This window comes from Nocardia sp. NPDC046473, assembly GCF_040645995.1.
GTDB lineage: Bacteria > Actinomycetota > Actinomycetes > Mycobacteriales > Mycobacteriaceae > Nocardia.
Window position 1 is genome coordinate 169809 of sequence record NZ_JBEYZJ010000006.1, and the last position, 115343, is coordinate 285151.

Annotated in this window: 102 protein-coding genes, 1 pseudogene and 1 riboswitch (2 of these 104 cut by a window edge); of the genes and pseudogenes, 54 read left to right on the plus strand and 49 right to left on the minus strand. The window is 67.7% G+C overall.

Translation table 11 applies throughout. The features are described 5' to 3' along the window. Together ABZ942_RS22275 and ABZ942_RS22280 are read left to right on the plus strand one after the other, a co-directional pair. Positions 1–1178, plus strand: partial view of a dynamin family protein gene (locus ABZ942_RS22275; protein WP_357384872.1) — the 3' portion only. 688 nt of this gene lie to the left of the window's left edge; 1178 of the gene's 1866 nt are visible here — the last part of the coding sequence; its start codon lies beyond the left edge, outside the window; its stop codon occupies positions 1176–1178. Continuing rightward, positions 1175–2719 carry a dynamin family protein gene (locus tag ABZ942_RS22280; RefSeq protein WP_357384874.1) on the plus strand — a complete coding sequence of 515 codons (1545 nt, stop codon included), beginning with the start codon at positions 1175–1177 and terminating at the stop codon, positions 2717–2719. Before ABZ942_RS22275 ends, ABZ942_RS22280 begins: the two co-directional genes overlap by 4 nt. A gap of 27 nt (positions 2720–2746) precedes the next feature. Here ABZ942_RS22280 and ABZ942_RS22285 read toward each other — a convergent pair. From ABZ942_RS22285 to ABZ942_RS22300, 4 genes and pseudogenes are all read right to left on the minus strand, one after another. Continuing rightward, positions 2747–2905 (minus strand): annotated as a pseudogene (locus tag ABZ942_RS22285) (XRE family transcriptional regulator); the annotation flags it as partial. A 20-nt stretch (positions 2906–2925) separates the two neighbouring features. Further along, a complete protein-coding gene (locus ABZ942_RS22290; protein WP_357384876.1) occupies positions 2926–4086 on the minus strand; it encodes a zinc-binding dehydrogenase in 1161 nt (386 codons plus the stop codon). 108 nt (positions 4087–4194) lie between these two features. Further along, positions 4195–4494, minus strand: coding sequence for a hypothetical protein (locus ABZ942_RS22295; protein WP_357384878.1), 300 nt, complete (start codon positions 4492–4494; stop codon positions 4195–4197). A 5-nt stretch (positions 4495–4499) separates the two neighbouring features. Further along, on the minus strand, positions 4500–6212 hold the full coding sequence (locus ABZ942_RS22300; protein ID WP_357384880.1) for an MFS transporter: 1713 nt from the start codon (positions 6210–6212) through the stop codon (positions 4500–4502). A gap of 108 nt (positions 6213–6320) precedes the next feature. Between ABZ942_RS22300 and ABZ942_RS22305 the strand changes: the two genes are divergently transcribed. Beyond that, on the plus strand, positions 6321–6815 hold the full coding sequence (locus ABZ942_RS22305) for a MarR family transcriptional regulator (protein ID WP_357384882.1): 495 nt from the start codon (positions 6321–6323) through the stop codon (positions 6813–6815). 15 nt (positions 6816–6830) lie between these two features. Here the strand turns inward: ABZ942_RS22305 and ABZ942_RS22310 are convergent, their stop codons facing one another. Continuing rightward, positions 6831–8432: an FAD-binding oxidoreductase gene (locus ABZ942_RS22310; RefSeq protein WP_357384884.1), complete on the minus strand. Its 1602-nt coding sequence runs from the start codon at positions 8430–8432 to the stop codon at positions 6831–6833. A 342-nt stretch (positions 8433–8774) separates the two neighbouring features. On the opposite strand from ABZ942_RS22310, the gene dnaK reads away from it, so the two are divergent. From dnaK to ABZ942_RS22335, 5 genes are all read left to right on the plus strand, one after another. Then, complete coding sequence (gene dnaK / locus ABZ942_RS22315) at positions 8775–10622, plus strand: molecular chaperone DnaK (RefSeq protein ID WP_357384885.1); 1848 nt, start codon at positions 8775–8777, stop codon at positions 10620–10622. Beyond that, entirely contained in the window at positions 10619–11287 is a 669-nt protein-coding gene (gene grpE / locus ABZ942_RS22320; protein WP_357384887.1) for a nucleotide exchange factor GrpE, read from the plus strand. Before dnaK ends, grpE begins: the two co-directional genes overlap by 4 nt. Before the next feature lie 26 nt (positions 11288–11313). Beyond that, positions 11314–12474, plus strand: coding sequence for a molecular chaperone DnaJ (dnaJ, locus tag ABZ942_RS22325; protein ID WP_357384889.1), 1161 nt, complete (start codon positions 11314–11316; stop codon positions 12472–12474). Continuing rightward, on the plus strand, positions 12474–12881 hold the full coding sequence (locus tag ABZ942_RS22330; protein WP_357384891.1) for a helix-turn-helix transcriptional regulator: 408 nt from the start codon (positions 12474–12476) through the stop codon (positions 12879–12881). The genes dnaJ and ABZ942_RS22330 overlap by 1 nt, the downstream gene beginning before the upstream one ends. Positions 12882–13450: 569 nt before the next feature. Continuing rightward, the gene (locus ABZ942_RS22335) at positions 13451–14620 is read left to right on the plus strand and encodes an FAD-binding oxidoreductase (protein ID WP_357384893.1); all 1170 of its coding nucleotides are present in this window, start codon (positions 13451–13453) and stop codon (positions 14618–14620) included. Positions 14621–14716: 96 nt separating this feature from the next. Here ABZ942_RS22335 and ABZ942_RS22340 read toward each other — a convergent pair whose 3' ends face one another. From ABZ942_RS22340 to ABZ942_RS22350, 3 genes are all read right to left on the minus strand, one after another. Continuing rightward, positions 14717–15508, minus strand: coding sequence for an FAD-binding oxidoreductase (locus ABZ942_RS22340; protein WP_357384895.1), 792 nt, complete (start codon positions 15506–15508; stop codon positions 14717–14719). Between the two features lie 45 nt (positions 15509–15553). Next, entirely contained in the window at positions 15554–16714 is a 1161-nt protein-coding gene (locus ABZ942_RS22345) for an FAD-binding oxidoreductase (RefSeq protein ID WP_357384897.1), read from the minus strand. A 319-nt stretch (positions 16715–17033) separates the two neighbouring features. Then, positions 17034–17969 (minus strand): NADP-dependent oxidoreductase, encoded by a 936-nt coding sequence (locus ABZ942_RS22350; RefSeq protein WP_357384899.1) that lies wholly within the window; start codon positions 17967–17969, stop codon positions 17034–17036. Positions 17970–18301: 332 nt separating this feature from the next. Between ABZ942_RS22350 and clpB the strand changes: the two genes are divergently transcribed. Further along, positions 18302–20857 carry an ATP-dependent chaperone ClpB gene (gene clpB / locus ABZ942_RS22355; protein WP_357384901.1) on the plus strand — a complete coding sequence of 852 codons (2556 nt, stop codon included), beginning with the start codon at positions 18302–18304 and terminating at the stop codon, positions 20855–20857. Between the two features lies 1 nt (position 20858). Here clpB and ABZ942_RS22360 read toward each other — a convergent pair whose 3' ends face one another. From ABZ942_RS22360 to ABZ942_RS22375, 4 genes are all read right to left on the minus strand, one after another. Next, positions 20859–22118, minus strand: coding sequence for an MFS transporter (locus ABZ942_RS22360; RefSeq protein WP_357384903.1), 1260 nt, complete (start codon positions 22116–22118; stop codon positions 20859–20861). Positions 22119–22120: 2 nt separating this feature from the next. Continuing rightward, positions 22121–23338, minus strand: coding sequence for an FxsB family cyclophane-forming radical SAM/SPASM peptide maturase (locus ABZ942_RS22365; protein ID WP_357384905.1), 1218 nt, complete (start codon positions 23336–23338; stop codon positions 22121–22123). Positions 23339–23427: 89 nt separating this feature from the next. After that, entirely contained in the window at positions 23428–23601 is a 174-nt protein-coding gene (locus tag ABZ942_RS22370; protein ID WP_357384907.1) for a hypothetical protein, read from the minus strand. Positions 23602–23778: 177 nt separating this feature from the next. Next, the gene (locus tag ABZ942_RS22375; RefSeq protein ID WP_357384909.1) at positions 23779–26487 is read right to left on the minus strand and encodes an AAA family ATPase; all 2709 of its coding nucleotides are present in this window, start codon (positions 26485–26487) and stop codon (positions 23779–23781) included. A 181-nt stretch (positions 26488–26668) separates the two neighbouring features. On the opposite strand from ABZ942_RS22375, the gene ABZ942_RS22380 reads away from it, so the two are divergent. The 6 genes from ABZ942_RS22380 (at position 26669) to ABZ942_RS22405 (ending at position 31966) form a co-directional block, all read left to right on the plus strand. Beyond that, the gene (locus ABZ942_RS22380; RefSeq protein WP_357384911.1) at positions 26669–27460 is read left to right on the plus strand and encodes a DUF5666 domain-containing protein; all 792 of its coding nucleotides are present in this window, start codon (positions 26669–26671) and stop codon (positions 27458–27460) included. Between the two features lie 76 nt (positions 27461–27536). Then, positions 27537–28721, plus strand: coding sequence for a hypothetical protein (locus tag ABZ942_RS22385; protein WP_357384913.1), 1185 nt, complete (start codon positions 27537–27539; stop codon positions 28719–28721). Between the two features lie 46 nt (positions 28722–28767). Then, entirely contained in the window at positions 28768–29580 is an 813-nt protein-coding gene (locus ABZ942_RS22390; RefSeq protein WP_357384915.1) for an SDR family NAD(P)-dependent oxidoreductase, read from the plus strand. A gap of 2 nt (positions 29581–29582) precedes the next feature. After that, entirely contained in the window at positions 29583–30164 is a 582-nt protein-coding gene (gene pyrE, locus ABZ942_RS22395) for an orotate phosphoribosyltransferase (protein WP_357384917.1), read from the plus strand. A 44-nt stretch (positions 30165–30208) separates the two neighbouring features. Then, the gene (locus tag ABZ942_RS22400; RefSeq protein WP_357384919.1) at positions 30209–31267 is read left to right on the plus strand and encodes a beta-ketoacyl-ACP synthase 3; all 1059 of its coding nucleotides are present in this window, start codon (positions 30209–30211) and stop codon (positions 31265–31267) included. Between the two features lie 3 nt (positions 31268–31270). Then, entirely contained in the window at positions 31271–31966 is a 696-nt protein-coding gene (locus ABZ942_RS22405) for a lysoplasmalogenase (RefSeq protein ID WP_357384921.1), read from the plus strand. A gap of 66 nt (positions 31967–32032) precedes the next feature. Here the strand turns inward: ABZ942_RS22405 and ABZ942_RS22410 are convergent, their stop codons facing one another. The 3 genes from ABZ942_RS22410 to ABZ942_RS22420 all read right to left on the minus strand — a co-directional run bounded on the left by ABZ942_RS22410 (position 32033) and on the right by ABZ942_RS22420 (position 34584). Further along, positions 32033–32479: a hypothetical protein gene (locus tag ABZ942_RS22410; RefSeq protein WP_357384923.1), complete on the minus strand. Its 447-nt coding sequence runs from the start codon at positions 32477–32479 to the stop codon at positions 32033–32035. 81 nt (positions 32480–32560) lie between these two features. Further along, complete coding sequence (locus ABZ942_RS22415; RefSeq protein ID WP_357384924.1) at positions 32561–33214, minus strand: response regulator transcription factor; 654 nt, start codon at positions 33212–33214, stop codon at positions 32561–32563. Further along, complete coding sequence (locus ABZ942_RS22420) at positions 33211–34584, minus strand: sensor domain-containing protein (protein ID WP_357384926.1); 1374 nt, start codon at positions 34582–34584, stop codon at positions 33211–33213. Before ABZ942_RS22420 ends, ABZ942_RS22415 begins: the two co-directional genes overlap by 4 nt. Positions 34585–34676: 92 nt before the next feature. Here ABZ942_RS22420 and ABZ942_RS22425 point away from each other — a divergent pair, with 92 nt between their 5' ends. The 3 genes from ABZ942_RS22425 to ABZ942_RS22435 all read left to right on the plus strand — a co-directional run bounded on the left by ABZ942_RS22425 (position 34677) and on the right by ABZ942_RS22435 (position 37074). Beyond that, entirely contained in the window at positions 34677–35015 is a 339-nt protein-coding gene (locus tag ABZ942_RS22425; RefSeq protein WP_357384928.1) for a DUF4190 domain-containing protein, read from the plus strand. Positions 35016–35065: 50 nt separating this feature from the next. Next, a complete protein-coding gene (locus ABZ942_RS22430; RefSeq protein ID WP_357384930.1) occupies positions 35066–35752 on the plus strand; it encodes a TrmH family RNA methyltransferase in 687 nt (228 codons plus the stop codon). A 236-nt stretch (positions 35753–35988) separates the two neighbouring features. Beyond that, a complete protein-coding gene (locus ABZ942_RS22435) occupies positions 35989–37074 on the plus strand; it encodes a glycoside hydrolase family 76 protein (protein ID WP_357385851.1) in 1086 nt (361 codons plus the stop codon). Positions 37075–37120: 46 nt separating this feature from the next. Here the strand turns inward: ABZ942_RS22435 and ABZ942_RS22440 are convergent, their stop codons facing one another. Beyond that, complete coding sequence (locus ABZ942_RS22440; RefSeq protein ID WP_357384932.1) at positions 37121–37771, minus strand: DedA family protein; 651 nt, start codon at positions 37769–37771, stop codon at positions 37121–37123. 52 nt (positions 37772–37823) lie between these two features. Further along, positions 37824–38480 (minus strand): VTT domain-containing protein, encoded by a 657-nt coding sequence (locus ABZ942_RS22445; protein WP_357385853.1) that lies wholly within the window; start codon positions 38478–38480, stop codon positions 37824–37826. 342 nt (positions 38481–38822) lie between these two features. Here ABZ942_RS22445 and fbaA point away from each other — a divergent pair, with 342 nt between their 5' ends. Together fbaA and ABZ942_RS22455 are read left to right on the plus strand one after the other, a co-directional pair. Further along, positions 38823–39857, plus strand: coding sequence for a class II fructose-bisphosphate aldolase (gene fbaA / locus ABZ942_RS22450; protein ID WP_357384934.1), 1035 nt, complete (start codon positions 38823–38825; stop codon positions 39855–39857). Between the two features lie 34 nt (positions 39858–39891). Further along, complete coding sequence (locus tag ABZ942_RS22455) at positions 39892–41010, plus strand: BTAD domain-containing putative transcriptional regulator (protein ID WP_357384936.1); 1119 nt, start codon at positions 39892–39894, stop codon at positions 41008–41010. A 3-nt stretch (positions 41011–41013) separates the two neighbouring features. Here the strand turns inward: ABZ942_RS22455 and ABZ942_RS22460 are convergent, their stop codons facing one another. From ABZ942_RS22460 to ABZ942_RS22470, 3 genes are all read right to left on the minus strand, one after another. Beyond that, positions 41014–41331 (minus strand): excalibur calcium-binding domain-containing protein, encoded by a 318-nt coding sequence (locus ABZ942_RS22460; RefSeq protein WP_357384938.1) that lies wholly within the window; start codon positions 41329–41331, stop codon positions 41014–41016. 90 nt (positions 41332–41421) lie between these two features. Beyond that, on the minus strand, positions 41422–42495 hold the full coding sequence (locus tag ABZ942_RS22465) for a fused (3R)-hydroxyacyl-ACP dehydratase subunits HadA/HadB (protein WP_357384940.1): 1074 nt from the start codon (positions 42493–42495) through the stop codon (positions 41422–41424). A 213-nt stretch (positions 42496–42708) separates the two neighbouring features. Next, a complete protein-coding gene (locus tag ABZ942_RS22470) occupies positions 42709–45231 on the minus strand; it encodes a hypothetical protein (protein WP_357384942.1) in 2523 nt (840 codons plus the stop codon). A gap of 154 nt (positions 45232–45385) precedes the next feature. Between ABZ942_RS22470 and ABZ942_RS22475 the strand changes: the two genes are divergently transcribed. Together ABZ942_RS22475 and ABZ942_RS22480 are read left to right on the plus strand one after the other, a co-directional pair. Continuing rightward, entirely contained in the window at positions 45386–45838 is a 453-nt protein-coding gene (locus tag ABZ942_RS22475) for a DUF3151 domain-containing protein (protein WP_357384944.1), read from the plus strand. Between the two features lie 110 nt (positions 45839–45948). Beyond that, positions 45949–47052, plus strand: coding sequence for an FUSC family protein (locus tag ABZ942_RS22480; RefSeq protein ID WP_357385855.1), 1104 nt, complete (start codon positions 45949–45951; stop codon positions 47050–47052). Between the two features lie 292 nt (positions 47053–47344). Here the strand turns inward: ABZ942_RS22480 and ABZ942_RS22485 are convergent, their stop codons facing one another. The 4 genes from ABZ942_RS22485 to ABZ942_RS22500 form a co-directional block, all read right to left on the minus strand. Then, positions 47345–48211: a glycosyltransferase family 2 protein gene (locus ABZ942_RS22485; protein WP_357384946.1), complete on the minus strand. Its 867-nt coding sequence runs from the start codon at positions 48209–48211 to the stop codon at positions 47345–47347. A gap of 235 nt (positions 48212–48446) precedes the next feature. Then, on the minus strand, positions 48447–49319 hold the full coding sequence (locus ABZ942_RS22490) for a glycosyltransferase family 2 protein (RefSeq protein ID WP_357384948.1): 873 nt from the start codon (positions 49317–49319) through the stop codon (positions 48447–48449). A gap of 286 nt (positions 49320–49605) precedes the next feature. After that, complete coding sequence (locus ABZ942_RS22495) at positions 49606–50388, minus strand: site-2 protease family protein (RefSeq protein WP_357384950.1); 783 nt, start codon at positions 50386–50388, stop codon at positions 49606–49608. Further along, a complete protein-coding gene (locus ABZ942_RS22500; protein ID WP_357384952.1) occupies positions 50385–51044 on the minus strand; it encodes a hypothetical protein in 660 nt (219 codons plus the stop codon). Before ABZ942_RS22500 ends, ABZ942_RS22495 begins: the two co-directional genes overlap by 4 nt. 295 nt (positions 51045–51339) lie before the next feature. Between ABZ942_RS22500 and ABZ942_RS22505 the strand changes: the two genes are divergently transcribed. The 3 genes from ABZ942_RS22505 (at position 51340) to ABZ942_RS22515 (ending at position 56623) form a co-directional block, all read left to right on the plus strand. After that, a complete protein-coding gene (locus ABZ942_RS22505) occupies positions 51340–52629 on the plus strand; it encodes an adenylosuccinate synthase (RefSeq protein ID WP_357384954.1) in 1290 nt (429 codons plus the stop codon). Between the two features lie 89 nt (positions 52630–52718). Continuing rightward, a complete protein-coding gene (locus ABZ942_RS22510) occupies positions 52719–55319 on the plus strand; it encodes a LuxR C-terminal-related transcriptional regulator (protein WP_357384956.1) in 2601 nt (866 codons plus the stop codon). Positions 55320–55669: 350 nt separating this feature from the next. Beyond that, positions 55670–56623: a hypothetical protein gene (locus ABZ942_RS22515; protein ID WP_357384958.1), complete on the plus strand. Its 954-nt coding sequence runs from the start codon at positions 55670–55672 to the stop codon at positions 56621–56623. Positions 56624–56687: 64 nt separating this feature from the next. On the opposite strand, the gene ABZ942_RS22520 is transcribed toward ABZ942_RS22515, so the two are convergent. From ABZ942_RS22520 to ABZ942_RS22530, 3 genes are all read right to left on the minus strand, one after another. Further along, positions 56688–57521, minus strand: a complete 834-nt coding sequence (locus ABZ942_RS22520; protein WP_357384960.1) for an alpha/beta hydrolase — start codon at positions 57519–57521, stop codon at positions 56688–56690. A 287-nt stretch (positions 57522–57808) separates the two neighbouring features. After that, positions 57809–58378 carry a methylated-DNA--[protein]-cysteine S-methyltransferase gene (locus ABZ942_RS22525; RefSeq protein WP_357384962.1) on the minus strand — a complete coding sequence of 190 codons (570 nt, stop codon included), beginning with the start codon at positions 58376–58378 and terminating at the stop codon, positions 57809–57811. Between the two features lie 55 nt (positions 58379–58433). Then, positions 58434–58853 (minus strand): hypothetical protein, encoded by a 420-nt coding sequence (locus ABZ942_RS22530; protein ID WP_357384964.1) that lies wholly within the window; start codon positions 58851–58853, stop codon positions 58434–58436. Positions 58854–58915: 62 nt separating this feature from the next. Between ABZ942_RS22530 and ABZ942_RS22535 the strand changes: the two genes are divergently transcribed. Continuing rightward, positions 58916–60418, plus strand: a complete 1503-nt coding sequence (locus ABZ942_RS22535; RefSeq protein ID WP_357384966.1) for a PLP-dependent aminotransferase family protein — start codon at positions 58916–58918, stop codon at positions 60416–60418. A gap of 36 nt (positions 60419–60454) precedes the next feature. On the opposite strand, the gene ABZ942_RS22540 is transcribed toward ABZ942_RS22535, so the two are convergent. Further along, positions 60455–61552 (minus strand): CaiB/BaiF CoA-transferase family protein, encoded by a 1098-nt coding sequence (locus tag ABZ942_RS22540; RefSeq protein ID WP_357384968.1) that lies wholly within the window; start codon positions 61550–61552, stop codon positions 60455–60457. Between the two features lie 223 nt (positions 61553–61775). Here ABZ942_RS22540 and ABZ942_RS22545 point away from each other — a divergent pair, with 223 nt between their 5' ends. Continuing rightward, on the plus strand, positions 61776–62258 hold the full coding sequence (locus ABZ942_RS22545; RefSeq protein WP_357384970.1) for a DUF456 domain-containing protein: 483 nt from the start codon (positions 61776–61778) through the stop codon (positions 62256–62258). Positions 62259–62265: 7 nt separating this feature from the next. On the opposite strand, the gene ABZ942_RS22550 is transcribed toward ABZ942_RS22545, so the two are convergent. After that, positions 62266–63138, minus strand: coding sequence for an amidohydrolase family protein (locus ABZ942_RS22550; RefSeq protein ID WP_357384972.1), 873 nt, complete (start codon positions 63136–63138; stop codon positions 62266–62268). A gap of 59 nt (positions 63139–63197) precedes the next feature. Next, positions 63198–64586, minus strand: a complete 1389-nt coding sequence (locus tag ABZ942_RS22555) for an FAD-dependent oxidoreductase (RefSeq protein ID WP_357384974.1) — start codon at positions 64584–64586, stop codon at positions 63198–63200. Between the two features lie 349 nt (positions 64587–64935). Here ABZ942_RS22555 and ABZ942_RS22560 point away from each other — a divergent pair, with 349 nt between their 5' ends. The 3 genes from ABZ942_RS22560 to ABZ942_RS22570 all read left to right on the plus strand — a co-directional run bounded on the left by ABZ942_RS22560 (position 64936) and on the right by ABZ942_RS22570 (position 67332). After that, positions 64936–65382: a hypothetical protein gene (locus ABZ942_RS22560; protein WP_357384976.1), complete on the plus strand. Its 447-nt coding sequence runs from the start codon at positions 64936–64938 to the stop codon at positions 65380–65382. Positions 65383–65445: 63 nt separating this feature from the next. After that, a riboswitch (SAM riboswitch) is annotated at positions 65446–65562 on the plus strand. A gap of 14 nt (positions 65563–65576) precedes the next feature. Next, positions 65577–65993 carry a rhodanese-like domain-containing protein gene (locus tag ABZ942_RS22565; RefSeq protein ID WP_357384978.1) on the plus strand — a complete coding sequence of 139 codons (417 nt, stop codon included), beginning with the start codon at positions 65577–65579 and terminating at the stop codon, positions 65991–65993. Positions 65994–66117: 124 nt separating this feature from the next. After that, positions 66118–67332: an O-succinylhomoserine sulfhydrylase gene (locus ABZ942_RS22570; RefSeq protein ID WP_357384980.1), complete on the plus strand. Its 1215-nt coding sequence runs from the start codon at positions 66118–66120 to the stop codon at positions 67330–67332. A gap of 36 nt (positions 67333–67368) precedes the next feature. Here the strand turns inward: ABZ942_RS22570 and ABZ942_RS22575 are convergent, their stop codons facing one another. Beyond that, positions 67369–68040 (minus strand): hypothetical protein, encoded by a 672-nt coding sequence (locus tag ABZ942_RS22575; RefSeq protein WP_357384981.1) that lies wholly within the window; start codon positions 68038–68040, stop codon positions 67369–67371. Between the two features lie 454 nt (positions 68041–68494). Beyond that, positions 68495–69505 (minus strand): glucose-6-phosphate dehydrogenase (coenzyme-F420), encoded by a 1011-nt coding sequence (fgd, locus tag ABZ942_RS22580; protein WP_357384982.1) that lies wholly within the window; start codon positions 69503–69505, stop codon positions 68495–68497. A 379-nt stretch (positions 69506–69884) separates the two neighbouring features. On the opposite strand from fgd, the gene ABZ942_RS22585 reads away from it, so the two are divergent. Further along, a complete protein-coding gene (locus ABZ942_RS22585; RefSeq protein ID WP_357385857.1) occupies positions 69885–70643 on the plus strand; it encodes an HAD-IIA family hydrolase in 759 nt (252 codons plus the stop codon). 96 nt (positions 70644–70739) lie between these two features. Here ABZ942_RS22585 and ABZ942_RS22590 read toward each other — a convergent pair whose 3' ends face one another. After that, the gene (locus tag ABZ942_RS22590) at positions 70740–71519 is read right to left on the minus strand and encodes an SDR family oxidoreductase (RefSeq protein WP_357384984.1); all 780 of its coding nucleotides are present in this window, start codon (positions 71517–71519) and stop codon (positions 70740–70742) included. A gap of 142 nt (positions 71520–71661) precedes the next feature. Here ABZ942_RS22590 and ABZ942_RS22595 point away from each other — a divergent pair, with 142 nt between their 5' ends. Further along, entirely contained in the window at positions 71662–72306 is a 645-nt protein-coding gene (locus ABZ942_RS22595) for a TetR/AcrR family transcriptional regulator (RefSeq protein WP_357384985.1), read from the plus strand. A gap of 23 nt (positions 72307–72329) precedes the next feature. On the opposite strand, the gene ABZ942_RS22600 is transcribed toward ABZ942_RS22595, so the two are convergent. Both ABZ942_RS22600 and ABZ942_RS22605 read right to left on the minus strand, forming a co-directional pair. Next, on the minus strand, positions 72330–72773 hold the full coding sequence (locus ABZ942_RS22600) for a MarR family transcriptional regulator (RefSeq protein WP_357384987.1): 444 nt from the start codon (positions 72771–72773) through the stop codon (positions 72330–72332). Positions 72774–72828: 55 nt separating this feature from the next. Further along, positions 72829–73470 carry a type 1 glutamine amidotransferase family protein gene (locus tag ABZ942_RS22605; protein WP_357384989.1) on the minus strand — a complete coding sequence of 214 codons (642 nt, stop codon included), beginning with the start codon at positions 73468–73470 and terminating at the stop codon, positions 72829–72831. Positions 73471–73537: 67 nt separating this feature from the next. Between ABZ942_RS22605 and ABZ942_RS22610 the strand changes: the two genes are divergently transcribed. Further along, positions 73538–73987: an RpiB/LacA/LacB family sugar-phosphate isomerase gene (locus tag ABZ942_RS22610; RefSeq protein WP_357384991.1), complete on the plus strand. Its 450-nt coding sequence runs from the start codon at positions 73538–73540 to the stop codon at positions 73985–73987. A gap of 1 nt (position 73988) precedes the next feature. Here ABZ942_RS22610 and ABZ942_RS22615 read toward each other — a convergent pair whose 3' ends face one another. Next, positions 73989–74495, minus strand: a complete 507-nt coding sequence (locus ABZ942_RS22615; protein ID WP_357384993.1) for a nitroreductase family deazaflavin-dependent oxidoreductase — start codon at positions 74493–74495, stop codon at positions 73989–73991. A 186-nt stretch (positions 74496–74681) separates the two neighbouring features. On the opposite strand from ABZ942_RS22615, the gene pta reads away from it, so the two are divergent. After that, positions 74682–76754 carry a phosphate acetyltransferase gene (gene pta, locus ABZ942_RS22620; protein WP_357384995.1) on the plus strand — a complete coding sequence of 691 codons (2073 nt, stop codon included), beginning with the start codon at positions 74682–74684 and terminating at the stop codon, positions 76752–76754. 101 nt (positions 76755–76855) lie between these two features. Continuing rightward, positions 76856–78064, plus strand: a complete 1209-nt coding sequence (locus ABZ942_RS22625) for an acetate kinase (RefSeq protein ID WP_357384997.1) — start codon at positions 76856–76858, stop codon at positions 78062–78064. Positions 78065–78473: 409 nt separating this feature from the next. Here ABZ942_RS22625 and ABZ942_RS22630 read toward each other — a convergent pair whose 3' ends face one another. From ABZ942_RS22630 to ABZ942_RS22640, 3 genes are read right to left on the minus strand one after another with little or no spacing between them, the layout of a single operon-like run. After that, positions 78474–80813 (minus strand): serine/threonine-protein kinase PknG, encoded by a 2340-nt coding sequence (locus ABZ942_RS22630; RefSeq protein ID WP_357384999.1) that lies wholly within the window; start codon positions 80811–80813, stop codon positions 78474–78476. A 5-nt stretch (positions 80814–80818) separates the two neighbouring features. After that, entirely contained in the window at positions 80819–81799 is a 981-nt protein-coding gene (locus ABZ942_RS22635) for a glutamate ABC transporter substrate-binding protein (protein WP_357385001.1), read from the minus strand. Next, on the minus strand, positions 81796–83184 hold the full coding sequence (locus ABZ942_RS22640) for a hypothetical protein (protein WP_357385003.1): 1389 nt from the start codon (positions 83182–83184) through the stop codon (positions 81796–81798). The genes ABZ942_RS22635 and ABZ942_RS22640 overlap by 4 nt, the downstream gene beginning before the upstream one ends. Before the next feature lie 180 nt (positions 83185–83364). Between ABZ942_RS22640 and ABZ942_RS22645 the strand changes: the two genes are divergently transcribed. Continuing rightward, on the plus strand, positions 83365–84069 hold the full coding sequence (locus ABZ942_RS22645) for an NUDIX hydrolase (protein ID WP_357385005.1): 705 nt from the start codon (positions 83365–83367) through the stop codon (positions 84067–84069). Positions 84070–84118: 49 nt separating this feature from the next. Here ABZ942_RS22645 and thiE read toward each other — a convergent pair whose 3' ends face one another. Next, positions 84119–84817, minus strand: coding sequence for a thiamine phosphate synthase (gene thiE, locus ABZ942_RS22650; protein ID WP_357385007.1), 699 nt, complete (start codon positions 84815–84817; stop codon positions 84119–84121). A gap of 204 nt (positions 84818–85021) precedes the next feature. Here thiE and thiO point away from each other — a divergent pair, with 204 nt between their 5' ends. The 6 genes from thiO (at position 85022) to ABZ942_RS22680 (ending at position 90376) form a co-directional block, all read left to right on the plus strand. Next, the gene (gene thiO, locus ABZ942_RS22655; protein ID WP_357385009.1) at positions 85022–86119 is read left to right on the plus strand and encodes a glycine oxidase ThiO; all 1098 of its coding nucleotides are present in this window, start codon (positions 85022–85024) and stop codon (positions 86117–86119) included. Beyond that, positions 86116–86334 carry a sulfur carrier protein ThiS gene (gene thiS, locus ABZ942_RS22660; RefSeq protein WP_357385011.1) on the plus strand — a complete coding sequence of 73 codons (219 nt, stop codon included), beginning with the start codon at positions 86116–86118 and terminating at the stop codon, positions 86332–86334. The genes thiO and thiS overlap by 4 nt, the downstream gene beginning before the upstream one ends. After that, complete coding sequence (locus ABZ942_RS22665) at positions 86327–87091, plus strand: thiazole synthase (RefSeq protein ID WP_357385013.1); 765 nt, start codon at positions 86327–86329, stop codon at positions 87089–87091. The genes thiS and ABZ942_RS22665 overlap by 8 nt, the downstream gene beginning before the upstream one ends. A 239-nt stretch (positions 87092–87330) precedes the next feature. After that, positions 87331–88275: an ATP-binding cassette domain-containing protein gene (locus tag ABZ942_RS22670; protein WP_357385015.1), complete on the plus strand. Its 945-nt coding sequence runs from the start codon at positions 87331–87333 to the stop codon at positions 88273–88275. Then, positions 88275–89036: an ABC transporter permease gene (locus tag ABZ942_RS22675; RefSeq protein WP_357385017.1), complete on the plus strand. Its 762-nt coding sequence runs from the start codon at positions 88275–88277 to the stop codon at positions 89034–89036. Before ABZ942_RS22670 ends, ABZ942_RS22675 begins: the two co-directional genes overlap by 1 nt. Before the next feature lie 575 nt (positions 89037–89611). Further along, complete coding sequence (locus tag ABZ942_RS22680; protein ID WP_357385859.1) at positions 89612–90376, plus strand: adenylate/guanylate cyclase domain-containing protein; 765 nt, start codon at positions 89612–89614, stop codon at positions 90374–90376. A 1-nt stretch (position 90377) separates the two neighbouring features. Here ABZ942_RS22680 and ABZ942_RS22685 read toward each other — a convergent pair whose 3' ends face one another. Then, positions 90378–90539 (minus strand): hypothetical protein, encoded by a 162-nt coding sequence (locus ABZ942_RS22685; RefSeq protein WP_357385019.1) that lies wholly within the window; start codon positions 90537–90539, stop codon positions 90378–90380. 113 nt (positions 90540–90652) lie between these two features. Between ABZ942_RS22685 and ABZ942_RS22690 the strand changes: the two genes are divergently transcribed. Further along, positions 90653–91111, plus strand: a complete 459-nt coding sequence (locus ABZ942_RS22690) for a nitroreductase family deazaflavin-dependent oxidoreductase (RefSeq protein ID WP_357385021.1) — start codon at positions 90653–90655, stop codon at positions 91109–91111. Here ABZ942_RS22690 and asnB read toward each other — a convergent pair. The 4 genes from asnB to ABZ942_RS22710 all read right to left on the minus strand — a co-directional run bounded on the left by asnB (position 91102) and on the right by ABZ942_RS22710 (position 97121). Continuing rightward, positions 91102–92979, minus strand: a complete 1878-nt coding sequence (asnB, locus tag ABZ942_RS22695) for an asparagine synthase (glutamine-hydrolyzing) (protein ID WP_357385023.1) — start codon at positions 92977–92979, stop codon at positions 91102–91104. The two genes, ABZ942_RS22690 and asnB, sit on opposite strands and share 10 nt — an antisense overlap. A gap of 17 nt (positions 92980–92996) precedes the next feature. Then, on the minus strand, positions 92997–94550 hold the full coding sequence (locus ABZ942_RS22700) for a 4-hydroxyphenylacetate 3-hydroxylase family protein (protein ID WP_357385025.1): 1554 nt from the start codon (positions 94548–94550) through the stop codon (positions 92997–92999). Next, positions 94547–96343: an L-tyrosine/L-tryptophan isonitrile synthase family protein gene (locus tag ABZ942_RS22705; RefSeq protein WP_357385027.1), complete on the minus strand. Its 1797-nt coding sequence runs from the start codon at positions 96341–96343 to the stop codon at positions 94547–94549. Before ABZ942_RS22705 ends, ABZ942_RS22700 begins: the two co-directional genes overlap by 4 nt. A gap of 154 nt (positions 96344–96497) precedes the next feature. Beyond that, positions 96498–97121, minus strand: a complete 624-nt coding sequence (locus ABZ942_RS22710; protein ID WP_357385029.1) for a hypothetical protein — start codon at positions 97119–97121, stop codon at positions 96498–96500. Positions 97122–97524: 403 nt separating this feature from the next. Between ABZ942_RS22710 and ABZ942_RS22715 the strand changes: the two genes are divergently transcribed. The 9 genes from ABZ942_RS22715 to ABZ942_RS22755 all read left to right on the plus strand — a co-directional run bounded on the left by ABZ942_RS22715 (position 97525) and on the right by ABZ942_RS22755 (position 108478). Continuing rightward, positions 97525–99237, plus strand: a complete 1713-nt coding sequence (locus ABZ942_RS22715) for an acyclic terpene utilization AtuA family protein (RefSeq protein ID WP_357385031.1) — start codon at positions 97525–97527, stop codon at positions 99235–99237. A gap of 2 nt (positions 99238–99239) precedes the next feature. Continuing rightward, positions 99240–100388, plus strand: a complete 1149-nt coding sequence (locus tag ABZ942_RS22720) for an acyl-CoA dehydrogenase family protein (RefSeq protein WP_357385861.1) — start codon at positions 99240–99242, stop codon at positions 100386–100388. Beyond that, entirely contained in the window at positions 100385–101983 is a 1599-nt protein-coding gene (locus ABZ942_RS22725) for a carboxyl transferase domain-containing protein (RefSeq protein ID WP_357385033.1), read from the plus strand. The genes ABZ942_RS22720 and ABZ942_RS22725 overlap by 4 nt, the downstream gene beginning before the upstream one ends. Before the next feature lie 8 nt (positions 101984–101991). Further along, the gene (locus ABZ942_RS22730) at positions 101992–104049 is read left to right on the plus strand and encodes a biotin carboxylase N-terminal domain-containing protein (protein WP_357385035.1); all 2058 of its coding nucleotides are present in this window, start codon (positions 101992–101994) and stop codon (positions 104047–104049) included. After that, entirely contained in the window at positions 104046–105206 is a 1161-nt protein-coding gene (locus tag ABZ942_RS22735) for an acyl-CoA dehydrogenase family protein (RefSeq protein ID WP_357385037.1), read from the plus strand. Before ABZ942_RS22730 ends, ABZ942_RS22735 begins: the two co-directional genes overlap by 4 nt. Positions 105207–105216: 10 nt before the next feature. Then, positions 105217–105999 (plus strand): enoyl-CoA hydratase family protein, encoded by a 783-nt coding sequence (locus ABZ942_RS22740; protein WP_357385039.1) that lies wholly within the window; start codon positions 105217–105219, stop codon positions 105997–105999. 4 nt (positions 106000–106003) lie between these two features. After that, positions 106004–106618: a TetR/AcrR family transcriptional regulator gene (locus tag ABZ942_RS22745; protein WP_357385041.1), complete on the plus strand. Its 615-nt coding sequence runs from the start codon at positions 106004–106006 to the stop codon at positions 106616–106618. A 91-nt stretch (positions 106619–106709) separates the two neighbouring features. Next, the gene (locus tag ABZ942_RS22750; RefSeq protein ID WP_357385043.1) at positions 106710–107588 is read left to right on the plus strand and encodes an aminoglycoside phosphotransferase family protein; all 879 of its coding nucleotides are present in this window, start codon (positions 106710–106712) and stop codon (positions 107586–107588) included. Positions 107589–107695: 107 nt separating this feature from the next. After that, complete coding sequence (locus ABZ942_RS22755) at positions 107696–108478, plus strand: NAD(P)H-binding protein (RefSeq protein WP_357385045.1); 783 nt, start codon at positions 107696–107698, stop codon at positions 108476–108478. Positions 108479–108538: 60 nt separating this feature from the next. On the opposite strand, the gene ABZ942_RS22760 is transcribed toward ABZ942_RS22755, so the two are convergent. Together ABZ942_RS22760 and ABZ942_RS22765 are read right to left on the minus strand one after the other, a co-directional pair. Next, a complete protein-coding gene (locus ABZ942_RS22760) occupies positions 108539–110590 on the minus strand; it encodes a glycosyltransferase family 39 protein (protein WP_357385047.1) in 2052 nt (683 codons plus the stop codon). Next, positions 110587–111897, minus strand: coding sequence for a bifunctional glycosyltransferase family 2/GtrA family protein (locus ABZ942_RS22765; protein WP_357385049.1), 1311 nt, complete (start codon positions 111895–111897; stop codon positions 110587–110589). The genes ABZ942_RS22760 and ABZ942_RS22765 overlap by 4 nt, the downstream gene beginning before the upstream one ends. Before the next feature lie 159 nt (positions 111898–112056). Between ABZ942_RS22765 and ABZ942_RS22770 the strand changes: the two genes are divergently transcribed. Then, complete coding sequence (locus ABZ942_RS22770; protein ID WP_357385050.1) at positions 112057–112182, plus strand: hypothetical protein; 126 nt, start codon at positions 112057–112059, stop codon at positions 112180–112182. Between the two features lie 97 nt (positions 112183–112279). Here ABZ942_RS22770 and ABZ942_RS22775 read toward each other — a convergent pair whose 3' ends face one another. Next, on the minus strand, positions 112280–113797 hold the full coding sequence (locus tag ABZ942_RS22775; protein WP_357385052.1) for an MFS transporter: 1518 nt from the start codon (positions 113795–113797) through the stop codon (positions 112280–112282). A gap of 139 nt (positions 113798–113936) precedes the next feature. Between ABZ942_RS22775 and ABZ942_RS22780 the strand changes: the two genes are divergently transcribed. Further along, a complete protein-coding gene (locus tag ABZ942_RS22780; protein WP_357385054.1) occupies positions 113937–114941 on the plus strand; it encodes an Lrp/AsnC family transcriptional regulator in 1005 nt (334 codons plus the stop codon). A gap of 7 nt (positions 114942–114948) precedes the next feature. Here the strand turns inward: ABZ942_RS22780 and ABZ942_RS22785 are convergent, their stop codons facing one another. After that, on the minus strand, positions 114949–115343 hold the 3' portion of the coding sequence (locus tag ABZ942_RS22785; RefSeq protein ID WP_357385056.1) for an SDR family NAD(P)-dependent oxidoreductase. It continues 454 nt past the right edge of the window; 395 of the gene's 849 nt are visible here — the last part of the coding sequence; the start codon falls outside the window, past its right edge; the stop codon is at positions 114949–114951.

Genomic DNA, 115343 nt, shown 5'->3' on the forward strand with positions numbered 1-115343 from the left:
ATCAGCGGCACCTCGACAAGGCGGGCCTGGATGTGCCGATGATCGCGGTGTCCTCGTTGCTGCGCAGCCACGCGTTGCGCCTGCAGGACCAGCAGCTCGGCCTGGAATCGGGCTTCGGTGTGCTCTACCAATTCCTGCGTGACCAGGTGGTGGCGCGCGATCAGCTCGCCACTCGCGCTGCGGTGGCCCGCGACATCCGTTCCGCCGCAGAACATTTGGCGCTCGCCCTGGGCAGTGAGCTGGTCGCGGTGCGCGACCCGGAACGTGGCGCGGCGGCGGTCCGCGAACTGCGGGCCGCGCGGACCTCGGCCGAAGAACTGCATCGCCGCACCGCCGCGTGGCAGACCACCCTCGCCGACGGAATCACCGACCTGGCGGGCGATGTAGACCACGATCTGCGCGAACGGTTGCGCGGCATCGCCAGAACCACCGAGGAGTGGATCGACGACCACGACCCGGGTCGGCACTGGGACAGCATCGCCGAATACCTCACCGGCACCATCGATACCGCGGTCGGTGACAACCTGCTGTGGACCCATTCCCGCGCACTGCAACTCGCGCAGCGGGTGGCCGAGCATTTCACCGAGGTCGGCACCGCCGATCTGCCGGACGTCCGGTCCGATGCGGCCGTCGAGGGCAGGCACGTCGGCGCGGGCACCCTCGCCGACCTGGAGCCCGACATCGGCTTCGGCAGCAAACTGCTCGTCGGCATGCGCGGCTCCTACGGCGGCGTGCTGATGGTCGGGCTGGCCAGCACGTTCGCTGGGCTCGCGCTGCTCAACCCGATCTCACTCGGCGCCGGACTCGTGGTGGGCGGCAAGGCTTTCCGCGACGACAAGCAGGCCAGGCTGGCCAAGCGGCGCAACGAGGCGAAGGTCGCCGTCCGCCGGTTCGTCGACGACGTGGCGTTCCAGACGGGCAAGGAATCCAAGGACCGGCTGCACCGCATCCACCGGGCGCTGCGCGACCACTACGCCGGTGTGGCCGAACGGAGCCTACGGTCGATCGACGATTCGCTGCGGGCCGCGCAGGAGGCGGCGACCATGGCCAACGCCCGCCGGGCCGAACGCGGCTCGGTGCTCGAGCGGCAGCTGCATGTGGTCGCCGAGCTCGGTCGCTACGCCGACGCCATGCAGGCCGCGCTGCCGAGCGCGACCGCCGGTACGGTGGCCTCGTGAGGAGAGAGGTCGGCGCGGCGCCGGGGATCGTGGCCGAGGCGCATCGGCTGGTCGGGGCGGCGCGCGCGGCGCTGGCGAGCGAGCCGCGGCCGCGCGCCCTGCTCGCCGACTGTGCCGGTCGCTTGGACCAACCGTTGCGCATCGCGCTGGCCGGCTCATTGAAGGCCGGTAAGTCCACGCTGCTCAATTCCCTTGTCGGGCAGGATATCGCGCCGACCGACGCGACCGAATGCACCAGGGTCGTCACCTGGTACCGCTACGGCTCCACCCCGAGCGTGACGGCGCACGCGGGCGACGGCGCCCGCGCGAACGTGGTGGTGCGGCGCGGTGGCGGTACGCACGGGCTGACCTTCGACCTGGACCGCTTGAACTGGAACGCGCCCGTAGCGCGCGAAGTCGATCACCTCGAGGTCGAATGGCCCGCCGCCGCGCTGGCCCACACGACGATCATCGATACGCCGGGCACCTCGTCGCTGTCGCGGGAGGTATCGCGGCGCACGGCCCGATTGCTCACGCCAGGTATCGATATGGAGCAGCCTGAGCAGGGCGTCGCGATTCCGGGCGCCGATGCAGTCGTGTATCTGCTGCGCAGGCTCGACGCCACCGACGTCCGGTTTCTCGAGCGGGTTGGCGCCGGAACCGGAGCAGCGCAGGGTGTTTCGGGTCCGCTCGGCGTCGTCGGCGTGGTCTCCAGGGCCGACGAGATCGGCGCGGGCCGGATCGACGCCTTGCATTCGGCGCGCGACGTCGCGACCCGTTTCGCCGGCGAATTGGAACGAACGGGTCTGTGCCAGGCCGTGATTCCGGTCGCCGGACTGCTCGCGTTCGCCGCCGCCACGCTGCGCCAACAGGAGTACGCGGCGTTCGAGGCACTGGCCGGTGTCCCGGTCGACGAGCTGAGCACGGCACTGCTCTCCGCGGATCGGTTCGCCCGGCCCGATGTCGCCCTACCAGTGGCCCCGGAACTCAGAGCCCAGCTCGCGGAACGATTCGGCCTGTTCGGCATTCGAATGGCCGTCACGCTGATCCGACTCGGCGTACGCGATTCCGCCACGCTGGCAGCGGAATTGACCAACCGCAGCGGCGTGGACGAACTCCGCTCGGTCCTCGACGTCCAATTCGGCCAGCGCGCCGACCAACTCAAGGCCCATTCCGCCCTGACCGCCCTCGCCCGCGTCCTCACCGCCTACCCCGGCAGCGAGGCCGACGCCCTGCTGCCTCGCGTCCGCACCCTGCTCGCCGACGTCCACGGCTTCGCCGAACTCCGCCTCCTCGGCCGCCTCCGCACCGACGAATTAACCCTGCCCCCATCAGATCTGGCCGAACTCCACCGTCTCATCGGCGGCTCCGGCGTCGCCCCCCACCTCCGCCTCGGCCTCCCGGTCAACGCCGCCCCCTCGGTCCAACGAGACCAGGCCGTAGCCGCAGTCCGCAAATGGCGCTCCCGAGCCCGCCACCCCCTGGCCGACCAATTCACCACCACCGCCTGCCTGACCGCCGCCCGCAGCGCCGAAGGCACCCTCACCCAACTGCCCGAGTAGGTCGGGTTATGAACTAATCCTGCGAAGTCAGGCGGCTGGGCTGACCGACATCTCCACGTGCATTCCCGCCGCGGTGATCATGTTGACGAGGGCATCCAGGCTGAACAGATGAACCTTGCCGCGCGTGAGGTCGGACACGCGAGGCTGCGTCACCCCCAGTCGTTCGGCAGCCGCAATCTGCGTCCACCCCTATGCGAACGAGAGCGTCATGGAGTGACTGCGGGGCTGGCGGGGTCGATGAGGATTTTGGCGTGGTGGTCGGGGTTGGCGAGGGTGGTGAAGGCGGCTTCGATGCCGTTGAGGCCGACGGTGCCGGTGATCAAGGGGGTGGGGTTCACCTTGCCTTCGGCGAGCATGTGGAGGGTGTCGCGGAATTCGCCGGGGTCGTAGCCGAGCACGAAGCGGAGTTCGATTTCCTTGTTGATGGCCATGGCGGGGTTGATGCGGTCGGGTTCCATGCAGACGCCGACAACTACCACTCGGGACAGTGGGGGCGCCGCGGTGAGGATTTGGTCGAGAATGCCTGGGACGCCGACGCATTCGAAGATGACGGGGCCGGACGGGCCCGCGTTCAGGGTGTTCGCAAGACGGAAGATGTACCACCAGGGCAGGTTCGGGACGCGGCGCAGGCGGTCCATGGTGTCGAAGCCGAGGTTGAGGATGTCGGTGACGCCGTTGATGCGGCCGTGTTTCGGGGCGGCGGTCCAGGGGGAGTCGGTGGCGGGGTCGACGACGATGTCCGCGCCGCACGCGGTCGCGAGTTCGCGGCGGCGCGGGGAGAAGTCGCTGGCCACCACGGTGCGTACGCCCGCGGCCTTCAGCATGCTGATCACCGCGAGGCCGATGGGCCCGCAGCCGATCACAAAAGCGTGCTGCCCCTTGCCTACTCGCCCTTTGCGCACCGCGTGCCAAGCCACGGCCATGGGTTCGGTGAGCGCGGCGTGTTCGGCGGACAACCCGTTCGGCACCGGCATGGTCATCGATTCCTGGACCACCACCTGCTCGGCATACGCGCCGGGCGCTTCGACCGAAAGCCCGGTGAGCTGCGGCTTCGAACCGTGCCGCACGATCGGCAGCGCCACCACCGGCGTGCCCGTCGCCCACCGCTTGCGGCATCCCGGCCCGTAATCGACGACCTCGCCGCTGAACTCGTGGCCGAGCACCACGCTCTGATCCGACCGCATGAACGAGTCGTAGCCGGTGGCCGCGCCCAGCTCGGCCATCTCGTCGGCGTGGGTTCGCGCATGCAGATCGGAACCGCAGATGCCGCAGCGCGATACGTCGATCAGCAGCTGTCCGCGCCCCGGTATCGGCGTCGGCAGGTCGATGACCTCGAACTTCGAGTTGGTGACGATGGCGGCCCGCATGGTGAACTCCTCGAATCGGCAGCGTCATCCACGCTACTGCGCATCGCCTGGCAAGACAGCAACCAACCGCACTCTTCTCGATTTCAGAAGGAGTGCGGCTGGTTGGCGTCACCGCTTGGCGCGCAGGACGGGGAAGACCTCCTCCTGGAGGTAGGTTTCGAGGTCGCGCCCCTTGCGGTTGGCCTCGATCACCGAGACGCCGTGCTGCTCGGCCTTCTTTATCAGGAGGTCGCGTGAATCGCTTTCCACGCCGCCGCCGATCAGCAGGTAATCGACCGGTTCGGCGTCGAGCGCCGCGAGGGCGTCGTCGTCGGCGATCGCGCCGTGTGCGCTGAAGCCCTGCGCCCGGAGCTGGGCGATGCCCGACTCCACCACGCTCGGCCCGCGGCCGATGACCAAGATATCCATTGTTCTCAAACTCCTATCGGTGTCAGATCCGCTGTCGCGGAATCGGTTTCGTGCGGTTCGAGCTTGGCGTCCTTCGGCAGTGCGAAGAATCCGAGGCACACCAGCAGCAGCATGCCGATGCCGTACCAGAGCGTGTAATCGAAGGTATCGGCGAAGTTCGCCGCGTTCGCGTCGGCCCCTGCCTCGGCCACTATCCGGCCGACCTCGTCGTTGCCGCTGGGCGCGAGGCAGCTGTCCGGCAGCACGGTCGGATCGATCTCGGCGGATCGATCCCGCACGCAGGCACGGAAATTGGCGAGGATCTCGTCCTGCGCGGGCAGCGGCAAGCCGGCCACCGCGAGCTCGGCGCGGATCTGCGGTGTCACCGCGTCCACGCCGCGGCCCGAATCATGGTCGAGCTGAGTAAAGAACACGACACCGACCAGGGCCACGCCGAGCGCGGTACCGAGCTGCTGTCCGGTATTGAGCAGCCCGGACGCCGCGCCCGCTTCTCGGGCAGGCACCTGGCCGAGCAGCAGATCGATGGTCGGCGCGACCACCATGCCGAACCCGGCCCCGATCACGAGCAGCGGGAAAACCATTTGCCACGAGGCGATCTCGGCACCGTAGTGCGCGGCAAGCCAGCCGTAGCAGCCGAACCCGATCGCGTTCACCACGCCACCAGCGATCAGCACCCGCCTGCCGAACCTGGGCGCCAGCACGCCGACCGAAACACCCGCGCCCACACCGGCTCCCACGGCGAAGAACACCGCCGTCAGCCCGGCCCGCATCGGCGACCAGCCGAGCCCCGACTGCATGAACAGCGTCCACACCAGGAAGAACCCGCCGAGCCCGATCCAGAACAACAGCCAGCTGCCGAGCCCGATCGCGAACGGCCTGGACCGGAACAGGTCGAGATCGATCAGCGGCGATCCGCCGGTTCGCGCCCGCCTGCGTTCGTAGCCGACGAACAACACGAAGGTCAGCATCGCCGCGCCGATCATGACGAAAGTCCAAGCGGGCCAACCGAGTCGGCGTCCCTCGGTGATCGGATAGACCAGCAGCAGCACGGCACCGACGGCCAGCACCATGCCGACCACATCCAGCCGCGGCGGCGCGGGCGAGCGCGAATCCTTCAGCACGGCCGCGGCGGCGAACAGCGCGGCGACGCCCACCGGGATATTGACCAGGAAGATCGGCCGCCAGGCCAGCTCGAATAGATCCCATTGCACGAGCAGCCCGCCGAGCGAGAGCCCGACCGCCGACGCGGACCCGCCGACCGCGCTGTACAGCGCAATCGCTTTGGCGCGTTCGTTCTCCGGGAAGGTGACCCGGATGATGGCCAGGATCTGCGGCACCATCAAACCGGCCATCGCGCCCTGTACGAAGCGCGATGCGATGAGCATCGTCGGGTCGGTGCTGAGCCCGCAGGCCGCGGATGCGAGGGTGAATCCGGCCATGCCGACCAGGAAGACGCGTTTGCGTCCGTAGATGTCGCCGAGCCGGCCGGCGGTGATCAACACCGCGGCGAACGCGAGCACGTAGGCCGCGACGATCCATTCGATCTGTGAGTACTGGGCTTTCAGGTCGGACTGGATGCTCGGGACGGCGACATTGACGATCGTGACGTCGAGCAGATCCATGAAGCCCGCCGCGAGCACCACCGCGAAGGCGATCCAGCGGCGCGGGTCGAGGTTGGGCGGGGTTTCGGTATCGGCGGTGGGGAGGTCGTGGTCCACGGCGGCTCTCTTCGTTCGATGGGCGTGGCGACTCCTAAACTATGCACAGGAAGTGATTATCACGCAATAGGGCAATCATTATGAGTGCATTGACGGTATGCTGGGTGCGTGACCGAAGCCGATCCGAGGTTCCCGCCGCTGGCCGACCAGCCCGGCTTCCTGCTCGGCCAGATCGGCTCCTACACCGGTGGCCGCTTCGGCGAGCTGCTCGCCCCGCTCGGCATCAGTCCCCGGCACTTCGGCATGCTGCGGATGCTGCGCGAACACGATGGTCAAACACAGCAGCAGCTCTGCGAGACGCTTGGCATCCATCGCAACGTGATGGTCGGGCTCGTCGACGAGTTGGCGAAACGGCAGCTCGTCGAACGACGCAGGCACCCGACGGACCGCCGGGCCCACGCCGTCTATCTGCTGCCCGCTGCGCGCGACGTACTGGTTCGCGCGCAAGAGGCGGTGAACGTCCTCGAAGGCGAACTGTTCGCCGACATTGATGCCGGGGAACGGGCGACGCTGCTGCGCCTGCTGCAACGGATGGCCGCGAGCAACGGCCTACGACCGGGTATTCACCCGGGTCTCACCCACGAGCGAATGCGCCCCTGCTGATCCCGGTTCGGTAATTCAGAGCAGCACACCGGGATTCAGGATGCCCGCCGGATCGAGGGCGGCCTTGGCCGCGCGCAGCGCGAGCGCGAACGGTTCCGGCCGTTGCTTGTCATACCAAGGCCGGTGATCTCGGCCCACCGCGTGGTGATGTGTGATCGTCCCGCCTGCGGTCGAGAGTGCCTCGGACACGGCGGCTTTGATCTCATCCCACTGCGCGACAGTGCTGCCCCAGCGGCCCGTAGCGTAGATGCCGAAGTACGGGGCGGGCCCGTCCGGATAGACGTGGGTGAACCGGCAGGTGACCACGCCGGTCGCTCCTACCGCGCGGATCGCCTCGTTCGCCGCAGTGGTCACCGCGACTTTCAGCGCCTCGAATTCGTCCCAGGTGCAAGCGGTTTCGAAGGTCTCGGTGATCATCGACCGCGCGGCAAGGGCATCGCGCTGATAGGGCATGCGCAGGAACGACGAACGCCAGGTATCGGCCGTACCGCCGCTGTGTGTATTCGTGTCCGAATCCGAGTAGCGCACGGGTTCCGGCAACGTGCCGCCGTGCTCGACGGCGATCTCGACGGCACGCTCCATCCAGGGCTGCGTCGGGTGATCCGCGGATTCGAAGCCGAGCACCAGCACCCCGCCCGCGGTCGCCGCACCGGCATTGAGGAAGGCCTCGGCCGGATCCAGCAGTCGGCAGTTGGTCGGATACAGGCCCGACTGCGCGATGGCGCGGGTCGCGGCGACCGCGCGGCCGTAGTCATCGAAGTGTACGGAAGCCGTTGCGCGCCAACGCGGCCGGTCCTGCAGACGCACCCACGCCTCGGTGATCACGCCGAGCGTCCCCTCGGAGCCGAGGAACATCCGATCCGGCGCGGGCCCGGCACCGGAACCGGGCAACCGGCGAGATTCGCTGATGCCCGCGGGCGTCACCACCCGCATCGACTCCACCAGATCATCGATGTGGGTGTACAGCGTCGCGAAGTGCCCACCCGCCCGGGTGGCCAGCCAGCCGCCGAGCGTGGAGAACTCGAACGATTGCGGAAAATGCCGCAGGGTCAGCTTCGCCTCGCGCAGTTGGTCTTCCAGTGCCGGCCCGAACACACCGGCCTGAATCCGGGCGGCGCGGCTGGTGGGATCGATCTCGAGCACGCGATCGAGCGCGCCCAGATCCAGGCTCACCGCACCGGCGAAATCGCCGTCCAGTCGCGGCTCCACCCCGCCGACCACGGAAGTCCCACCGCCGAAAGGGATTACCGCGATATTCGCCCGGCTCGCCCAGTCGAGCACGTCGACGATATCGGCCTCGGTACGCGGCCGGATAACGAGATCGGGCGGAGTTCGCACGTCGCCCAACAGATTTCGCACCACATCACGGAACGCCTGTCCGTGCGCGTGCGCCGCCCGATCGGCTGGATCCACGGAAACCAACTCGGCGAGCGCGTCCGGCGCAGCGACCCGCGGCTCGGGCAGCGCGAGCGATTCGATCGTCGGCGGCTCGTGCGCGGTCAGATCCGCGCCGGGCAGGATCGCCGCGACCCGCGCAGTCAGCGCCGCCCGCTCCGCGCCGTCGACCGCGTCCTCGACGTTGCCCCAACCCCACCATGACCGCGTCTTCGTCGGCACCGTGACTCCTCTCGCCCACTGCGGGAGCTATTGCACCACGGGTAGCTCGGGCGGGTCCGCGCGACGAGAATCATGAACAGACGAAATTGGGGTCGGCGTTCGGGAATGATCCTCGTCGGTCGGCCGTTGAGCTATTCGACAGTGTTGAGTGTGTCGGACTCAAGTTTGAGTTGACTCCCGGTGACTATGGGGGGCAAGATTGAGCCGACCACGCTCAGCGTTGCTGGGACCGTGCTCCGTCAGGTGCTTTGGGGCGAGGTCTCGCGGACAGGGTGACCTGGCCGTAGGGCGACACCTGCCCAGCACCGACACCAGTAAGTACGTCAAATAGGAGGAACCACAATGGCTCGTGCGGTCGGAATCGACCTCGGGACCACGAACTCGGTCGTCGCCGTACTCGAAGGCGGAGAACCGGTCGTCGTCGCCAACTCGGAAGGATCGCGCACCACCCCGTCGATCGTCGCCTTCGCGAAGAACGGCGAGGTGCTGGTCGGCCAGCCGGCCAAGAACCAGGCCGTCACCAACGTCGACCGCACCATCCGCTCGGTCAAGCGCCACATCGGCACCGACTGGACCGTCGAGATCGATGGCAAGAAGTACACGCCGCAGGAGATCAGCGCGCGCACGCTCATGAAGCTGAAGCGTGACGCGGAGGCCTACCTCGGTGAGGAGATCACCGACGCGGTCATCACCGTGCCGGCGTACTTCGAGGACGCCCAGCGGCAGGCCACCAAGGAAGCCGGTCAGATCGCCGGTCTGAACGTGCTGCGCATCGTCAACGAGCCCACCGCGGCCGCGCTGGCGTACGGCCTGGACAAGGGCGACAAGGAACAGACCATCCTGGTGTTCGACCTCGGTGGCGGCACCTTCGACGTCTCGCTGCTCGAAATCGGCGAGGGCGTCGTCGAGGTCCGCGCGACCTCCGGTGACAACCACCTCGGTGGTGACGACTGGGACGAGCGCGTGGTGACCTGGCTGGTCGACAAGTTCAAGGCCAGCGCCGGCATCGACCTGACCAAGGACAAGATGGCGCTGCAGCGGCTGCGTGAGGCCGCCGAGAAGGCGAAGATCGAGCTCAGCTCCTCGCAGAGCACCTCGATCAACCTGCCCTACATCACCGTCGACGCGGACAAGAACCCGCTGTTCCTCGACGAGCAGCTGACCCGCGCCGAGTTCCAGAAGATCACCTCGGACCTGCTCGACCGCACCCGTGCGCCGTTCCAGTCCGTGATCAAGGACGCAGGCATCAACGTCGCCGACATCGACCACGTCGTGCTCGTCGGTGGCTCCACCCGCATGCCCGCCGTCTCCGAGCTGGTCAAGGAACTGACCGGCGGCCGTGAGCCGAACAAGGGCGTGAACCCGGACGAGGTCGTCGCCGTCGGCGCCGCGCTGCAGGCCGGTGTGCTCAAGGGCGAGGTCAAGGACGTCCTGCTGCTCGATGTGACCCCGCTGTCGCTGGGCATCGAGACCAAGGGCGGCGTGATGACCAAGCTCATCGAGCGCAACACCACCATCCCGACCAAGCGCTCGGAGACCTTCACCACGGCCGACGACAACCAGCCGTCGGTGCAGATCCAGGTGTTCCAGGGTGAGCGCGAGATCGCCTCGCACAACAAGCTGCTCGGCTCGTTCGAGCTGACCGGCATCCCGCCGGCCCCGCGCGGCGTGCCGCAGATCGAGGTCACCTTCGACATCGACGCCAACGGCATCGTGCACGTGACCGCGAAGGACAAGGGCACCGGCAAGGAGAACACGATCAAGATCCAGGACGGCTCCGGCCTGTCCAAGGAGGAGATCGACCGGATGGTGAAGGACGCCGAACAGCACGCGTCCGAGGACAAGGCCCGCCGCGAGGAGGCCGAGACCCGCAACCAGGCCGAGTCGCTGGTGCACCAGACCGAGAAGTTCATCAAGGAGAACGAGGACAAGGTCCCCGCGGACATCAAGTCCAAGGTGGAGGCGGCCATCGCCGAGGCGAACGAGGCGCTCAAGGGCACCGACATCGCCGCGGTCAAGGCGGCCGTGGAGAAGCTGGCTACCGAGTCGCAGGCGCTCGGCCAGGCGATCTACGAGTCGTCGGCCAACGACGCGGCCGCGTCCAGCAATGGCTCCTCGGCCACCGACGCCGATGACGAGGTCGTCGACGCCGAGGTTGTGGACGAGCCGGTGGACACGGAGAAGAAGTGACCCACGGCAACAATTCGGAGCAGCGCAACTCCGAGCAAGAGCCGATCACCTTCGTGGACAATCGCAAGATCGACCCGGAGACCGGTGAGGTGCGCGAGCCGGCGGCGGAGGCCGCCGGCCCGGACGCCGGCAACGGCACCGAGTCCATCATCGGCGCGGCGCAGGGTGCCGAGCTGCTGGCCGACGCCATCAGCAAGGAACTCACCGAGCGCACCGCCGACCTGCAGCGGCTGACCGCGGAGTACGCCAACTATCGGCGCCGCGTCGAACGCGATCGCAAGACCGCGATCGACACCGCCAAGGCCGCCGTGGTCACCGAATTGCTCGGCGTGCTCGACGATCTCGATCGAGCACGGGCACACGGCGACCTGGACAACGGACCGCTCAAGTCGGTGGCCGACAAGCTGGCCACCGCGCTGCACAAGCAGGGACTCGAGGAATTCGGTTCGGCGGGCGAGCCTTTCGATCCGACCCTGCACGAGGCCGTGCAGCACGAGGGCTCCGGGCACGACCCGGTGATCGGCATCGTGATGCGCAAGGGCTATCGGTTCGGCGAGCGGGTGCTTCGGCACGCGCTGGTCGGGGTAACCGATGGGGTGGCCGATGGTGCCACGACCGATCCGACCGAGGCATCGGACGCTGATGCCGGCGCGAACAAACAGTAATAAGACGCGAGAGGAGGAGATATCCGGTGAGTCAACGGGAGTGGATCGAAAAGGACTTCTATAAGGAACTGGGTGTCTCCTCCGGCGCCTCGCAGGAAGAGATCAAGAAGGCGTACCGCAAGCTGGCACGCGACCTGCATCCGGACGCCAATCCCGGTGATACCAAGGCCGAGGAGCGGTTCAAGACCGTCAGCGAAGCCCACGCGGTGCTGTCGGATCCGGCCAAGCGCAAGGAGTACGACGAGACCCGCAAGCTGTTCGCGGGTGGCGGCTATCCACGCGGCGGCGGGTTCACCCCCGGTGCGCCAGGCGGCTTTTCGCAGGACTTCAACATCGGTGACATCTTCGGCGGCGCGAACGCCGGCGACGGTGGCCTCGGTGACCTGCTCGGCGGCCTGTTCAACCGGGGCGGCCAGCGCACGACGAGCCGGCCGCGCCGCGGGGCCGATGTGGAGACCGAGACGACCCTCGGGTTCCGCGAGGCCGCGCAGGGCGTCACGGTTCCGCTGCGGATGACCAGCCCGTCGCCGTGCACCACGTGTCACGGCAGCGGCGCCAAGCCGGGCACCAGCCCGCGGGTCTGCCCGCATTGCAACGGCACCGGCGTCATCAGCCGCAACCAGGGCGCGTTCGGCTTCAGCGAGCCGTGCGATGACTGCCGGGGCACCGGCTCGATCATCGACGACCCGTGCGTCGACTGCCACGGCAGCGGCATCCAGAACCGCACGCGCACCATCACGGTGCGGATTCCGCCGGGAGTCAGTGACGGACAACGGATTCGGCTGGCCGGACAGGGCGAGGCAGGCCTGCGCGGTGCGCCGTCGGGCGACCTGTTCGTCAGCGTGCACGTCAGCCAGGACAAGGTCTTCGGCCGTAACGGCGACGACCTGACCCTGGTGCTGCCGGTCAGCTACAGCGAATTGGTGCTCGGTACCACGGTGTCCGTGCCCACCCTGGAGGGGCGGGTCGGCGTCAAGGTGCCACCGGGCACCGCGGACGGCCGCATCCTGCGGGTACGCGGTCGCGGCGTGCCCAAGCGCGGCGGCGGCGCCGGTGACCTGCTGGTCACCGTCAAGGTCGCGGTGCCACAGAAGCTGGACGACAATGCGGCCGAAGCGCTTCGGCGCTACGCGGAGGCGGAGAAGGCCAGCGGCTTCGACCCACGGGCAGGATGGGCAGGTGCTTGATGTCCAATGATCCGAAGCAGGCGGGCGGCGGTTCGTCGCGCGTCGAGTTCTTCATGATCTCGGTGGCGGCCCAGTTGGCGGGCATGCACGCGCAGACCCTGCGCACGTATGACCGTCTGGGACTGGTTACGCCACAACGGACTTCGGGCGGCGGGCGACGCTACTCGGCCAGGGACGTCGAGCTGTTGCGCGAGGTGCAGCGGCTGTCTCAGGACGAGGGCGTCAACCTGGCGGGCATCAAACGCATCATCGAACTCACCAATCAGGTCGAGGAATTGCAGCAGCGCGTCGCCGAACTATCGGCCGAGCTGGATCGGTTGCGAGCGGGCTATCGGCCCGATCTTTCGCCGCCGCAACGCAGTACCGCACTGGTGGTGTGGCAACCGCGTAATCGCCGTGGTATTTGAGCGAACAACAGTGCCGCAACAATACTGAATACGGCTAGCTAACTATCGGGCCGCCGGCCTCGGCATATTGATCATGTGCCGAGGTCAGCGGCCCGAAGTCATGCCGTACTCAGCATTTCGAAGGTTAGCCAAAGGTAAGCCGAGACTCGGTGTGCGACAGTGCATTGCGGCGGCCCCTTCCGGCCGATAGCCGACTGGTCAGTTTCATCGGGAGCCCCGGTGGCGTGGCGTGCGGCGCGGCCCGACTCAGTCGGTCAGGCGTCCATTCGTGTTGCCGCACGGTCGCTCTGGGATCGTCATTGAAGCGAAGACTGCATAACGAGTCTTGCAAATTCAGTGTATCCGTGACCGATTTAATCCGGTTTTTGCGGTCTGCCAGTCTGTTTCGTGAGTGTTTTACGCCGGATGTCCTCGTTTCCGAGGAATTACACGCTTGTTGTTTAAACGGAGGATTCCGCTCCTGGCAAACCTCGCCTACACTCCTTGGCAACGGCTGCTGACGAGTGTCCCGCAGCACCTCACTCGCCGGCACAGTTTGTGTTCGAGTGCGAAATGGGGTTGTGACACAAATGGATTCGCGGACTGTCGCTTTGATCAGAACGACGTTCAAGGCGGTTGCTGCGGAGGAAGGGGGGCCGGAGAAATTAGCGAGATCGTTCTACGCGATCCTATTCACCGACTACCCCCAAGTCCGCGATTTCTTTCCAGCAGCCATGGACGCACAGCGAGATCGGCTGGTGAAGGCTATCGCCTATGCCCTGGACCGGCTCGAGGAGCCGAACAAGCTGTTGCCCTTCCTTTCTCAGCTCGGTCGTGACCACCGCAAATACGGTGTGCAGCCGGCGCATTACACGGCGGTCGCGGTCTCGCTGAAGACCGCGATGCAGGTATACGCGGGCACCGAGATGTGGACCGACGAGGTCGACCGGGCCTGGGACGAGGGCCTGAAGATCATCGGCGAGACCATGATCGGCGCGGCGGAGAAGGAAACCACGCCACCGGTCTGGACCGGCACCGTGACAGAACGCCGCACCGTGTTGCGCAACCTCACCGTGCTGCGGTTGCAACTGGACCAGCCGATGCAATACGCCGCCGGTCAATACCTGAGCGTGCAGATACCGAACCGGCCGCGGATGTGGCGCTACATGTCGCCCGCCGTGCCCGCGAATGCCAACGGGGAGATCGAGTTTCACGTGCGCAGCGTGCTCGGCGGCTGGGTCAGCCCGGCCATCGTCGGTCAGACCGCGGTCGGCGACAAGTGGCTGCTCGGCTCGCCACTCGGCGGCCTCGGCATTCCGCGCAACACCAAGCGCAAGATGCTGATGGTCGGCTGTGGCACCGGCATCGCGCCGCTGCGTGCCCAGCTGATGGCGATGGCACAGCGGCGCACCAACCCGAAGGTGCACCTGTTCGTCGGCGGCCACCATCCGTGCGACCTCTACGACCTGGACACGCTGAACAGCCTGGCCGTGAGCAACCGCTGGCTGACCGTCACACCGGTCACCGAATATGACGAAAACCCTTGGTGGTACACCGGTTCCGGTGAGTTGGCACCCGCGCACGCGGGCCTGGAGCCGCGGCTGACCGGCCAGATCGGCAAGGTGGTCGCCAGCTTCGGCGCCTGGGCCGACCGAGACGTGCAGATCGTCGGCTCCCCATCGATGGTGCAGACCACCAAGTTCCGCATGATGGCCGCGGGGACGCTCACCAAGAACATCCGCCACGACCCGCTGTTCTAACCGGCCGTCCGGGATTTCGACCCCTCCCGTTATCCCGGGCTCAGTCGGAATCCGGTCGCGCCCAGTACCGCGGCCGGATTCCGGCAAGGCAGGCGATCACACGCCCTCGAACTGAATCCGCTCCGCCGGAGTTCCGGTGGCGAGCAGGCGATCCACCGTGGCATTGACCATGGCGGGCGAGCCGCACACCAGCACCTGGTGGTTGTCGAACGCACCGTGCGAGCCGACCACCTCGGCGAGCGTGCCGAAGAGCATCTCGTCCGGCGGGAAGCCGATCTTCACCCGGCTGCGCTCGTACCATTCGTCTTCCCAGCTCGGGTCGTCCGGGCTCTCGACCACCGGAATGACCGTGAGCCATGGCAATTCACCGGCCAGCAGGTACAGCATGTCCGAGGCGTACAGGTCGCGCGGGGTGTGCCCGCCGAAGAACAGGTAGGTGTGCGGCGGTTCCGGCTCGCGCGCCAGGTCCAGGATCTGCGCCCGCAGCGGGGCCAGGCCGGTGCCGCCCGCGATCATCACCACCTCGTCGCCCGCCGGGTCCACCGCGAACCTGCCGAACGGCGCGCGGATCTGCCACTCGTCGCCGGGCCTGGTGTCGGCCACGATGGAGCCGCTGCACCAGCCGCCGGGCACCGTGCGCACGTGGAACTCCAGCTTGCCGTCCAGCGACGGCGGCAGCGCCGGAGACAGCCTGCGCCGCATGCTCGGCTGCTGCGGCACGGTGACCTCGACGGACTGGCCCGCGAGGAACGGAACGAACTCGCCGATCAGGCGAATCACCGCCAGGTCGTGGCGGATTCGATGGTGTCCGACGACCGTAGCGGTCCACTCGGTCGGCAGGGGTGCGCCATTGCCCAACGCACTGGGGTCCCCCGGTGTCCTACCCACCCCGCAGACTCCGTCCGCTTTCACTCCCCATGGGGGCCTCCTTCGTCACACAGGGTCGGAGCTGATGATGTGCTCCGGAGTACCGACCGCGATCAACGCGCGCCGGGTGTCCGCGATCATCTTCGCCGACCCGGCGATCTGGATCTGCCGGTCCGCCCAGGCGCCGAAGCTCGCGACCACCGCGCCCAGGTTACCGATCAGCCGCCGGTGCATGCCGTACGGTTCTTCCTGCGGCGGATGCGGATACCACCACGGATTGGTCTTCTGTTCGCAGACCGGGACGATGGTGAGCCACGGATTGCTCTGCGAGAGCTGCCACATGTTCTCCACGTCGTAGAGGTCGCAGGGATAGCGGCCGCCGATGAAGAAGTGCACCCTCGGGTTGATGCCGCGCTGGCCCATCTCGATCAGCTGGGCGCGCAGCGGGGCGATGCCGGTGCCCGCGCCGATCATCAGCACGTCGCGGCCGCTGTCCCGGTCCACGTGCAGCCCGCCGAGCGGTCCGGCGATCTGCCAGCGGTCACCGACCCTGGTCTCGTTCACGATCGCGGGGCTCACCCAGCCGCCGCGGATCTTGCGGACGTGGAACTCGATCTCGCCGTACGGGTTGGCCGGGATCGCGGGCGAGAAGTAGCGCCACATCTTCGGCCGCTGCGGCACGGTGAGCGGCACGTACTGCCCGGCCTGGTAGGGGATCGGGCTCTCCGATTGCAGCCGCACGATGGCCAGGTCCTCGAGCACCCGGCGATGCCCGACCACGGTAGCCTCCCAGTACGGCTGGGACTTGTCGGAGTTCGCGCCGATCGCCATGGATGCGGAGATCAGGATGGTGATGTCGCGCCAGCCCTCCTCCAGCCCGCGATGCCAGGTCCCGATGCCGTTGTACGCGCGGAACGCCGAAAGCAAGGCCCGGCCCGCGGCGTCGTAGTGCGCCGCGTCGACTCCGTATTTGCGATGGTCGCGGGCCAACTGCTCCAGGAACTTCTGCGCTCGCCCCCAGTCCTCGAGGTGATCGAGCACGTACTGGATGGCGGTGACGATTCGCTTCGCCTGCATTTCCATCGCAGGCGGGAACAGTTCACGCAGCTGTGGGTTCTCGGCGAACAAATGACCGTAGAACGCACTGACCAACCGTTCGGGTCCGTGCGGTGACTCGATCACCGCACGGAAGTTGGCGCGGACCAGCGCAGCCGAACGCGCATCCACGACGCGAAGCTTCCTTTCCCTCAGTTCTGCCCGGGGACGTATCCGTAACCGGCCGTCCTCCGCGATCAGTATCCCTGAAAACCAGGTCGCTTGGGTCTACGCCGAGCTGCCGCTCGGCTAGGACCCAAGCGCCCTATGTCCATTGGGCTTGCTCGCTGGCGCTCGCGCGCCGTATACAGCGCGGGTGGCGGTTCGGCCTCGCTGCGCTTCGGTTTCAGGAGGCCGGGGTCGTGCCGGACGGATCGCCTGGCCAGATGGTAGCTCCTGGCGCGGGCGAGTGTTTGCTGAAGGCGTTTTAATGCACGCCGATGGAGTTTGCTCAGATGGTGAGGACTGTTTTGCCGCGGGCGCCCGCCGCGCCGATGGCGGTGGCTCCGTCGGCGAGCGGGATGGTGGCGTCGATCGGGACCACGACGTCGCCTTCGGCTACTCGATCCAGTAGTCGGGTCAATTCTGGTGCGCCGCCGCTGGATTCGATGTTGCCGCCGCGGATGCCCCTGGTGCGCAGGGTGTCTTCGTCGGCGGACCAGATGGTGGAGTAGACGGTGCCGCCGTCGCGGACCAGGGTGGTCAGGTCGGCGAGTACCTCGGGCGGGCTCACCAGGTCGTAGAGGACGTCGATGCCGTCGGGGTGGGCGGCGGCGACCTGGTCGCGCACGGGCCCTGCGGTGTAGTCGACGGTTTCGGCGGCGCCGAGCCGGGTCATCTGGTCGGCGACCTCGCCGCGTGCGGTGGCGATGACGTCGGCGCCCGCCATGTTCGCGAGTTGGACGAGGAAGGAGCCGACGCCGCCGGTGGCGCCGACGATCAGCACGGTCTGGCCCGGCTCGATCTTGGTGGCGTCCACCATGTCCTGCGCGGTGACGCCCGCGGTGGGCAGTGCCGCGGCGGCGACGGTCGGCACGCCCTCGGGGATGCGGACGAGGGTGCCGCCCTCGGGGATGACCGCGTATTCGGCGAAGGAGCCGTGGCCGGCCGGTGGGGTCAGGAACTTGCCGACCACCCGGTCGCCGACGGCGAAGTGGCCGACGCCGGGGCCGACGGTGGCGATGGTGCCCGCGCCGTCCACCCCGAGGATCATCGGAAAGTCGTGCGGCAGCTTGCCGTCCAGGATCCCGTCGGCCATCTTCGCGTCGAACGGGTTGACGCCTGCCGCCTCGAGCTGCACCCGCACCGCGCCCGGTCCCGGCTCAGGGACCGGCATGTCGGTCAACTCGGGTGCGGCTCCGAACTTCCGTACGACAATCGCGCGCATCCATTCGCTCCTTGAATCGGGCTGAAGAGTGATGCATCAACTAACGGCAAAGGTCATCGTATGCATCCATACCGCATGGACGCTGTGATTCACGGCATTGGACGGGTGTCGGGGCGTAGCTTTTACCTGCGGGTCGTCCTCGCCAGACGGTGCGGGATGAAATCGGCAAGAATTTCAAACTTGAGCGGAACAGACTCAACCTTTCGCACGTTGGACGGTACAGAACGGCAACGAGGCGCGCATCGCGCGGGCCGATGGAACTGACCAAGGTCGTCGATCCAGTGACCACAATGCTCTCGGTGCCGCGGGAATCGACTAGTAGAAAGGTAATCGTGGACTCCTTCAATCCCACCACCAAGACCCAGGCGGCGTTGACCGCCGCACTGCAGGCCGCCTCTGCCGCGGGCAATCCGGAGATTCGTCCGGCCCACTTGCTGGTGGCGTTGCTGGATCAAACCGATGGCATCGCCGCTCCGCTGCTCAAGGCGGTCGGCGTCGACCCGGCGACGGTGCGGCGCGAGGCCCAGGACATCGTGGACCGGCTGCCGAGCGCGACCGGCGCGACCACGACCCCGCAACTCGGCCGCGAGGCCCTGGCCGCGATCACCGCGGCCCAGCGCCTGGCCACCGAGCTGGGCGACGAGTATGTCTCCACCGAGCACGTCATGGTCGGCCTCGCCGCCGGCGACTCCGATGTGACGATGCTGCTGAAGAAATACGGCGCCGACGCTGACGCGCTGCGTGAGGCGTTCACCGCCGTGCGCGGCAGCGCCAGGGTGACCAGCCCCGATCCCGAGGGCAGCTACCAGGCGCTGGAGAAGTACTCCACCAACCTCACCGAGGCCGCCCGCGCGGGCAAGCTCGATCCGGTGATCGGCCGGGACACCGAAATCCGGCGCGTGGTCCAGGTTTTGAGCCGTCGCACCAAGAACAACCCGGTGCTGATCGGCGAGCCCGGCGTCGGCAAGACCGCGATCGTCGAGGGCCTGGCCCAGCGCATCGTGGCCGGTGACGTGCCGGAGTCGTTGCGCGGCAAGTCCGTTGTATCGCTGGACCTCGGTGCGATGGTCGCGGGCGCAAAGTACCGCGGCGAGTTCGAGGAGCGCCTCAAGGCCGTGCTCGAGGACATCAAAAACAGTGCGGGACAGATCATCACGTTCATCGACGAGCTGCACACCATCGTCGGCGCCGGTGCCACCGGCGAATCCGCGATGGACGCGGGCAACATGATCAAGCCCATGCTGGCCCGCGGTGAGCTCCGGCTGGTCGGCGCGACCACGTTGGACGAGTACCGCAAGCACATCGAGAAGGACGCCGCCCTGGAGCGCCGCTTCCAGCAGGTGCTGGTCGGCGAGCCGTCGGTGGAGGACACCATCGGCATCCTGCGCGGCATCAAGGAGCGCTACGAGGTACACCACGGCGTGCGCATCACCGACTCCGCGCTGGTGGCCGCCGCCACGCTCAGCGACCGCTACATCACCTCCCGGTTCCTGCCGGACAAGGCGATCGACCTGGTCGACGAGTCGGCGTCGCGGCTGCGGATGGAAATCGACTCGCGCCCAGTGGAAATCGATGAGGTCGAGCGCGCGGTGCGCCGCCTGGAGATCGAAGAGGTCGCGCTGAGCAAGGAGACCGACGACGCCTCCAAGCAGCGACTGGAGAAGCTGCGCTCGGAACTCGCGGACGACCGGGAGAAGCTGAACCAGCTGATGACCCGCTGGCAGAACGAGAAGAGCGCCATCGACCAGGTGCGAGTGCTCAAGGAGGAGCTGGAATCGCTGCGCGGGGAGTCCGAACGGGCCGAGCGCGACGGCGATCTGGGCAAGGCCGCCGAGCTGCGCTACGGCACCATCCCGGCGCTGGAGAAGAAACTCGTCGAGGCCGAAAAGGTCTCCGGCACAGCGGCCGACGGCGAAGTGATGCTCAAGGAGGAGGTTGGCCCCGACGACATCGCCGAGGTGGTGTCGGCCTGGACCGGCATCCAGGTGGGCAGGCTGCTCGAGGGCGAGAGCCAGAAGCTGCTGCGGATGGAGCAGGAACTCGGCAGGCGGGTGGTCGGCCAGACCGAGGCGGTGCAGGCGGTGTCCGACGCGGTGCGCCGGGCGCGCGCCGGTGTCGCGGACCCGAACCGGCCGACCGGCTCGTTCATGTTCGTCGGCCCGACCGGTGTCGGTAAGACGGAGCTGGCCAAGGCGTTGGCGGACTTCCTGTTCGACGACGAGCGCGCCATGGTCCGGATCGACATGAGCGAGTACAGCGAGAAGCACTCGGTGGCCCGCCTGGTCGGCGCCCCGCCCGGCTACGTCGGCTACGACCAGGGTGGTCAGCTCACCGAGGCGGTGCGGCGCAGGCCGTACACGGTGGTGCTGTTCGACGAGATCGAGAAGGCGCACCCGGATGTGTTCGACATCCTGCTGGCCGTGCTCGACGAGGGACGGCTCACCGACGGCCAAGGCCGCACGGTGGACTTCCGCAACACCATCCTCATCCTGACCTCCAACCTCGGTGCGGGTGGCGATCGCGACCTGGTGATGAACGCGGTGCGTTCGGCGTTCAAGCCGGAGTTCCTCAACCGCCTCGACGACGTGGTGATGTTCCACGGGCTCGACGAGGATCAGCTGGAGCACATCGTCGACATCCAGCTCGACCAGCTGCAGAAGCGGCTGTCGCAGCGCAGGCTGAAGCTGGACGTGAGCGACTCGGCCCGGTTCTGGCTGGCCGTGCGCGGCTACGACCCGGTCTACGGCGCGCGCCCGTTGCGCAGGCTGATCCAGCAGTCGATCGGTGACACCCTCGCCAAAGAGCTACTGGCGGGCGAGGTTACCGACGGCGACGTGGTGAAGGTGACGGTAACGCCGGATGGGGACGGGCTCATCGTCGGTCAGTAAGTCAGCCCCGATGTGGTGAGTCGGCGGTCGATGCCTCGGGTATCGACTCGCCGGCTCGCTGTGTCGGACCGCCGAGGTAGTGCGCGCCGATGGCGAGCACGAGCATGGCGCACACCAGCGCCGATCCGGTGGCGGTCGTGCCGAACGCGCTCAGTAGATATCCGGCGAGCAGCGCGCCGAGCGCGACGGCGCCGTCGGTCACCAGATTGGCCGCGCCGACCGCGCGACCGAGAGTTTGCTCGGGGATCACCCGCACCCGGAAGAGGGTCAGCGCGACGTTGACCACCGTGCCGACCGCGCCGACGCCACACCAGCAGGCCACGAGCACAACGGGATTCGTGCTCAGCACGATCGGGACAAGCAGCACGGTCCACCCGAACAGCGAGCCGCGATACACCGTCCGCGCGCTGTATCGCGCGGTCAACCGCGCCGCGACGAACGAGCCGAGCACACCGCCGACACCGGCCGCCCCGAGCACAACACCCACCGTCCAGGTCGGCCGGCCCGTGCTGCCGAGCCGCAGGATCAGCAACAAGATGACGATCTGGATGACCATGTTGGACAGCCCGCTGATCAGCGTGGAGACGCGCAAGAACGGCTCGGTCCACACCGCGCGCACGCCATCGAGGAGCAGGCCGCGCCGGCTGCTCGCGCCGTGCCGATCCCGGGCCGAGAAGTCGCCGCGGATCACCGAAAGCGTTGCCAGACTCACGGCATACGACGCGGCATCGGCGACGAACGGCAGCCAGCGCAGCGCGCCGAACATGGCGGCGCCGGTCGCGCGGCCGACCACGGTGGCGATGGGCTGCTCCGCCTCGAACAACGAGAAGGCGCCGGGCCGCTGCTCGACGGTGACTACATCGCGGACCGCGCCGAGCTCGCTGAGGCTGAAGAAGACGTACGCGGTGCCCTCGACGAACGCGGTGATCGCAAGCAGCAGCGCCGGATTCGGCAGTCCGCACCCGACGACGAGCACCGCTGCCCCCGCCGCTGCCAATCCAGCGAGCTGGCAACCGATCAGGGTCCGGCGCCGGTCGGCGTAGTCCGCCACGATGCCGGCCGGTATCTGGAACAGCAGGCTCGGCAGGCTGATCGCGAAGCCGACCCAGCCTGCGAGCGCGGGCGAGCCGGTGCTCGCGAGCACGAGCAACGGATAGGTGATCCGCGCACCGAAGAGGCCGATGAGTGAGGTCGCGTTGCCGAACCACAGCAGCACGAAGTCGCGGTTGCCGAAGATTGCCTGACTTCGCCTGCCGGACAACGTTATCCGGCCGCGCTCGTCGGGAGATCGGCGCGGACCCTGGCTTCGACGTGGCGGATCAGCTTCATGAGATCGGCGCAGTAGACCGACGGATTGCGGAAGCCGGTGCCCGCGCGGTACCGGTGGGCGTAATGCCCACCGCCGCAGACATTGTGGATGGGGCAGCAGCGGCAGACGTCGCTGAGTGCTTCGATGCCGATCTGCCGCGCCACCACGGCGGGATGCCACAGCGCATCGTCGAGTGGGTTGCCTGCTGCTGCCGCCTCGATCCGTGCCGCGCCTGCGAAGGCGGATTTCAACGCGTCGACCTGTTCCAAACTGCCGTCGGTCTCGAACACCGCGAGCCGAATCGGAGACAGCCCAACGGATTCCGAGTGACTCGGCCCGCCGAGTAACAGTTGGATCACCTCGTCGAAGAGCCGAACCCTTGTCTCCAGCCTCGGCGCGTCGTACCAGCGGTCGAAGATCGCGATCAGCCAGTCGGCATACGGTGTCCGGCCTGCGGCGGTGCCCGTGGACGGTGGTGGGGTCGTCCAATTGCCGTGTGGCAGGAGGAAATCCATGGCGGGCGGATTGAAGTGGAGCAGCCCCTCGTAGGTGTCGAGCGGATCGTTATCGACGTCGATCGTGCAGAGCAGACCTGAGTACAGGTCGCTGTACGTGCCGTGGACGAGCCGGTCGAGCCCCCGCGCGACATCGGTGTAGCTGCCAGCACCCCTGCGGTACCTCCGGTGCCGGTCGTGGCCTGCCTCGTCGCCGTCGATGCTGACCCCGATCCGGATACCCCAGCGGGCGCAGATCCGCAGGAACGCGTCGTCGATGAGCACGCCATTGGTCTGCATGCCGAGCCGCACCGCGGTGATCGGCTCCAGCGTCTCGTGTGCCTGCCTGGCGAAGCCGTCCAGCGCGCGATGCCCGACCAGCAACGGCTCGCCGCCGTGGAACACGATATTCACCGCGGGCAGCGCGAAGCGGCGCGCGTGCTCGGCGATGGTCCGGCAGGATTCGGCGAAGACCCGCGCACTCATCGACTTCGGTTGATCGCGCCAACTCTGGTCGGCCATCTCATAGACGTAGCAGTAGTCACAGGCGAGATTGCAGCGACTGTTGATCTTCACCACGAACTCGACGAAAGGCAGTGGTTGCCAGCCGATCCTGCGCAATCGCGCGAGGTCGAGCCCGGCAGCGGGCCACTGTGCCTTCTCCGGGGAACCCATCATCTCCGCCTCCTCTGCGCGTACCTGTTGTCGAGCGCTCCGGCGCATCCTGATCAGATGCGCCGCAACGACTTCCGTGGTTGTGGTAGCGACTATCGGGCGGGGCTGATGAACGAGTTGAAGTGTCCGTCGTCGGCGATGAACGAGCTGAAGTGCCCTCGGTCGGCGGCGCTGCGTGGCGCGAGATGCTGCCGCAGCGCGGGCCGCATCGCGGCGAGCTCGGCGAAGCTGATCCCCGTGGCGGGTGCAACGATGGTTGTCTTCATGGCGGTTCCTTACCGTGCGAATGTTCGGCCGTCAGCGAATCCTCGACGGCCGGTGTCGGATTCGAGCTGGAGTTCGGCGCGAGCCCGCATCCGACGCTACGGACGGGAACCGGCCCGCGGTATCGGGCAAGTTTCCGATATCGGTGCCGGTGCTATCGGACACCCGGCGGGGGCCGATCAGGGATCCGGTACGGCGGTGGTGTCCAGATCGACCCCGGCGAGCCCGTGCCGGTTGGTGACGCCGAGCTTGGGAAACGCTCGATAAAGATGGTGTGCAACGGTTTTTGGGCTGAGCAGCAGCTTGCTGCCGATCTCCTTGTTCGTCGCTCCGGTGGCGGCCAATCGCACCACCTCGAACTCCTGGGGGGTGAGTAGGGCGGCCAGATCCGATCGGGGCTCCGCCACCGCCTCACCGGCCGCGCGCAGTTCGGTACGGGCCCGGTCGGCCCACGGCCTGGCGTCGAGTCGCTCGAAGGTGCGTAATGAACCGCGCAGCACCGACCGCGCCTCGGTCTTGCAGCGTTCTCGGCGCAGCCATTCGCCGTAGAGCAAGCCCGTCCTTGCGTGGTCGAACCACCGTTGCTCGGCGGCATGCATGACGAGTGCCCGCGCGTAGGCGTCGCCGTCGCTGTCGAGCATGCCGCGACAGCGCAGCAGGCAGGCTTCGATCCACGGCGAATGCGTTGCCGCCGACCATTGCTCGAGTATCAGAAGCGGTACGCGCGCGCGGTCGGGACGGCGCAGTCGCACCGCTGCCTCGACGCGGTCGCCCATCAGATGCACCCATTGGCCGAGTGCACGATAGGGGCTGTCGTAGAGGTTCTCCAGCCGATCGACGGCGGCTTCATATCGGCCGTATGCCAGATCGAGCAGGCCGAGCGCCCACTCGGCCTGCGCGAGATCGACGGCATTGAAATCGGTGCTTTGCTTGCGCAGGCACCGCTCGGCGAGCTCGTGGCAGCGTTGCTCCTCGCCGCGGATCGCCGCGAGGACGGCGAGCATGGCGTTCGCCTGGCAGATCCGATTGGGCTGGTCCACCTCCTGCGCGATCCGCAGGCCTTCGGTCAGCGCCGCGTCCGCCTCGTGGAAGTGGCCGAGCAGCACCTCGGCGGTACCGAGGGTGCCACACACCGCGGGGAGCCAGCCGACCATGCCGCGATCACGGCAGCGCGCGGTCAGCTCGGCCAAAATGTCTCTGGCGTCGTCGGCGTCGCCGACGACCATAGCCAGCTGTGCCAGCGTGAGTTGCGGCGACGGCCCATTGTCGGGCAGCGTTCTGCCGGACCGCACGGTCGACCGGATCAGCCGGACCCCGGCCCGCCGATCGGCGGAGTGCACCGCGAGCGGCCCGTCGAGCACCGCGAGCAGCGCGGCGCGCTGCCGTCCGAGGTTCAATTCGGCCATCCGCACGCGCGCGGCGGCCACCTCGGCGAGATCGCCGGCGAACCATGCCGCGGCCGCGGCGCCGATCAGCATCGCCGCCGCCCGATCCGGCTGCGCCGTGGCGATATCGGCTGCGGCGTCGACAAGCAGCCGATGCGCCACGCGAACTGAACCGCGCTCGAATTCGATGCGGGCGCGCACGTCTGCCAGCCGGGCCCGTTCGTCCGGCCCAGGGCTGGTCGACCGCTCGGTCTCGTCGGCCAAGCGCAGCGCGCGGTCGGGCTGGCCCGCGTCGGCGGCGGCTTCGACCGCGCGGACCAGACGCCGCAGCCGTGCGGTACGGTCCGTGCTCAGCAGCGCGGCTCGCTCCAAAGCCATTGCCGCGGTGGCGTATCCGGTGCGGTGATAGGCGCGGTGCGCGGCCGCTTCCAGCGCGGCGGCCGCGGTCTCGTCCGGCCCGGTGGCCGCGGCGGCGAGATGCCAGGCGCGACGGTCGGGTTGATCGGCGAGCGCCGCCGCGAGCGCCGCGTGCACGGTCAGCCGTTGCGGGAACGGCGCGCTGCGATAGGCGGCCGCGCGCTGCAGCGGATGCGCGAAGGCGATGGACGGCCCGACGACGGAAATCATGCCGGAGCGTTCGGCGGCCGAGAGCGCGTCGGCCGTCGCGCCGAGACCGGCGAGGACGCGCAGCACCAGTGCCAGATCGCCGGTTTCCTCGGCGGCCGCCACCAGCAGGGCGAGCCGGACGTCCGCGGTCTGGTCGGCGATGCGGCCTTGATAGCCGCACTGCAACCGTTCCGGCAGCGGTAGCGGGCCGACCGGCAGCGTGTCGATATTCATCTTCGGCAGCTCGAGCAGGGCGAGGGGGTTGCCTGCCGCGGTCGCGAGCACGCACTCGCGGATCTCGCCGGGCAATTCGCGCGCGTGCTCGGCGAGCAGCCGTCTGGCCGCCGCGGTATCGAGCGGGGGCAAGCGCAGCTCGGGCACGCCGGGCGCGGCGAATTCGGGCCGTCCGGCGAACAGGACCGCGACCCGGTGCGCGCCGAGTCGGCGTGCCGCGAACACCAACGCGTCGGCGGAGGGGCGGTCGAGCCATTGCGCGTCATCGATCAGGCAGAGCACCGGCCCCACGCTCGACAGCTGGGTCAACAGCGACGTCGTGCCGACGCCGACCAGGAAACGGTTGTCGGCCAGGTACGCGGGCGACACCCCGAACGCGGCGAGCAGCGTGATCCGCTGCCGTTCCGGCAGCGCGCCGAGGCCGCCGAGGACAGGAGAGAGCAGCAGTTGCAGACCTGCGAACGGGAGTTCGGCTTCGCTCTGGATTCCGGTACAGCGCAGCACCTGCCACGCGTCGCCTGCCAGCTCCACCGCCAGCTCGAGCAGGGCCGACTTGCCCGCGCCCGGCCCTGCGACCAGGAACAGGGCGCCGCCGCGGCCCGCCTCGGCGGCATCGAGCAGTGCCAGGAGCCGCCGCTGCTCCTCGTTTCGACCGTATAGCACGAATTCAAAAGTAACTGGTACGCAACGTGTTCGGGTGGTTCGTGGGACATCCCGCCGAACCGCGAGGTACGTTTTTCCGTTCGCGGCCGAGCGCACCGCTCGCTGCCCCGCCACCCGGCTGGTTCGGCCGCTGAGCGTCGTCTACCTGACCGAAGCGCCCGCGCCGCCTAACCTGGAGTCCATGACCAACCCGAACGATCCGTGGGGGCAACGGCCGGAGGACGCGCCGACCGAGCATCTGGCGGGCAAGTCCGGGTTCGAGCAGCCGCTGCACACCACGGAGTACTCCGAGGCGTACGGGTCCGGCGCGCCATCGGCGTATCCGGCTACCGAGCAGTTCGAGCCGTGGTCACCGCCGCCCCCGAACGCCACCCGCGAGTTCCCACCGCATGACAACCAGTGGGGTGCTTACGAGAGCACCTACGGCGATCAGTGGGCGCAGCAGCCCGGTGGTCCCGTTCCGCCCGGCGGCATGCCGCCCGCGGACCTGCCACCGGAACCGCCGCGGCGGCGCAACACCGGGTTGTTGATCGCGCTCGGTCTCGGGGTCCTTGCGCTGGTCGCGGTGCTCGGTATCGCCGGGGGAGTGGTGTTCGCCAACAAGAATTCGTCGTCCACCAGCGCCGCGAGCACCTCGGCCTTCCCGACCGCGAGCCGTCCGCTTCCCGGATCGCCGCGGGCCACACCGAGTGGAGTGCCCGGCGCGCCCGGCCTCGGTGGCATCGACAATCTCGGCGCGACGATGGGCACCATCGCCACCAACGACGGCGGCACGCTCACCGTCAGCACCCTGCTCGGTGCCACGACCACCGTGCACACCGACGCCAAGACGCAGGTGATCTCGATGTCGGGCACCAAGGTCTCCGATCTGCCCGTCGGCGACATCGTGTTGATCCAAGGTGACAAGGCTGCGGACGGATCGATTCAGGCCAAGGTCATCATCAGCACCGCGCTGCCCGGCGGCGGAAGATGAACGACCGCCGCTTCGCTCGGGCCGGCTCGGGCTGTCGACGGACGTTGTCCGTCCGCGCCCATTAAGCTGGACACCGATGACGGCAATGTGGTTCGGCTTGGCGGCGATCGCACTCGTGGGTGCGATCGTGCTGCTGTATTTCGATCGGATCCAGCGACAGCGGACCGGTCACGCGCGGCAGGTCTGGGCGAAATCCCAGGGCTACACGTATGTATCGGTGGAGCCCGCGCTCCCATCGACCTGGCGTCGCGGCGCGCTGGCCAAGCTCGGCTACCTCTCCGCGGTCGATGTGGTGTCCGGCATTCGCAAGGGTGAGAAGTTCGTGCTCTTCGATCTGGAGGACTCCGCGACACTGATCGCGGTGCGTCGCCAGATCGGCTCGGACATCGACGTCGACATGCGGCTCAAGACCGCGTCGCCGCCGAAGGACGCCGATCTCGAACTGCTCGGCGCGATCGGCGACCGGGTGGTGTTCGCGACCAACCCGGAAATCGCAAGGCACGCCGTCGATCAGCGGATGGTTGCGTTCATCGAGACGCTGCCCGACACCGTGCAGATGCTCTGGAGTGAGGGCAACTGGACGCTTGGCATGTTGTCCGTCGGCACCTCCTCGCGCGAGTGGGAGACCTCGATCGACGCGGTGCTGCGCCTGTCCGGGCTGCTGCACGTGCTGCCGCCGGTGAGCGAGCCGCGCTTCGACAACGGTGGGCACGATCCGGGCCGCCCGCGCCCGCGCGGCAGGCAGCGGCCGGAGGAGGCCGCGGACGAAGAGCTCGACGAGCCGCTCGGCGGTGCCAGGGTGCAGCCGCCGCGGCTGCGCAAGGACGAGGAGTTCGACGAGGCGCCGTTCGTCGAACAGGACCACGACGAGGACCGCGCCCCGCTGTCCGCACCGGACGAACCGGAACCGCCGCGCCGCCCGTCGCTGGCCGTGGTGCCGGACGCGCGGGCCAGGGTCCGCGAGGATCGAAGGACCGCCGACGAGTGGGCTCCGGAGCGACGCGACGAGTGGTCGCCGGAACCGCGCGAAGAATGGTCACCCGAGCCGCGCGACAAGCGCCCGGCCGAGTCGCGGGACAAGCGCGCGCCCGAGCCGCGCGATACCTGGGCACCGGCGCAACGAGACGAACTCCCCGCCGACGACGACTGGGCCGACGAGCCCGCCCGGCGCCCGGCGCGCGGGGAGGACGCCGCGGCCGAGCCGCCCGGTGGCCCGTTCCATCCCGGCTTCCGTCCGTACCAGGGACCTGTGCCGCAGTGATCGGCTCGGCCTGCGTCCGCGCGGTTCTCCGGCCGATCGAGCGCAGGTGACCGAACACCCCGCCGTCACCCGACTGCCCGGCGCGACCCGTCCCGTGGCGTTGATCACCGGACCGACCTCCGGTATCGGTCACGGTTACGCGATGCGCCTGGCCTCGCTCGGCTACGACCTGGTCCTGGTCGCCCGCGATCAGGAGCGGCTGGCCACCCTCGCAGCGGCGCTCGCGCACCGTTTCGGCACCCGCTGCGAGGTGCTCGTCACCGATCTGACGCGGCAGGCGGACCGGAACCGGGTGGCGGCCCGGCTGGCCGAAGGTGTCGAGTTCCTGGTCAACAACGCGGGATTCGCGCACTCGGCAGAGTTCTGGGGGCTCTCGCCCGAGCAGCTGCAGGACGAGGTGGACGTCAACATCACCGCGGTGGTGCAGTTCACCCGCGCGGCGTTGCCGTCTATGATCGCCGCGGCCAAGGGTTCGGTCGTCAATCTGGCCAGCGTGGCGGGGGTGATCCCCGGACGGGGCTCGACGTATTCGGCGGCCAAGGCCTACGTCGTATCCTTCACGGAAGGGTTGGCAGGTGGACTGGCTGGAACAGGTGTCCGGGTCCAGGCCCTGTGCCCGGGATTCGTGCACACCGAATTCCATGAGCGAGCCGGTATCGATGCGTCGTCGCTGCCGAAAGCCTTGTGGCTGAGTGTCGACCAGGTAGTTGCCGGTTCCCTGCGTGATCTGGAGAAGGACCGGGTGCTCAGTGTGCCCGGTGTGCAGTACAAAACGCTTACCACCGTCGCCGGGATGATCCCGCGAGCCCTGGCGGCCCGACTGAATCGCGGCTTGTTCAACACACGCGGAAGGACTTAGGAATGATCGACGAGGCAACCACGAACGGGTCGGCGCTGGGCACCTCAGCCGGTTCCGATCGAGACAGATTGGCGGCGCTGGTGCGCGAGCTCGCCGTCGTGCACGGCAGAGTCACCCTGTCGTCGGGTAAAGAGGCCGACTACTACGTCGATCTGCGCCGCGCGACGCTGCACCACGGCGCGGGACCGCTGATCGGCAAGCTGCTGCGCGAGCTGGTCGCGGACTGGGATTTCGACGCGGTCGGCGGGCTCACCATGGGGGCCGATCCGGTCGCCTTCGCCGTGATGCACGCGGCGGGCCGCCCGATCAACGCCTTCGTGGTGCGCAAGGCGGCGAAGGCGCACGGCATGCAGCGCCAGATCGAGGGCCCGGACATCGTCGGCAAACGGGTGCTCGTCGTCGAGGACACCACGACCACCGGAAACTCCCCGCTCACAGCGGTGCGCGCGCTGCGTGACGCGGGCGCGACGGTCGTTGGTGTCGCTACCGTTGTCGATCGGGAAACCGGGGCCGACCAGGTGATCGCAGCCGAGGGGCTGGAGTATCGATCCATCCTCGGGCTGAAGGATTTGGCCCTCAGCTAGCCTGGACAGCGGTCTAGTTCTTCAAAGGTGAAGGGTCATCTCCAGTGGTGAGCATTGCAATCAACAAAAATCGCGACAATGTTGCGATGCTCGGTATCGGTGCCTATCGACCGCAGCGAATTGTCAGCAACGAGGAAGTGTGCAAGGTCCTCGATTCCACCCCGCAGTGGATCTACGAGCGCACCGGCATCGAGAACCGGCGCTGGATCAGTGGCGACGAGACGTTGCAGTCGATCGCCGCGGCGGCCGGTGAGCGCGCGATCGTCAACAGCGGCATCGACCGGTCCAAGATCGGCGCGCTGATCCTGGCCACCTCGAGCTGGCTCATGCTGACCCCGCACGGTGCCCCGTCCATCGCGCACGACCTCGGCATCAACGGGATCCCGGCGTTCGATCTGACCTCCGGGTGCGGCGGTTTCGGTTACGGCCTCGGCGTGGCCGCGGACCTGATCCGGGCCGGCTCGGCCGAGTACGTGCTGTTGATCGGCGCCGAGACGATGACCGTCGGACTCGACCCCACCGACCGCGGCACCGCGATGATCTTCGGTGACGGCGCGGGCGCGGTGGTGGTCGGGCCGAGCGAGGAGAACGGCATCTCGCCGACGGTCTGGGGCAGCGACGGCGAGAACGCGGGCGCCATCGCGCAGGACGTCAACTTCCTCGAATACATGGAGAAGGCACAGGCGATGCAGGGCACCGACCCGGCGATCGAGCCGATCGGCCGGATGTCACTGCGGATGGAGGGCCCGCGGGTGTTCCGTTGGGCCGCGGTCACTTTGCCGCGCGCACTGTCCACCGCGCTGGAGCGGTCCGGGGTGGCGAAGGAAGACATCGAGGTCTTCGTTCCGCACCAGGCCAACGCCCGGATCAACGAGCTTATGAAGAAGAATCTCGGCCTGGCCGACGACATCCCGATGGCCAACGACATTGTGCAGACCGGCAACACCTCCGCCGCATCGATCCCGCTGGCGATGGAGGAGATGCTGGTGACCGGCAAGGCCAAGGGCGGTCAGCTGGCGCTGCTGCTCGGCTTCGGCGCCGGACTCAGCTACGCGGGCCAGGTCGTCACGCTGCCGCCCAAGCCGGTCGAGCCGAGCTTCTGACCGATGCGGTTGTTCCAGGCCGGGTTTCTCGCCGCGGCCACTGTCACCGTCTATGCCGCCGTTACCGGCCGGGAGAAGGTGCAGTGGATCGCGAAACCCTTGATGATGCCGTTGCTGGCCGCCGACGTTGTCATTCGGGGGAACGACATCGATCCCACGGATCGCACCGTGTTGCTCGGCTCGCTCGGGGCCGCGACGCTCGGTGACATCCTGCTCATCGATCCGGACAACGACCGCCGCCTGATCGCCGGTGCGTCGTCGTTCGCGGTGATGCAGGCCGGATACTCGGCGCTGTGGTTGCGCAACGGCGCGCGCCCACGCGCCGAGGTGGCACTGCCGCGACTGGGTGCCTGGCTCGGCGCAGCCGCCCTGCTCCGCGCGAAGGCACCCACCGTCGCCGCACCGCTGACCGCCTACGGCGCGACGCTGGGCGCCGCAGGCGTGCTCGCCTCGGACCCCGCACTGGCGCCGGGTGCGAAATCTATTGCGGGCGTGAACATTCCCAACGCCGACCCGCGTAGCCGACTAGGCCTCGGCGCCCTACTGTTCACCGTCTCCGACGGCCTGATCGTGCTGCGCCGTCTGTTCGCCCGCACCGAACGCACCCGCCGGGTAGCCGAGGGCGTCATCCTGGCCACCTACGCCGTCGCCCAGTCCCTGCTCGCCGATCCCGCCGCCCACCGGTCGCACCGCTCTTGATTTCCGGCACCGAAGATCGCATGCGATTCCAGGTGCGACGAATCAGATATGTTGCGGCTGTAGGGATTACAGCACGACGATAATCCGATCCCGGTTTGCCGGATCGACCCGGATCGAAATGGTCTCGCCGACCGCGAGGCGTGGCTTGTCGGCTGGCGTGACGTCGAAAATGATTGTCCCCCGGTAAGTCTCGGAACCGGGAATGGTCAACTCCAAATCCAGTTCGGTCAACTCGGTGTGATGATCGGTCCGCTCCAACGGATGCACCCCGTGCACCGTCGCCCACCCTTCCAGCCCGTCTCGCCACAATCGCCGATCCGCTTTCGACGGCCGCGACGCCACCATCATCCCGATCCCCACACACGTCCCGAACAACCCGACCAACGCCACGATCTGATACGGCAACGTCCCCGACGGCGTGTGCTGAACCACCCACCCCAACCACAGCCCGAGCACAACAAGGTACGCGGCGGTCACCGCGAGCACCGTGCGCAGAATTCGCCCGTGATCCATCCCAGCCTCCACCGGCGACTGTCGGACCTTCAGGATAGGCCCGCAACGGCACTGACATGCGCAAATCAGGGCGTGGCTGTTTCAGCCCTTGAGGCGCAGGACCGCGAGGACGCGGCGGTGGTGCGTGTCCGACGGCGGCAGATCGAGTTTGGTGAAGATATTGCCGATGTGCTTTTCCACGGCGCGTTCGGTGACGGTGAGTGTGGTGGCGATGGCGTTGTTGGACAGGCCCTGCGCCATCAGCTCGAGTACCTCGCGCTCGCGCGGGGTGAGGCGGGTCAGGGAATCCTGTTGGCGGGATGCGCCCATCAATTGACTCACCACCTCCGGGTCGAGGGCGGTGCCGCCGGTGGCGACACGATGGAGTGCGTCGACGAAATCGCGGACGTCGGCTACCCGGTCCTTGAGCAGGTAGCCGACACCGCTCGCGCCGCCGGCGAGAAGTTCGGTGGCGTAACGCGTTTCGACCCACTGGGAGAAGACGAGCACACCCGTCATCGGGTACTTGCGGCGCAGCTCGATGGCGGCGAGCAGGCCCTCGTCGGTGAAGCTGGGCGGCATCCGCACGTCCACCACGGCGACGTCGGGATTGTGCAGGCCCACCACGTCGCTCAATGTCGCAGCGTCGCCGATCATGGCGACCACCTCGTGACCGCGTTCGGTCAGCAGACCCGCGAGGCCGTCCCGCAGGATCGCGCTGTCCTCGGCGATCACGATGCGCAGCGACTCGTTCACCGGGAGCCGGCTTTCGGCAGCAGGATGGTTACCACGGTGGGTCCGCCGGTCGGGCTCTGCACGGTGAGGGTGCCATCGACGGTGTGTGCTCGCGCGGCCAGCCCGGAAAGTCCGCTGCCCGCGGCGAATTCGCCCGGCGCGGGTTGCAGCACACCGCCGATTCCGTTGTCCCGCACGGTGACCGCGATGGTCCGTGCGTCCGTCGGCACCACCGAGATCCAGGCCCTGGTGGCGTTGGCGTGTTTGACCACGTTGGTGAGCAGCTCGGCCACCGAGAAGTAGGCGATCGCCTCGATTGCCGGATCCGGACGTTCGGGCAGGTGTACTCGCAGCTCCGCCGGAACCGAGCTGCGCGCGGCCAGGGTTTCCAGGGCCGGGGCGAGCCCGAGTTCCAGTGCGGGCGGGTGGATTCCGCGCACCAGCTCGCGCAGTTCGGTCAGCGCCTCCTTGGAGCTGGCGTGTGCGTCCGCGATCAGGTCGCGCGGATCGCCGCCCGCGGACAGCCGATCCTCGGCCCGGCCGAGGGCCATCGCGATGGTGACCAGCCGGGCCTGGGTGCCGTCGTGCAGATCTCGCTCCAGCCGCCGCAGCGTGGCCGTCGAATCATCGACCGCGGCCTTCCGGCCCTGCTGCAGCTCGACGATCCGCCGATCGCTCGCGGTCGCGCTCAGCAGTGCGATGGTCAGCAGTCGATGGATCCAGCAGACCGCGCGCACCAGCCAGGGCAGCGCGAAGCAGCCGATGACACCGAGCGCCGCGAGGCCGAGCACCCGTGGCCAGGTCTCGATATAGAAGTCGCCGAACTGGGCCAGCGAATGATGTTCCACGCCTTGGGCATCGATGTTGATCGGATCGAAGAGCCACCACGGGATCGGCGAGAGCGCGACGAACACCGTCATCGCGACGACGATCAGCAGCAGCCAGCCGACCGCGACACCGAGCACGCCCTGCGCGAGCAGGAACAGCGCAGCCCGCCAACTGGCCCGATCGGTGAACGCGCTCTTGACGAAGCCGAGCAAGCCCGGCCCTGGCCGAAACGGCGGCGGTGGCGTCACTTCCGTGCCGAGCAGATCCTTGGCCAGCGCCCGGTAGATCCGGGCCCAGGCCCGGCCGCCGAGCAGGATCAGCGCCAGGATCGGCAGTCCGATGATGATGACCGAGATCGCTACGCCGCCGCCCCACCCGACATACATGTATGCGAGGGCGATGCAGCCGAGCACGAACACGGTGAACACGTAGACGAGTTCTTTCCAGACGCGGGCCTGGAACGGGGCGCGTAGCACGGCACGGGCCACCCGCTCGACGGAACGCCCGGCTTTTCCGGGCGTCGGGTCGAGCACGAGGGTGGGTTCGACGTGTGTCTCGGTCATGGCTTCCATGGTTGTTGTCGTGGCGGCGGTGTTCGATGGAGCTGCCCGCCGAATATGTGGTGTAGCCAGCTACACCAACTACCATCCAGCTGATGAGCTACCCGCCGCAGCAGCCGCCGTATGGCTATCCAGCCTACGGGGCCTACGGACCGCCGCCGGAACACCCACAGGCCACCGCGATCCTGATCCTCGGCATTCTCGGCCTGGTGTTCTGTCAGATCATCGGCCCGGTCGCCTGGGTGATGGGCAGGCGGGCGCTCAACGAGATCGATGCGTCCGGCGGTGCGCTCGGCGGCCGCTCGAATGTCATGGTGGGTTATGTCTGCGGGATCATCGCCTCGGCGTTGATCATCGTCGGCATATTGTTCTTCGCGCTGTTCCTGGTGCTCGGCCTGGTCGGCGTCTGGAGCAGTACGAGCACCACCTACTGACACCGCAGCCGCATGACGGCGCGACCGCGGGCGGAATTAGCATCGTCGGAGTGAATCACCCAGTGCCGGACGCGGCGGAGCAGGACCCACCCGGGCCGACCGAGTGGGGCGAGCATCCGCACGGCGTCGGCCCGTGGGCCGCCGAGCACGCCGAGCCGCCGCCGGACGATCCCCGGCTCGATCCCGAACTCCTGACCGGTGGCGACCGACGCAACGTGGTCGACGCCTACCGCTATTGGACGCGCGAATCCATCGTCGCCGACATCGATCGGCGCAGGCACCCGTTCCACGTCGCCATCGAGAACTTCGGGCACGACGCCAACATCGGCACGGTGGTCCGCACCGCCAACGCCTTCGCCGCCGCGGCCGTGCACATCGTCGGCCGAAAGCGGTGGAACCGGCGCGGCGCCATGGTGACCGACCGCTATCAGCACATCGAGCATCACGCGAGCGTCGCCGAGCTGCTGGATTTCGCCGCGCGTGCCGGGCTCACCGTGGTCGCGGTGGACAACGTGCCCGGCTCGGTCCCACTGGAAACCGCCGAACTGCCGCGCGACTGCCTGCTGCTGTTCGGCCAGGAAGGCCCCGGCGTCACCGAGCACGCGAAAGACGCTGCGGCCATGACCGTTTCGATCGCCCAGTTCGGTTCGACGCGCAGCATCAACGCGGGCGTCGCCGCCGGTATCGCCATGCACGCCTGGGTCCGCCGGCACGCGGACCTCGCCGACGCTTGGTAACGGATGAGGCATCGCCCGCAGCGTCGCATGCCCGTAGGACATGAGGCCGAGAACAAATACACATCGCTTCTGTAACAAATCGGGCGCGGAAATCCGGGCGGGGCTGGCACCATTGGTGCATGACCACGCGGAGGGCACAGGATCCGCGGCGCGCGACGCCGCGGTCGCTGGGTGAACGCTCGCAGGCCGGGCGGGATGCCGCAGCGACACCTGCGCTGTGGTCCGAACGCGCGGACATGGCGGAATCGGCGATCGTCTCCCGGCATTTGCGCGCGCTGTGGGCGTTGCCGGGGACCGAGCTCGGGGTGGTCGGCTGGCCGGCGACCAAGCGGGAGCGCGCGTTCGGGTCTTGGCACTACTGGTGGCAGGCCCATCTGATCGACTGCGCGGTCGACGCGGCCAACCGGCTGCCGACCCCGGTGCGGCGCAAGCGGATTACCGCGATCGCGCGCTCGCACCGCATCCGCAACATCACCGGCTGGACCAACAAGTACTACGACGACATGGCCTGGCTGGCCATCGCGCTGGAACGCGCTGAGCGGACCGCGGGCGTCACCGAGGCGCGCAGCGGCCTGATCGCGTTGGAGAAGCCGCTGTACGAGGGTTTCAATCCCGCGGTCGGCGTCGTGCCGTGGCGCATCGGCTCCGACTACTACAACGCGCCCGCCAACGGCCCGGCCGCCATCGCGCTGCTGCGGCTCGGGCGGCACGCGCGGGCCCAGGAGATGGCCGACTGGTTGGACGCGACGCTGCGCGATCCGGACAGCGGCCTGATCCTCGACGGCATCCACCTGCCCTCCGGTGAGATCGAGCGTCCGGTGTTCAGCTACTGCCAGGGCGTGGTGCTCGGCGTGGAAACCGAACTGGCGATGCACACCGGCGAGCCGAGGCACGGCGCGCGCGTGCATCGATTACTCGAGGCCGTCGAGGAACACCTGACTACCCGAGGCATCGTCAACGGTGGCGGTGGCGGCGACGGCGGACTGTTCAACGGCATCCTGGCCCGCTACCTCGCGGTGGTCGCGTTGATGCTGCCCGGCGACGACAAGGCGCAGGAGCAGACGCGACGCTGCGCCGCCGAGATCGTGCGCGCCTCCGCGACGGCCGCCTGGGCGAACCGGCTGGAGGTCGAGGGCGAGCCGCTGTTCGGGCACGACTGGAGCCAGCCGGCGACGCTGCCCGGCGGTATCGCGGGCGCGGGCCACTTCACCGCCGGTGGCTCGGTGACCTCGTCCAAGGTGCCCGAACGGGACCTGTCGGTGCAGCTGTCCGGCTGGATGCTGATGGAGGCCGCCTACCTGGTCAGCGCCGCCGGTCTGTAATTCAGCGCCGCTGGGCTGTAATCGGCACTGCGACTTCGCTTTCCGCTCAGCCGTCGGCGTCGGTGATGCCGCTCGGCGAGGTCTCCAGCTCGAATTCCTCTGCGGGCTTGGCCATTTCCTGCCGGTAGTGTCGGATGCCGAGCACCGTGCCGATGATCAGACCCAGCACCAGCGTGCCGATCACGATCGGCATCAGCCACGGCACCCGATCCAGGAAGCCGCCCGCGTAGTACCCGATGAGCAGCAGCACCGGCGCCCAGATGATCGCGCCGACCGTGCTGGCCACGGTGAACTTGCGATGGTCCATTCCCGCCGCGCCCGCGACCGTCGGGCACAGCGTGCGCACCCACGGAATCCAGCGGGCGACGAGCACCGCGACGAACCCGTGCCGCTCCAGCAGTTCGGTGACCCGTTGCAGGTTGCGGGTGTTGATATAGCGGCCGTTCTTCCGCGCCACCAGGCGATGCCCGGTCCGCGCCCCGATGACATAGCCCACCTGATTACCCGCGATGGCCGCGAGCATGGTGCCCACCGACAACGCCCACACCTGCGCTTCGCCGGAGGCGTTGGACGCCATCACGATGCCCGCGGTGATCAACATGGAGTCGCCGGGTAGGAAGAGCCCGAGAATAACCGCGCACTCGATGAAGACAAAGGCAAGTACCACTGTCCAGACGAGCGCGGGCCCCGCTGACATCAGCGGATCGAAATTGCCCACTGCTAGGGGCGAGGACGCCGCGATCACGAGCTCAGTGGGTCGGCTCGTTCGTCGAGACGGTCAACTCGGCTTCTTGCCGGGCCGCCGGCTCCGCGCCACGGTTGAGTAGCTTCTTCGCCACCGCGAAGATGCCGGGCAGCACCGAGATCAGCACGATGAGCAGGAAGATCGCCTCGACGTGGTCCCGGATGAAGGCCACATTGCCGAGGAAGTAGCCGAGCACGGTCACGCCGCCGCCCCACAGCACCGCGCCGACGATGTCGAACGCAACGAACTTGCGGTAGTCCATTTTGGACACACCGGCCAGCACCGGCATGAAGGTGCGCACGATCGGCACGAACCGGGCCAGGATGATGGTCTTGGGACCGTGCTTCTCGAAGAACTCGTGCGTCTCGGTCACGTAGTGCTTCTTGAAGAAGCGGGTGTCTTCCTTGTGGAACAGCGCGGGCCCGATCGCCCGGCCTATCCAATAGCCGCTCTGGTCGCCGGCGAAGGCGATCGCGATCACGGCGGGCAGCAGCAGCCAGATCGACACCGGCGGATTCGTCTGCGCCGCGAGCAGGCCGCCGGTGAACAGCAGCGAATCGCCGGGCAGGATCGGGAACAGCAGGCCGGTCTCGATGAAAACGATCACCAGGATGGCCGGGAGCACCGCGTTCTTGAGCCACGTCTCCGTGAGCAGGTGCATCGGATCGAGCAACTCTTTGAGAGCGAGGTTGCTCGTCACCGATTCTGTCGCTGCCAGCAGAATCACGCGGTCTCCTGTTCTGGATACGGCTGGCCTGATCGCTTGCCATCGCATCGGAAGCTGCCAGCGTAATTACCGGGCCCACAGTACCGGGTTCGACTGAGAAACCCCGCGCTGTGCGCGAAACTACCGGCTGGTCACCTGATGGTTCCTTGTGGACTACCGGCTGGTCACTGGTGCTGGCCCCACTCCGCCCTCCCTGGATACCAGGCGAAACACCGCTGTCCTAGTGTGGTGGCTGACAAAATAGGTCTTTGCCGCAACAATCACGGAGGTCTTACTGTGCCCATCGCGACTCCGGAGGTCTACGCCGAGATGCTCGGTCGGGCCAAAGCGAACTCCTTTGCCTTTCCCGCCATCAACTGCACGTCGTCGGAGACGATCAACGCGGCCATCAAGGGCTTCGCGGACGCGGGGAGCGACGGCATCATCCAGTTCTCCACCGGTGGTGCCGAATTCGGTTCCGGCCTGGGCGTGAAGGACATGGTCACCGGTTCGGTCGCGCTGGCCGAATTCGCGCATGTGATCGCCGCGAAATACGACATCACCATCGCGCTGCACACCGACCACTGCCCGAAGGACAAGCTGGACGGATTCGTCCGCCCGCTGATCGCCATTTCCCAGGACCGGGTGAAGAACGGGCGGGCCCCGTTGTTCCAGTCGCACATGTGGGACGGTTCGGCGATCCCGATCGACGAGAACCTCGAGATCGCCAAGGAACTGCTGAAGGCGTGTGCGCAGGCCAACATCATCCTCGAGGTCGAGATCGGCGTCGTCGGCGGTGAAGAGGACGGCGTCGAGGCCGAGATCAACGACAAGCTCTACACCTCGCCCGAGGACTTCCAGAAGACCATCGACGCGCTGGGCGCGGGCGAGAACGGCAAGTACCTGCTCGCCGCGACGTTCGGCAATGTGCACGGCGTGTACAAGCCGGGCAACGTCAAGCTCAAGCCCGAGGTGCTGGCGGAGGGCCAGCGGGTGGCCGCGGCCAAGCTCGGCCTGAGCCAGGACGCGCAGCCGTTCGACTTCGTCTTCCACGGCGGCTCCGGCTCGCTGAAGTCGGAGATCGAGGATTCGCTGCGCTACGGCGTGGTGAAGATGAACGTCGATACCGACACCCAGTACGCGTTCACCCGGCCGATCACCGGCCACATGTTCACCAACTACGACGGTGTGCTGAAGGTGGACGGCGAGGTCGGCAACAAGAAGGTCTACGACCCGCGCAGCTACCTCAAGAAGGCCGAAACCTCGATGGCGGCACGTGTCACCGAGGCATGCAATGATCTGAAGTCCGCGGGAAGGTCGATCAGCGCCTGACCCACTCATCAACCCACCGGGGGCTCGACAGCTCATGTGTCTGGATGTGCGCGTGCTCGGGCCTGTCCGGTTGCTCGTCGGCGGTGAGCCGGTGGCGGTCGGCGGGCCCAAGCCGCGGGCTCTGTTGGCCGCGCTCACCGTGAATCGGCGGCGCGCCGTGTCGTCGGCCGCACTGGCCGACATGGTGTGGAACGAGGATCCGCCCGACTCCTACGCCGCCAGCCTGCAGGTATTCGTCTCGAATATCCGTAAGGCGCTGCGTAATTCGGGAGTGGATCCGGCGACGGTGTTGCGCACCGAATCCTCCGGCTATCGCCTCGAAGTGGCCGAGACCGCCTGCGATCTCGGCCGTTTCGAGGCGACGCGGGAAGCCGGCAGCCGGGCGGCCGCGCTCGGCGATCACGCCGGTGCCGCACAGCTTTTCGGCGCCGCGCTGCGTGAATGGAGCGGCCGCGCGCTGGCCGACCTCACCGGCCTGCAGTTCGCCGACGGCTTCGCCACCGCGATGGACGAGGAGCGCCTCGCCGTCGCCTCCGCGCGGATCGACGCCGAAATCGCCCTGGGGCGTGCCTCTTCGGTGATCGGCGAGCTGGTCGCGATGACCGGCGAGCACCCGCTGCGCGAGCCGCTGTGGGGTCAGTTGATCACCGCGCTGTACCTGTCCGGCCGACAGGCGGACGCGCTCGACGCGTGCCGCCGGGTGCGGGCTGTGCTCGCCGACGAGCTCGGCATCGATCCGGGTCCGGCGCTGATCGAGCTCGAACACCGGGTGCTGCGCCAGGAACCGCTCGGCGCGGCCGAGCACCGGCAGGTCGAACGGATGGCCGCGGCGATGACCGAGACCGTCACCGAGGCGCCCAGCACGGTGCGCAACGGACAGCTGCGCATGCCCGACGGACGGGTGGTCGCGATCGCGCAGGGCGGCCTGCGGATCGGCCGGATGACAGACAACGATCTGGTGCTCGACGACCCGAAGGCCAGCCGGTACCACGCGCACATCATGCCGAGCCGGGCCGGTCTGCTGATCAAGGACCTGCACTCGGCCAACGGCGTCTACGTCAACGACGACCCGATCGAGAACGGCGCACTGCTCGCCGACGGAGACCAGATCCGCATCGGCGCAACGATGTTGATCTTCCAGGCGGTGCAGTAGCGGTCAGTCGTTGCAGGCGATGCCGTCGCCGTCCTGGTCGAGGTAGGAGTTGTAGCCCGGCTGGCCACGGTAGATCGGTCCGGCGCCTTCGGCTCGTACCTGATCGCAGTCGGTGTAGATCTTGGTCGATCGCTTCTTCTGGTCGCTGTCGCCGTTGCCGTTGCGATCCGGTGTCGGCCACGAATCATTCGGACTGAAAGAGGCTGCGGCGGTGGCGGGTGTTGCGGCGGTGGCGGTCGACGGCACCAATGCGACAACGCCGACCATGAGACATGCGGCGCCGATCGCGGGTGCTACACGGCGCATTACTGAGTGGGTCACGAACTCCATCGTGCGCCGAAACACCGCGCCGTGGGATGTGGATTACCTGTGAGCCGGCGGAACCATTCTGACCTGCGAAGGAACAGCTCCCTAAGCTAGTCGGACCTCGGCGATGGCCCGCCCGAACAACTTTCGGCCCTCCGACGTACCACCGAGCACGATGGTCGCGGTGCGGGTATTCGGATCGAGCGACTTGATCCGGCCGATGAAGTCCACCGTGCTCGCCGCGTTCGCGGTCACCGGCACGAAGCCGGAGAACCGCACGCTGAACTTCTCGATGGCGGTCGGATCGCCGAGCCAGGAGGTCAGGTAGCCACCGGCCAGGCCCATAGTCAGCATGCCGTGTGCGACCACCGTCGGCAGGCCGACCAGCTGGGCGGCGTGGTCGCTGAAGTGGATCGGGTTGGCGTCGCCGGACACTCCCGCGTAATTGGCCAGGTCACCGCGGGCCAGCCGGAAGGATCCGGCAGGCAGCTGGTCACCGACGGCGAGCTGGTCGAAGTCGGGCAGCGTCTGCACCGGCAGGATCGCGCGCTCGGCCGCCGGGGCGGGCAGCTCGCCGAGGCCGAGCGGGATCAGCGCGGAGCTGTCGTCCAATCCGTCTTCGGCCGTGGGGAATTCGACCACCTGGCCGTGCATCATGATGTTGTCGACCACGTCGGTCAGGCTCGGGTCCACCTCGACGCCGCGGCGCGCCACGATGGTGGTGGAGCCGATCAGCGCGAGCTCGCCGTGCTGGTTGACCAGGGCGGAGCGGACCACGACGAAATCGTTGTCGCCGAACTGGCGGATCGACTCGATCAGGATCTCGCTGGTGAGCCGGTCGCCGGCCAGGATGGGCCGGTAGGCCTGGAAGACCTGATCGGTCTGCAGGATCTGGGACAGGTCGTACTCGGTGAGCACCGATTCGAGCAGCGAGCGGGTGCCGGACGAGCCGATGACCGAGGCGAAGGTGGGCGGTGCGATGACAGCGTCGTGACCGAGCTTGTGTGCGTCGGCTTCCTGATGGTGCGCGCCGTGGTGGTTCTGCACCGCCCGCGCGAACTCGCGGATCTTCTCCCGGCCGACCTCGTAGTGGTCCCGCACGCGGAACCGCTGTCCGGCCAGCGTCGCCGTCTGCTGCACGTCATCGGTTTCGAGCGCCATCGTCTGTTCCCTGCCCATGATGCGGCCACGCTACTAATGAACAGGACTGTTGACCAGCTGAGTGTGAGCAGCGCTACCGCCGATCGATGCGGAATTGCTATCGAATTCGCCAGTTCTTCACTTGCGGGCCCGGGACGTGCGATTTGCACCAATTGGCGATGATGTCAATCGGCTATAGAACAGAAATAGGCTGCCCGGCGCGCGGGCAGCCTATTTCACGTTTCGGGTCGATTACGGAGTGCTGGTCGGCGGGTCGCAGACCTTCCAGCCGTTGTCGGTCTGCTGGAGATCGAAGGTGCGCGCCGAGCGCTTGTTCGGATCGGCGTCGGTGTAGACGGTGGCCTGGGCGACCGCGGTCTTGTCCGTGATCTTGACCGCATCGACCTCGTCCACCACCGGGATGGTGCGCCGGTCCATCGACAGCTGGTGCACGCCGGCGAACTGATCCGCCGGAATGCCCTTGTAGAAGTCGTGCAGTGGACCGCAGGTGGTGCTCTGCAGGGTGGTCAGGTCACCGGTCTTCAGCGCCTGCGTGTAGTCGGTGATCGCGGCGCGGACCTTGGTCTCCGGCGAATTGTCCGTCGAGTTCACGAACACCGCCACGATCACCCCGATCAGCACGACCACCAGTGCGGCGGCACCCGCCACCGCGAGCAGCCAGCGCTTGGAGCGGCCCGGCGCGGACGCCGGTTCGGCCGCGGCGGCCGGGGCCTGCGCGGGCGGGGCGATCCGCTGCGGTTGCGCGATCGGCCGCGGTTGCGGCGGACGCGGTCCGCCGAGCTGCTGCGCGGGCATCGTCGGCTGGATGTCCGCGGGCGAGGGCGCGGAGCCCGGTCGGGGCAGGCCGGGATGCGGCGGGGCCGGGCGGGTGTCCTCGACCGGTCCCGGTCCGCTCTGCGGCGACGAAGGTCCTTGCGGACCAGGCTGTTTCGGGCCGGGGGCGGAGCGCGGCGTGGCCGGGGGCTTGGTGATCGGCACGCGACCGCCGCTCGGCGTGACCCGGTCGGTCCCGGCGGGCTTCGGCCCGTCGGTGGGGCGCTGGATCGGCAGCGCGACGGTCTGCGCGTCGTCCGGCTTGATCACCGGCATGGCCATCGTGACGTCTTCGGACCCGGGCGGCGCCTGTTGACCGGCGCCCGTCTGCATCTTGACGGTGTCCGCCTCGGGCTCGGCGTCCTCGACCGGCGGCGCGGGCCGCTGCACCCGCATCACCGTGGTCGGTGCATCCCCGTCCGGTACCTCGTCCTTCGGCGCGGCCCCCGCAGGTGGCGCGGTCGCGGCGGGCTTTTCGGGTGTGCCGGCTTGAGTCGCAGCGGCTTTCGTGCCGCCGAACCAGGGGCCGGTTTTCGCCGGAGCAGGGCTATCGGGGGCTGCGCCCTTCGCACCAGCTGCGCCGGTGGTGGGGCTGTCCTTCGGCGCAGCAGTAGCTTTCGTGCCTGCCTTCGCCGATGGTGTCGACTCGGCCGGTGCGCTTTTATCGGCTGCACCTGACTGAGCCTGGGCGCCTCGTTCGATCGCCTCGGTCTTTGCCTCGGACGAGGCTGTGCCGTCGGCGATTCCGCCTTGGGCAGCACCGGTCGTCGGAGTGCCTGTTCCGTCAGCTGTCTTGTCAGTTCCGGCCGCAGCTTTGTCAGCAGTAGGGCTGTTCTCTTGTGCAGCTGCGGGTTTCGAACCCGGCTGTCCGCCCGATGCGGCGGGCGTGGGCGCTCCCGTGCTCGCCGGAGCGGAGGCGGGCGAGGCAGAATCGCCGCGCTTGATCGCGGCGCTTTCCGCAGTCCCGAGGGCGCCACCCTTGGCGATGTCGGAAACCACATCACCGGAAGTAGGCTTGTTCGGTTGCGTCCCTGCGGTTTTCGCGCCCGGCGCTGCGGAACCGGTCCCGGCAGCCGCTGCGGCGGACTTATTCCGGTCGTCGCGCTGGATCGCTTCGGTCTCGGTATCGCCGGAGCCCTCGGCCGCGGGGCGGTTGCTCGAAGTGGGGGCGCCCTGTTGCGCTGCACCGGCTTTCGCGCCTGCCGAAGCGGTCGCCGTTCCACCGCCCGGTGCGGTGCCGCCGTCCGTGCCGGTGGATGCGGCGCTTGTCGATGGTGCGGCGGTACCTTGGGAATTCGTCGAGGCTGCTGGCGCTGCCTGCTTCGTCGTGTCGGCTGAGCCGGGACGAGGGGCGGCGGTGCCGGGCGGGTTTGTGGGCCTTGCGGGTGCGCTGACCTTGGGCACGGACCTGGGGTCCGCCGACCCGGGCTGTTGTCCTGCGGCGTCGGACGGTGTCGAGGAAGTCGCCTGGCCGGGCTTCGGGCCACCGGAGTCCTGGCCCTGCGCCGGGGGAGTCGCTTGGCCGGGCTTCGCGCCGGCCGGTGCTGTTCCCTGCGCGGAGGATGCAGCCGCTGTGCTGCTTCCGAGCTTTGCTGCGGAGTCCTTACCTTGTGACGCGGGGGTATCACGCACCGGAGCGGGATTGCTCCCGGCCGCTGCGGCGGAGCCGGTCGTGCTTCCGGCCGTCGCGCCGGAGTTCTCGGTACCTCGGGCCGAGCCAGGGGCGGTCTTACCTTCGGCCGTCGGAGCCGAGCCACTCGCCGCAGCGCCGGCCCCAGGAGCGGCGATGGGACGTGTGGGGGCAGCGGGCGCGGGCTTATCCGCCCCACCGGCGGCCGGGTTGCGTTCCGTGGTGGCGTCGGGACGTGCGTCAGCCGCGGCCGGGGTTGCCGGGTCGGCGCTCTCCCGCGCCGGGTTCTTGTCGTCGTTCGGGTCGGACACGCACTACCCCTCGCTCAGGCGGAACAGTTGAACTCGACGGCCAGCTTAACGGGCACACCCGAACGAAGTCCGACTTCAGACCGCGCATGGCCGCGGCTAAATGTCTGTCCGTTTGTCCGGAGTGAATGCGGAGGTAATAGGCCATCGGTGCACAATGAACCGCATGACCTCGTTCGGTGATCTGCTCGGCCCCCAACCGGTACTCCTCCCCGAAATCTCCGACGCGGAAGAAGCGTTGCTCGACAAGACCGATCCGGTGCGCGTCGCGGCCGACCATCCGGCCGCTTCGATCGCCTGGGCCTACCTGGCCGAGGCCGCGCTGACCAGGGGCGAAGCCCAGGACGAACCGATCAACCACGACATCGTCGCCGCGTACGCGTTCGCCCGCACCGGTTACCACCGCGGCCTCGATCTGCTGCGACGCAACGGGTGGAAGGGTTTCGGGCCGGTCCCGTGGAGCCACGAACCCAACCAGGGTTTCCTCCGCAGTGTCGGCGCGTTGGCCCGTGCGGCCAAGATTGTCGGCGAGACCGAGGAGTACGCGCGTTGCTTGGATCTGCTCGAAGATTGCGACCCGCGTGCCGCGGCTGAGCTCGGTCTCGACTGAGACGTAGTGACGCAGTATCGCGAAGCGATTCGATGGGGGGCGGCGGTCGGGTGACGGGTGGGCTCGACCTCAATATCAGGCCGCGCGTCGGAGTCGCCCGGGCCAGCAGCATGGATCGGCTGCGTTCCTCGTGGGCGCGACTGCGGCTGTCCGCGTTGCCGATTCTGCAGTGTGCGGTCGGTGCCGCACTGGCGTGGTTCATCGCGCGTGAACTCGTCGGCCACCCGCAGCCGTTCTTCGCACCCACCGCAGCCGTGGTGTCGATCGGCATCTCGTTCGGCGCGCGACTGCGGCGTTCCGTGGAGCTGGTCGTCGGTGTCGCGGTCGGCATCGGCATCGGTGACCTGTTCATCACCAGGGCCGGTACCGGCGTGTGGCAGATCGCGCTGGTGGTCGCGGTCGCGATGGCCGCCGCGGTATTCCTCGATGGTGGCTCGATCATCACCATGCAGGCGGCCGGTTCCGCCGTGCTGGTCGCCACCCTGCTGCCGCCCTCGGCGGGCGGCGGCTTCTCCCGGATGATCGACGCGTTGGTCGGCGGTCTGGTGGGAGTTGTTGTGGTGGCGTCGATTCCACTGCACCCGGTGCGACGCGCCCGCGAGCAGGCCGCGGAAATCCTTGCGGTGATGAGCAAGTCGCTCACCGAGTGCGCCGACGGCCTGCTCGAACAGGATCCCGACAAGCTGCGCGCCGCGCTCACCGCGGTGCGCGCGACGCAGCCGCAGTTGGATACGCTGCGGGCCACGCTGGAGGGCGGCAAGGAGATCAGCCGAATCTCCCCGCTGTACTGGAATTCTCGCGCCCGCCTCGAACGCATCAAGGCCACTGCGGATCCGCTCGACAACTCGGTGCGCAACACCAGGGTGCTGCTGCGCCGCTCGCTCACCCTGGTCCAGGACGACGAGATACTCGACCCGCGCCTGATCGACGAGGTCGAACGGCTCGGCCAGGCAAGCGAAGTGGTGCGCCGGATGATGCTCGCTGATCCGGGCGAGCAACCCGACCAGGCCGAGGCGGCCAGGGTGCTGCGCACCGTCGCCAAGGAGGCGCGTCCGGAACTCGTTGAGGGCGCTGGGCTTTCGGCCCACGTGGTGTTCGCCCAGGTGCGTTCGATCGTGGTCGACCTGATGCAGGTGTGCGGCGTGAAACGGATCTCCGCGATCGCGCTGCTCCCGCCGACGGTGCCCAAGCCGTTCGTGACGCCCGAGGACTGACTACTACTCAGCGGATTTTGGACACTCGTGCCAGATATGGGTGGTCATTCGCTGCGGCAAGAACGACCATGCCGCTCTTTGGGGTAGTCCGCTACTCGTGTTCCGACGGTCCCCGCCGCATAACTTGAACAGGTGACCGCGATCGAACGAGGGGTGTCGCGGTCGACTACTTCGCACACAAGCGAACTGCCCCATCGGCCATAGGTGTGGTGGCCGGCGGGTCGGGGCAGATCGCCCGCTGCGAGGAGTGGAGCCGCCTGGGCCGGGGTCCGACCGGGCGGCTCCGCGTTCGTCAGCTGTCGCTTTCGGCCTTGCTGAGCGGGAACATCCTGGCCTGGCCCGGCCGCAGCGTGAAGCGTCGGCGGTCGAAGTCCCACAGCCGGTAGATCGGCCACTGCACGGTGTGCGCCAGCCAGGCGCCGACGATCACGGCCCGGTGGAACGGCAGCACCTGGTAACCCTGGTTGGTGATGGTGCGCAGGCCACTCAATTGGAACTGCCACCAGCGGCTCGGACTGGTCCGACGACGCCGGGCCGACGTCTCGACCCGCATGTTCTCGAGCTGGTCGATCGGCAGGCTGCGCTTGCTGAGGCACAACGCCAGGTCGAGGTCGTCGATCACGTCCGGCCGCACCACGGTATCCTCGCGCACCGCCAGCCAGGCGGTGCGGCGGATGGCCATGTTCGGGCCGTGCATATTGCCGACTCGACCGCCCAGCTTGCCGCGCCGATCCTGCAGGTAGTAGCCGAATTTCAGGAAGAAGCCAACGGGCGAGTCGTAGTAGGTGGTGATGCCGGTGACCGCGGCGACCTCGGGATGTTCGGTCAGATGCTGCCGGATGACGGTGCCCCAGTCGGGCGCGACCAGGCAGTCGGCGTCGGTGCGTCCGATGAAATCGCCACGCGCCTTGTCGAATCCGGTATTACGGGCGCGCGCGACCCCGCGCTGGGGTTCGTCGACGAGTTCGACTTTCGGATGGCTGAGCGCGTAATCGGTCACGATTTCACGGGTGCCGTCGTCCGAGCCGTTGTCGACCACGATGATCTCGTCGATCGAATCCTGAATCACGAGGCGGTCGAGGGTTTGCGTGATGCACGCGGCCTCGTTCAGCACAGGGATGACGATTGATAAAGCCGTCGCCGAATCGGGGGTGCTCATGGTGGTGCTGCTCCATTTTCTCAGTCGGGCACGCCGAATTACCGCCAGAATGGTCTGTTACCTGCCCTGAACAGACGTGCGGCTTAAGTGTTGCGAGGTGTTCGAGCGCGGACCCGGCCACGAATTGGCCGGGTCCGCGAAAACTGCTGATTATCGGGTGGGCCCACCCGATACGATCACTGGTTCGACCCTAGTTGCCTTGGGACACAGACAGAATCCCCAAGGCTTTGGGGCACTATCGCTCAGGTGGACTTGCCGGGTCGCCGACCGGGGAGACCCGGGCCGGTGCCGGTCGCAGCGTGAAACGTCGGCGGTCGAAGTCCCATAGCCGGTAGATCGGCCACTGCACGGTATGCGTCAGCCAGGCACCGACGATGACGGCTCGGTGAAACGGCCGCACCTGATAGCCCTGGTCGGTAATGGTGCGCAACCCCGTCAATTGGAATCGCCACCAATCGCGCGGCCCGGTCCGGCGGCGCCGGGCGGAGGTCTGCGCCCGCATGTTCGTCAGCTGGTCGATTCGCAGCCCGCGTTTGGTCAGGCACAGCGCGAGATCCAGATCCTCGGCGACGTCGGACCGGGTGGTGGTCTCCGCCCGCACCGCCCGCCAGGCGGACCGGCGGATGGCCATGTTCGGGCCGTGCATGTTGCCGACCGGACCGCCCAGCTTGCCGCGCCGATCCTGCAGGTACAGGCCGAATTTCAGGAAGAAGCCGATCGGCGAGTCGTGATAGGTGGTGATCCCGGTGACGGCGGCGGTGTCCGGATGCTCGGTCAGGGTGTGCCGGATCACCGCACCCCAGTCCGGCCCGACCAGCGTGTCCGCGTCGGTCCGCGCGAGGAAATCGCCTCGGGCCCGGTCGAATCCGGCGTTGCGCGCCGCGGGGATGCCGGGCTTCGGTTCCTCGATGAGGGCGACCTCCGGGTGGTCGACCGCGTAGTCGCGCACGATCTGCCGGGTGTCGTCCTGGCTGCCGTTGTCGACGACGATGATTTCGTCGATCGCGTCCTGGACGACGAGGCGATCCAGCGCGCGCACGATCGACTTTTCTTCATTCAATGCTGGGATCACGACGGATAGCACCGTCGCTGTTGCTGTGTTGGTCATAGATCAAGCTCCAACGTCTGCTGATAGGCAGCGGAAACCCCAACGAAGCAGCCGGTTTTCGCTGCGATGCGCGCGTACGCGCGCGGTGGCGGTCGGCCGGACCGGGTCGTCGACGGTGACGCCGGTCCGAAGACGGCAGTTCGGCCACTATCGCGTTGTGTGCCGATACAGTGCACGACGATCGTGGTTACTGCCGATCTCGCATGCGTGAATACCCCATTCCCCCCGAAACGATCATCGAGTCCGCACCCTACTCGATCGAGTAGGGTGCGGCATCTCCTGTTCGCTAAGTCCAGAAACGGGTCAGATAGCTGCCGAAGCGGGACCAATTCGATGGCACCCCAGACACTTCGAACAATGCGTACACCGCGTCGAAGAAGATCCCGTTGATGGCGGGGGTGAACAGCAGCGCGAACAAGATCAGCATGCCGAACGGCTTGAACTGGTCGAGCGCGCGCCGCGTCTGGTAGCTGAGCGATGGCTCGAGAATCCCGTAGCCGTCGAGTCCCGGCAGCGGGATCAGATTCAGCAGTGCCGCGGTGATCTGCAGGAAGCCGAGGAAGCTCAACCCGAACCACAGCGCGGGATGCGAACTGGCACTGCCGAATACCCGCACGATCACCAGCAGCAGCACCGCGCAGAGCGCGTTCACCGCCGGGCCCGCGCCGCTGATGATGCGCTGCGTGCGCGGCGAAAAGTTGTGCGTGTGCACGTACACCGCGCCGCCGGGCAGGCCGATGCCGCCCAGCGCGATGAACACCATCGGCAGCACGATCGACAACAGCGGATGGCTGTACTTCAACGGGTTCAGCGTGAGGTACCCGCGCAATTCGACCTCGTGATCACCGGCCCGCCAGGCCATGAACGCGTGCGCGAATTCGTGCAGGCACAGCGTGATGATCCAGCCGAACACCACGAGAACGAACACTCCGACCTTGGCGCGGGTGGAGTCCAGATCGGCGTCCCAGGCCAGCGCGCCGCCGCCGACGGTGATGAGAACCACGAGCAGGAAGATCGGGCTCGGCCGCACCGCGCGCGAGCGCCGTTCGGTGGAAAACCGGTCAGTCATCGGACCAGCAACCAGGGCTCGTGATGCCGATAGAAGCTGGACCGCGGCACCGTCCGCTCGCTGCGGATGCCGTCGCGCGTCACCACCGCGCCCGGCGTGCCGAGCTGGGCGGCGCGTCCCTCGACCCAGCGGCGCTTGCGCATGCCGCGCTGCGCGGTGGCCCGCACGCCCGGCTGGTGCAGCGTCGGCGACACCAGCATCGCGGTGACTTTGCCGGAGAACAGTTGCACGTCGTCCACGTAGGCCTCGCCCTCCAGTCTCTCCTCGCCGACCCCGGTGATTTTGGCGCGACCGACCAGCACCTGGCCGGTGTCGTCGCGGATCAGTGGCACCTTGGTGGCTTTGCCGTCGATGGCCCGCTTCGCGGCGGCGTTTCCGGTGCCCGTCTGATAGGCACGGGAGCCGTAGGTCTTCTCGACCGGCACATAGCCGAGCTCCACATGCAACCGCTCGGTGCGCATCAGGTGGGTCAGCACGGTGGCCAGTGCCGCGTCGTCACCGAGCACGATGAGCCGAGGCAGGCTGTCGGCGGCCAGCACGGGAAGCAGTTCGTCGATCTCGGTGGTATCGGGGATGGCGGCCGTCGAACTGGTCGGCAGCGCCGCGAGGGCGATAGGTACCGGTGCGCCGTCGCAACGGAGAACGTGGGTACTCAAACTGCCGTACACCCTCCTCGGTTCGAGCCGACACCCCGTCGGACCCTTCGCCAGTTCCGCCGAACCCTGCCCGGTCCCGACGGCTGCAACCATAGCCTTGCCCGGCCGTGGTCACTGGTTGTCGAGCCTACGACGAGATCCGGTCCGACGCCGCCGCCGACGCGTCGACTAGACTGTGCTCCCGGCCACCGCCTCGACACGGCAGTAGCTGCAACACGGGCGGTTATCCGCCCCGCCGGTTCCCCCGGCTGCCATCGCTCAGGGTGTTGCACGTCGAACCGTAGGAGATACAACCATGCCGGCAATCGTCCTGATCGGCGCCCAGTGGGGCGACGAGGGTAAGGGCAAAGCGACCGATCTACTCGGTGGCCGGGTGCAATGGGTGGTCCGATACCAGGGTGGCAACAACGCGGGCCACACCGTGGTGCTGCCCAACGGCGACAACTTCGCGCTGCACCTGATCCCCTCCGGCATCCTTACTCCGGGCGTGACAAACGTCATCGGCAACGGCGTCGTGATCGATCCCGGTGTGCTGCTCGACGAGCTGGCCGGATTGGAGGAGCGCGGCGTCGACACCTCGGGCCTGCTGCTCTCCGCGGACGCGCACCTGATCATGCCGTACCACGTGGCCATCGATAAGGTCACCGAGCGCTTCCTCGGCAACAACAAGATCGGCACCACCGGTCGCGGCATCGGCCCCTGCTACCAGGACAAGGTCGCCCGCGTCGGCGTGCGCGTCGCCGACGTGCTGGACGAGAAGATCCTCACCCAGAAGGTCGAGGCCGCACTGGAGTTCAAGAACCAGGTGCTGGTGAAGATCTACAACCGCCGCGCGCTCGACCCGCAGCAGGTGGTCGACGAGGTGCTCGCGCAGGCGGAGGGCTTCAAGCACCGCATCGCCGACACCAGGCTGAAGCTGAACGTGGCGCTGGAGAACGGCGAGACCGTGCTGCTGGAAGGTTCGCAGGGCACCCTGCTGGACGTCGACCACGGCACCTACCCGTACGTCACCTCGTCCAACCCGACCTCGGGTGGCGCGGCGGTCGGCGCGGGCGTCGGGCCGAACAAGATCACCTCGGTGCTCGGCATCCTCAAGTGCTACACCACCCGCGTCGGCTCCGGTCCGTTCCCGACCGAGCTGTTCGACGAGTTCGGCACCTACCTGGCCAAGACCGGCGGCGAGGTGGGCGTCACCACCGGCCGGGCCCGGCGCTGCGGCTGGTTCGACGCGGTCATCGCCCGCTACGCGACCCGCGTCAACGGCATCACCGACTACTTCCTCACCAAGCTCGACGTGCTGTCCAGCCTGGAGACGGTGCCGATCTGCGTCGCCTACGACGTAGACGGCGAGCGGGTCGAGCAGATGCCGACCACGCAGACCGGGTTCCATCACGCCAAGCCGATCTACGAAGAGATGCCGGGTTGGTGGGAGGACATCTCCGGGGCCCGCACCTTCGAGGAACTGCCCGCCAACGCGCAGGCCTATGTGCTGCGGTTGGAGGAGCTTTCCGGGGCTCGGATCTCCTGCATCGGCGTCGGACCGGGTCGCGATCAGACCATCGTCCGGCACGACGTGCTCGGCTGATACCTGAACGTTATAACTGGCTGAATGATTGTGGCCGTTCATCGTTCGTTAGGTACGTTCCATGATCGGTTACATCTACAGTAAGAGTCATGGCTCGGAATTGGCCGATGGTCGAGCGCGTGGCCGAGTTCGACGCGATTCGCGCCGCTCTCACCGGCACGGAACATGTCGGCGCGGTCCTCACCGGCGACGCCGGTGTCGGTAAGACGACGCTGGCCAGACAGGCGACAGCCGCCGTTGGCGGCAATATTCGCTGGGTAGCGGGCACGGAATCGGCGCGCAGCATCCCGCTCGGGGTGTTCGCGCATATGGTCGGCGTCTATACGGCGCATGATCCGGTGACGTTCATGTCCGCGGCGCGGGAAGCGCTGCTTGCCGACGGGCACACCATCATCGGCGTCGACGACGCGCATCTGCTCGATCAGTTGTCCGCGACACTGCTGTTGCAGCTGGCCATCGACAAGGCGGCGCACATCGTGGCCACGGTGCGCAGCGGGGTGCAGGTGCCCGACGCGGTGACCTCGCTGTGGAAAGACGGTCACCTGCTGCGCATCGACCTGAATCCGTTCAGCCAGCGGCAGAGCGTCGACCTGGTGGAGTCGATGCTCGGTGGGCAGCTGGAGGGGTTCACCGCGAACCTGATGTGGGAGTCGTCCGGCGGAAACGCGCTGTTCCTAAGGCATTTGGTCGAGGGCGCGCTGGAGGCAGGCTCGCTGCGTCAGGTGAACGGCGTGTGGCAGCTGCGTGGGCGGGCGGCGGTGACCTCGGAATTGGCTGCGCTGCTGGAGGATCGGGTCGAGCAGCTGCCCGAGGACGTGCTGCACGTGCTGGAGCTGCTCACCTTCTGCGAGCCGATCGACCTCGACGTGCTGTCCGAACTGGCGGGCGAGGGGGCAGTCGAGTCCGCCGAAACCCGTGGCGTGATCCGGGTTGTCGAGAATTCGCACCAGCTGATCGTGCGCTACAACCATCCGCTGTTCGGCGAGGTGATCCGGCGCAGGCTCGGCATCGCCTCGGCCCGGCGGTTGCGCGGCAGGCTGTACTCCTCGCTCAAGGAACGGCCGATCAATTCCGCCGCCGACCGGATCCGGCTGGCCGAATTGGCCTTGGACAGTGACAAATCCGCCGATCTGGAGTTGTTCGAGGCGGCCGCCGCGGATGCCATCGGCCTCGCGAATCTGCCGCTGGGCGAACGCTTCGCCAGGGCGGCGGTGGAACGCCGCGGCGGGGTGGAATCCGCCGATCTGCTCGCCCGTGCGCTGCTGTGGCAGGGCCATCGCATCGAGGCCGAGCGCACGCTGGCCAGCTTCGACCCCGATCAGCTCACCGAGGTACAGCTGGCCCGCTGGGGCAGCACCCGGGTGGCGAATCTGTTGTGGGCCATGGGCGATGCCGATCGGGCCGACGAGGTGCTGAAGCTGGTTCGCGGCAAGGTCACCCACCCGAAGATCACGGCCATCCTCGACGGGCTGGCCTCGGCGTGCGCGGTCAACGAGAACCGGATCGACACCGCGATCACCGAGGCGGAGCAGGCGATGTCGGTGAAAGGCGCGCCGCCCTGGGCGATCTGGTGGGCCGCCTTCGGCGGCGGGCTCGCGCTGGCGCTGATGGGCAAGGGCGAGGCCGCCCGGCAGTACGCCGAACGCGGGCACGAGGTGGAGAGCGAGATCGACGGGCTCAACCGCTTCATGTCGACCCACGCCGAGGTGCTCGCGCTGACCCTGACCGGCGACCTCGAAGCCGCACGGCGTTGTGCCGCAGCATATTTCGGCTACTCGGCGCCCGGTCAGTATCTGGCGTGGGGCATGTCCAAGATTCTGCAGGGCACCGTGGATGTGGCGCAGGGACACTTCCCGGATGGCATCGAGAACCTGGAGCAGGCGCTGGCCGCACTCGCCGCCGAGGGGGCGGCGGCCTGGATGTTTCCCGCGAGAATCCGGCTGGCCGAGGCATATTCGGCGCTGGGCCGGTCCACCGAGGCGGCCGAGGCCATCGCGGAGGCGACCGCGCGTGGCGGTAGACACAGTGCCGTCTACGAACCACAGCTGGAAATCGCGCGGGCCTGGCACGCCGCCGCGGAGGGCACGGTCACCCCGGCCATCCGCCTGGCGATGAGTGCGGCCGACGCGGCCGCCCGCTCGAACCAGCACGCGATCGAGGCGATGGCGCTGCACGCTGCCGCTCGCTTCGGCGATCACTCCGCGGCGGGCAGGCTCGCCGACCTCGCGGCCCGGGTGGACGGTCAGCTGGTGCAGGCCCAGGCCAGGCACGCGGTCGCGCTCGCCGCGCACGACGGGCCCGGACTCGACGCCGCCGCAGCCGAATTCGAGCGGATCGGCGCGCTGCTGTCCGCGGCGGACGCGGCCGCGCAGGCGGCTTCGGCGCACGAGCGCGCGGGTGATCGCCGCCGCCTGCTGGAATCCGCCGCCGCGGCCAATCGCCTGGCGGCAGCCTGCGGCGGGGCAAGCACGCCCGCGCTGCGGCAGGCCGCTCAGCCGCTGCCGTTGACCGCCCGCGAACGCGAGATCGCCAATCTCGTTGCGGCGGGCCTGTCCAACCGGCAGATCGCCGACCGGCTCACCGTGTCGGTGCGCACCGTCGAGGGCCACCTCTACCGTGCCTGCATCAAGATGGACGTCACCGATCGCGAGTCGCTCGGCGCCCTGATGCGCGGCGAATCGTCGTCCTGAACCCATCGCCGCACGCTTCTTGATTTCCCGCACCAAGAATCGTGCGCACCTTCGAGAGCGATGCTCAGTGGGTGAATCCGGTTCTGGCCGAGGTGGATAGGCGGTGTTGCGCGAGCGCGATACGGCGCTCGAACACACGAACGGTCATCTTTCAGCTAATGATGTTCGAGCTGACGATCAGGTAGCAGTATTTGCTGCAATTCGGACTTTTGTCTGTTAGGAAGCCGCCCGCGCGGGACAGATGAAGTCGCCGACTCGACTTGACAGCATCCGATCAGCTACAGATAGGGTGCGAGCGCGCAGTACGCGGGGACGTGCTGGCTGACCCAACCTGATGGTGGTGCTTCGACGTGGCTCGTCGGTATCGAGAACTGAACAATCCGACGACCCGGCGCACCATGCGTCCGATCGTCGGGGCCCTCCCGCTGGCCATCGCGGTCGCCTGCGCGGGTGTGGCAGTCGCCGATCCCGGCACCCCGACACAGCCCGGCGTGACCACCCCGAGCGCGCCGACCGCCCCGGCAACGCCCGCGCCGGTGCCGAGTCAGCCCGGCGTCACCACCCCGAACCAGCAGGGCGTCACCGGCCCGAAGCCCGCGCCGGCTGACCCCGCCGACTCGCAAAGCCTCAACTACGCCCGCCCGGTCCCCACGCCGGAGCCGGCCCCGCCGATCCAGCCGCAGCAGCTGCATGCGCCGGAGCCGGTCGAGCCCGTCGCCCCGATCGCGCCGCCGCCGCGCACCCTGCGCATCGGTGACTTCACCGCACCTGCTCCGACCGAGGTCCCCAACGAGCTCCTCGACGGCGTCAACACCACCGCCGCCGACGTCGAGGCCGCCATCGCCACCGGTGGCCGCTCCATCGGCATCAACCCCACCCGCTCCGACAAGATCGCCGCCGCGACCGCGGCGGGCGCGGTCGGTGGCGCACTGGCCGGCGCCGCGATCGCAGGCATCCCCGCCGCGGTAGTCGGCGGACTCGGTGGTGCGGCCATCGGCGCCGGCGTCGGTGCGGGCATCGGCTTCGCCGTAGGTGTCGCGGGAACCGCCGCCGGTGGCGCGATCGCGGCTGCCGCCGCGGGAGTCCCGACCGGTGGCGCAGGCGCGCTCCCCGCGGTAGGCGCCGCCTTCGTCGCGGCCTGGCCGATCGCCGCCGCAACCACTGGCGCAGGTGCCGCGATCGGCGCCGGTGTCGGCGCGGCAGCTGGTGCCGCGGTAGTCGGCATTCCCGCGGCGGTAATCGGCGGCGTTGCCGGTGGCATTCTCGGCGGCAGCGCGGGCGCAGGTTTCGGCGCCACCGCCTGACAGCTGAGGCGGCTATTCGCGCCCTGGCCGATCACCGGCAAGTACCGGTGCGGGTGTGCACCGGCTAGGTGGTGGTTTCCGCTGTGCCGGTGAGGAATTCACCCGCGGCGGGGGCCAGCAGGCCGACATTCGGGTTGTGACTGAGCTTGGCGATTTCCTGGAGTTCGGCGTCGGGGAGCACGGCGGCGATGGCCTTGGCGCCCTTGCGGAGCAGGGCGTCGCTCTTCGCGCCCGCGATGACCAGGGTTTGGGCTTTGACGGTGGTCCAGTCGTCGGTGCGTAATGGTTCGCCGCGCATGTAGTCGCGCATCACCGCCCAGTCGTGCGGGGTCGAGTTCGCGGTGGCGACGAGGTTCTTCCAGAACGGCGTGAGGCGCATGACGGAGACCATCGGGCGGGGAATGCCCATCGCCTTGGTCAGGTAGAAGCGGACCGTGTCGGCGCGGCGGTCGGCGGCCACCAGTTCGTGCAGCGTGGTCTCCAGGTCGGTGGCCGGGACGAAGCCTTCCTGGTCGACCACGAACGGCGGCTCGAAGGCGACGACCTTGGTGATGCCGAGGATGCGGCCGGATCCGGCGGCGCGCAGCGCGAGGGCCGCGCCGGACGACCAGCCGAACAGCATCGCCGAGCCGCCGACCGCCTCGACCAGGGCCGCGAGGTCATCGATCTCGCGCTCGACGTCATAGCCGCCGGTGGCATCGGTGCTGTCGCCGCGGCCGCGCCGGTCGTAGTTGAGCACGGTGAGGCCGTAGTGCTCGTTGAGTGTGGTGGCCAGTTCGACCATCTTCGGGAACTTCCGGTAGCCGAAGGCGCCACCGATCAGGATCACGGTGCCTGCGTGGCCGTCGTGCCGGTCGTAGGCGATCACGGTGCCGTCGGCAGAGGTCACGGTCTCCACAACAATCTCACTTTCGACGCGGATGTCGGCCAACGATGCGTTGGTGCCTTGCCTGTTCAGACGGTGCCGGGTGCATGGATTAATCGACGGCGGTAGCGACAGACCAGACCCCGCGAAAGTCTGTGATGCTGCTCACTATGCCGGGCGCGTGCCTGGTATGCCCGTGAACGTTATGTACGGAAACCGTCCAGGAGCCGGGACGCTGCGACTGGCCTCTGAATCACGGTGCCACCCGCAGGTGGCGGCAGGCTGTATCACGCACTACGCCGGGCGCGAAAACCGTTCACTCAGAACAGGGTTGGTTCGCCGAACCCCGGTGTCCGTTCGATTTCCAGCAGGTTCTGCTTGGTGGTGATGCCGCCGGGAGCGGAGAAACCGGTGAGCGCATTGTCCGCGGCGAGCACCCGGTGACACGGGATGATCAGCGGAATCGGATTGCGGCCCAAGGCTTGTCCGACGGCTTGGGCGGCGCCGGGCGCGCCGATGCGATCGGCGACCTGGCCGTAGGTGAGGGTGTGACCGGGATCGATCGCGCGGGTGACCTCGAAGACCGCGCGGTGGAATTCCGGAATTCCGCTGGTGTCCAGGGGAATCCAGCGCAGGTCGTCGAGTTCGCCGGCCAGGTGGGCACGGATGCCGGTGATGGCCTCGGCGATCACGCCCGTCGGCGCCTCTTCGCGGACCTCGTCGTCCGGCAGGCCGGTCCGGCGGCGCGTGATGCGCGCGCGGGTCGCGGCGGGGTTCGCCTCGGGGAGCTGGAACCGGATCACGGTCGCACCGCTCCACGCGATCGCGCAGCGGCCGATCGCGGTGTCGAAGAGAGTTGCCTCGGCGGACAGGCAACTGGCGTCACTCATGGTCTCAGTGTGCACGGCGGGACCGACAAGTTTCGAGATATCAGTCCAGTTCTGCTCAACTGGCCTTGTTTTGTAGCATGCTCGGATCCGTGACGAGTCGACGGACTCCCTTCGCGGGTCGCCGCGCCTCATTGCGACTGTGCGCGACGGTCCGGCGAGACCGCCATGCGTACCCGGTGGCCGGTGTTTCGGCTGGTTGCCGGACCGGCTCGACGGTGGTCAGCTTCGGTGGCTCGGTCCGGCCGACCGGCGCAACCTCCGGCGAGATCTGTTCCGGCACATCACCGCGCCCGTAGATGGCGGCCAGATCCGAATAGCGCCGCTGCTCGTCGTAGTACGAGGATGGCAAGTCGGACATCGGCGAGCGCGGGTGGTACCGGTCCAGCCGGAACGCCCGCTCGGTTCCCCTCGGCAGGTAGCGATAGATCAGGTAGCCGAACGCGGCGACGACGAGAAGAGCGGCAAAGGTGGTCATGGTGCCAGCCTGCGCTCCGACTGGCCTTGCTTTAAATAGCCACTCCCTCAATACTGGACCCTATGGCGACGAGAGTTATCGGAGCGGGCACCCTGGCTCGCGACCTTGGTCGGTGGCGGAATGTGGTCGAGGACGGCGAGATCGAGTCGCCCCGGCGCGCCGCCCGCCCGGCGTATCTCGCACTCGCCGAAGGCATTCGGCTGCTGATCCACGACGGACGAGCGCCGCTCGGCGTCGCGCTGCCCAGTGAACGCGATCTCGCCACCACCCTCCGGGTCAGTCGCACGACGATCACCTCCACCTATGCCCTGCTGCGTGAGAACGGCTACCTGATCAGCCGCCAGGGCTCGCGCAGCACCGTCGCCCTGCCGCGCGACGTGCAGCACGACGGCAGCAAGCCGGCCAGGAGCATCCTGGCGATGATGGCGTCCTCGGAGCTGCCGACCATCGACATGACCTATGCCGCGATGGCCGCGCCGCTGGAGATGCAGGAGGCGTATTCGGTTGCGCTGGAAGGGCTGCCGACCTACCTCGGCACGCACGGCATGGATCCGGTCGGCGTGCTCACGCTGCGCGAGGCGATCGCGCGCCGCTTCACCGAGCGCGGCCTGCCCACCGAACCGGACCAGATCCTGGTCACCCTCGGCGCCCAGCACGGTCTGCGCCTGCTGCTGAATGTGCTCACCGCGCCCGCGGCCCGGGTGCTCATCGACCACCCCACCTACCCGAACGCCATCGAGGCGATCCGCGATGTCGGTGCCAGGCCGGTGCCGGTGCCGCTGCGCCCCGAGCATCCGGACAAGAGCTGGGATCTGGACGGAATCCGCAGTGCCGCAAGGCAAACCGCGGCGACCCTGGCCTACCTGGTGCCCGACTTCAACAACCCGACCGGCCTGCTGCTCGACGCGGAGGGCCGCGCGGAACTGGCCGCCATCGCCAGGGAAACCAGGATGACCGTGGTGATCGACGAGTCGATGGGCGATCTGCACCTGTCCGGTGCGCAGCAACCGCCGGTGGCCGCGTTCGCCAAGGGCAACGAGATCGTCACCATCGGCTCGGCCTCGAAGTCCTTCTGGGGCGGCCTGCGGGTCGGCTGGATCCGCACCAACCAACCCCTGATCACGAAGCTGCTCGGCATCCGCTCCACGGTCGACCTCGGCACCCCGGTGATGGACCAGCTGGCCACCGTGCACCTGCTCGCCAATGCGGGCCCCATCCTCGACCGTCGCCGCGATCAGCTGCGCGCCCAACGGGCCGCGTTGTTCGAGGCCGTCGCCGAGGAGCTGCCGGATTGGCGCCTCGGTTACGGCGCGGGCGGCATGTCGGTGTGGGCGCAGCTGCCCGCGCCCGTCTCCACCGCGTTGGCCGCCACCGCGCCCAACCACGGCGTATTGCTTGCCGCCGGACCGAGATTCGGCGTCCAGGGCGCGTTCGAACGGTTCATCCGCTTGCCTTTCACCCATCAGGAACCCGACCTCCGGTTGGCGGTCAAGGCGATCGCCGCCGCCTACGAGGCGCTGACGCCGCGCGCCGCCGACGCGCTCCAGCCGCTCACCTGCTACTGATGTCGTTGCGCCGCATGGGCCAACGCTGGCCGAAAGTCAGTCCGCCCAAACGGATTCGATCGGAGTCGCTTCGTTCGGCGGCGGGGTCGGGATGCCGTTCGGGGTACGGGAGAAGCGGGGCGCCGGGGCGTGCTGGGTGATGTTGTCGACCTCGATCAACGAGCCGCGGGCCGTGATGTGCTCGTTCTTCGTGGCTTCCTCGAAGGTGAGAACCGGGGAGACGCACGCGTCGGTGCCGACGAAGATCTCCGCCCACTCGTCGCGCGTCTTGGTCAGGAAGCGTTCCGTGAACAGCTTTTTCAGCGTTTCCTGGCCCGCCGGATCGAGCTGGAAGGGCAGGCCCTGCGGGTCGATGTTCAGGCCCGCGAGCAGCTGCGCGTAGAACTGCGGCTCGATCGAGCCGACCGCCATGTACTTGCCGTCGGCGGTTTCGTAGGTGTCGTAGAACGACATTCCGGTGTCGAGCAGGTTCACCCCGCGCTCGTCGGACCACGCGCCGTAGCCGCGCATGCCCCAGATCATGTGCGAAAGAGCAAGGGCGCCATCGACCATCGCGGCATCGACGACCTGCCCCTTGCCGGAGGTCTGCCGCTCGACCAGCGCGGCGAGCAGCCCGAACACCAGGAACATCGAGCCGCCGCCGAAATCACCGACCATGTTCAACGGCGGCACCGGGCGCTCACCCTTGCGGCCGATCGCGTGCAGCACGCCGGTGAGGGAGATGTAGTTGATGTCGTGTCCGGCGCGATCGGCAAGCGGGCCCTCCTGGCCCCAGCCGGTCATCCGGCCGTAGACCAGGCGCGGGTTGCGCGCGAGCGCGTCGTCCGGGCCGAGCCCCATCCGTTCGGTCACGCCGGGCCGGAAGCCTTCGATGAGCACGTCCGCCTTCTCGATCAGCCCGAGCACCTTCGCGATGTCGGCCGGGTCCTTGAGGTTGGCCTCGACGATGGTCCGCCCGCGCTGCTGCGGCCGGTCGAACCCGCCGGGGATCTGCCCGGCACGCTGGATCCGCACCACGTCGGCGCCCAGATCGGCCAGCAGCAGCGCGGCGTGCGGGCCGGGGCCGATGCCGGCCAGCTCGATGACCTTGATGCCCGCGAGCGGGCCTTTGACGGCGGTGGATGGAGTGCTCACGCCCTACCTCGGTTCGTCGTTGATCCAGCGCACCGGCGGCCCGGCGCTGTATTGACAGTATGACAATAACGTCGAGTCGTTCTCTCGCGCCCTGCGCTGTGCACCGGCCAACCGGGTAGGTCACAATCCCAGCAGCGCGGTAACCGAGCCGGCGCGGTGAGGGTGGAGTCATGAGAGAGCGCGCCACGCGCATGACGGAACCGAGCGTCTGCGAGGTGGGATTGTGAGTGCCGGGGGCGAGGTCGTCGTCGGCCTGGTTGTTCTCGTCGGCCTGCTCGGCATCATCGTCCCGATCCTGCCCGGCGTCATCCTGATCTTCGGCGCAATCGCGGTGTGGGCCTTCATGACCGGCGGCGCCACCGCCTGGATCGTCTTCGCCATCAGCACCGCCTTGCTCGTGCTTTCCGGCGTCATCAAATACACCTGGCCCGGCCGGAAGATGAAGGACGCGGGCGTCGCCAACCGATCCTTGATCCTCGGCGCGGTACTCGGCATCATCGGTTTCTTCGTCATCCCCGTGGTCGGCCTGTTCGTAGGCTTCGTCCTCGGTGTCTACCTCTCCGAACTCCAACGTCTCCGCGTCGGCCAACAAGCTTGGCAGTCAACGGTTCACGCGCTCAAAGGCGTCGGCCTGTCGATGCTCATCGAACTGCTGGGCGCGCTACTCGCCACCGGAGTCTGGGTTATCGGCGCAATCGTCGCCTGACCGAGCGTTATTCGATGATGGGCAGCGGGATGGTGTCTGCCACTTCGAGTTTCGGGAGGCGGTCGCGGCGGATGGGGATGGTCGGCTGCTCGGTGGTGTACATGGGCAGCGTGGGGGCCGGGTCGGCCGGCAGCGGGCGGACCCGGGCCGGGAGGCGGTAGAACGCGCGGGCGTTGTCCTCCAGGACGGCGAACATGTCGGTGCCGACCACATCGCAGATGAGATCGACATCGGAATCCTGGAAGGGACGACCCGCGCGGGTGCCGGGCAGGTCGGTGCCGAACATCAGCGCCTCCGGATTGACCGCGTGGATGCGCCGCAGCGTGTCCGGCACGCTCATCGCGACCCGGCCGAAACCCGTCGCCTTCACCCTGGCCCCGCGATCGACCAGATCCAGCAGGTAGGGCAGGCCCTCGTCGGACATGCCGAGGTGGTCGATACAGAACACCGGCAGCTTCGAGATCACCGGTTGCAGCGACGCGAGCATCTGCCCGTCGATGTACACCTCGACATGCCAGCCGACCAGTTCATGAGCGCGCAGCGCCTGCAGCGTCATGCCGGTGATGTCGGCGGCGGCCCGCTTCAGGTTGAAGCGCAGGCCGCGGATGCCGATCCGGTCCAGTTCGATGATCTCGTCGTCGGTGGCGTCCAGGTCGAGCCTGGTGACGCCGACCCAGCCCTCGCCCAGCTCGGCGAGGGCCGCCTTCAGATACGTCTGGTCGGTGCCCTGGAAGGACCCGCTGACCACGGCGCCACCACCGACATCGAAGCGCGACATGCGCTTTCGATAGTCGGCGATGGTGAAGGAGCCGGGCAGGTAGCCCTCGTTCTCGAACCGCGGGAACCGCGGATCGAAGATGTGGAGATGGGCATCGAACACCTGTACAGAATGCCTCAGTGCGAGTTTTTCTGCTGTCGCGGAGGTAACAAGCGGGTCGCTCAGACCTTGTGCGGCTCGCTGGCCCGCAGCATGTCTTCGCGCTCGACCACCTTGACGCGCTCGCGGCCCTCCGGCTCGCCGAGCGAGCGCTCGTGCGCGTCCAGGCGGTACCAGCCCTGCCAGGTGGTGAACGGGATGCCCTTGCCCTCCAGGAAGGTGGTGACGGCGTCGAGCTCCGGCTGCGCGGCCGGGGTGAAGTTCGCGCTGTCGTCGAGCAGGCAGGCCACCGTTTCGTTGGCGTCGCCCTTGGTGTGGCCGATCAGGCCGACCGGGCCGCGCTTGATCCAGCCGGTGACGTAGGTGGCAGGCACGTAGCGGTCGGCGCCGTCGGCGTTCTCGTCGCCGATCACCCGGCCCGCCTCGTTGGGCACGGTGCCTGCTTGATCGTCGAACGGCAGGTTGGTCAGGTTCTGCGACAGGTAGCCGACGGCGCGGTAGACCGCCTGCACATCCCATTCCTTGAAGGTGCCGGTGCCCTTGACGTTGCCGGTGCCGTCGAGCTGGGTGCGCTCGGTGCGCAGGCCGACGACCTTGCCGTCCTCGCCGAGGATCTCCGCGGGCGACTCGAAGAAGTGCAGGAACAGCTTGTGCGGGCGGTTGCCGACGTCGCGAATCGCCCACTGCTCGAGCGTGTTCGCGATCATGTCGACCTGCTTGGAGTGGCGGCGCGCGGCCTCGGAGCCCTCGTCGTAGTCGATGTCCTCGGGATCGACGATGACCTCGATGGTCGGCGAATGGTCCAGCTCGCGCAGTTCCAGCGGGGTGAACTTGGCCTGCGCCGGGCCGCGGCGACCGAACACGTGCACCTCGAGCGCCTTGTTGGCCTTGAGGCCCGCGTAGACGTTCGGCGGGATCTCGGTCGGCAGCAGCTCGTCACCGGTCTTGGCCAGCACGCGGGCCACGTCGAGCGCGACGTTGCCGACGCCGAGCACGGCGACCTTCTCCGCGTCCAGCGGCCAGGTGCGCGGCACGTCCGGGTGGCCGTCGTACCAGGACACGAAGTCGGCCGCGCCGTAGGAGCCGTCCAGGCCGATGCCGGGGATGCCGAGTGCGCGGTCGGCGTTGGCGCCGGTGGAGAAGATGACCGCGTCATAGAAGGTGCGCAGGTCGTCGAGGGTGATGTCGGTGCCGTAGTCGATATTGCCGAGCAGGCGCACCTGCGGCTTGTCGAGGACCTTGTGCAGGGCGGTGATGATGCCCTTGATGCGCGGATGGTCCGGCGCGACGCCGTAGCGGATCAGCCCGAACGGCGCGGGCATGCGCTCGAACAGATCGATGCTGACCTCGGCATCGGACTTCATCAGCGCGTCGGCGGCATAAATCCCGGCCGGTCCCGCGCCCACGATGGCGATGCGGAGCGGGCGGTTAGCTGCACTCTGTTCGGTCATCTTTTACGCGCACCCTTTTGGTCGAGAACTAATTAACGGCGTCTTCCTTAGCCTAGGCTAAGTTACGCGCTGGCTGGTTGCACCTGGCGGCGCGGACGCTGGAGTTGTCGGCTCGTGGCCACTCCAGCCGCGGCTATGACAGCAGGCCGCAGTCTCGCGATTCTATCGGTGGTTGGCGGGGCGGGCCTCGGCGGTGCGTGAACTGAATGGATGCCATCGACGTCTGCTATCCGGGCTACCCGATCTCGCGACGTCGATTCCCCGCGCGGCGCAACGGCCTTCGTCATCGACGGCCACCCGGGGCGGGGGCGCGCATCGGATATCCCTGCCGACCAGGGATCATCGTCGTATGAGCGATCAGGAGTCACCCGCGCAGGACGAAGTCATCACGGTCGATCAGACCGACAAGCGTTCCGTGGCACCGTTCGTCGCCGCGGCCGTCCTCGCGGTCATCGTGCTCGGTGCGATCATCATCGGCGGTGTCGTGTCGCCCGCTGAGAAAAATGTCACAGAATCGGACCGGATCACCGCCGCGGTGCGCAACTTCGTCGAGGGGTCGAACACCACCGATCTGGTGCCCCCACCAGGCACGGGCTGCCAGGGCTTCGACCCGAAACGCTCCCCACTCGCCGGGCGCTCCGGCGGCGGAAAGACCGTGGAAATCACCAAACTCGACGATCCGAAGATGGACGGCGATCGGGCGAAGGCGACGGTCACCACCAAGGTCGACGGCACCGAGGCGACCGCGACCTGGAATCTGACCAGATCCGGCGACAAATGGTTGGTCTGTAATTGAGCATTCTCATACCGTGAGCAGCCATTTGACAGGGCGACCCTAGTCCAGGCAATCTCAGCAGAAGGTCATGAGAACCAGTGCTAAGCCCCGGCAATACTGGTCGGCAACCCTCCTCCGCGGTGGGGTGCTCCGGGTGACGACCTGGCCGCGCGTCAAACCCGAGCGCGGCAAGTGCGGATTCTAGGAGGGTCCAGATGAGTTATGCCGGTGACATCACCCCGCAGCAGGCTTGGGATCTGTTGCGAGACAACCCCGAAGCCGTCTTGGTCGACGTGCGTACCGAGGCCGAGTGGAAGTTCGTCGGCGTGCCCGACACCAGTTCGATCGAGCGCCCGACGGTACTGATCGAGTGGGTCGACTCGACCGGCACGCGCAACGGCGAGTTCACCGAGCAGCTGGTCACGGCGCTCGACGGGCACAACCCGGAGGCACCGGTGATCTTCCTGTGCCGCTCGGGGCAGCGCTCCATCGGCGCGGCGATCGCCGCGACCCAGGCCGGGTTCGGCACCTCGTACAACGTGCTCGAGGGCTTCGAAGGCCCGGTCGACGCGGACGGACATCGCGGCGGCGCCGGCTGGCGTGCCCTCGGCTTGCCTTGGCGGCAGTCATGAGTACGTGCTGTAGGTCCACATTCGAACGGCCGGAATGTGCGCGCCCCGAGCTGTGGTCGCGCACATTCGAAGGGCCGGAGTTTGCGTGCCCCGAAGGGCGGTCACGCAGCTACGGGAGGCAGTCGTGATTACCGGTGGTGCGTTCGACAAGCCGCTGCCGGAGGGCGTCGGTCCCGCGACGCTGGGGGTGCGAGGAGGGTTGCGGCGCTCCGGTTTCGAGGAAACCTCCGAGGCGCTGTACCTGACCTCCGGCTTCGTCTACGAGAGTGCGGAGGCCGCCGAGGCCGCGTTCACCGGCGACGTGGAGCATTTCGTCTACTCCCGTTACGGCAACCCGACGGTGGCCATGTTCGAGGAGCGGATGCGGCTGCTCGACGGCGCCGAGGCGTGTTTCGCCACCGCGAGCGGAATGTCCGCGGTATTCACCGCGTTGGGCGCGCTGCTCGGTGCCGGTGATCGACTTGTGGCCGCGCGCAGCCTGTTCGGGTCCTGCTTCGTGGTGTGCAACGAGATCCTGCCGCGCTGGGGCATCGAGACCGTCTTCGTCGACGGCGAGGATCTGGATCAGTGGGAGCAGGCGCTGTCGGTGCCCACCCAGGCGGTGTTCTTCGAGACTCCGGCCAACCCCATGCAGACCCTCGTCGACGTGCGCCGGGTCACCGAACTCGCGCACGCCGCGGGCGCGAAGGTGGTGCTGGACAACGTCTTTGCCACCCCGCTGCTGCAGCGCGGTTTCGAACTCGGTGCCGACGTGGTCGTCTATTCGGGCACCAAGCACATCGACGGCCAGGGCCGCGTGCTCGGCGGCGCGATCCTGGGCGCGAAGGACTACATCGACGGCCCGGTGAAAACCCTGATGCGCCATACCGGTCCGGCGCTGAGCCCGTTCAACGCGTGGACGCTGCTCAAGGGTTTGGAGACAATGCCACTGCGCGTTCGGCATTCGACCGAATCCGCCCTGCGCATCGCCCGCTTCCTGGAGACCAACAAGTCGGTCAGCTGGGTGAAATACCCCTTCCTGGAATCACATCCGCAGCACGACCTGGCCACCAGCCAGATGAGCGCCGGCGGCACCGTCGTCACCTTCGAACTGAACGCTCCGGCGCACGAGGCCAAGAAGCGCGCCTTCGAAGTCCTCAACCGCCTGCGCATCATCGACATCTCCAACAACCTCGGCGACGCCAAGTCCCTGATCACCCACCCCGCCACCACAACCCACCGCGCGATGGGCCCCGAAGGCCGAGCCACCATCGGCCTATCCGACGGCGTCGTCCGCATCTCCATCGGCCTAGAGGACGTAGAAGACCTCCTCGCCGACCTCGACCACGCCCTGAGCTAGGGAGTCTGCACAGACCCTCCGTACCCCGCACAGCAGTTAGAGCCGTTGTGAGGAGTACGGAGGGTCTGTGCGCACATGCCAGCCGCCGCTTTGGTCGGTTCTGCGGCCGATTTCGGCTGCGCGGGTTAGGTGCGCGAGCCAATTGTGGGGGGAGTTCAGGTCGCGCCAGGTCCAGCGGACGACTAGCCAGCCGAGTGCGCGGAGTGCGTCCTCGCGGGCTTTCTCTGCGATCACGACGTCCTCGGGTGGTCGATCGCCGACAAGGGAGCCGCGGTATTTCACCAGGCCATCGAATTCGCCGATGACACCGAACTCCGGGAACAGGAAATCGACTCGTGCGACGATCTTGCCTGTCGCCGTGGTGATCCGAGCTTGCAGGGTGGGGTCAGGGAAGTGCGCGGCGCGCAACGCTACTCGGCTGCGCGATTCGCCGACACTCTCGGACCTGCCGTCGAGGAAGGCCACCACCCGCCGCGCCGCTGGATTCCCCGGCCGTCCCTCGGCACGTGCGAGCTCAGCGAGCAGCTCGTCGCGGGTTGTTTTGCCGGAGTGCAACGCATGATCACCGACGACGACGGCCTGCTCGAACGGAACGGACCTGGCGAGGTCGATGACGGTTCGCGCCACACTGGTGACGCGGAGGGGCCCGACCTGCACAATCTCATCGGGATCGATCCGCATCGAGTGCAACGCCACTTGCCGAGTCACCCTGCCACCGCTGCGGCGAGCACGTATGAGCTGAACGCGCGCCAACGAGATTGCCCAGCAAGATAATTCGTGCACAATCGCCGCCGAGACATGACTGACCACCGCCTCGGCACTCGATGCCTCGGCCACCGCATGCACCAACATCAGATGCCGATGTTCAGCAGACATGGCCTGCCCCGAACCGGCGGCGACATAGGACCCGCGCCGAACCCGCTGCCACGCAATCCCACGCAACTCTCGATCAGTAAAGCCACCCGCAAGCGCATCCCGCCGCGCAATGGGAACAGGAACATCCATGCCAACCATCCTCGGCACCGAGCCCACCCACCACCACCGCCAACCCCCGAATTGTGGATAAGTCCCGCCTGTGGAGAGGGTCGTTGGGGGTGTCACAGAGAATCGACACCCCTCACAGCAGCTGTAACTGCTGTGAGGGGTGTGCAGGGTCTGTGAGTCAGGCGAGTGCGCGCAGGCGGGGGGCGAGGTCGCGCTGGAAGAGGTCGAGGAAGCGGCGTTGGTCGTGGCCGGGGGCGTGGAAGACCAGGTGGTTGAGGCCGGCGTCGAGGTAGGGCTTGATTAGGTCGACGGTTTGGTCGGGGTCGCTGGCTACGATCCAGCGCTTGGCGATCTGTTCGATCGGGAGGGCGTCGGCGGCGGCTTCCATTTCGATCGGGTCGGTGATGCTGTGCTTCTGTTCGGGGGTGAGGCTCAGGGGGGCCCAGAAGCGGGTGTTCTCCAGTGCCAGTTCGGGATCGGTGTCGTAGGAGATCTTGATTTCGATCATTCGGTCGATGTCGTCGATGGTGCGGCCTGCCTTGGCGGCGCCCTCGGTGACGGCGGGCATCAGCTTCTCGGTGTAGAGGTCCATGCCCTTGCCGGAGGTGCAGATGAAGCCGTCACCCGCGCGGCCCGCGTAGCGCGCGACCAGCGGTCCGCCCGCGGCGATGTAGACCGGGATGCCGCCCTTGGGCACGTCGTAGATGGACGCGCCGACGGTGTTGTAGTACTCGCCCGCGAAGTCGACGCGGTCGCCGGTCCACAGCGCGCGCATCAGGTCGACGGACTCGCGCAGCCGCGCGAAACGCTCCTTGAACTCCGGCCATTCGCCTTTGTATCCGGTGGCGATCTCGTTGAGCGCCTCGCCGGAGCCGACACCGAGCATGATCCGGTCGGGGTACAGGCAACCCATGGTGGCGAAGGCCTGTGCGATCACGGCCGGGTTGTATCGGAAGGTGGGCGTGAGCACCGAGGTGCCGAGCTGGATCCGCTTCGTGCGCTCGCCGACCGCGGCCATCCAGGCCAGCGAGAACGGCGCGTGCCCGCCCTTGTGCCGCCACGGCTGGAAATGGTCGCTCACCGTGGCGCTGTCGAGGCCGTGTTCCTCGGCCAGCACCGCGATCTCCACCAGTTCGCGCGGCCCGAACTGTTCCGCCGACGCCTTGTATCCGAGCTTGAGCTCACCCATGTGCGCCACTCCTGTCGCTTCGCTGCACACCTGTGCGGGCATTCCCGCACACCGTTTGTCGGCCGCAGACACGCTGCGGTCATGCTTCGCTTCAACCGACGCGGGATCGCGAACGTTCCCACCCCTCGGTGATCATTTGAGCACTGTCCGGTGCTTTTCGCACATACGTCATACGGCCGTCTTCGACCATAGTCAGCGCCACCCGAAGGTGTGCGAAGGGTCGCATCGCGTCGTACTTCCCCTCATCAACGTGTCCGGTAGGCGTACCGCCGCATTCGCTCCGGCCATGCGCGGTCTGCGGACGGACTCCGTCCGACTGTGTCTCTAGTGGGACAATTGTCTGGTGACTGATGAACCGATCCTGTCCTATCTGACCGACATGGACGGTGTGCTGGTGCACGAGGACCAACTGGTCCCCGGCGCCGACGAGTTCCTCGCCGAACTGCGCGCCAACGAGACCCCGTTCCTGGTGCTGACCAACAACTCCATCCGCACCCCGCGCGACCTGCAGGCCAGACTCCGGCACACCGGACTCGACATTCCGGAGGAGGCGATCTGGACCTCCGCGCTGGCCACCGCCACCTTCCTGGACGAGCAGCGGCCCAACGGAACCGCCTATGTGGTCGGCGAATCCGGCCTCACCACGGCATTGCACGAGATCGGCTACGTGCTCACCGACAGCAACCCCGATTACGTGGTGCTCGGCGAGACCCGCAACTACTCCTTCGAGGCGATCACCACCGCGATCCGCCTGATCGAGAAGGGCGCGAGCTTCATCGCGACCAACCCCGACCCGACCGGCCCGTCCCGGGACGGCTCACTGCCCGCGACCGGCTCGGTTGCCGCGCTGATCACCCGCGCGACCGGTCGCGATCCGTACTACATCGGCAAGCCCAACCCGCTGATGATGCGCTCGGCGCTGCGCCGGATCGGCGCGCACTCGCAGTCCACAGTGATGATCGGCGATCGAATGGACACCGACGTCATCTCCGGTTTGGAAGCGGGCATGCGCACCATCTTGGTCACCACGGGCATCTCGACTCGCGCGTCGGTCGAGGCGTATCCCTACCGTCCGACGATGGTGCTCGACTCTGTCGCCGATCTGGTCGGGCGAACCAAGGAGCCGTTCGCGAGCTGAACGGCTCCGCACGGTAGGCGAGTACGTCGCCGGCACGCGTCTTCAGTGTCCGACCGAGCGTGATGACCTCGTTCGATCCGGTCGTGTCCGGAGTGCTTACGCGGCCTCGGCCTGAAGGGCGGGGCCGAGGAGTAGTCCACCGTCGATGACGTATTCCGAGCCTGTGATGAACGAGGCGTCCGATGACGTGAGGAACAGGAGAAGTCGGGTGACGTCGGTCGGTTCGCCGAGCCGGGGGATGGCGAACGGCTCGGGGGAGTAGAAGTCGGCGATTGGCGCGGTGGCGCCGGCTGCTGGTTCGAGGATGAAGGGGGTTGCGATCACGCCGGGGTGGATGGTGTTCACCCGGATGTGGTCGCGGCCGAGCTCGAGTGCCGCCGTTCGGGTGAGGCCTCGGATGGCCCACTTGCTGGCGACGTACGGCGCGTAGTGCGCCGTGCCGCCCAGGCCCATGGTCGAGGCGATGTTGACGATGGCTCCCCCTGCCGCACGGCGCAGAGCGGGGGCTGCGGCCTTGATGCCGAGGAAGGTTCCGGTGAGGTTGACGTCGAGGATGCGCGACCACGTGGCCTGGTCGGTGTTTTCGATTGTCGCAGGCGGGTTCTGCACGCCCGCGTTGTTGACGAGCACGTTCAGGGCGCCGAAGGTGTTCTCGGCGGCCAGCACAGCGGCGGTCCACGAGCTCTCGTCGGTGACGTCGAGGCGGGTGAAGCGAGCGCGGGGCCCGAGCTCGTCGGCGAGAGCGGCACCGCGTTCCGCGTCGATGCCGCCGATCACCACGTTCGCTCCTTCCGCGTGAAAGGCGCGCACGTGGCTCGAGCCCTGGCCGCCGGTGCCACCGGTCACGAGCACGGTTCGGTTGTCGAAGCTGGGCATCAGATGTTCCTTCGGTATGTGGTAGCTGACCGGGATCATCAGTGATGACCGGCGGCCGATGGTGAGCCGAGCGACTCACCACTGCCCGACACTAGGTCGGCGGCAGTGGTGAGTCAAGCCACTCACCTCGTATGCTCGGTCCATGAGTAAGGTCGTGACGACGTATCACCAGCGCGTCGCCCGGGAGAAGCGCGCGCTGATCGTGACGGCCGCGACCGCACTGTTTCTCGAGTTGGGCTACGACCGGACGTCACTGGCGCGGATCGCAGAGTGCTCGGGCGTTTCGCGGGCCACCTTGTTCAAGCAGTTTCCGAGCAAAGCTGCCCTGTTCGACGCCATCGTGACCGAGTCCTGGTCGACCGCTGACGAGGAAGAGCCGCCGCCGGCAGGCAACGTCGTCGACGGGCTCGGCGTCATCGGTCGCCGTTACGCCGAGCTGCTGGGCCGTGCCCAGATGGCCGACCTGTTCAGGATCGTCATCGCCGAGCTGCCGCGGTTCCCTGAGCTGGCCCATGCGCAGTTCTCACAGGGGAAGATGCCCTACTTCGAGTCCGTGCGTAGCTACCTCCTGGCCGAGCACGAAGCAGGAACAGTGCGGGTCGAGGACGTGGACCTCGCAGCCACCCAGTTCCTGGGCATGATCTCCAACTACGTCTTCTGGCCGACACTCCTGGTGCCGGGCTGGGAGGTGAGCGCCGATCGCGTCGCTCAGGTAGTCGACGAGGCCGTCCGCACCATGGCCGCCCGGTATGCCGCGACTGGACCAGGGGCGTCCACCGCCGAGTGAGTTCGTCGACAGCGACAGAGCTTTCACTCCGTGATGGCGTCCAGTGCCGTTGATAGTTCGGTCAGTGCGTCGACGGCCGCGGCGAACCGCTCGTGGCCGAGCTCGTCGAGCAGGCGCTTGGCGACGACCGCCTGCTGCGGATTGATCCGCCGCACCGCCGCCAGCCCCGCGTCGGTGACCGCCACGAGTTTCGCGCGCCGGTGCGCCGGGTTCGGCCGATACTCGGCAAGGCCCTTGTCCACCAACAGGTCTGCGATGCGTTGCACGCTCTGCCTGGTGATGCCCATGGCCCTGGCGATGCCCGCCACCGGCAGCGGTTCGGGCAGCGCCGCGCCGAGCACCTGCCACCAGGCCGCGGTGAGCCCGGCCGGCGTGGCCAGTTCCTCGGCGATCGCGAGAAACTGGCCGTTCAATCGGAATGACGTGATCGCGGCCGCGGCGAGCAGTTCCTGCTCGTTCGTCGTCACCTGCACCTCCTGGCCATCCGGTCGCTCGAGGGGATCGCCGTGCGATTCTTCCGCATCAGACGTGCGCGCCCGACCGCTGCGCTTCGTACTCGGCGAGCACCGCCCAGCCCGCCGGATCGGAGTGTCCGTACAGGCGGTACCAGCCGTCGAGCACGTGCCGCTCATACACGCCGAGCCGTCCCAGTGCTTCGCGCGCGAATTCGAACGGTGAGGTACCACCCGCCGTGATCAGATCACCGTCGGTCACCGCGGCTTCCTCCACGTAGTTGTCGGCACCCGCATATCCGCTGTAGAGCAAGAACTCCCGCACATTGCTCGTGTGCCGGCGCGTATCGAGCAGACCCGCCCTGGCCAGCCCGAGCGTCGCGCCGCAGATCGCCGCGACCGGAACGCCCGCGTCCAGGAACTCGCGCGCCTTGTCCGCGAACGGCATGAGCTCCTCGCCCTCCCACGCGTCGGCACCGGCCAGGATCAGCATCGAACTCTCGGCGGGCGTGAGATCGGCCAGCGCCAGCTCCGGCACGATGCGCATCCCGCCGAGCGTGGTGATCGGATCCGTGGTCAGCCCAACCGTTTTCGTCTGCCAAGTGCCCGGCTCCCGCTGCCAGGTCGTCCGGTTGAGGTGCGCGGTAAGCGCCCCGATCTCCCAGTCGGCGAAGGTGTCGTAGACGGCAACGTGAACTGTTTTCGTGGTCATGACAGCATCCTGTCATATTTGACAGCATGCTGTCAATGGTTCGGATATGCGACATTAAGCTGGGGGTATGCGGATCTCAGTGGCTGCGGACGAGTCTGTCGGAGTAGCACAGGACCTGATCGAGGAACTCGACCGACGCGGACACGAAACGATCCTGCACGGCGCGTTCGCCGAGTCCGAACGAGACGACTGGGCCTGGGCAAGCGAGGCGGCCGCCCGCGACGTCACGCAGGGCCGCGCCGACCAGGCCATCGTCTGCTGCTGGACCGGCACCGGCGCCTCGATCGCCGCCAACAAGGTCGCAGGCATCCGCGCCGCCCTGTGCGGCGACGCCACCACCGCCAAGGGCGCCCGTCAATGGAACAACGCGAATGTCCTTGCCCTGAGCCTACGTTCGACCTCCACCGCCGAACTCCAGGAAATCCTCGACGCCTGGTTCACCACCGAACCCAGCACGGAACCCGACGACCAGGCCAACATCGCCCACCTGTCCGCGATCGAGCGCGTCGAGCGGTGAGTTACGCCCGGCGCAGGGCGAAGATGCGGAGGTCGCGGGTGGTGCGGTCTTTGTAGGCGGCGTAGGCGCCGGTGATGTCGACGAAGCGGGCGAAGATGGCGTCCTTGGCGTCGGCCTCGACCAGGGTTGCCCGGACCGGGAGGCGGTGGCCTGCGATGGCGACGGTCGCGGCGGGGGTGGCCAGCAGGTTGCCGGTCCAGGCGGGGTGGCGTTCCTGGCCGAAGTTGCTGCCGATCACGTAGAGCACGTCGCCGTCGTGCACGTAGAGCAGCGGCTGGGTGCGTGGCTGGCCGGACTTGCGGCCGATGGTGGTCAACAGGATCACGGGGGCGCCGATCGGGCCGAGCACGGTGTACTTGGCGTCGGTGCGCTCGAGCAGGGCACGATCCAGCGGCGTGATCTTGCGAATGAACCAGGAGCCGGGCTTGGTCGCCGCGAATTTGTTTGCTAGTCGGGAGAGTGCGTTGGTGCGCGAACCCCACTGCCGGTTCGGAAACTGCTCAGCCATGGCAGGACTATAGCGACGAATCCCGGTCGACCGGGACTCGAGCGATGGCCGTCAGCAGCCAGCGGGCCGCTCACCACCGGTGAAATTCGCCCGGTCGGCGTTCGATCCTGGACTGTTTCCGAACACCCGGTGACGCCTATCTCGCCTAGGGGTATGGATAGCGGCTCGTTCACTAAGCTTGCCGGCATGGCCGATCATGCTCCATCCACCGTCTACATCGCCTCACCTGAGGGCGACACCGGGAAATCGACGGTGGCCCTCGGGGTGCTGCAGATGCTGTGCGCGACCACCGCGCGGGTCGGGGTGTTCCGGCCGATCACCAGGTCGACTACCGAACCGGACTACATCCTCGAGCTGCTGCTCGAACACAGCACCGCCGATATCGACTACGCACAGGCCACCGGCGTCACCTACGAGCAGGTGCACGCCGACCCGGACGCCGCGATCAGCGAGATCGTGATGCGGTTCCACGAGGTCGCGAAGGTCTGCGACGCGGTGGTGGTGGTCGGCAGCGATTACACCGACGTCGCCAGCCCCAGCGAGCTCCGCTTCAACGCCAGGATCGCGGTGAACCTCGGCGCTCCCGTGCTGCTGGTGGTGCGCGGCTCGGGCCGCACCCCCGCCGAGGTGAAGCACCTGGCCGAGTTGTGCCAGAGCGAGCTGGTCCTCGAACATGCCCAGCTGGTCGCGATCATCGCCAACCGCTGCGACCCGGACCACCTCGACGACGTCGCCGCCACGCTGCGCACCTCCGCCGTGCCGACCTGGACGCTGCCCGAGGTGCCGTTGCTGATCTCGCCGACCATGGCCGAGCTGTGTAGCGCCATCGACGGCGAAATGTACAGCGGCGACCAGGAATTGCTGCAGCGCGAGGCGCTGAAGATCATGGTCGGCGGCATGACGGCCGAACATATTCTGGAGCGACTGGTCGACGGCGTCGTGGTGATCGCGCCGGGCGACCGCTCCGACGTGCTGCTCAGCGTGGTGAACGCGCATGAGGCGGAAGGCTTTCCGTCGCTGTCCGGCATCATCATGAACGGTGGCATGCTGCCCCATCCCGCGGTGGCGCGGCTGATGTCGGGCCTGAAGCCCAAGCTGCCGATCCTCACCACCGAGCTCGGCACCTACGACACCGCGAGCGCCGCCTACCGCACCCGCGGCCGGATGTCGGCCGGTAGCCCGCGCAAGGTCGACACCGCGCTCGCGCTGATGGAGGAGCACGTCGACGCCGCGGAGTTGTTGCGGCGCATCGAAGTTCCGCTCACCAGCGTTGTGACGCCGCAGATGTTCGAATACCAGCTCATCGAGCGCGCGCGGGGCGACCGCAAGCGCATCGTGTTGCCCGAGGGTGACGACGACCGCATCCTGCGTGCGGCGGGCCGGGTGCTGCAACGCAAGATCGCCGACCTGGTGATCCTCGGCGACGAGCAGTCGGTCCGGGCCCGCGCCGCCGAACTCGGCGTCGACATCTCCGCCGCGCAGGTGCTCGATCCCCGAAACTCCGGCTACCTGGCGGATTTCGCCAAGGAATACACCGAGATGCGCAAGCACAAGGGAATGACCCTCGAGCGGGCGCACGAAACCATGGCCGACATCTCGTATTTCGGCACCATGATGGTTTACCGAGGGATCGCCGACGGCATGGTGTCCGGCGCCGCGCACACCACGGCACACACCATCCGGCCGTCGTTCGAGATCATCAAGACGGTGCCCGGTGTATCGACCGTCTCCAGCGTGTTCCTCATGTGCCTGGCCGACCGGGTGCTCGCCTACGGCGACTGCGCGGTGGTGCCCGATCCGACCTCCGAGCAGCTGGCCGATATCGCGATCTCCTCGGCGGCCACGGCGGCGCGGTTCGGCATCGAGCCGCGCATCGCCATGCTCTCCTACTCGACCGGCGAATCCGGCAGCGGCGTGGACGTGGACAAGGTGCGGGTGGCGACCAAGCTGGTGCGCGAGCGGGCGCCGCAATTGCCGGTCGAGGGCCCGATCCAATACGACGCGGCGATCGAGCCGACCGTCGCGACCACCAAGTTGCCCGATTCCGAAGTGGCAGGCAAGGCAACGGTTTTCGTGTTTCCCGATCTCAATACCGGCAACAACACCTACAAGGCGGTGCAGCGTAGCGCGGGCGCCATCGCCATCGGCCCGGTGCTGCAGGGGCTGCGCAAACCGGTCAATGATCTCTCGCGTGGTGCGTTGGTCGCCGACATCGTCAATACCGTGGCGATCACCGCGATTCAGGCGCAGGGTGAATGAGGGTGTCTGTCGCGACACAACTGGTTCGCGATGCGGAACAGGCGGTCCGCGCCCGTGGTTGCTGAGGGAGTGCGGGAATGCCGCCGAACACGGGAGGCGCGATGACTGAGGCAGTGGATGACCTGGTGCTGGTGATCAATTCCGGCTCGTCGTCCATCAAATACCAACTCCTGAACCCGGAGTCGGGCGCGGTGACCGCCGCCGGCATGGTCGATCGGATCGGTGAGGGCAACGCCGGGATCGAGCATCAGGCCGACGGTGCGACCACCGAACGCCGCAGTGCCATCGCCGATCACACGGCCGGGCTGCGGCTGATCTTCGACATGTTCGCCGAGACCGGACACGACCTGGCACACGCCGGGGTGCGCGCGGTCGGGCATCGGGTGGTGCACGGCGGTGAGGTGTTCTACCAGCCGACACTGATCGATGATGCCGTCGTCGCGGCCATCTCCGACCTGTCTTCGCTTGCCCCACTGCATAATCCGGCGAATGTGGCGGGCATCGAAAGCGCTCGCAAGCTATTGCCCGATGTGCCGCAGGTGGCGGTGTTCGACACCGCGTTCTTCCACGGCCTGCCCGATGCCGCCAAAACCTACGCCATCGATGCGAAAGTCGCTGCCGCACATGGAATTCGGAAGTACGGCTTCCACGGCACCTCGCACGAGTACGTATCGGGTCAGGTCGCGAGGCTGCTCGGCCGCGACCCGGCGGAGCTGAATCAGATCGTCTTCCACCTGGGTAACGGCGCCTCCGCCTCGGCGATCCGCGGCGGCCGCCCGATCGACACCACCATGGGCCTGACCCCGTTGGAGGGCTTGGTGATGGGCACCAGGTCCGGCGACATCGATCCCGGCATCATCGCGCACCTGATGCGCTCGGCCCACCTCGACATCGACCAGATCGACACGCTGCTGAACCGGGACTCCGGCCTCAAGGGCCTGTCCGGCGTCAACGACTTCCGCGAACTGCAGCGCCTCATCGAAAATGGCGACACCGCAGCGAAACTCGCCTACGACGTCTACATCCACCGCCTACGCCGCTACCTCGGCGCGTACCTGATCGACCTCGGCGGCGTCGACGCCATCACCTTCACCGCAGGCGTAGGCGAGAACAGCCCCCAGGTCAGGTCCGACGCCCTCGCCGACCTGTCCCACTTCGGCATCGAGATCGCCCCCGCCGCCAACACCGCGAAATCCCGCACCGCCCGCCGCATTTCCCCACCGAACGCCGACGTGGCTGTACTGGTCATACCCACGAACGAAGAGCTGGCAATCGCCCGCGCCGCCCACCATGTAGCCGAAACGGCATAATTCCTTTATCGCCAACAGATCTCGCAAGAACATGGGTAACTCACCGGGTACGGGCTAACCCGCCCGCTACGGCACCGCCGGCCGCCAACGCCGCTGCCGTGGCACCCAAGTCTGGCCTGAATACGCGGAGAGGCGGGGGAGCGAGGCGGGGGAGCGAGGCGGGGGAGCGAGGCGGGAAGGCCCAGGCCGGGAGGGATGGCCGGCCGGGCTGGATCTTCCGCTGGAGCAGCAGGCGCACCGAGATGATCCCGCCCACCGCATGTTTCGGGCCGCACGCGGAGGGCAGTCCGGGTGCGGGACCGGCGAGGGCCTTGTCCCGGTGGCATGCGGTGGGTCCGGTTGGTGTGCCGCGCGAACCTGATCCGCTGTCGATTTTGCCGAGCCCATCGTGAGGATTTCGTGAGTGGCGTTATACCCAGGTCTTGGCGCGGATCGAGTTGGCCAGGTCGACCAAGGCATAGCGGTGGTTGCGGCCGGGGGCGCTGCGGGCCAGCGCGCGCAGTCCCGCTTCGGTGCCCTCGCGGAGGCAGCGTTCGGTGAACGGCGCCCCGAACAGCATGGCGTCCGACCGTTTCGGCTCGTTGCCCGCCTGCAGCCAGGCCAGGGCGGCACCGAGCACTAGGACGCGCATCTGGACCGACCGACCTTCGCCGGTCGGCAGGCTCAGCACCCGGGACGCGGAGATGTGCAGGGTGGATTCGTCGAGCTCGGCCACCGGAGCGGCGGTGAGTAGCAGCAGCACTGCGGTCATCCGCGCGGTGGTGAAATGCCTTGACGCGGCGGGCACTTCGTCGAGCGCGTGCACCGCGTCCACCACCCGATCGACCGCGGCCAGCTGCCTGGCCAGGCCGAACGCAGCGCTCACCACCGCGCGGTCGGTGCGCCACACGGTGTCGTAGAATTTTTCGGCATAGGCCCGCCACTGTTCCGGATCGGGCGAATCCCAATGCTGCAGTACGAGTTCCGCGGTCGCGGCCAGCGCGAGCTTGGGGCCGATCTCGCCGGGCAGCCCCTGGAGCACGTCGTCGAAGCTGGCGAACGCCTTTTCGTACTCCACGTCGAGCAGCAGCGCCAAGCCGCGATACCAGCTGACGCGCCAATCGTTTTCGGGTAGCCGGGTGAGCAGATGCAGCACCGCGGCCGATTCGCCGAGGTCGAGCCGCACCCGCGCCTCGGCCAGCCGGAGCTCCAGATCCAAGGTCTCCGGCGCATTGCCCGGGTCGTTCTCGGCCCGCTCCTTGGCGGCCCGCAGCGCCTCCAACGATTCCGCGGGCTCGGCGTGCACCGTGGTGGCCAGCAGCGGTGCCGATGGGTCCGCCGAGTCGAGCAACGGAATGGGCAGCGCCGCAACGACATCGCGCGCGTCGAGCTGTTTGCTGCGGGCCCGGCCGTCGGCGTACGCGTCGGTCTGCCTGATCAGCTCCTCGGTGCCGAAGCTGGTCCGCTGCGGGCTGAACACCGTCGACAGCTGCGGATGTTCGGTACCGGTCTCCAGCGCGAGAATCTCCCGCAGCACTCCGGACAGCTGCGCGGACATGGCTCGGGCAGAGGGGAATCGGCGTTCCGGGTCTGCGTCGGTCGCACACAGCAGCAGCCGGTAGAAGAACTCGTAGCGCGCCAGCACCGGATGGTCCGCGGGATCGGGGATGCCGTCGAGGTAGCGCCCCTGCTCCATCGGCATCTCGAGGGTGAGCACCGCCAACGTGCGCCCGACGGTATAGATGTCCGACGCGACGGTGGGCCCGGTCTTCGCGATCTCTGGTGCCTGAAATCCCCTGGTGCCGTAGAGGTTTCCATACGATTCGATGGTGGCGACGGCACCGAGATCGATCAGCTTCACCTGATCCTCGGTGACCATGATGTTGTCCGGCTTGAGGTCGTTGTAGGTCAGCCCGATCGAGTGCAGGTACTCCAGCGCGGGCAGGATCTCCAGCAGGTAGGCGATCGCCTCGGCGACCGGCATCCGGTACGGGCGCTCGTAGGAGTTGAGGATCTCGCGTAACGACCGGCCGCCGACGTACTCCATGACGATGTAGCCGATCGGCGCACCGTCCGGGTCGGTGTGCTCGACGAAGTTGTGGATCTTGACGATGCTGGCGTGCGCCACCTCGGCGAGGAATTGGCGCTCGGCCACGGCCACCGCCTGCGCCTCGGCATCACCGGTGTGCAGCAGGCCTTTCAGCACCACCCAGCGATCGCTGACATTCCGGTCGATCGCCAGATAGATCCAGCCGAGCCCGCCGTGCGCGATACAGCCCTGCACCTCGTACTGACCGGACACCAGATCGCCCTCGTGCAGCGACGGCCGGAAATCGTAAGGGGCGCCGCAGGTATCACAGACGCCGGTGGTCACCGCGGGCCGGATGGCACTCGCCCGGCCGACCGGATTGCCGCACCGCCAGCAGAACCGTTTACCTTCGGAGACAACGGGATCGGTCAATACGGCGGCCCGCGGATCGGCGGGCTCGACCGTCTGGATCGGCACCAGCCCGCCGCCGAGCCTGCGCACCGTCGGCCGGGACCGCGCCGTGCGCACGCTGCGACCCGAGGTCCGCATGGTTGCCGCCGAGTCGGGTTCGGAGTCGGTTCGCCAAGCGCCGATGATGGTTTCGGCCGAGGCCGCCTCACTCGGCGTCGGCCGCGAACCCCGAGCCAGCTCGGTATGCACCGGCTCCACCGACTCGTCACCTGCCGCGGGGGCGGCGGTGGCTTCGTCCGCGTCGGGGGTGGCGTCGTCCGCTGTGTTCATCGCCGTCAATCCGCGTAGTTCGGTGCGGGCGGACCGGGAGACGGGCCGAGCAGCGACAGCCACTGCCGATAGATGCGATCCCAGGTGCCGTCGTGGCGAATGCGCTCCAGCGTGCCGTTCACGAAGCGCACCAGATCGTCGTCGCCCTTGGGGATGCCGATGCCGTAGGGCTCGACGCTGATGCTGTCGCCGACCACGGCCGTGTAGGGGTCCTGCGCGGCCAGCCCGGCCAGGATGGAGTCGTCGGTGCTCGCCGCGTCGACCTGGCGTTGCTGCAGCACGACCAGGCAGTCGGCCCAGGTGGGCACGGTGAGAATGGTGGCGGCGGGCTGATCGTGGCGCATGTGGTCCAGCGAGGTGGTGCCGCGCACGATGCACACCCGCTTGCCCGCGAGATCGGCGATGCCGTTGATCCCGGAGTTCTTCATCGCGAGCACCCGCTGGTTGGAGCGGTAGTACACGGTGGAGAACGTGACCTTCTGGCGCCGTTCACAATTGATCGTCATGGTCTTGGCGACCAGGTCGACGTCGCGGTTCTGCAGCGCGCGTTCCCGGTCGGCCGAGCCGAGGGTGCGGTATTCGATCAGGTCCGGGCTGCCGAGCAGGTCACGGGCGATCTCCCTGGCGATATCGGCGTCGAAGCCGACGATGGCGCCGGAGGTCGGATCGCGGAAGCTGAACAGGTTGCTGCCCGCGTCGAGCCCGACCACCAGCCGCCCGCGGGCCCGGATCGCGTCGATGGTCGGCCCGCCGGCCGCGCTGCCGAGGCCGGTCGGGCGCAGGCTCGCCGTCGGGTCGCCGCACTGCGGCGCGGCCGCCGTCGGAGTCGGCGAATCCGTCAGCACCGGAATGACTTTCGCGGGTAATGGCGGTTCGGTGTACTTCGCCGTGTTGGTCGGCAGCGAGGTCGGCGAGCCGCCGGCACAGCCGCCGACCAGGGCGACGGTGACGAGCGCGACGGCGACGAGGCCGTGCCCGGCCCTCACCGGTACTCCCGCAGCCGGGGCCACAGCCCGAGTCCGACGCAGGCCGCCGCGACGATGCCGAGCACCAGCGCGCCGGGGCCTATCAGGTCGAGCACCCGTGCCGCTTGGGAAATGTTGTCGCGCAATGTATTCCGCGTCTTGTCGATGCCTTGCTCCAGTGCCTTGTCCAGCGCGTCCACCTGGGCCGCGACATCCGCGCCGCCCGGTCCGGTCGCCACCGTGGCCGCGCCGTTGAAGTCGCCGCGGGCCAGCGTGTCGTTCATCCGCTGATGCGCCACCCGCCAACGGCCCAGTGCCGGAATGGCATTGCGCACGTCGTCGGCGGCGGGCGCGGAACTCGGATAGCCGCCGAGCAGATCGGCGAGGCGGGCGATGTTCGCGTCGTAGGTCCGGTCGTAGTCGCCGGTCGCGTCCCGGCTGACCAGCTTCAGCGTTTCCGCCGAACGCGCCTGCTGCGCCAGGATCCGGCTCTCGGTGAGCCGCGAGGCGGGCACCGCGCCGTCGTCGCGGCCGCGGATCATCGAGGTGGCCGACACCGCGCCCGCGATCACCGTCCAGGTCAACAGGATCAGCACTGCTGCCGAGGCGAGCAGCAGCCCGGGGTTGAGCACCCTGCGCCACCGCTTGGCCAGGTCGAATTGCGCCCACACCAGCGCGACCAGCGCGAGAATCACCAGCACGATGGCGGTCCACGGCGGGCGAACGTGATTGCGCTGCGCCTCGGTCACCGCCGCCTGGCGCCGGGTCTGCAGTTCCTCGGCCATCGGCAGCACGGCCGTCTGCATCTGGTTGGACGCTTCGCTCAAATAGGCGGCGCCCACCGGATATCCGCTGCGGTTGTTCGTCCGCGCCGTCTCCACTACACCGGTGTACACCGGCAGGCTGGTGGCGATCCCGGTGCGCAACTGGGTATCGGTGCTGTCGGTCCGGCTCGGCTCGGTGCCCGAGGCCCGCCCCGTTTCCGCCACCAACTCCGCGGCGGCCTCGCCGACCGCCTGGCTGTACCGATCGCGCACCGCCTGCGGCTCCAGCCCGCCGGAGATGAACGCGGTGCTCGCCGCGGCGTCCGCGATGGACAGCGACGTGTACAGCCGATGCGCGGAGTAGGCGTCCGGCTCGGTGTCGTCGAGCAGCACCTTCAGCGTCTGCTGCCGGTCGCCCACGGTCGCGCCGGTCACCCAGCCCGCGGCCACGCACACTGTGATCAGCAGCAGTCCGATCGCGATCAGCCGCCCCGGCGAGGAACTGGCGAACAGGCGCAGCCGGGCCGGGTCGAACTGCTCGCGCACGAACGCGACCCGCAGCGCGCCTGGACTGTCCCGCGCGGCGAGCTCGGGGGTGGACGACGGCCGAAGGACCGCCGTCGCCTGCTCTATCCGAGCCATATCCACCTCCCCAGTCTGGGCCGCATTCGCGGATTTCTCGACGGACCGACCGGATAAGCGGTCACCCCGTGTCTGCTGTTGCGGAGTTTATTGTGGTCGTAGCGGTGCCGTGGCGTGTGAAATACCCCTGCTTGGCAGCAACGCGGTGCGCTGCGATGGCGGATTGAGGATGGGTGCGAGATGCGTGGTGACGGTGACGGGTGGTCGCGCGACCCCGATGGCATGCGGCGTTGGGGCCGCTTCGGCGCCGCCGGACTGCTGCTGCGCGCCCCGCTCGCCGGCGGCGGATCGGCGGTGCTGATGCAGCATCGCGCGCCGTGGAGTCACCAGGGCGGCACCTGGGCGCTGCCCGGCGGCGCCCGCGACAGCCACGAGACGCCCGTGCACGCCGCGGTGCGCGAGGCATGGGAGGAGGCGGGCATCGATCCCGCCGACGTCCGGGTGCGCAGTGAGCGGGTGACCGCGTCCGCGCCGAGCGGCTGGACCTACACCACGGTGATCGCCGACGCCGTGCTGAGGCTGCCGACCAGCCGGAACCGGGAAAGCTCCGAGCTCGCCTGGATTCCGGAGGCCGAGGTCGATGCCCGGCTGCTGCATCCGGGCTTCGCCGCCTCCTGGCCCGTGTTGCGCGCTGAGCCCGCCCGCGTGTACCTCGGCGAACTCGCCGACGACCGTGCTGTCGTCGCCGCACTGCCGCGCACTGTCGATCTCGCCGATCAAGGCTTCTTCTGGCTCCATTCCGATCCCGACGGGCCCGGCGGCTATGCCCGGATCGTCGATCCGGCGAGCAGCGCAGCGGTCGACATCGTGCTTGCCCACCCGACGCCGGACGACGCGCCCGCCGACCCCGTGCTCTCGCTCACCCGCGGCCAGGTGCTGTCCTGAGTCTCATTACCCGCGCGGCACCGCGGTGAATCAGCTGCCCTGTCACGGGCTACGAATTGGCGAGCAGCGCCGTCTTGAGTTGCCGCGCTGCGGCTTGCGGGTCGCGCGCCTCGGTGATCGCCCGCACCACGACGATGCGGCTCGCACCCGCCGCGAGCACGTCCGGCAGGTTGTCCGCGTCGATCCCGCCGATCGCGAACCACGCCCTGGTCGGGTGCGCGTCGGCGGTGGAGCGCACCAGTTCGATGCCCGCCGCCTGTCGCCCCGGCTTGGTCGGGGTCGCGTACACCGGGCCGGTGCAGAAGTAATCGATGTGTTCGTCGATCGCGGCGAGCCCGGCCTGCGCGCGGTTGTGGGTAGATCGCCCGATCACCACGTCCTGGCCGAGAATGCGTCGCGCGTACCAGGGCGGCAGGTCGCCTTGCCCGAGGTGCAGCACGTCAGCGCCCGCGGCCAGCGCGATATCGGCGCGATCGTTCACCGCGACCAGCCCGCCGTGCCTGCGGGCCGCCGCCTTCAGCTCGGCGAGGGCGCCGAGTTCGGCGCGCGCCTCGAGCAGGCCGAACTTCGCCTCGCCGGGCGAACCCTTGTCCCTGAGCTGGATGATGTCGACCCCACCCGCGAAGGCCGCTTCGGCGAACTTGGCCAGATCGCCCCTGTCCCGTCTGGCGTCGGTACAGAGATAGAGCCGAGCGGTTGCCAAGCGCTCCCTGGGCGATGCGGGTCGGGCGGGGTGGGAGGGTTGCACGCCCTCGACCGTAGCCGCGCTACCGTGGGGAAGCGAACGGCGGCACGAGCGCCGGGCCCATGCGGCGATCGCGACGGGTCCCTGCGAAGGGACCGCCGAACGCCGCAAATCGACCACAGCGGTGTGCGCGACGGGCCTGAAGACGGGTTAACCAGGAAGGCGCCCGCGACGCCGCCCATCGGAGACAGAGGCAGGTGGAAACGGATGCGGACGCTGGCCGTCGTGGGTGGCGGCGTCATCGGGCTCGGCGTGGCCTGGCGGGCCGCCGAGGCGGGCTGGTCGGTCACTGTGTACGACCCCGCCGTCGGCTCCGGCGCCTCGTGGGTGGCGGGCGGCATGCTCGCCCCGTTGTCCGAGGGGTGGCCGGGCGAGGACCGGGTGCTCGAATTCGGCGCCGCCTCGTTGGCCCGCTGGCCCGACTTCGCGGCCAGCATCGACGCCGCCACCGGCGTCCCGGTCTTCGTGGCCGACGCCACCCTGACGGTCGCGCTGGACGCCGCCGACGCGGCCGACCTGCGCACGATCGCCGAGTGGGTGGGTGGTCGCGGCCACGAACTGCAGGTCCTCGATCGCGCGGGCGTGCGCGCGCTGGAACCGAACCTCGCCCGCACGGTCCGCGCCGGGCTGCACGCGCCCGCCGAGCCCGCGATCGACAATCGGCGCCTGCTCGCGGCCCTGCGCAAGGCCGCGACGGCCGCAGGCGTGCAGATCCGCGCCGAATCCGTCGACGCACTCGACGTCCTCCCGCACGATCAGATCGTCCTCGCCGCAGGCGCCGCGTCGGCCCGACTGTGGCCCGGGCTGCCGGTCCGTCCGATCAAGGGCGAGATCCTGCGCCTGCGCCACCGTCCCGGCGTCACCCCCGCGCCGAGCCGCGTGGTCCGGGCCCGCGTGCACGGCCGGGCGATGTACCTGGTCCCGCGTGCCGACGGAATCGTGGTCGGCGCAACACAATACGAGGCGGGTTTCGACACCGCGGTGACCGTCGCCGGTGTCCGTGACCTGATCGCCGACGCCGAGGCGATATTCCCAGGCATCGGCGAATACGAGCTGGCCGAGGCGAGCGCGGGCTCGCGGCCCGGCACCCCGGACAACCTGCCGCTGCTCGGCAGGCTGAGCGACCGGGTCGTCGCGGCCACCGGCAACGGCCGCAACGGCATGCTGACCATGCCGCTCACCGTCGACGCGGTACTCGCGCAGCTGGCCGGAACGCCGTTGCCCGAGGCAGAATCCGCTGACCCGCAACGCTTTTCGACGGCGCACCCGCCGTCCCCTTTGTCATCCGCAGGAGGAGTTCGATGACTTCGACATCCGTACCCATCGGCGTCACCGTGAACGGCACAGATCACGAGTTCGCCGAAACCCTCACCGTCCGAGAGCTGCTCGGCCGCCTCGAACTGCCCACGCAGGGCATCGCGCTCGCGGTGGACGGCGCGGTGTTCCCCAAGTCCCGCTGGGGCGAGCCGGTCGGCCGCGGCTGGCAGATCGAGGTACTGACGGCGGTGCAGGGTGGCTGAAACATCCGCCCCACTGCGAATCGCGGACCGCGAGTTCGGTTCTCGTCTCATCATGGGCACCGGCGGCGCGGACAACCTCGCCGTGCTGGAGGAGGCGCTCATCGCCTCGGGCACCGAACTCACCACCGTCGCCATGCGCCGGGTGGACGCCGCGGGCGGCACCGGCGTGCTGGATCTGTTGAAGCGCTTGAACATCGTGCCGCTGCCCAACACCGCAGGCTGTCGCACCGCCACCGAGGCGGTACTCACCGCGCAGCTGGCTCGTGAGGCCCTGGATACCAACTGGGTCAAGCTCGAGGTCGTCGCCGACGACCGCACCCTGCTGCCCGATCCGATTGAATTGGTCACCGCCGCAGAACAACTCGTCGACGACGGTTTCGTGGTGCTGCCCTACACCACCGACGACCCGATCCTCGCGCGCCGGCTGGAGGACGCGGGCTGCGTCGCGGTGATGCCGCTCGGTTCCCCGATCGGCACCGGTCTGGGCATCGGCAACCCGCACAACATCGAGATGATCGTCGCCGAGGCGAAGGTCCCGGTCATCCTCGACGCGGGCATCGGCACCGCGAGTGACGCGGCACTGGCCATGGAACTCGGCTGCTCGGCCGTCCTGCTGGCCACCGCGGTGACGCGGGCGCGTCAACCGGAGTTGATGGCCGAAGCGATGGCCGCCGCGGTCCGCGCCGGCTACCTGGCCCGCCAGGCAGGCCGCATCCCCAAACGCTTCTGGGCCCAGGCCTCCTCACCCGCCCGCTGACCACGACCGAAGGCTCCCTTCACCCCGTCTGCCCAGCTGAAGGCCCCTTCGGTCGGCCGGCTCGCTTGGGCTGAAGGCGACCTCTGGTTGGTCGTACGGGTCGAAGGGCGCCTTCGGTCGGGGTTGGGGAGGTCAGGGTGACTGTCGGGGGAGTCGGGGGTGTGGTCATCCTCGAGGATGATTCGACACGACACCTAGTAGTGACGCGCGGCGCGGGGTTTTCGGGCAGGCTGGTCCCCATGATCGAGCTGAGAGGGCTGACCAAGCACTACGGGCAGACCGTCGCCGTTCAGGATCTATCCTTCACCGTTCGACCCGGACAGGTGACGGGGTTCCTGGGCCCGAACGGAGCCGGTAAGTCGACGACGATGCGAATGATCCTGGGGCTGGACAAGCCAACCGCAGGCACCGCACTCATCCAGGGCAAGCCATACCGCGAATTGGACCATCCGCTGCGCACAGTCGGTGCGCTGCTCGACGCCAAGTGGGTGCATCCGAATCGTTCGGCGCGCGCCCACCTCGAGTGGATGGCCGCCTCCAACGACATCGCCAAGTCCCGGGTGGAAGAGGTGCTGCGGCTGGTCGGCCTGTCCGAGGTGGCGGCCAAGACCGCAGGCGGCTTCTCGCTCGGCATGTCCCAGCGGCTCGGCCTGGCCGGCGCGCTGCTCGGCGACCCGCAGGTGCTGCTGTTCGACGAGCCGGTCAACGGCCTCGATCCGGAGGGCATCCTCTGGATCCGCCGGTTCATGCAGCGACTGGCCACCGAGGGCCGCACCGTGCTGGTCTCCAGCCACCTGCTCTCCGAAATGGCCCAGACCGCAGAACATCTCGTGGTGATCGGCCGCGGCCAGCTCATTTCCGATACCACCACACAGGAATTCATCGAGCGCGCCTCCGAACAGTCGGTGCGCGTGCGCAGCCCGCAGCTCGACCAGCTGCGCAGCGTGCTCACCTCCAACGGCATGACCGTCCGCGAGGACGGCACCGGCCCCGACGGCCCCGCGCTCGTGGTGGCCGGCGTGCCGAGTGACGCGGTCGGCAAGCTGGCCGGCGCGAACGAGATCACGCTGTTCGAGCTTGCGCCGCAACGTGCTTCGCTGGAAGAGGCGTTCATGCGGATGACCGGCGGCGCGGTGCAGTACCACGGCGAAGGCCTCGATCAGGCGATGGGAGGTGCGCTCTGATGGGCGTGCTGGCAGCAGAACGAATCAAGCTCACCTCGACCAGGTCGCCCTGGTGGTGCTCGGCCATCGTGGTCGTGCTCGCCCTCGGGCTGGCCGCGCTGTTCGCGCTGGTCACCAAGTCGGCCGGGGACAACCCCGCCGAGGGCACCCCGACGCTCGACGTGAGCACCGCGACGGCAGGCGTCGTCGGCTTCGGCGTGATGGTCCTGATGATCATGGCGGCCTTGACGGTGACCAGCGAATACCGCTTCGGCGTCATCCGGACGACGTTCCAGGCGGTGCCCAATCGCTCCAAGGTGCTGATCACCAAGACGCTGCTCGTCGGTGTCTTCAGCGCCGTGCTCACCACGATCCTGGCCTTCCTGGCCATCGGGGTGGCCAAGGCGATCGGCGGGTCCGCCCCCGCGGCGAACCTGACGTTGGACGGACAGTGGCGGGCCGTCTACGGCATCCCGATCTACGCGTTCCTGATGATCGCGGTGGCCATCGGCGTCGGTGTGCTGGTCCGGCAGTCCGCGGCCGCGATCTCGCTGATCGTGTTGTGGTCCTTGCTGATCGAGCCGCTGCTCGGCGCGTTCGGCAGCTTCGGCCGCAATGTGGCGCCGTTTCTGCCCTTCCAGAACGCGAGCCACTTCCTCGCCGTCTCGGAGTCCGGCGCCAACTGGCACTGGGGCCCGTGGGGCAGCCTGCTCTACTTCCTCGGCTTTACCGCGATCGTCTACGGCGGCGCGCTGATCATGATCAACCAGCGCGACGCGTAGGACCCGAGCAAACCCGAGTTGCCTTCCCTCGCCACTCGGGTTTGGGGCGCCGACCTTGTCGGGAGGTTCGCGCGCCCCGTCACCGCCCCGCCACTGCCCGGCGGACGGTGTGACCATCGGCCCGGCGTGAACCCCTTCACGCCGGGCCGATGGCGTTATCGGACCTGGTCGGCCGAGCTTGTGAGCACACCTGCGCGACGCGGCATTATTGCTGGTCAGTGGACCATGTGAACATCACGGAAACTGTGAATCACGTCGCTTCACCGGCCCTGAATCCGCGGGTACAGTTCGACTCAGCAACCAGCTCGTTATCCATCGGCGGCCCCAATGTTGTGCCCGCTCCGTCCGTCGGGAGGTAGCAGGTGGCGATAATCAGTGATCCGCCGACGACAGGTCGGCTGAGATACCCTCTGGGCGTGAGCGAAACACCTTCCGGCGGTGCTGCGCCCGGGTCGGAGCCGGAGGACGAGAACGGCCTCGAACCCGAGGTCGTGATCCCGCTGGTACCCGCGGACGAGGGCGGTCCCATCCGCCGTCCCGGGGCCGGGCTGCGCAAGGGCCAGCTGTCCGCGTTGATGAACGCGGCGAACAACCGGACGGACTTCATCGGTGTGCTCCGCAAGGCGCGTGAGCAGCTGCCAGGTGACCCTTCCTTCGGCGACCCGCTCTCGGTGACCGGCCCCGGTGGTGCGCGTGCCGTCGCGCGCGCCGCGGACAAACTGGTCGGCGACACTCCGAGCGCGGCCAGGGAAATCGGTTTCGGCGCACTCCAGGTCTGGCAGGCGATGCTGGAACGGGTCGGCCGCGGCAAAGGTAACGCGGAAGTAACTGTGATGTTCACCGATCTGGTGGCCTTCTCCAGCTGGTCGCTGTCCGCAGGCGACGAGGCGACCCTGGAACTGCTGCGCCGGGTCGCCAAGGCCATCGAGCCGCCGATCGCCGAGCGCGGCGGTCAGGTGGTCAAGCGGATGGGCGACGGCGTGATGGCCGTGTTCCCGTCGGCCGACCGGGCCGTGCGCGCCGCGATCAATGCCAAGCGCAACCTGGCCGAGGTGAAGGTGCGCGACTACCGCCCGCAGATGCGGATCGGACTGCATACCGGCTCGCCGCGCGAGATCGGCGGCGACTGGCTCGGCGTCGACGTCACGATCGCGGCCAGGGTGATGGAGGCGGGCGGCAACGGCAACACCATGCTGTCCGAGGCGACGCTGCAGTCGCTGAAGCCCGAGACCCTCGCCGAGCTGGGCCACGCGGTGAAGCCGTACCGCCGCAGCTTCTTCGCCGCGCCGCTGAGCGGGGTCCCCGAGGACCTGCGCATCTTCAAGCTCTCCGAGCTCTGAGTCAGGCGCCGACCCACCACGCCACGGCGCCCGCGATCGCGAGCACGGCAAGGACTGCCAGCACGATCGCGAATTGGCGCGCGGTTTTCCACGTCGAATAGACGCCGCCGAGCAGGAAGCCGGCCAGCGCGAGCAGGATGATCACAGTGACGTCGGTGGACATTGTGCCCATTCTGCTCTGCCCAGAGACGAGTGCTCGGGAGGGTGGGCATCCGATCTCTCTTCCGTGCGCGTCGTTAAGGTTGGCACGGCTGGCAACTTCGAGGGAAGGCTGACATGAATGATTCCAACGTGAACGTGATCGCGGCGCTTCGAGCCAACAGCAACTTCAATGCGGACGTGATCGAAGAGTTCTTAGCCAACGGCGGCAAGGTCAGTGGCTATTTCGAGGGTAGGAACATGGTGCTGATCACGACCACGGGCGCCAAAACGGGTCGGCAGATCCGCAACCCGCTGGTCTACCTGCCCGACGGCGAGCGGATCGTGCTGATCGCCTCCAACGCCGGTGCTGACAAGAACCCCGCCTGGTATCACAATCTGCGGGCCAACCCGGAGCTCGAGGTCGATCTCGGCACCGAAAAGTACTGGGCCAGGGCCGAATCCGTGACCGGGACCGAGCGCGACGAACTCTATGCGCGGATGGTCGCGGAGATCCCGAGCTTCGCCGACTACGAGGCAAGTACTACGCGCAAGATCCCAGTCTTCGCGGTCTACCGCTACGACGCTCAGCGGTAGGTATCCACTGCGGATCCGTCTAGGTCGACGTGATAGGTGTGCAGCCAGTCGCCTAGCCGCACAGTGGATTCCACCAAGATTCGCTCGAATTCGGAAAGGCTGTCCGCGGCGGTTTTGGCGGTGAGTCGGCGGACTGCGTCGCCGTCGAGGAACGGGTGTAGTGGAGAGTCCCCGCTGTAGGACTGAACGGTGAGTGCGTCGATGAGGGCGCGGTCATAGGCGGGATCTCGGATCGTCGGATAGGCCGCTTTGCGGCGACGCAGCACCGACTCCGGGAGCAGATCGGCTGCGGCGACGCGTAGTAGGGATTTCTCTTGACCACTGAACGTTTTCATCGCCCAGGGGATGTTGAATACATACTCGACGAGGCGGTGATCGCAGAAAGGCACCCGACCCTCCAACCCGGAGGCCATGCCCATGCGATCTTTCTTGTCCAACAGAATCGGCAGCCATCGGGTCAGGGTCAGATAACTCAACTCCCGAGTTCGCCGATCGGCTCGGCCCTCGCCGTCGAGGTGCGGCACCTCGGCCAGCGCGCTGTGATAGAGATCGGCTTCGTATTCCGTGAGCTTCAGTTCGTCGATGAACCAGGGATGGAACAGTGACCGGGGATCGAGGCCGCGATGCGCCCCCAGTTTGAGCCAGGGAAAGGTTTCCGCGCTGCGTGCGGCGGGGTCGGCGAACCACAGGTAGCCACCGAAGAGTTCGTCGGCGGCCTCCCCGGACAGCGCCACCGTCGCGTGTTCGCGGACTGCGGCGAAGAGCAGATAGAGCGAGACGTCGAGGTCGGCGAAGTTGAATGGCAGATCCCAGGCCCGCAGCACTGTCTGCCGCACAAGCGGATCGAGCAGCCGGGACTGGTCGAGAACCACCGTGTGGTGTTGGCTGCCGATATGGTGTGCGACTTCGAGCGCATACGGGCCGTCTGGGGTCGGCCGGATCGGATCACCCTGGAAGTTCTCGGTGTGCCCGGTGAAATCGACGCAGAACGTGGCGAGCTGGGCAGCGCCGTCGGCGCGGCGATTCCGTTGGGCGATGGCGGCGACGGTGCTGGAATCAAGCCCGCCGGACAGTAACGAGCACAGTGGCACATCGGAGATCATCTGGCGCGCGACTATGTCGTCGAGCAGTTCGCGAATGGTGACAATGGTCGTCGGCAGGTCGTCGGTGTGCGGACGGGCTTCTAGTGCCCAGTAACGCTTTTCGGTGATCCGTCCGCGACGGACTCGCAGCAGGTGGCCCGGTTTCAGCTCGCGCATTCCGCGAAATGGCACCCGCCCCGGTGTGCGGAGGAACAGCAGCGCGTCGCAGAGTTCTTCCGCTGCTGCGCTGGCACGCACCAGCGGGTTGGCGAGGATGGCCTTGGGCTCGGAGCCGAATATCACCCCGTGCTCCGTCGGGTAGTAGAACAGCGGTTTCACCCCGAGCCGGTCCCGGATCAAAAGGAGTTCATCGCGGTCGGTGTCCCAAATGGCGATCGAGTACATGCCGTTGAGCCGGTGAACGAACTCGACGCCCCATTGCAGATATCCACGCAGCGCTACTTCTGTGTCGCTGTTGGTACGGAACCGATGACCGAGCCCGGCCAGTTCGGTCCGTAACTCGCGGAAATTGTAGATCTCACCGCCGTAGGAGATCACCGCTCGCGGCAGATCTCGGGGGCCGCGTTCCGGAGCGTGCATCGGCTGCGTACCGTGCGCCAGGTCGATGACAGCTAACCGCCGGTGCCCCAACGCGATATGGGTGTCGAGCCATACGCCGCCGTCGTCAGGACCCCTGCGGACCAGGGTCTCGACCATGGCGTCGACCACCGAGACTTGGGTATGCAGGTCGCGAGCGAAATCGACCCAACCAGTAATGCCACACATGAGTACGCTCCACACTCTCAGTCGGTCTGCGCCAGGTCACGCCATGGTCCTCGGTGCCAGCCGTCGACGTCGTAGTCGTCGAGGCAGTCCTGGACGAGTTGCTCATAGCCGGCCAGGCTGCCGCGGCCCCTTGCCCACTTCAGCGCGTCCAGCCGGACCTGCTCGCTGTTGCCGGAGTAGTGCCTTTCGTAGAGTTCGTGGCGTGCGCCGAACTCTGTCCCGATCGCGTCCCAGATCAGCTTGAACAGCTTGATCCGATCGAGCGCGCAGGAACTCGCACCGCGGTAGAACCGATCGATCAGCGGTCGCAGTTCGGGATTGGTCAGATCACGACTGCTCGAGGGCACCACCAGCGGCGCCCCGCCCAGCGTCGTCTCAAACAGTTCGTGCACCCGATTCCAGACCTGCGCGTTGTACATCCGCATGGCGGAGGCGTGTTCCAGACGGGGTATGACGGTTCCGCCGCTGCCCGGCTCTGGGTCGTAGGCCATCGCCGACGTGAGTGCCCACACCATGTTCCGCATGGTGATGATCTCACCGACCGCGGCCTGGACCCCACGGAATTCGTCGGTTCCGTTGGCTCTGGTGCCGAGGGAGAGCAGTCCGGCCATCAGTTCCAGCTTGACGCTCATGCGGATCGCGGACTGGAAGTTGTACAGATTCGGAAAACCCGACTTGGCATAGAAGCCAGTCGCTTTCGTGATGTCGCGGTAGACGAGCACGTCCTCCCAGGGGATCAATGCTTCGTTGAGCAGCAGCACGCTGTCGTTCTCGTCGAACCGACTTGTCAGCGGATAGTCGAACGGGCTACTCGCGCGCTGTGCGTAAGAAGTGCGGCAGATGAGCTTCAGCCCGGGATTGTCCATTCGCACGAAGAACACCAGCGCGAACGCCTCCGCCTTACCCGGCGCGAGATCCGCCGAGCCGACCGGGGCGACAAAGCTGGCATTGGTGATCGCGGACCCGGTCGCCAGCATCTTCGCCCCGCTGACCACCACACCGGCGTCGGTCTCGCGCACCGCGTGGACGAACACGTCCGCCATATCGTGGATCGCTCGCTTGCGATCGATCGGCGGGTTGATGATGACGTGGTTCAGATAGAGAGCCTTACTCGCGAACTCGCGATACCACGCCGTGGCATTACCGGCGAACGGGCCGTAGTAGTCGGCGTTGACGCCGAGGCCCGACATGAACGACGCCTTGTATTCCGGTGTGCGCCCGAGAAATCCGTAACTCATCCTGGCCCAGGTGGCGATTGCGTCCCGTGCGGCGACGAGATCCGCCGCCGACCGGCTCGGCTTGAAGAACTTGTGGGTACGAATACCCGACTCGTCCTCTCCGGTGAGCACGTCGGCGGTGTCTGTGGCGTGCATTGCGTCGTAGAGCCGGGCCACCGACAGGGCGGAATTGCAGAATGCGGGGTGCTCGGTCACGTCTTTCACCTGCTCGCCGTCGAGATACACCTGACGGCCGTCGCGCAGGCTGTCCAGATACTCCTCGCCGGTCATCAATGCCTCGCGCGCAACCGCCATTTCGGTGGTGCCAGTTGGTCGCCCGACCCGCTCGCTCATCGGAGGAGCCCCGGGTTGTCCAGCGGTGGGTCACCGAGTACGTGCACCCGGCGAAGATGTCTCCCCGCGTGGCTGGTGAAAGCGTTGCGCCCGTGCAGCAGGGTGTAGTTGTCCGCGATCACGAGGTCGCCGCTCTGCCAGGCGTGCGAATAGCGGTGTGCGCGGTCGTGCAGTGCCGCCCGCAGGCTTGAATGCACTTGTGCGAGAAGGTCATCCGGGAGCCCGGAGAACTCCAGGTCTGGGTGGTTGACGAAGTCGGTATCAGCCGCGTCGGTGGGCTCGTTGTACCTGATGACCGGGGTGTCGTGGTCAGGGTGGGCGGTCACGATGGGCGATACGGTGACGCTGTCGTAGTACTCCATCTTCCTGCGATAGGTGCCGGTCACCTTCGACCACAGCGCGACCGTTTCCGAATCAGCGTGCGCGAGCACCTCCGTGGTGTTGGAGAACATGGTTTCGCCACCATCGTGTCGGCCGGGAGCAGTGACGCAGTGGAACACCTGGAATTCCGGCACCTGCTCGCGATACATGCCGTCCCAGTGCAAGGGCACATAACTGTGATCGAAGATGTGGTCTTCCGGGTCGTCGTGTTCGACCAGCTCGAGCACCGTGCCGAATGGCCATTCGCTCACGGTGCCCCAGCGGGCACAGTATGTGGAAAGCTCGTCGGCATTGCCGAACGAGTCGAAACCGCGCAGCAGCACAAGATGATGCTTCCGGACAAGAGATCGCAGGGATTCCACCGAAATATCGCTTATCTGCTGGCCAGGTTCAGCGGGTTGAATCGCAACCCCGAATGGCTCGATTGCCGTTATCTCGTGCCGACTGATATCGATCGCATTCCGCTCGTCGATCATCGGGCTCTCCTCCCGTAATAAGTAATGGCTGGGCTTGCCGTTTTCGAATACGAGTTGTGCCCCAACCTTCTCGGCATCGGTTCGTTTCATCAAAACGAAACCGCGACGCCGCAATACGGCGACTGAATGCCACGGGGTGAGCCAATTGTCGGGGGTCTCGCCGAGTAGGATGCCGAGTTTGGTGGACCCGCAGGGTTGGGGATGGATCGACAATCGGACCGCCTCAGGAAAATGCCTACCGATCAACCGTCCCCACGCACGGCTGCGGGCAACCACGCCATAAGCGCGTTCCCGGCTTTCGCGTTGCAGGGCTGATCGGGTGCCCTGGTGGCCGGGCCCCATCCGGTCCTCGACGAGGAAACGCACAATGCCCAAATACATCGTGCGGGTGTCGGTATGCTGCTTGACCTCTTGGCGCAGGTCCGTCAGGGATTCACCGAACTCCTGGTCTAGCCGACGCCGCAGCATCTCCGGTGTCGAACCCGCCGCCGCGTCATCCAGGGTGAACAGACGTAACGTGGTCGGCGCGACCGTGGCCAGCAGTGTGGCCATCGCCGACTGATAGCTGTCGACGTCGCCATCGGGTACTCCGATGAGATCGCCGAAGACCCTGCCGTCGGCGCATATCGTGATACGAGCACCGGGCGGATACAGCTGGCCGATCCTGGCACAGATCTCATCCAGAAATTGCACCGCGATTTCCTCTGCCTTATCCGGCAGCGGGCCGAGTACCTTATTCAGATTCGGCGACTTCACCGGAAAGGCAGGCAACACGAATTCGACTGGAATTCCGTCCTCGATAAACCGGGACAGGCGTGCCAAGTGTGGGCCCATGCAATTCGGGCACGGTGCAGCGGGGCACTGTATGCCGCCTTTCGAACGGCGCCGATGGCTGAGGATAAGGGCAATAATTTGTTCAGCCTTGGACGTGTGCACATCCGGCGGGGAGCACGTGGTCATAACCGCCTCGAATCGGGGCACATAAATGGCAAGTAAATAGCCACTGGGTTTGTGTGCGAACGGCCAGCCGAACCGTCCGCATCCAACGCGCAGATAAGCAGGTGCGGACGGCTCGGAGTTCGGGACCTGCCTACGACCCAGAGGGTCCGTAGAGGGCAAAGGTGCCTTCGATAGTGGCTTTGCTCTCACCGGGGCAGGGGTGGCCAGAGTCGGTCACTTTGTCCTTGACTTCGGCGGAGTGGTCTTTGAAATGCCCCGAGACGATGGAGAACGGAAAGTCGCCAGGTCCTGAGCCCTTGGACTTGGACTCGCTGATCTCACCTATGGTCACATCGCTCGTAGTGTTGTCCGACCAGGTGATGGTTCCCTTGCCGACATGGGCGGTGGTCTTCCCGGTACACGACGCTTTCTCGGTTCCAGACTCCGTCACACTCTTCAGCGTCGGGGACCCTTCGTCGACCGCTGTTCCTTTACAGTCGGTGAATTTGATATCTGCCTTCCAATTCACGGTGTCCGGCGAATCAGCGATTCCGGGTTCGGGCCAGGTGACCTCCCCTGTCTCCTTGCACGTCATGACTGGTGTTTTGGCGCTGATGTCGGAAGGCAGTGCAGCGCCCTGCGCGAAGGGGGGAGCCGCGAGGGCTACGCCCGCAAGGGCAACGACGCCAAACATTCGGTCGCGGGTAAACATGTCGGACCTCTCTCGGTTCGTTAACCAGTTGTGCAGCAGATTTGGGAAGCGCGGATTGATCATTGGCGTACGGGATCCTTCCATGCGGAAGGTCTTGCCGGTTCGCAGTCGCGGTGCTACTTCTCCGCGTGTCACGTCGATGTTGGGCCCTTCGTTGTCGTGGTGGGTCGGACTTGCCGACGCCAGGACTGAGTGGTCGTCCTGGTGGGCATCGGCGGTGACGGCTTCCAGTTATTCGTCGCAGGCGACGTGTTGGATGCCAAGCGGTTTGTGGTGTGTTGGTGGCTTCGGCTGAGTGCCGGCAACCTGTGCTGCCTGCCTATATCTGACCCACTCGTAATTAACAAGCACGCGTGCTTGCTTTTTTCTGACCGGGATGTGATGCTGGTCCTCGGAACGCGGACTTCACGGGTGCGGCACGCGGCTGTGCCATGACGGTTCGCCGTTACAGGAGGCATTCCCGCTGATGAGTGTGCTGGCCGCCAACCCGGACGTGCTCCGGATCGGCAACTGTTCCGGTTTCTACGGTGATCGACTGAGCGCCATGCGCGAGATGCTCGAGGGCGGGCAGCTCGACGTGCTCACCGGTGACTATCTCGCCGAGCTCACCATGCTGATCCTCGGCCGCGACCGGATGAAGGATCCGAGTCTCGGCTACGCCAAGACCTTCGTGCGGCAGATCGAGGACTGCCTCGGGCTGGCGCTGGAACGCAACGTGCAGATCGTCACGAACGCGGGCGGCCTCAATCCCGCCGGGTTGGCCGAACGCCTGCGCAAGGTGGCCGCCGATCTCGGCCTCGACGCGAAGATCGCGCACGTCGAAGGCGACGACTTGGTCGGGCGCGCAGGCGAACTCGGCCTCGGCGCACCGCTCACCGCGAACGCCTACCTCGGCGCCTGGGGCATCGTCGAATGCTTGAACGCGGGTGCGGACATTGTGGTCACCGGCCGGGTCACCGACGCGTCGGTGGTCGTCGGCCCGGCGGCGGCCCACTTCGGTTGGGGCCGAACCGATTACGACGAGCTAGCGGGCGCGGTCGTGGCGGGGCACGTCATCGAATGCAGCACCCAGGCCACCGGCGGCAACTATGCGTTCTTCACCGAGCTGGCCGACCTCGGCAGGCCCGGCTTCCCGATCGCCGAAATCCGCAGGGACGGCAGCAGTGTCATCACCAAGCACGCGGGCACCGGCGGCGCGGTCACGGTGGACACCATCGAAGCGCAGCTCATGTACGAGATCCAGGGCACGCGCTACGCCGGACCCGATGTGACCTCGCGGCTCGACTCCATCGCGCTCAGCGCCGACGGTCCCGATCGGGTGCTGATCAACGGTGTCGTCGGCGAGGCGCCGCCCGCGCAGCTGAAGGTGTCGCTGAACACGCTCGGCGGCTTCCGCAACGAGATGGAGTTCATCCTCACCGGCCTCGATATCGAGGCGAAAGCCGCACTGGCGCAACGGCAGTTGGCGTCGTGGCTGTCGGTGAAACCGGCCGAGCTGGACTGGACGCTCGCGCGGCTGGACCGGCCGGACGCCGACACCGAGGAGCAGGCCAGCGCGCTGCTGCGCTGCGTGGTGCGCGACCCGGACCCGAACAAGGTCGGCCGCGCGTTCTCCAGCGTGGCCGTCGAACTGGCGCTGGCCAGCTACCCGGGTTGCAGCTTTACGACGATGCCCGGCAACGGTTCGCCCTACGGCGTGTATTCGCCGGGGTTCGTCGACGCCACCGAGGTGCCGCACGTCGCGGTGCTGCCGGACGGTTCCCGCGTCGATATCGCGCCGGCCGCGGACACGCTGGCGCTGGCCGAGGTCGCCGAACCCGAGTTGCCGGAACCGTTGTCCGCCAGTGAAACCCGTCGTGTCCCGCTGGGCGCCATTGCCTTGGCCCGCAGCGGTGACAAGGGCGGCAACGCCAATATCGGCGTGTGGGTGCGGACGGACGAGCAATGGCGTTGGCTTGCCCACACACTCACCGTCGAGCGAGTCAAAGAGCTACTGCCCGAGACCGCTTCGCTCACGGTCACCAGGCACGTGCTGCCCAACCTGCGGGCGGTGAACTTCATCATCGAAGGCCTACTCGGTCAGGGCGTCGCCTATCAGGCTCGCTTCGATCCCCAGGCCAAGGGACTCGGCGAATGGCTGCGGTCCCGTCATCTCGACATTCCATTGGAGCTGTTATGAGTGTGAGTCCCTGGAATTCGCCTGAGCGGCGCGAATTGCGCGCGACCGTACGTGGTTTCGCGGAACGCGAAGTTCTGCCCTATATGGACGAGTGGGAGCGTGACGGCGAGATCCCGCGCGAGCTACACAAGAAGGCCGGTGCGCTCGGCCTGCTCGGCATCCAATTCCCCGAAGCGGTAGGCGGTTCCGGCGGCGACGGCATCGACGCGATGATCGTCTGCGAGGAACTGCATCAGGCCGGCGCTTCCGGCGGACTGTTCGCGTCGCTGTTCACCTGTGGCATCGCGGTGCCGCACATGATCGCCTCCGGCGACGCCGAGCAGATCGAGCGTTGGGTGCGACCGACTTTGGCCGGCGAGAAGATCGGCTCGCTCGCCATCACCGAACCCGGCGGCGGCTCCGACGTCGGCCATCTCACCACCACCGCCCGCCGCGACGGCGACCACTACATCGTCAACGGCGCCAAGACCTTCATCACCTCGGCTTGCCGCGCCGACTACGTGGTCACCGCGGTGCGCACGGGCGGCCCTGGCTCCGGCGGGATTTCACTGCTCGTGGTGGAGAAGGGCACGCCCGGCTTCACGGTCAGCCGCAAGCTGGACAAGATGGGCTGGCGTGCCTCCGATACCGCCGAACTGTCCTACGTGGATGTGCGGGTGCCCGCGGCCAACCTGGTCGGCCCGGAGCACTCCGGCTTCTTCCAGATCGCGGGCGCGTTCGTCAGCGAGCGCGTCGGCCTTGCGGTGCAGGCGTATTCGAGCGCGCAACGCTGCCTCGACCTCACCCTGGACTGGGTGCGCGGCCGGGAAACCTTCGGCCGCCCGCTGATCAGCAGGCAGGCCGTGCAGAACACGGTCACCGAGATGGCCCGGCGCATCGACGTCGCCCGCGTCTACACCCGGGATGTGGCCCAGCGCAGCGCGAACGGCGAGACCGACCTGATCGCCGAGGTGTGCTTCGCCAAGAACACTGCCGTCGAAGCCGGCGAATGGGTGGCCAACCAGGCCGTCCAACTGTTCGGCGGCCTCGGCTACATGCGCGAATCCGAGATCGAACGCCAGTATCGCGACATGCGCATCCTCGGCATCGGCGGTGGCACCACCGAAATCCTCACCGCTCTCGCCGCGAAACGATTGGGGTACCAGTCTTGACGACACTACGCAGCACCCTGGACACCGCCTCGCCGGAGTACGCCGCGGCGGCGGAAGCCATGACGGCCAAGCTGACCGAGGTCGAGGGCGAGTTCGCCAAGGCGATCGATGGTGGCGGGCCGGATAAGCTGGCCCGCCATCGCAAGCGCGGCAAGATGACGGCGCGGGAGCGGGTCGAGTTGCTCATCGATGAGGACTCGCCGTTCCTGGAGCTGTGCCCGCTGGCGGGCTGGGGCAGCGAATTCCACGTCGGCGCAAGCACTATCGCGGGCATCGGCGTCGTCGAGGGCGTCGAATGCATGATCGTCGCGCCGGATCCGACCGTGCGCGGCGGCACCTCGAACCCGTGGACGCTGCGAAAGACGCTGCGCATCAACGATATTGTCCGGGAGAACCGGCTGCCGGTGATCTCGCTGGTCGAGTCCGGTGGCGCGGATCTGCCGACGCAGAAGGAAGTCTTCGTCCCCGGCGGCCGGATGTTCCGCGACCTCACCCAGGCCTCGGCCGCGGGCATCCCGACCATCGCGCTCGTCTTCGGCAACTCGACCGCGGGCGGCGCCTACATCCCGGGCATGTCCGACCACGTGGTGATGATCAAGGAACGCTCCAAGGTGTTCCTCGGCGGGCCGCCGCTGGTCAAGATGGCCACCGGCGAGGAGTCCGACGACGAATCGCTCGGCGGCGCCGACATGCACGCCCGCGTCTCCGGCCTGGCCGACTACTACGCGCTCGACGAGCAGGACGCGATCCGCATCGGCCGTTCCATCGTCCGGCGGCTCAACTGGCGCAAGCAGGGCCCCGCCCCGCGCGCCGAGGTGATCGAGCCGCTCTACGACCCCGAGGACCTGCTCGGCATCGTCCCCAACGACCTGAAGATCCCGTTCGATCCGCGCGAGGTGATCGCGCGCATCGTCGACGGCTCCGACTTCGACGAGTTCAAGCCGCTCTACGGCGGCAGCCTGGTCACCGGATGGGCTGAGCTGCACGGGTATCCGATCGGCATCCTGGCCAACGCGCGCGGCGTGCTGTTCTCCGAGGAATCGCAGAAGGCCACCCAGTTCATCCAGCTGGCCAACAAGACCAACACGCCATTGCTGTTCCTGCACAACACCACCGGCTACATGGTCGGCAAGGAGTACGAGCAGCGCGGCATCATCAAGCACGGCGCGATGATGATCAACGCGGTGTCGAATTCGAAGGTGCCGCACATCTCGGTACTGATGGGCGCCTCGTATGGCGCCGGGCATTACGGCATGTGTGGCCGCGCCTTCGACCCGCGTTTCGTCTACGCCTGGCCCAGTGCGAAATCCGCCGTCATGGGCGGCGCGCAGCTGGCGGGTGTCATCTCGATCGTCGGTCGCGCGGCGGCCGAGGCCAAGGGCATGCCGTTCAACGAGGAGGCCGACGCCGGGATGCGCGCCATGATCGAGGCGCAGATCGAGGCCGAGTCGCTGGCCATGTTCATGTCCGGGCGCCTGTTCGACGACGGCGTCATCGATCCGCGCGATACCCGCACCGTATTGGGAATGTCCTTGTCGGCCATTCACAATGCCCCGATCAAGGGCGCCGATGGCTTCGGCGTCTTCCGAATGTGAGGCGAGTCATGACAGCATCGCGAAGCGATTCGGTGCGGGGTGGTGGCCGGGTGTCGGGAGGGCCGATCACCAATATTCTAGTTGCCAATCGCGGTGAGATCGCTCGTCGCGTCTTCGCCACCTGCCGTCGGATGGGTATCGGCACTGTCGCGGTCTACTCCGACGCCGATGCCGCCGCCCCGCACGTCGCGGAAGCCGATGCGGCCGTGCTGCTTCCTGGCAACACACCCGCAGAGACCTACTTGCGCGGCGAACTGATCATCGAGGCCGCGCTGGCCGCCGGCGCGGACGCCATCCACCCCGGCTACGGATTCCTTTCCGAGAACGCCGATTTCGCCAAGGCGGTGCTCGCCGCCGGGCTGGTCTGGATCGGCCCGCCGGTCGAGGCCATCGAGCAGATGGGCTCGAAGGTCGCCTCGAAGAAGATGATGGACGCCGCCGGTGTCCCGGTCCTCGCCGAGCTGGATCCGGCCGAGGTCACCGAGGCGCACCTGCCGGTGCTGATCAAAGCGTCCGCCGGTGGCGGCGGCCGCGGCATGCGCGTGGTGCGCGCCCTCGCCGAGCTCGAACCGCAGATCGAGGCGGCACGCCGCGAGGCCGAATCCGCGTTCGGTGATCCGACGGTGTTCTGCGAGCGGTACCTGGAGACCGGCAGGCACATCGAAGTGCAGGTCATGGCCGATACGCACGGCACCATCTGGGCCGTCGGCGAGCGCGAGTGCTCCATCCAGCGCAGGCACCAGAAGGTCATCGAGGAGGCGCCGTCACCGCTCGTCGAACGCACCGACGGGATGCGCGAGCGGCTCTTCGAGGCGGCCAGGCTCGCCTCGGGTGCGATCGGCTACACCGGTGCGGGCACGGTGGAGTTCCTCGCCGACGAGCGCGGCGATTTCTTCTTCCTGGAGATGAACACCCGCCTCCAGGTGGAACATCCGGTCACCGAATGCACCACCGGCCTGGATCTGGTTCGCCTGCAACTCGAGGTGGCCACGGGCGCCGCGCTGCCCGCCGAACTTCCGGCGCTGCACGGACATTCGATCGAGGTCCGGCTCTACGCCGAAGACCCCGCGCACGACTGGCAGCCGCAGAGCGGCACCGTCCACCGCATCGACATCCCCTCGGTGGTCACGGAATTCGATCTACTCGACCGGCCCGGCGTGCGGCTGGATACCGGCGTGGTGGACGGCTCGATCGTCGGCGTGCACTACGACCCGATGCTGGCCAAGGTCATCTCCTACGCCGAAACCCGCGACGAGGCAGCACGATTGCTAGCCAACGCGCTGCACCGGGCCAAGATTCACGGCCTGGTGACCAACCGCGACCTGCTCGTCCGGGTGCTACGGCACCCGGCGTTCTTAGCGGGTGACACCGACACCGCGTTCTTCACCACCCACGGATTGGACACGCTGGCAGCGCCTTTGGTGTCCGAATCGGACGAGGCGCTGTCCATCGTGGCCGCCGCACTGGCCGACGCGGCCGCCAATCGCGGCGCCGCCCGGGTCGCCGGTGGGCTGCCCAGCGGCTGGCGAAACCTGCCGTCCCAGTCGACGCACAAGCTGTTCGAGAGCCGCACCAGCGGGACACACGACGTCGGCTACCGCTACACCCGCGGTGTCGTCTCGGTGGACGGCCACGACGGACTCGAACTCGTCGAAGCGACGCCGGATCGCGTCGTCCTCGCCGTTCCCAGCGAAAGAGGCGCGGTACGCAGGCATTTCGCCGTCGCCCGCTACGCCGACCTGGTGTGCGTCGACTCGCCGCTCGGACCGGTCAGCGTGCGCAAACTGCCGCGCTTCACCGATCCCGCCGATCAGGTCGCCACCGGCTCGCTGCTCGCGCCCATGCCGGGCAGTGTGATCCGGCTCGGCGCCGAGGTCGGCAGCCACGTCGAACAGGGCCAACCCATTCTGTGGTTGGAGGCGATGAAGATGGAGCACACCATCGCCGCGCCCGCCGCCGGTGTGCTCAGCGCCGTCAATGTCACCGTCGGCCAGCAGGTCGAAGTCGGTACCGTCCTCGCCGTCGTCGATCCTGCCGAAGGCATCGAAACCCAGGAGAGTAAATGAGTTTTATCGAAACCGAAGAGCAGACCGCGCTACGGTCCGCGGTCGCCGCGCTGGCCGCGAAGTACAACTACCGCGACTACGTGCTGCCGAAGGCGCGCGCCAACGAGCCCCTCACCGAATTGTGGGACGAGGCAGGCAAACTGGGCTTCCTCGGGGTGAACCTGCCCGAGGAGTACGGCGGCGGCGGGGCAGGCCTGTACGAGCTGGCGCTGGTGATGGAGGAACTCTCCGCCCAGGGCGCGGGCCTGCTGCTCATGGTCGTTTCCCCGGCCATCTGCGGCACCATCATCACCAAGTACGGCACCGACGAGCAGAAGCAGCAGTGGCTGCCCAAGCTCGGTGACGGCTCGGCCAAGATGGTCTTCGGCATCACCGAGCCGGACGCGGGCTCCAACTCGCACCAGATCACCACCACCGCGCGCCGCGACGGCGACGACTGGATCCTCAACGGCCGCAAGATCTTCATCTCCGGCGTGGACCAGGCCGAGGCCGTGCTCATCGTGTCGCGCACCGAGGACCACAAGACCGGCAAGCTCAAGCCCGCCTTGTTCATCGTGCCGACCGACGCCGAGGGCTTCCACAAGACGCCCCAGGAAATGGACATCATCGAGCCGGACCACCAGTTCACGCTGTTCCTCGACGACGTACGCCTGCCCGCGAACGCGCTGGTCGGCAAGGAGGACGCCGCGCTGATGCAGCTGTTCGCCGGCCTTAACCCGGAACGCGTCATGGGCGCCGCGATGGCCATCGGCCTCGGCCGCTACGCCATCGACCGCGCCGTGGACTACGCCAAGGAACGCACCGTCTGGAAGACGCCGATCGGTGCGCACCAAGGCATTTCGCATCCGCTGGCCCAGGTGAAGATCGAACTGGAGCTGGCCAAGCTGATGATGCGCAAGGCCGCGACGCTCTATGACAACGGCGATGAGATGGGTGCCGCCGAGGCCGCCAACATGGCGAAATACGCTGCGGCGGAGGCGAGTATCAAGGCGCTCGACCAGGCCATCCAGACCCACGGTGGCGCGGGCCTCACCAAGGAATACGGGCTCGCCGCCATGCTGGCCGCCGCACGCATCGGCCGCATCGCGCCGGTGAGCCGTGAAATGGTGCTCAACTTCGTCGCCCAGTACTCGCTGGGCCTGCCCAAGTCCTACTGAGAGGCCTTCGATGACCGAAACCGTGCCGGGCCCGTTCGTCCGCTACGAGGTCGCGGACGGTTTCGCGACGCTCACGCTCGACTCACCGCACAACCGGAACGCGTTGTCGGCCAAGCTCGTTGCCGAACTCCTCCAGGGACTCGACGACGCGGCCGCCGACGACGCGGTGCGGGGGATCGTGCTCGCGCACACCGGCAACACCTTCTGCGCGGGCGCCGACCTCACCGAGGCGAGCAACGCCGATCCAGCGGTCGCCGCCGACGACCGCACCCGCACCATGATCGGCATACTGCGCCGCCTGCTCGCCACCCCGAAGCCGGTGATCGCGCAGATCGACGGCAACGTGCGCGCGGGCGGCATGGGCATCGTCGCGGCCTGCGACCTCGCGGTCGCGGGCCCGACGAGCAGTTTCGCCCTTACCGAGGTGCGAATCGGGTTGGCCCCGTTCATGATTTCGCTCACCCTGCTGCCGCGCCTCACCTCGCGCGCGGCCGGCCGGTACTTCATGACCGGCGAGAGGTTCGATGCCCACACCGCCGAGCGGATCGGGCTGATCAGCACCAGCGCCGCCGACCCGGCGGCCGAGGTGGCCCGGCTGCGCGCCGAGCTGCGCAAAGGCGCCCCGCAGGGGCTGGCCGAGAGCAAGCGACTGGTCAACGCGGCCATGCTCGCCGAGTTCGACGCCTCGGCCGAAGCGCTCGCCGAGCGGTCGGCGAGCTTCTTCGGCACCGCCGAGGTGCACGAGGGCATGGCGGCCTTCCTGCAGCGTCGCGCGCCGAGCTGGGCAGAATAAACCCATGGCCACACCCCACGAACCCAAGCAGGACCGCAGCCGAGCCACCCGGCAGCGCCTGCTGGAGGCGACCATCGACTGCCTGGCCGAAACCGGCTGGGCGGCAGCGACGGTCGCGGTCGTCGCCGAACGGGCCGGGGTGTCCAGGGGCGCGGCGCAGCATCACTTCCCGACCAGGGAAGAGCTGATCACCGCGGCGCTCGAGTATATGTTCGACAGCCGGACCCAGCAGTCCAAGGACGAGGCGATCGCGGTCGCCACCTTGGCCGACGGGCTCGGCCGCACCGAGGCCGTGGTGGCGGGCCTGGTGGAGTCCTACACCAGCCCGCTGTTCAAGGCGGCGCTGCAGGTGTGGACGCACGCCGCCGCGGATCCGGCGCTGCGGGAACGAATTGTCCCGCTGGAGGCCAAGTTCGGCCGGATCTCGCACCGGCGCGCGGTGGAGGCGCTCGGCGTCGACGACGCCGACCCGGTCACCCACCACCTCGTGCAGGCCACCCTCGACATGGCGCGCGGTCTCGGACTGGCCGACGTGCTCACCGACGACTCGGCCCGCCGCAAGCAGATCGTCCAGCAGTGGGCGGCCACCCTGCATGCGGCGCTGAACGCGCCACGCTGAGTGGCTTCCGGCGCGCTGTCCCTCGGTCCCCGGTTCGCGCAGCAGCGCGGATCGGCGCGCAACAGTCCGTATGTGCCTTAGGGTCTGCCGTATGGACCATGCGGAGTACGGCGGGCTCGAGCAAACCCTCGGCCAGCCGATTGCCGGAAGCGCGCCCGCCGAATGGGGTTTCCAGAACCGCACCGATCTGCTCACGCTCGCCGACGGCGACCGGATGGTGCTGCAGCGCTACCGCAATCCCGACGACGCCGAGCGCCGCCTGCGGATCATGCACACCCTGCTGGAACCGGCCGCCAAACGCGGCATCGCCATTCCGCGCATCCGCCGCTTCGACCTCGACGCTGACCCGGCCTGGATCGTCTTCGACGCGCTGCCCGGCGTCCCGATCCCGGCCAGCGCCGAAATCGGCTTCGCCAGCCCGCGATTCCCGACCATCGCCCGCGAAATGGGCACCCTGCTCGCCGCTTTCCGCCGCCTGCCCACCGCGGGGCTGCAACTCGACGACCTTTGGGCCAGCCCTAACCGCCTGGTCGAGAGCGCGACCGCCTGGGCCGGTCAGCTCGACCTCGCCGCCGCGCAACGCGCGACCCTGGACCGCACCCTGAAATCCCTGCCCACCCTCTTCGCCGACCGTCCGACGGTCCTCGCGCACGGCGATTTCGCACCGGTCAACATCCTCACCGACGGCGAAACCATCACCGGCCTGCTCGATTTCGAGTCCGTTCGCCTCGCCGATCCGCTCTTCGACCCCGCCTGGTGGGCCTGGTCGGTCAGCTTCGCCGATCCCGATACCCCTGCTTGGCCGGACTTCCTTGCGGGCGCGGGCTTCGACCCGAGCGACCCCGACCTGGCGCAGCGCATCGAAGCCTTGCAGATCGTCCGCATGCTCGAACTGCTCGCCGAAAAACCCGATCTCAGTTCGGTCGTCCGTGGTGCCGTGCACGAGCGCCTGCTGACCACGCTCGGTTGAGAACCCGATCTAACTGGTCTTTTGCAGTGATGTCACACTCGCTGCGGCTATGTCGTCCTCTCTGTGAACGCGGAACAACGCACTGACACATCAGAGGAGCAGGGACCATGACGACGACCAAGAAGATCGCAGTGGCCGGAGCGACCGGACGGCTCGGCAAGCACGTGGTGGATGTGCTGACTGAACAGGGCCACGAGGTGGTGGCGTTCTCCAGGAAGAACGGCGTGGACATCGAGACCGGCGCGGGCTTGGTCGAGGCCCTCGATGGCGTGCAGGTCGTCATCGACGCCTCCAGCACCCCGTCCGCCGACAAGGACATTGCGACCGAATTCTTCACCGCCGCCGCCCGCAACCTGCACGAGGCAGGACTGAAGGCCGGCGTCGAACGCCTGGTCGTCGTCTCCATCATCGGCATCGACAACACCACTGCAGGCTACAACGCCGCCAAACTGGCACACGAGCAGCGGGTTCTCGAAGGTCCGCTGCCGGTGCAGATCCTGCGCGCCGCCCAGTTCCACGAACTGGTCGAGGTAATGACTCAGTGGGGCACCCAGGGCGACGTCGCCTACGTCGCCAAGATGCGCACCCAGTTGGTCGCCGCCCGTACGGTCGCCGAGGCCCTCGTCGACCTGGCCGTCAACCCGGCCCTGGAATCCGCTGCCGCCCCCTTCCCGGAAATCGCGGGTCCCCAACCGGAAACGATGGCGGGCGCCGCGGCCCTCTTCACCGCGCGCGTCGGCGGCCCGAGCCAAATCGTCGAATCCAGCGATCCCGACAACACCGATCGTGAAGCCTTCGAGGACGGCACCCTCCTCCCCGGGCCGCACGCCACCCTCGCCGGTCCCACCTACGCCGAGTGGCTCGAAGCCACCTACCCCGCCGCGAACTAGTCTCGGACGCACAAAGATCCGCACCGACTCCAAACCTGGAGACGGTGCGGATCTTTCGCGTCAGTGAGTGGTGAGGTCGTAGAGGGTGATTCCGTCTACCTCGGTGGCGGTGTAGTTCTCCTGCACCCATTGGGCGATCTGGGAGCTGGTGGAGGGGTTTGCCGAGTCGCGGTCCCTGCCGCCGCCTTCTCGGCCGCTGCCGATGTAGTAGTGGATCTTTCCTTGGGCCACATAGTCTTTGAATTGGTCGAGGGTGGGGGAGGGGTCGCTGCCGTTGAAGCCGCCGACGGGCATCACCGGGAGTTCGGTGGCCAGTTGGAAGCCTGCGGCGCTGTTCGAGCCGGTGGCGGCGGCGACCCAGGTGTAGTCGGTGCCGTTCTGCTCGAGCAGCGAAACCACCTTGTCGCTCGGCTTGCCGGCGCCCAGCAGGCCGCCCATGCCACCCATCACGTCGGCTCCGTTGCCGGGCATGCCGCCTTGCGGGCTCATACCGGGTGGCTGGCTTGGCTGGCCGTTTCCGGGGCGTCCACCGTTGGGCGCGCGCCCGCCAGGACGTCCGTCGGCTTGGGGTCCACCCGGTCCACCCGGCATGCCGTTCATGCCCTCGGCCCACGGTGGCCGACCGAACATGCCGAACCGTCCGACATTCGGTCCCGCCGAAGGGATTGCGCCGGCGTGCGAGGTCGCGATGGTATCGACGGCGTACGCGGTCGGCCCGGCCAATCCGGTGAACGCGATAGCCAGCGCGGAGACGATGGCCAACTTCTTCGGCGCTGGAACGAGCACGGCGATCGTCGCGAGTATGCCGACCACCAGCACGGTCCACCGCAACCACGGCTGCCAATGTGCGCTGCGGGACAACAACATCCACGCAGTCGCCGTGGTGAGGCCGACGGCGAGCGCGAGCATCAACCGAACCCACAGCCGCTGCCGTTCCCGCCACAGCTGCACCGCGCCGATCCCGACGAGCGCGGCGATCGCCGGGGCCAGCGCGATCGTGTAGTACTGGTGGAAGATCCCCGCCATGAAGCTGAAGGTCAATCCGGTCACCAACAGCCAACCGCCCCAAAGGATCAGCGCGGCCCGTCGCCGATCGGTGCGGTCAGCCTTGCCGCGCAATAGAATTCCCGCCACCAGGGCGACGAGCGCGGCCGGGATCAGCCAGGCGATCTGACCGCCCTGCGCGGGCTCGAACATGCGCGTGATGCCGGTGCTGCCCCACATACCGTTGCCACCGGCAGGCAGGTCACCACCGCCGGGCCCGACGCTGCCGTTCTCGTCGCCGGTGAGGCGACCGAGTCCGTTGTAGCCGAGGGTGAGCTCGAGGATCGAATTGTTCTGCGACCCACCGATCCACGGCCGCGACGAGGCGGGCCACAGTTCCACCGCGAGCAGCCACCAGCCCGCGGCCACCATCATGGCCGCCCCGGCGGCGAGCAACTGCAGGACGCGCTTACCCAGCTTGGGCGGTCCCGCGATCAAGTAGGTCAGGGCCAGCGGCGGAACCACCAGCAGCACCTGCAATTGCTTGGTGAGGAAGCCGAATCCGATGAAGACGCCGGTGAGCACCAGCCACCGCCAGCGACCGTCCTCGACGGCCCGCGTCATCGCCCACGTCGCGGCGATCATCAGGAACACCAGCAACGCGTCCGGATTGTTGAACCGAAACATCAGCACCGCAACGGGAGTCACCGCGAGCACCAGCCCCGCGAGCAGTCCGGCGGCGGGCCCGAACGGCCTGCGCACCGTCGCCCACAGCAATGCCACACTGGCGACGCCGAGCAGCACCTCCGGCACCAGGATGCTCCAGCTGTTCAGCCCGAACGCCCGCACCGACAGCTCCATCAACCACAGCGAGGCGGGCGGCTTGTCCACGGTGATCGAGTTCGCCGCATCCGAGGAGCCGAAGAAGAACGCCTTCCAGGATACCGAACCCGCCTGTACCGCAGCGGAATAGAACGAGTTGGCCCAGCCACTGGAGCTCAGATTGCACAGGTACGCGATCCCGGTGCCGAGCAGCAGCACCGCCAAAGCCGGGTATTCCCAGCGGGTCTTGCGTTCGGGTGCGGGAGCCGCCGGTGCCGCGGTGGGCGGTGCCAGTGTCGCGGTCATCGAGTACCGCCTTCGCTGCCGAGCGCCACCGCGGGGTCGGACTCGGGCGCGTCCGCATCGGCTTGCACGGAGAGCACCGTCCGCCGCGCCGGATTCGGCGAATTCCGGAAAACCCACCGCAATCCGACAAATCGCAGAATGGTGGCCAGCAGATTGGCCAGCACCAGCACGAACAACTCCAGATGCACCGGCGCGTCCGGCGCCCAGTGATGCAGCGTGAACAGCGACCCACTGGTCAACGCCAGCCCGACGCCGAAGATCACCAGCCCTTGGAACTGATGCGACACCGCGCCGGTCGCTCCGCGCACGCCGAACGTGAACGCCCGGTTGGCCGCCGTATTGGCCACCGCGGTGACGAGCAGCGCCAGGAAATTGGCCACCTGCGCGTCGGTAAACGATTGCAGCACAACGTAAAGCAGCAGATAGGCCAGCGTGCTCAGCACGCCGACAATCGCGAACCGAACCAGCTGGCCGACCATCCCGAGCGGCACGCCGGGCACCAGCGGCTCGCGCCCGACCGCGCGGCGCAATTCCTCCAGCGGCAGGGCCCCGGTGGCGAGCGCGCGCGTCAGCCGCCCGATGCCCTGCAGGTCCTTGCGCGCGGTGTCGACGATGTCGACGCGGCTGTCCGGATCGTCGATCCAGTCCACCGGCACCTCGTGGATGCGCAACCCGGCCCGCTCGGCGAGCACGAGCAGCTCGGTGTCGAAGAACCACTCACCGTCGCGCACCAGCGGAAGCAACTTGCGTGCCACGTCGCTGCGCATCGCCTTGAATCCGCACTGCGCGTCCGAAAATCGCGCCTGCAGTGAGGCTTTCAGCAACAGGTTGTAGCAGCGCGAGATGATCTCGCGCTTCGGCCCGCGCACGACCCGCGACGACGAACTGAGCCTGGTGCCGATCGCCAGGTCCGAATGCCCGGTGATCAGCGGCGCCACCAGCGGCAGCAGCGCGTTCAGGTCGGTCGACAGGTCGACGTCCATGTAGGCGACCACCTGTGCGTCGGAGGCCTCCCACGCCGCACGCAGCGCCCGCCCTCGACCCTTGGCGTCCAGGTGCAGCACCCGCACGCCGTCCAGCTCCGCCGCGAGCAGCTCGGCCACCTGGAGGGTAGCGTCGGTGCTGGCGTTGTCGGCTACCGTGATCCGCGCCGGAAACGGGAACCCCTGGCGCAGATATGCGTGCAACCTGCGCACACAGACGCCGAGGTCGGTCTCTTCGTTGTAGACGGGTATCACCACGTCCAGCACGGGCGTACCCGGTGTCTCGGCTAATTCCGCCGCCGCGACGGTCACAGTCTCGGTCATGCAGACCACACTCGACGGTCCGGTTGTCTAGGAGCTGGGCCTCAGCTGTGAGGTTCCTGGGGGCACGTCGACCAGCGGGGATCGGTCCCGGCGTACGCCGGCGTAGCGTACCGTCACCGGTAGCGGGACCGTTCAGGTCCTCCGAGCAAAGGACCACGTTTGTCCGACAAGTCTCCGCGCAGCTCGATGTCGAAGAAGTCCGGGAAGTCTCTCAAGGAGAAGCGCACGGACAAGAAGATGAAGTCCGCCCCCGAGCAGAGCATCGTCGATCCGAAGAAGCGCTGACCACCGCTGAGCGAGGCGCATGGTCCCCTCGCTCAGCGGATAGTTCCGCGGCAGGCTGACCGGGCAAATCGGGCAGCCGACAGCGAATTCCGGCAAATCAGGCGAGCGCCTCTTCCGCTTCGACCACGTGCACCGCCGGGTTGCCCCGCCGCCGCATGAGCAGCAATACGAGCGCGCTGCCGAGTAGCGCGACGCCGCCGCTGACCGCGAGTGTGCCTTGCACACCCGCCGCGGCCGCCGCACGCACCGACTCCTCCAGCACGGACCGTGCCTGCGCCGGAACCTGCTGCAACAACATCCCGGACTGACCGCCCCCGATCGCCCGTGCCGTCGCCTGCGCATCCGGCACCCCACGGTCGCCGAGTGCATCGGCAGCCCGCGCGGTGAATACGCTGCCCAGCGTGGCGATCCCGAGCGCGAAGCTCAGCTGCTGCGCCGTATTCACCGCCCCCGTTGCCATTCCGGCCCGTTGCCACGGAACCGCCGCCATCGCGGCCGAACTCAGTGTCGCGGTGGCCAGCCCGACGCCGAGGCCGATGGCCAGGAATCCGGGAACCAGTGCCACCCAACCGGCTTCGCCGTGCACCAGCAGCGCGCCGAGCACGCCGCCGACGCCGGTCGCGAAGAGCCCGCCCGCGATGATCCGCCCGCGGTGCTCGCCGTGCAGAAACCGCCCGATGCCGCCGGAGACCAGAAAGGCCATGACGGACAACGGAAGTCCCACGGCACCGGCCTGGATCGCCGTCAGCCCGAGCACCGACTGCAACCAGATCTGGGTGTACATCAGCGCACCGAACGCCGCGAAGAACAACGCACCGGCTGCGACCAGCACCCCGACGAACGAACGGTCCCGCAGCAGGGCGAGATCGAGCATCGGTTGCGTCGAGGCCCGTTCGACCGCGAGGAACACGACCAGCGACACCGCCGCGACCAACAGCAGCCACCAGGTCAGCGCATTCGACCAACCATGTTCGTTCGCCCGGATCAGCGCGTAGGTCGCCGCCGCGGCGCTGACGGTGAACGACGCCATGCCTGCCACATCGACCCGGCCGCGATGCGGCCGCTCGACGTCGGCGAGCACCCATACACACAGGGCAATGGCCACCGCGCTGACCGGCAGGTTGACGAAGAAGATCCAGCGCCACGACGCGAGATCGGTGAGCAGGCCGCCGATGATCGGCCCGATGGCACTGGACGCGCCCGCGACGGCACCCCAGACGCCGTACGCGGTGCCCTGGTCCCGTCCGGTGTACGAGTTGTTCAACAGGGCGAAGGTGGTGCACGCCATGGTGGTCGCGCCGATACCCTGCACCACCCTTGCCGCGATGAGCACGGTCGGATTCGGCGCGATACCGCAGATCAGCGAGGAGATCGCGAACAGCGCCAAACCGGCCAGATAGGTCCGTCGATGCCCGGCCAGGTCGGCGATCGAGCCCGCGCCGAGCATGAGCGCGGCCATGGCGAGGGCGTATCCGTCGACCACCCATTGCAACGAACTGAACGACGCGTTCAAGTCGTTGCGCATATCGGGTAGTGCGACGTTCACGATGGTGACGTCGAGCAGCAGCATGAAGGTGCCGAGACACACCGTCAGCAGCGGCAGCCATTTACGCAAAACCGTTGTCCTCTCTGGAGATTCGTGGGTGTGAGACCGCGTCGAGTATCCGGACAAGCGACGAGCGTGGTCGCCCTGCTGTGGGTCAGGCGTAGATTTCCTCCTTATGAGCGCCGCCGGAATAGGCAAAAACTCCATCTTGGATGGCGTTGATACGCAGATCGTGCAAGCCCTGCAGCTCGACCCGCGCGTCTCGTTCAACCGGGTCGCCGCCGACCTCGGTGTCGCGGAGCAGACCGTCGCCCGCCGCTACCGGCGGTTACGCCGCGACGGCGTGGTCCGGGTGATCGGCGCGGTCGACTCCCGTGCGCTCGGCGAGAACGACTGGATCATCCGGGTGCATTGCCGTCCGGACGGCGCGCGGCAGGTGGCCGAGGCGCTGGCTCGCCGCGACGACGCCGCCTGGGTCAGCATCGCGGCGGCCGGTGCCGAGGTGAACTTCTCGCTGCACCCGCGCACGCCGCAGGATCGCGACGACCTACTGGTGCAGCGGCTGCAGCGCACGGCGCCGGTGCACGACATCGCGGCGGCGATGATCCTGCACCGCTTCGTCGGACCGCGTGCGGTCGACTGGCGCAGTAGGCGCGCCGCCCGGACTGATAACGAGAAAGGTCCGGCAGCAAGGGATTACGATGAAGCAGATCTGCAGTTGCGCGACGAGGACGGCGCACTGCTCGAACTGCTGGCCCGCGATGGACGCGCCAGCTTCTCGGTCTTGGCCCGTGCCACCGGCGTGAGCATCGGCCGGATCGCGCGCCGCATCGCGGCCCTGCAGGCGGCGGGCATCCTCTACTTCGATCTCGACATCGCCCCTGCCGCACTGGGATCCAGCCTCTGGGCCTTCCTCTGGCTCCGCGTCGCCCCGGCGCAGCTCGATGCGGTGGGTCGGGCCATCGCCGAGCACGACGAAACAGCCTATGCCGCAGCGGTTACCGGGCCGTTCAATATCTTCGCCGTGCTCACGGCGGACACCGCCGACGATCTGTACCACTACGTGACCACCAAGATGGCCACCCTGGACGGCGTGCACAGTTTCGAGCTCACACCGGTGCTCGAGCGGCTCAAGCAGGCGGGTTCGCGCACCACGGCGGGCCGGCTGATCCCGCCGCCACCGGTGCCGCCCCGCGCGGCGCGCCACCGCTAGGGCTCGCCTACAGCGCGATACCGAACCGCGCCGCCGTCCGCTTGCCCGCCCGGTACAGCGGCACGCCGAGGTCCTCGTAGGCCGGGCCGAGCAGGCGCGGGATCAGATCGATGGCCCTGGCATCGGCCCCGATCAACACCCTGGCCTTGTCCTTCTCCACGCCACGCAGGATGGTCTTCGCCGCGGCGTCCGGACTGGTCAGGGTGATGGCGTCCCAGCCGCGGCGCAGCGTCTCCAGGTCCACATCGTCGCCGAGGCCGCGCGCGTTCACCGCGATATTCGTCGTCACCCCGCCGGGATGCACACAGGTGACGCCGACCGGATGCCTGGCGATCCGCATCTCCTGCCGCAGCGCCTCGGTGAACCCGCGCACCGCGAATTTGGCCGCGTTGTAAGCACTTT

What these genes read in the sequence shown, in the direction of transcription:
- ABZ942_RS22495 (WP_357384950.1), bottom strand. Translation starts at nt 50,388, where the DNA reads ATGACTGACCGGTTTTCCACCGAACGGCGCTCGCGCGCGGTGCGGCCG.
- ABZ942_RS22485 (WP_357384946.1), bottom strand. Translation starts at nt 48,211, where the DNA reads ATGAGCACCCCCGATTCGGCGACGGCTTTATCAATCGTCATCCCTGTG.
- ABZ942_RS22560 (WP_357384976.1), top strand. Translation starts at nt 64,936, where the DNA reads ATGAGCGATCAGGAGTCACCCGCGCAGGACGAAGTCATCACGGTCGAT.
- ABZ942_RS22730 (WP_357385035.1), top strand. Translation starts at nt 101,992, where the DNA reads ATGACAGCATCGCGAAGCGATTCGGTGCGGGGTGGTGGCCGGGTGTCG.
- ABZ942_RS22755 (WP_357385045.1), top strand. Translation starts at nt 107,696, where the DNA reads ATGACGACGACCAAGAAGATCGCAGTGGCCGGAGCGACCGGACGGCTC.
- ABZ942_RS22535 (WP_357384966.1), top strand. Translation starts at nt 58,916, where the DNA reads ATGGCGACGAGAGTTATCGGAGCGGGCACCCTGGCTCGCGACCTTGGT.
- ABZ942_RS22680 (WP_357385859.1), top strand. Translation starts at nt 89,612, where the DNA reads ATGAACGCGGCGAACAACCGGACGGACTTCATCGGTGTGCTCCGCAAG.
- ABZ942_RS22690 (WP_357385021.1), top strand. Translation starts at nt 90,653, where the DNA reads ATGAATGATTCCAACGTGAACGTGATCGCGGCGCTTCGAGCCAACAGC.
- ABZ942_RS22645 (WP_357385005.1), top strand. Translation starts at nt 83,365, where the DNA reads ATGCGTGGTGACGGTGACGGGTGGTCGCGCGACCCCGATGGCATGCGG.
- ABZ942_RS22410 (WP_357384923.1), bottom strand. Translation starts at nt 32,479, where the DNA reads ATGGATCACGGGCGAATTCTGCGCACGGTGCTCGCGGTGACCGCCGCG.
- ABZ942_RS22640 (WP_357385003.1), bottom strand. Translation starts at nt 83,184, where the DNA reads ATGGCTCGGATAGAGCAGGCGACGGCGGTCCTTCGGCCGTCGTCCACC.
- pyrE (WP_357384917.1), top strand. Translation starts at nt 29,583, where the DNA reads ATGATCGACGAGGCAACCACGAACGGGTCGGCGCTGGGCACCTCAGCC.
- thiO (WP_357385009.1), top strand. Translation starts at nt 85,022, where the DNA reads ATGCGGACGCTGGCCGTCGTGGGTGGCGGCGTCATCGGGCTCGGCGTG.
- ABZ942_RS22335 (WP_357384893.1), top strand. Translation starts at nt 13,451, where the DNA reads ATGGATTCGCGGACTGTCGCTTTGATCAGAACGACGTTCAAGGCGGTT.
- ABZ942_RS22595 (WP_357384985.1), top strand. Translation starts at nt 71,662, where the DNA reads ATGAGTAAGGTCGTGACGACGTATCACCAGCGCGTCGCCCGGGAGAAG.
- thiS (WP_357385011.1), top strand. Translation starts at nt 86,116, where the DNA reads ATGACTTCGACATCCGTACCCATCGGCGTCACCGTGAACGGCACAGAT.
- ABZ942_RS22295 (WP_357384878.1), bottom strand. Translation starts at nt 4,494, where the DNA reads ATGGATATCTTGGTCATCGGCCGCGGGCCGAGCGTGGTGGAGTCGGGC.
- ABZ942_RS22605 (WP_357384989.1), bottom strand. Translation starts at nt 73,470, where the DNA reads ATGACCACGAAAACAGTTCACGTTGCCGTCTACGACACCTTCGCCGAC.
- ABZ942_RS22525 (WP_357384962.1), bottom strand. Translation starts at nt 58,378, where the DNA reads ATGAGTGACGCCAGTTGCCTGTCCGCCGAGGCAACTCTCTTCGACACC.
- ABZ942_RS22370 (WP_357384907.1), bottom strand. Translation starts at nt 23,601, where the DNA reads ATGAAGACAACCATCGTTGCACCCGCCACGGGGATCAGCTTCGCCGAG.
- ABZ942_RS22590 (WP_357384984.1), bottom strand. Translation starts at nt 71,519, where the DNA reads ATGCCCAGCTTCGACAACCGAACCGTGCTCGTGACCGGTGGCACCGGC.
- ABZ942_RS22475 (WP_357384944.1), top strand. Translation starts at nt 45,386, where the DNA reads ATGAACCGCATGACCTCGTTCGGTGATCTGCTCGGCCCCCAACCGGTA.
- ABZ942_RS22715 (WP_357385031.1), top strand. Translation starts at nt 97,525, where the DNA reads ATGAGTGTGCTGGCCGCCAACCCGGACGTGCTCCGGATCGGCAACTGT.
- ABZ942_RS22685 (WP_357385019.1), bottom strand. Translation starts at nt 90,539, where the DNA reads ATGTCCACCGACGTCACTGTGATCATCCTGCTCGCGCTGGCCGGCTTC.
- ABZ942_RS22380 (WP_357384911.1), top strand. Translation starts at nt 26,669, where the DNA reads ATGACCAACCCGAACGATCCGTGGGGGCAACGGCCGGAGGACGCGCCG.
- fgd (WP_357384982.1), bottom strand. Translation starts at nt 69,505, where the DNA reads ATGGGTGAGCTCAAGCTCGGATACAAGGCGTCGGCGGAACAGTTCGGG.
- ABZ942_RS22440 (WP_357384932.1), bottom strand. Translation starts at nt 37,771, where the DNA reads ATGTCAGCGGGGCCCGCGCTCGTCTGGACAGTGGTACTTGCCTTTGTC.
- ABZ942_RS22480 (WP_357385855.1), top strand. Translation starts at nt 45,949, where the DNA reads ATGGATCGGCTGCGTTCCTCGTGGGCGCGACTGCGGCTGTCCGCGTTG.
- ABZ942_RS22445 (WP_357385853.1), bottom strand. Translation starts at nt 38,480, where the DNA reads ATGCACCTGCTCACGGAGACGTGGCTCAAGAACGCGGTGCTCCCGGCC.
- ABZ942_RS22530 (WP_357384964.1), bottom strand. Translation starts at nt 58,853, where the DNA reads ATGACCACCTTTGCCGCTCTTCTCGTCGTCGCCGCGTTCGGCTACCTG.
- ABZ942_RS22330 (WP_357384891.1), top strand. Translation starts at nt 12,474, where the DNA reads ATGTCCAATGATCCGAAGCAGGCGGGCGGCGGTTCGTCGCGCGTCGAG.
- ABZ942_RS22710 (WP_357385029.1), bottom strand. Translation starts at nt 97,121, where the DNA reads ATGATCAATCCGCGCTTCCCAAATCTGCTGCACAACTGGTTAACGAAC.
- dnaK (WP_357384885.1), top strand. Translation starts at nt 8,775, where the DNA reads ATGGCTCGTGCGGTCGGAATCGACCTCGGGACCACGAACTCGGTCGTC.
- ABZ942_RS22610 (WP_357384991.1), top strand. Translation starts at nt 73,538, where the DNA reads ATGCGGATCTCAGTGGCTGCGGACGAGTCTGTCGGAGTAGCACAGGAC.
- ABZ942_RS22465 (WP_357384940.1), bottom strand. Translation starts at nt 42,495, where the DNA reads ATGGGCAGGGAACAGACGATGGCGCTCGAAACCGATGACGTGCAGCAG.
- ABZ942_RS22765 (WP_357385049.1), bottom strand. Translation starts at nt 111,897, where the DNA reads ATGACCGAGACTGTGACCGTCGCGGCGGCGGAATTAGCCGAGACACCG.
- ABZ942_RS22630 (WP_357384999.1), bottom strand. Translation starts at nt 80,813, where the DNA reads ATGAACACAGCGGACGACGCCACCCCCGACGCGGACGAAGCCACCGCC.
- asnB (WP_357385023.1), bottom strand. Translation starts at nt 92,979, where the DNA reads ATGTGTGGCATTACTGGTTGGGTCGATTTCGCTCGCGACCTGCATACC.
- ABZ942_RS22565 (WP_357384978.1), top strand. Translation starts at nt 65,577, where the DNA reads ATGAGTTATGCCGGTGACATCACCCCGCAGCAGGCTTGGGATCTGTTG.
- ABZ942_RS22365 (WP_357384905.1), bottom strand. Translation starts at nt 23,338, where the DNA reads ATGATGGGTTCCCCGGAGAAGGCACAGTGGCCCGCTGCCGGGCTCGAC.
- ABZ942_RS22735 (WP_357385037.1), top strand. Translation starts at nt 104,046, where the DNA reads ATGAGTTTTATCGAAACCGAAGAGCAGACCGCGCTACGGTCCGCGGTC.
- ABZ942_RS22435 (WP_357385851.1), top strand. Translation starts at nt 35,989, where the DNA reads ATGGCGGAATCGGCGATCGTCTCCCGGCATTTGCGCGCGCTGTGGGCG.
- ABZ942_RS22425 (WP_357384928.1), top strand. Translation starts at nt 34,677, where the DNA reads ATGAGCTACCCGCCGCAGCAGCCGCCGTATGGCTATCCAGCCTACGGG.
- ABZ942_RS22505 (WP_357384954.1), top strand. Translation starts at nt 51,340, where the DNA reads ATGCCGGCAATCGTCCTGATCGGCGCCCAGTGGGGCGACGAGGGTAAG.
- pta (WP_357384995.1), top strand. Translation starts at nt 74,682, where the DNA reads ATGGCCGATCATGCTCCATCCACCGTCTACATCGCCTCACCTGAGGGC.
- ABZ942_RS22290 (WP_357384876.1), bottom strand. Translation starts at nt 4,086, where the DNA reads ATGCGGGCCGCCATCGTCACCAACTCGAAGTTCGAGGTCATCGACCTG.
- ABZ942_RS22405 (WP_357384921.1), top strand. Translation starts at nt 31,271, where the DNA reads ATGCGGTTGTTCCAGGCCGGGTTTCTCGCCGCGGCCACTGTCACCGTC.
- ABZ942_RS22490 (WP_357384948.1), bottom strand. Translation starts at nt 49,319, where the DNA reads ATGACCAACACAGCAACAGCGACGGTGCTATCCGTCGTGATCCCAGCA.
- ABZ942_RS22555 (WP_357384974.1), bottom strand. Translation starts at nt 64,586, where the DNA reads ATGACCGAACAGAGTGCAGCTAACCGCCCGCTCCGCATCGCCATCGTG.
- ABZ942_RS22385 (WP_357384913.1), top strand. Translation starts at nt 27,537, where the DNA reads ATGACGGCAATGTGGTTCGGCTTGGCGGCGATCGCACTCGTGGGTGCG.
- ABZ942_RS22615 (WP_357384993.1), bottom strand. Translation starts at nt 74,495, where the DNA reads ATGGCTGAGCAGTTTCCGAACCGGCAGTGGGGTTCGCGCACCAACGCA.
- ABZ942_RS22750 (WP_357385043.1), top strand. Translation starts at nt 106,710, where the DNA reads ATGGACCATGCGGAGTACGGCGGGCTCGAGCAAACCCTCGGCCAGCCG.
- ABZ942_RS22740 (WP_357385039.1), top strand. Translation starts at nt 105,217, where the DNA reads ATGACCGAAACCGTGCCGGGCCCGTTCGTCCGCTACGAGGTCGCGGAC.
- ABZ942_RS22625 (WP_357384997.1), top strand. Translation starts at nt 76,856, where the DNA reads ATGACTGAGGCAGTGGATGACCTGGTGCTGGTGATCAATTCCGGCTCG.
- ABZ942_RS22760 (WP_357385047.1), bottom strand. Translation starts at nt 110,590, where the DNA reads ATGACCGCGACACTGGCACCGCCCACCGCGGCACCGGCGGCTCCCGCA.
- ABZ942_RS22670 (WP_357385015.1), top strand. Translation starts at nt 87,331, where the DNA reads ATGATCGAGCTGAGAGGGCTGACCAAGCACTACGGGCAGACCGTCGCC.
- ABZ942_RS22675 (WP_357385017.1), top strand. Translation starts at nt 88,275, where the DNA reads ATGGGCGTGCTGGCAGCAGAACGAATCAAGCTCACCTCGACCAGGTCG.
- ABZ942_RS22700 (WP_357385025.1), bottom strand. Translation starts at nt 94,550, where the DNA reads ATGAGCGAGCGGGTCGGGCGACCAACTGGCACCACCGAAATGGCGGTT.
- ABZ942_RS22745 (WP_357385041.1), top strand. Translation starts at nt 106,004, where the DNA reads ATGGCCACACCCCACGAACCCAAGCAGGACCGCAGCCGAGCCACCCGG.
- ABZ942_RS22420 (WP_357384926.1), bottom strand. Translation starts at nt 34,584, where the DNA reads ATGACCGAGACACACGTCGAACCCACCCTCGTGCTCGACCCGACGCCC.
- ABZ942_RS22585 (WP_357385857.1), top strand. Translation starts at nt 69,885, where the DNA reads ATGGACGGTGTGCTGGTGCACGAGGACCAACTGGTCCCCGGCGCCGAC.
- ABZ942_RS22350 (WP_357384899.1), bottom strand. Translation starts at nt 17,969, where the DNA reads ATGCGCGCGATTGTCGTACGGAAGTTCGGAGCCGCACCCGAGTTGACC.
- ABZ942_RS22455 (WP_357384936.1), top strand. Translation starts at nt 39,892, where the DNA reads ATGTGTCTGGATGTGCGCGTGCTCGGGCCTGTCCGGTTGCTCGTCGGC.
- ABZ942_RS22510 (WP_357384956.1), top strand. Translation starts at nt 52,719, where the DNA reads ATGGCTCGGAATTGGCCGATGGTCGAGCGCGTGGCCGAGTTCGACGCG.